The organism is Pseudomonas thermotolerans DSM 14292 (assembly GCF_000364625.1).
GTDB classification, from domain to species: domain Bacteria; phylum Pseudomonadota; class Gammaproteobacteria; order Pseudomonadales; family Pseudomonadaceae; genus Aquipseudomonas; species Aquipseudomonas thermotolerans.
This window is the reverse complement of record NZ_KB822615.1, coordinates 1-87055: the sequence shown is the minus strand read 5'-3', so window position 1 is coordinate 87055 and position 87055 is coordinate 1. Positions and strand designations below refer to the sequence as shown.

The 87055-nt window shown below is 68.3% G+C and carries 79 protein-coding genes, 4 pseudogenes and 1 riboswitch; of the genes and pseudogenes, 37 read left to right on the top strand and 46 right to left on the bottom strand.

The window, feature by feature from the left end; genetic code table 11:
- Positions 1 to 203, bottom strand: a 203-nt coding sequence (locus H165_RS0113335; RefSeq protein WP_017937404.1) for an IS5/IS1182 family transposase, incomplete at its 3' end; no start/stop codon positions are given.
- A gap of 181 nt (positions 204 to 384) precedes the next feature.
- Between H165_RS0113335 and H165_RS19240 the strand changes: the two genes are divergently transcribed.
- Positions 385 to 1095: an endonuclease/exonuclease/phosphatase family protein gene (locus tag H165_RS19240; protein ID WP_081609359.1), complete on the top strand. Its 711-nt coding sequence runs from the start codon at positions 385 to 387 to the stop codon at positions 1093 to 1095.
- A gap of 97 nt (positions 1096 to 1192) precedes the next feature.
- Here the strand turns inward: H165_RS19240 and H165_RS0113330 are convergent, their stop codons facing one another.
- The 8 genes from H165_RS0113330 to H165_RS0113295 all read right to left on the bottom strand — a co-directional run bounded on the left by H165_RS0113330 (position 1193) and on the right by H165_RS0113295 (position 9978).
- Positions 1193 to 1909: a PqiC family protein gene (locus tag H165_RS0113330; RefSeq protein WP_017939436.1), complete on the bottom strand. Its 717-nt coding sequence runs from the start codon at positions 1907 to 1909 to the stop codon at positions 1193 to 1195.
- Between the two features lie 161 nt (positions 1910 to 2070).
- On the bottom strand, positions 2071 to 4320 hold the full coding sequence (parC, locus tag H165_RS0113325; RefSeq protein WP_017939435.1) for a DNA topoisomerase IV subunit A: 2250 nt from the start codon (positions 4318 to 4320) through the stop codon (positions 2071 to 2073).
- Positions 4321 to 4404: 84 nt separating this feature from the next.
- A complete protein-coding gene (locus H165_RS0113320) occupies positions 4405 to 5388 on the bottom strand; it encodes an esterase-like activity of phytase family protein (protein ID WP_017939434.1) in 984 nt (327 codons plus the stop codon).
- Positions 5385 to 7274 carry a DNA topoisomerase IV subunit B gene (parE, locus tag H165_RS0113315; RefSeq protein ID WP_017939433.1) on the bottom strand — a complete coding sequence of 630 codons (1890 nt, stop codon included), beginning with the start codon at positions 7272 to 7274 and terminating at the stop codon, positions 5385 to 5387. The genes H165_RS0113320 and parE overlap by 4 nt, the downstream gene beginning before the upstream one ends.
- Positions 7275 to 7284: 10 nt before the next feature.
- Complete coding sequence (locus H165_RS0113310) at positions 7285 to 7893, bottom strand: YqiA/YcfP family alpha/beta fold hydrolase (RefSeq protein ID WP_017939432.1); 609 nt, start codon at positions 7891 to 7893, stop codon at positions 7285 to 7287.
- A 75-nt stretch (positions 7894 to 7968) separates the two neighbouring features.
- Positions 7969 to 8784 carry a 3',5'-cyclic-AMP phosphodiesterase gene (gene cpdA / locus H165_RS0113305; RefSeq protein ID WP_026146618.1) on the bottom strand — a complete coding sequence of 272 codons (816 nt, stop codon included), beginning with the start codon at positions 8782 to 8784 and terminating at the stop codon, positions 7969 to 7971.
- A gap of 133 nt (positions 8785 to 8917) precedes the next feature.
- On the bottom strand, positions 8918 to 9370 hold the full coding sequence (locus tag H165_RS0113300) for a DUF1249 domain-containing protein (protein WP_017939430.1): 453 nt from the start codon (positions 9368 to 9370) through the stop codon (positions 8918 to 8920).
- Positions 9361 to 9978: an NUDIX domain-containing protein gene (locus H165_RS0113295; RefSeq protein WP_017939429.1), complete on the bottom strand. Its 618-nt coding sequence runs from the start codon at positions 9976 to 9978 to the stop codon at positions 9361 to 9363. Before H165_RS0113295 ends, H165_RS0113300 begins: the two co-directional genes overlap by 10 nt.
- A gap of 192 nt (positions 9979 to 10170) precedes the next feature.
- Between H165_RS0113295 and H165_RS0113290 the strand changes: the two genes are divergently transcribed.
- Positions 10171 to 10893: an RsiV family protein gene (locus H165_RS0113290; RefSeq protein ID WP_017939428.1), complete on the top strand. Its 723-nt coding sequence runs from the start codon at positions 10171 to 10173 to the stop codon at positions 10891 to 10893.
- Positions 10894 to 10942: 49 nt separating this feature from the next.
- Here H165_RS0113290 and thiC read toward each other — a convergent pair whose 3' ends face one another.
- Positions 10943 to 12826, bottom strand: a complete 1884-nt coding sequence (gene thiC, locus H165_RS0113285) for a phosphomethylpyrimidine synthase ThiC (RefSeq protein WP_017939427.1) — start codon at positions 12824 to 12826, stop codon at positions 10943 to 10945.
- Positions 12827 to 12911: 85 nt separating this feature from the next.
- A riboswitch (TPP riboswitch) is annotated at positions 12912 to 13018 on the bottom strand.
- Between the two features lie 153 nt (positions 13019 to 13171).
- Here thiC and H165_RS0113280 point away from each other — a divergent pair.
- A complete protein-coding gene (locus H165_RS0113280; RefSeq protein WP_017939426.1) occupies positions 13172 to 14611 on the top strand; it encodes a TolC family outer membrane protein in 1440 nt (479 codons plus the stop codon).
- Between the two features lie 101 nt (positions 14612 to 14712).
- On the opposite strand, the gene H165_RS0113275 is transcribed toward H165_RS0113280, so the two are convergent.
- From H165_RS0113275 to rpmE, 4 genes are all read right to left on the bottom strand, one after another.
- Positions 14713 to 15981: a malic enzyme-like NAD(P)-binding protein gene (locus tag H165_RS0113275; protein WP_017939425.1), complete on the bottom strand. Its 1269-nt coding sequence runs from the start codon at positions 15979 to 15981 to the stop codon at positions 14713 to 14715.
- Between the two features lie 102 nt (positions 15982 to 16083).
- Entirely contained in the window at positions 16084 to 17520 is a 1437-nt protein-coding gene (locus H165_RS0113270) for a M48 family metalloprotease (RefSeq protein WP_017939424.1), read from the bottom strand.
- The gene (locus tag H165_RS0113265; RefSeq protein WP_017939423.1) at positions 17517 to 18311 is read right to left on the bottom strand and encodes a thermonuclease family protein; all 795 of its coding nucleotides are present in this window, start codon (positions 18309 to 18311) and stop codon (positions 17517 to 17519) included. The genes H165_RS0113270 and H165_RS0113265 overlap by 4 nt, the downstream gene beginning before the upstream one ends.
- 23 nt (positions 18312 to 18334) lie before the next feature.
- Complete coding sequence (gene rpmE, locus H165_RS0113260; RefSeq protein WP_017939422.1) at positions 18335 to 18547, bottom strand: 50S ribosomal protein L31; 213 nt, start codon at positions 18545 to 18547, stop codon at positions 18335 to 18337.
- A gap of 161 nt (positions 18548 to 18708) precedes the next feature.
- Here rpmE and H165_RS0113255 point away from each other — a divergent pair, with 161 nt between their 5' ends.
- From H165_RS0113255 to H165_RS0113210, 10 genes are all read left to right on the top strand, one after another.
- Positions 18709 to 20937: a primosomal protein N' gene (locus H165_RS0113255; protein WP_017939421.1), complete on the top strand. Its 2229-nt coding sequence runs from the start codon at positions 18709 to 18711 to the stop codon at positions 20935 to 20937.
- Positions 20938 to 21061: 124 nt separating this feature from the next.
- Positions 21062 to 22804, top strand: a complete 1743-nt coding sequence (gene argS / locus H165_RS0113250; RefSeq protein WP_017939420.1) for an arginine--tRNA ligase — start codon at positions 21062 to 21064, stop codon at positions 22802 to 22804.
- A gap of 6 nt (positions 22805 to 22810) precedes the next feature.
- Entirely contained in the window at positions 22811 to 23485 is a 675-nt protein-coding gene (locus H165_RS0113245; protein WP_017939419.1) for an SPOR domain-containing protein, read from the top strand.
- Positions 23486 to 23619: 134 nt separating this feature from the next.
- On the top strand, positions 23620 to 24156 hold the full coding sequence (hslV, locus tag H165_RS0113240) for an ATP-dependent protease subunit HslV (RefSeq protein WP_017939418.1): 537 nt from the start codon (positions 23620 to 23622) through the stop codon (positions 24154 to 24156).
- Positions 24157 to 24188: 32 nt separating this feature from the next.
- Positions 24189 to 25526, top strand: coding sequence for an ATP-dependent protease ATPase subunit HslU (hslU, locus tag H165_RS0113235; RefSeq protein WP_017939417.1), 1338 nt, complete (start codon positions 24189 to 24191; stop codon positions 25524 to 25526).
- 68 nt (positions 25527 to 25594) lie between these two features.
- Positions 25595 to 25969, top strand: coding sequence for a gamma-butyrobetaine hydroxylase family protein (locus H165_RS0113230; protein WP_017939416.1), 375 nt, complete (start codon positions 25595 to 25597; stop codon positions 25967 to 25969).
- 230 nt (positions 25970 to 26199) lie between these two features.
- Positions 26200 to 27879, top strand: coding sequence for a class II poly(R)-hydroxyalkanoic acid synthase (gene phaC, locus H165_RS0113225; protein ID WP_017939415.1), 1680 nt, complete (start codon positions 26200 to 26202; stop codon positions 27877 to 27879).
- The gene (gene phaZ, locus H165_RS0113220; RefSeq protein WP_017939414.1) at positions 27876 to 28781 is read left to right on the top strand and encodes a poly(3-hydroxyalkanoate) depolymerase; all 906 of its coding nucleotides are present in this window, start codon (positions 27876 to 27878) and stop codon (positions 28779 to 28781) included. The genes phaC (H165_RS0113225) and phaZ overlap by 4 nt, the downstream gene beginning before the upstream one ends.
- A gap of 253 nt (positions 28782 to 29034) precedes the next feature.
- On the top strand, positions 29035 to 30726 hold the full coding sequence (gene phaC, locus H165_RS0113215) for a class II poly(R)-hydroxyalkanoic acid synthase (protein WP_017939413.1): 1692 nt from the start codon (positions 29035 to 29037) through the stop codon (positions 30724 to 30726).
- 8 nt (positions 30727 to 30734) lie between these two features.
- Positions 30735 to 31352, top strand: a complete 618-nt coding sequence (locus H165_RS0113210; protein WP_017939412.1) for a TetR/AcrR family transcriptional regulator — start codon at positions 30735 to 30737, stop codon at positions 31350 to 31352.
- Here H165_RS0113210 and H165_RS18600 read toward each other — a convergent pair.
- The 3 genes and pseudogenes from H165_RS18600 to H165_RS0113195 all read right to left on the bottom strand — a co-directional run bounded on the left by H165_RS18600 (position 31267) and on the right by H165_RS0113195 (position 32926).
- A pseudogene (locus H165_RS18600) lies at positions 31267 to 32109 on the bottom strand (phasin family protein). The gene H165_RS0113210 and the pseudogene H165_RS18600 overlap by 86 nt on opposite strands.
- A gap of 11 nt (positions 32110 to 32120) precedes the next feature.
- Positions 32121 to 32546 carry a phasin family protein gene (locus tag H165_RS0113200; protein ID WP_017939410.1) on the bottom strand — a complete coding sequence of 142 codons (426 nt, stop codon included), beginning with the start codon at positions 32544 to 32546 and terminating at the stop codon, positions 32121 to 32123.
- A 104-nt stretch (positions 32547 to 32650) separates the two neighbouring features.
- Entirely contained in the window at positions 32651 to 32926 is a 276-nt protein-coding gene (locus H165_RS0113195) for a polyhydroxyalkanoic acid system family protein (protein ID WP_017939409.1), read from the bottom strand.
- A 154-nt stretch (positions 32927 to 33080) separates the two neighbouring features.
- Here H165_RS0113195 and ubiE point away from each other — a divergent pair, with 154 nt between their 5' ends.
- The 12 genes from ubiE to H165_RS0113135 all read left to right on the top strand — a co-directional run bounded on the left by ubiE (position 33081) and on the right by H165_RS0113135 (position 41090).
- Positions 33081 to 33851 carry a bifunctional demethylmenaquinone methyltransferase/2-methoxy-6-polyprenyl-1,4-benzoquinol methylase UbiE gene (ubiE, locus tag H165_RS0113190; RefSeq protein ID WP_017939408.1) on the top strand — a complete coding sequence of 257 codons (771 nt, stop codon included), beginning with the start codon at positions 33081 to 33083 and terminating at the stop codon, positions 33849 to 33851.
- The gene (locus H165_RS0113185; protein ID WP_017939407.1) at positions 33851 to 34474 is read left to right on the top strand and encodes a ubiquinone biosynthesis accessory factor UbiJ; all 624 of its coding nucleotides are present in this window, start codon (positions 33851 to 33853) and stop codon (positions 34472 to 34474) included. Before ubiE ends, H165_RS0113185 begins: the two co-directional genes overlap by 1 nt.
- On the top strand, positions 34471 to 36072 hold the full coding sequence (ubiB, locus tag H165_RS0113180) for a ubiquinone biosynthesis regulatory protein kinase UbiB (RefSeq protein WP_026146616.1): 1602 nt from the start codon (positions 34471 to 34473) through the stop codon (positions 36070 to 36072). Before H165_RS0113185 ends, ubiB begins: the two co-directional genes overlap by 4 nt.
- 142 nt (positions 36073 to 36214) lie before the next feature.
- Positions 36215 to 36616, top strand: a complete 402-nt coding sequence (gene hisI / locus H165_RS0113175) for a phosphoribosyl-AMP cyclohydrolase (protein ID WP_017939404.1) — start codon at positions 36215 to 36217, stop codon at positions 36614 to 36616.
- On the top strand, positions 36609 to 36944 hold the full coding sequence (locus H165_RS0113170) for a phosphoribosyl-ATP diphosphatase (RefSeq protein ID WP_017939403.1): 336 nt from the start codon (positions 36609 to 36611) through the stop codon (positions 36942 to 36944). The genes hisI and H165_RS0113170 overlap by 8 nt, the downstream gene beginning before the upstream one ends.
- Positions 36945 to 36965: 21 nt before the next feature.
- The gene (locus H165_RS0113165; RefSeq protein WP_017939402.1) at positions 36966 to 37226 is read left to right on the top strand and encodes a twin-arginine translocase TatA/TatE family subunit; all 261 of its coding nucleotides are present in this window, start codon (positions 36966 to 36968) and stop codon (positions 37224 to 37226) included.
- A gap of 1 nt (position 37227) precedes the next feature.
- Positions 37228 to 37587, top strand: a complete 360-nt coding sequence (tatB, locus tag H165_RS0113160; RefSeq protein WP_017939401.1) for a Sec-independent protein translocase protein TatB — start codon at positions 37228 to 37230, stop codon at positions 37585 to 37587.
- A complete protein-coding gene (gene tatC, locus H165_RS0113155; protein WP_017939400.1) occupies positions 37584 to 38375 on the top strand; it encodes a twin-arginine translocase subunit TatC in 792 nt (263 codons plus the stop codon). Before tatB ends, tatC begins: the two co-directional genes overlap by 4 nt.
- Positions 38372 to 39082, top strand: a complete 711-nt coding sequence (locus H165_RS0113150) for a 16S rRNA (uracil(1498)-N(3))-methyltransferase (protein WP_017939399.1) — start codon at positions 38372 to 38374, stop codon at positions 39080 to 39082. The genes tatC and H165_RS0113150 overlap by 4 nt, the downstream gene beginning before the upstream one ends.
- A 160-nt stretch (positions 39083 to 39242) precedes the next feature.
- Positions 39243 to 39971, top strand: a complete 729-nt coding sequence (locus H165_RS0113145; protein ID WP_017939398.1) for an SDR family oxidoreductase — start codon at positions 39243 to 39245, stop codon at positions 39969 to 39971.
- A 49-nt stretch (positions 39972 to 40020) separates the two neighbouring features.
- On the top strand, positions 40021 to 40611 hold the full coding sequence (locus H165_RS0113140) for a 2-hydroxychromene-2-carboxylate isomerase (RefSeq protein ID WP_017939397.1): 591 nt from the start codon (positions 40021 to 40023) through the stop codon (positions 40609 to 40611).
- A gap of 65 nt (positions 40612 to 40676) precedes the next feature.
- Positions 40677 to 41090, top strand: coding sequence for a UPF0158 family protein (locus tag H165_RS0113135; RefSeq protein ID WP_017939396.1), 414 nt, complete (start codon positions 40677 to 40679; stop codon positions 41088 to 41090).
- Positions 41091 to 41099: 9 nt separating this feature from the next.
- Here the strand turns inward: H165_RS0113135 and dtd are convergent, their stop codons facing one another.
- Together dtd and pip are read right to left on the bottom strand one after the other, a co-directional pair.
- On the bottom strand, positions 41100 to 41537 hold the full coding sequence (gene dtd, locus H165_RS0113130; protein ID WP_017939395.1) for a D-aminoacyl-tRNA deacylase: 438 nt from the start codon (positions 41535 to 41537) through the stop codon (positions 41100 to 41102).
- Positions 41534 to 42508, bottom strand: a complete 975-nt coding sequence (gene pip, locus H165_RS0113125) for a prolyl aminopeptidase (RefSeq protein WP_017939394.1) — start codon at positions 42506 to 42508, stop codon at positions 41534 to 41536. The genes dtd and pip overlap by 4 nt, the downstream gene beginning before the upstream one ends.
- 85 nt (positions 42509 to 42593) lie before the next feature.
- On the opposite strand from pip, the gene H165_RS0113120 reads away from it, so the two are divergent.
- Entirely contained in the window at positions 42594 to 43025 is a 432-nt protein-coding gene (locus H165_RS0113120; protein ID WP_026146615.1) for a hypothetical protein, read from the top strand.
- 24 nt (positions 43026 to 43049) lie between these two features.
- Here the strand turns inward: H165_RS0113120 and H165_RS0113115 are convergent, their stop codons facing one another.
- Complete coding sequence (locus tag H165_RS0113115) at positions 43050 to 43610, bottom strand: DUF2780 domain-containing protein (protein ID WP_017939392.1); 561 nt, start codon at positions 43608 to 43610, stop codon at positions 43050 to 43052.
- Positions 43611 to 43772: 162 nt separating this feature from the next.
- On the opposite strand from H165_RS0113115, the gene H165_RS0113110 reads away from it, so the two are divergent.
- Genes H165_RS0113110 through choV form a run of 5 tightly spaced genes read left to right on the top strand, consistent with a single transcriptional unit; the run spans position 43773 to position 47549 of the window.
- Entirely contained in the window at positions 43773 to 44330 is a 558-nt protein-coding gene (locus H165_RS0113110; protein ID WP_017939391.1) for an HdeD family acid-resistance protein, read from the top strand.
- Positions 44327 to 44530 (top strand): hypothetical protein, encoded by a 204-nt coding sequence (locus H165_RS0113105; RefSeq protein ID WP_017939390.1) that lies wholly within the window; start codon positions 44327 to 44329, stop codon positions 44528 to 44530. The genes H165_RS0113110 and H165_RS0113105 overlap by 4 nt, the downstream gene beginning before the upstream one ends.
- 28 nt (positions 44531 to 44558) lie before the next feature.
- Positions 44559 to 45512, top strand: a complete 954-nt coding sequence (locus H165_RS0113100; RefSeq protein ID WP_017939389.1) for a choline ABC transporter substrate-binding protein — start codon at positions 44559 to 44561, stop codon at positions 45510 to 45512.
- 1 nt (position 45513) lies between these two features.
- A complete protein-coding gene (choW, locus tag H165_RS0113095) occupies positions 45514 to 46374 on the top strand; it encodes a choline ABC transporter permease subunit (protein WP_017939388.1) in 861 nt (286 codons plus the stop codon).
- A complete protein-coding gene (choV, locus tag H165_RS0113090; protein WP_017939387.1) occupies positions 46371 to 47549 on the top strand; it encodes a choline ABC transporter ATP-binding protein in 1179 nt (392 codons plus the stop codon). The genes choW and choV overlap by 4 nt, the downstream gene beginning before the upstream one ends.
- Before the next feature lie 4 nt (positions 47550 to 47553).
- On the opposite strand, the gene H165_RS0113085 is transcribed toward choV, so the two are convergent.
- From H165_RS0113085 to msbA, 7 genes are all read right to left on the bottom strand, one after another.
- Positions 47554 to 48762: an acyl-CoA dehydrogenase family protein gene (locus tag H165_RS0113085; protein WP_017939386.1), complete on the bottom strand. Its 1209-nt coding sequence runs from the start codon at positions 48760 to 48762 to the stop codon at positions 47554 to 47556.
- A gap of 13 nt (positions 48763 to 48775) precedes the next feature.
- Positions 48776 to 50065 (bottom strand): acyl-CoA dehydrogenase family protein, encoded by a 1290-nt coding sequence (locus H165_RS0113080; RefSeq protein WP_026146613.1) that lies wholly within the window; start codon positions 50063 to 50065, stop codon positions 48776 to 48778.
- A gap of 127 nt (positions 50066 to 50192) precedes the next feature.
- Positions 50193 to 51614, bottom strand: coding sequence for a bifunctional D-glycero-beta-D-manno-heptose-7-phosphate kinase/D-glycero-beta-D-manno-heptose 1-phosphate adenylyltransferase HldE (gene hldE, locus H165_RS0113075; RefSeq protein WP_017939384.1), 1422 nt, complete (start codon positions 51612 to 51614; stop codon positions 50193 to 50195).
- 51 nt (positions 51615 to 51665) lie between these two features.
- Entirely contained in the window at positions 51666 to 53651 is a 1986-nt protein-coding gene (locus tag H165_RS0113070; protein ID WP_017939383.1) for an acyltransferase family protein, read from the bottom strand.
- A 120-nt stretch (positions 53652 to 53771) separates the two neighbouring features.
- Complete coding sequence (locus tag H165_RS0113065; protein WP_017939382.1) at positions 53772 to 55190, bottom strand: PIG-L deacetylase family protein; 1419 nt, start codon at positions 55188 to 55190, stop codon at positions 53772 to 53774.
- 3 nt (positions 55191 to 55193) lie between these two features.
- Positions 55194 to 56090 (bottom strand): GNAT family N-acetyltransferase, encoded by an 897-nt coding sequence (locus tag H165_RS0113060; RefSeq protein ID WP_017939381.1) that lies wholly within the window; start codon positions 56088 to 56090, stop codon positions 55194 to 55196.
- Positions 56087 to 57889, bottom strand: a complete 1803-nt coding sequence (gene msbA / locus H165_RS0113055; protein ID WP_017939380.1) for a lipid A export permease/ATP-binding protein MsbA — start codon at positions 57887 to 57889, stop codon at positions 56087 to 56089. Before msbA ends, H165_RS0113060 begins: the two co-directional genes overlap by 4 nt.
- 115 nt (positions 57890 to 58004) lie before the next feature.
- On the opposite strand from msbA, the gene H165_RS0113050 reads away from it, so the two are divergent.
- The gene (locus tag H165_RS0113050) at positions 58005 to 58682 is read left to right on the top strand and encodes a phosphotransferase (RefSeq protein ID WP_017939379.1); all 678 of its coding nucleotides are present in this window, start codon (positions 58005 to 58007) and stop codon (positions 58680 to 58682) included.
- A gap of 48 nt (positions 58683 to 58730) precedes the next feature.
- Here H165_RS0113050 and H165_RS18595 read toward each other — a convergent pair whose 3' ends face one another.
- The 14 genes from H165_RS18595 to glnE all read right to left on the bottom strand — a co-directional run bounded on the left by H165_RS18595 (position 58731) and on the right by glnE (position 76109).
- Entirely contained in the window at positions 58731 to 59648 is a 918-nt protein-coding gene (locus H165_RS18595) for a glycosyltransferase family 2 protein (protein WP_017939378.1), read from the bottom strand.
- Positions 59645 to 60550, bottom strand: coding sequence for a DUF6625 family protein (locus H165_RS0113040; protein ID WP_017939377.1), 906 nt, complete (start codon positions 60548 to 60550; stop codon positions 59645 to 59647). The genes H165_RS18595 and H165_RS0113040 overlap by 4 nt, the downstream gene beginning before the upstream one ends.
- A gap of 309 nt (positions 60551 to 60859) precedes the next feature.
- Complete coding sequence (locus H165_RS0113035; RefSeq protein ID WP_017939376.1) at positions 60860 to 62152, bottom strand: hypothetical protein; 1293 nt, start codon at positions 62150 to 62152, stop codon at positions 60860 to 60862.
- Positions 62153 to 62155: 3 nt separating this feature from the next.
- On the bottom strand, positions 62156 to 63292 hold the full coding sequence (locus tag H165_RS0113030) for a glycosyltransferase (RefSeq protein ID WP_017939375.1): 1137 nt from the start codon (positions 63290 to 63292) through the stop codon (positions 62156 to 62158).
- Complete coding sequence (locus tag H165_RS0113025) at positions 63279 to 65033, bottom strand: carbamoyltransferase family protein (RefSeq protein ID WP_017939374.1); 1755 nt, start codon at positions 65031 to 65033, stop codon at positions 63279 to 63281. The genes H165_RS0113030 and H165_RS0113025 overlap by 14 nt, the downstream gene beginning before the upstream one ends.
- A gap of 91 nt (positions 65034 to 65124) precedes the next feature.
- The gene (locus tag H165_RS0113020; RefSeq protein ID WP_017939373.1) at positions 65125 to 66588 is read right to left on the bottom strand and encodes a lipopolysaccharide kinase InaA family protein; all 1464 of its coding nucleotides are present in this window, start codon (positions 66586 to 66588) and stop codon (positions 65125 to 65127) included.
- A complete protein-coding gene (locus tag H165_RS0113015; protein WP_017939372.1) occupies positions 66585 to 67331 on the bottom strand; it encodes a lipopolysaccharide kinase InaA family protein in 747 nt (248 codons plus the stop codon). Before H165_RS0113015 ends, H165_RS0113020 begins: the two co-directional genes overlap by 4 nt.
- Positions 67328 to 68053, bottom strand: a complete 726-nt coding sequence (locus H165_RS0113010) for a lipopolysaccharide kinase InaA family protein (protein ID WP_017939371.1) — start codon at positions 68051 to 68053, stop codon at positions 67328 to 67330. Before H165_RS0113010 ends, H165_RS0113015 begins: the two co-directional genes overlap by 4 nt.
- Entirely contained in the window at positions 68050 to 68880 is an 831-nt protein-coding gene (gene rfaP / locus H165_RS0113005; RefSeq protein WP_017939370.1) for a lipopolysaccharide core heptose(I) kinase RfaP, read from the bottom strand. Before rfaP ends, H165_RS0113010 begins: the two co-directional genes overlap by 4 nt.
- Positions 68881 to 68890: 10 nt before the next feature.
- On the bottom strand, positions 68891 to 70012 hold the full coding sequence (locus H165_RS0113000; protein WP_017939369.1) for a glycosyltransferase family 4 protein: 1122 nt from the start codon (positions 70010 to 70012) through the stop codon (positions 68891 to 68893).
- 61 nt (positions 70013 to 70073) lie between these two features.
- Positions 70074 to 71075, bottom strand: coding sequence for a lipopolysaccharide heptosyltransferase I (gene waaC / locus H165_RS0112995; protein WP_017939368.1), 1002 nt, complete (start codon positions 71073 to 71075; stop codon positions 70074 to 70076).
- Positions 71072 to 72109 (bottom strand): lipopolysaccharide heptosyltransferase II, encoded by a 1038-nt coding sequence (gene waaF, locus H165_RS0112990; protein WP_026146612.1) that lies wholly within the window; start codon positions 72107 to 72109, stop codon positions 71072 to 71074. Before waaF ends, waaC begins: the two co-directional genes overlap by 4 nt.
- Positions 72110 to 72179: 70 nt before the next feature.
- Positions 72180 to 73103 (bottom strand): branched-chain amino acid transaminase, encoded by a 924-nt coding sequence (locus tag H165_RS0112985; protein ID WP_017939366.1) that lies wholly within the window; start codon positions 73101 to 73103, stop codon positions 72180 to 72182.
- Positions 73104 to 73187: 84 nt separating this feature from the next.
- Positions 73188 to 76109, bottom strand: coding sequence for a bifunctional [glutamate--ammonia ligase]-adenylyl-L-tyrosine phosphorylase/[glutamate--ammonia-ligase] adenylyltransferase (gene glnE, locus H165_RS0112980; protein ID WP_017939365.1), 2922 nt, complete (start codon positions 76107 to 76109; stop codon positions 73188 to 73190).
- Between the two features lie 303 nt (positions 76110 to 76412).
- On the opposite strand from glnE, the gene aceE reads away from it, so the two are divergent.
- Both aceE and aceF read left to right on the top strand, forming a co-directional pair.
- Positions 76413 to 79058: a pyruvate dehydrogenase (acetyl-transferring), homodimeric type gene (gene aceE / locus H165_RS0112975; protein WP_017939364.1), complete on the top strand. Its 2646-nt coding sequence runs from the start codon at positions 76413 to 76415 to the stop codon at positions 79056 to 79058.
- Between the two features lie 11 nt (positions 79059 to 79069).
- Entirely contained in the window at positions 79070 to 80749 is a 1680-nt protein-coding gene (aceF, locus tag H165_RS0112970) for a dihydrolipoyllysine-residue acetyltransferase (RefSeq protein WP_017939363.1), read from the top strand.
- Between the two features lie 65 nt (positions 80750 to 80814).
- Here the strand turns inward: aceF and H165_RS19615 are convergent.
- Both H165_RS19615 and H165_RS0112965 read right to left on the bottom strand, forming a co-directional pair.
- A pseudogene (locus tag H165_RS19615) lies at positions 80815 to 80951 on the bottom strand (transposase); the annotation flags it as partial.
- A gap of 364 nt (positions 80952 to 81315) precedes the next feature.
- Positions 81316 to 81855: a hypothetical protein gene (locus H165_RS0112965; RefSeq protein WP_036987100.1), complete on the bottom strand. Its 540-nt coding sequence runs from the start codon at positions 81853 to 81855 to the stop codon at positions 81316 to 81318.
- Positions 81856 to 81929: 74 nt separating this feature from the next.
- Here H165_RS0112965 and H165_RS0112960 point away from each other — a divergent pair, with 74 nt between their 5' ends.
- The gene (locus H165_RS0112960; RefSeq protein WP_026146610.1) at positions 81930 to 84017 is read left to right on the top strand and encodes a putative bifunctional diguanylate cyclase/phosphodiesterase; all 2088 of its coding nucleotides are present in this window, start codon (positions 81930 to 81932) and stop codon (positions 84015 to 84017) included.
- Positions 84018 to 84106: 89 nt separating this feature from the next.
- Positions 84107 to 84754: a peptide-methionine (S)-S-oxide reductase MsrA gene (msrA, locus tag H165_RS0112955; protein WP_017939360.1), complete on the top strand. Its 648-nt coding sequence runs from the start codon at positions 84107 to 84109 to the stop codon at positions 84752 to 84754.
- A gap of 76 nt (positions 84755 to 84830) precedes the next feature.
- Here the strand turns inward: msrA and H165_RS20255 are convergent.
- The 3 genes and pseudogenes from H165_RS20255 to H165_RS18590 all read right to left on the bottom strand — a co-directional run.
- Positions 84831 to 84983 (bottom strand): annotated as a pseudogene (locus tag H165_RS20255) (alanine dehydrogenase); the annotation flags it as partial.
- Between the two features lie 129 nt (positions 84984 to 85112).
- Positions 85113 to 85868 (bottom strand): slipin family protein, encoded by a 756-nt coding sequence (locus H165_RS0112950; RefSeq protein WP_017939359.1) that lies wholly within the window; start codon positions 85866 to 85868, stop codon positions 85113 to 85115.
- Positions 85869 to 85901: 33 nt separating this feature from the next.
- Positions 85902 to 86759, bottom strand: a pseudogene (locus tag H165_RS18590) (NfeD family protein); the annotation flags it as partial.
- 83 nt (positions 86760 to 86842) lie between these two features.
- Here H165_RS18590 and H165_RS19225 point away from each other — a divergent pair.
- Positions 86843 to 87055, top strand: a 213-nt coding sequence (locus tag H165_RS19225) for a leucine zipper domain-containing protein (RefSeq protein WP_155943615.1), incomplete at its 3' end; no start/stop codon positions are given.

Below are 87055 nucleotides of genomic sequence, written 5' to 3'. Positions count from 1 at the left end.
CAGTTCTGCAGCAGATGCACACGCAGCATCGCCATCAGCGGATAGGCGGGACGACCGCCTTCACCCTTCGGGTAGTGCGGCTCGATCAGGGCGATCAGGCCCTGCCACGGCACCACCTGTTCCATTTCGATCAGGAACAGTTCCTTGCGGGTCTGCTTGCGCTTGCCGGCGTACTCGGCGTCGGCGAAGGTCATCTGCTTCATCGGAAAGCTCTGCGGGTGAAGTCGGCGGATTTTGCCAAATCAGGAAGTCTTTTTCAGACCATCCCTAAAAGCCCTCTATCACGGGCCTTTCGGGGTATTTTTGTGCTACAAAAATTAATCAATCAGTGTCAGTGATAGACTCATCCACGCGATTCTTCACGCCAAAGGAATGTCCGTCTGAATGCGTATTGTGAGCTGGAACTGCAACGGTGCCTTTCGAAAAAAACTCCATCTGCTGGAGGAGTTGAACGCAGACGTCCTTGTGATCCAGGAATGTGAAGATCCAGTTCAGTGTCGTGATGCCCACTACAAACAATGGGCAACTAATCACCTGTGGGCCGGTGACAACAAGAACAAAGGGCTTGGCGTTTTTGCTAAGCCAGACGTACGGCTAGAACCTCTGAATCTTGACTCGGGGCGCTTGCAGTTGTTTTTGCCGCTTATGGTCAACGACATCACGCTGCTAGCAGTTTGGACAAAGGAGGCAGGCTCCCCAACGTTCAAATACATCGGACAGCTCTACAAATGGCTTCAATTACACAAAACCCATTTGGCCACACCGAAAGCTGTCGTTATCGGAGACCTCAACAGCAATTCCTGTTGGGATGTTTGGGATCGTTGGTGGAATCACTCGGATGTGGTTAAAGAGCTTGAAAACCTGGGACTTCATAGCCTTTACCATTCTCAAACAGGGGAGGCCCAAGGGGCCGAGACCCAACCAACATTCTTCCTGCATCGGAAGCTGGAGAAGCCTTATCACATCGATTACGCATTTCTGTCCGAAATGCTTAAGATCGGCGCCCGCATATCAATCGGTGCTGCTGACTACTGGCTGGAGCACAGTGATCATCTGCCACTCATAGTCGATATTGCGCCAGGGACTAACAGATAACTCCTTGAATCTGCTGGCTTTGTGCCCCTGGTGCATAATAGCGCAGGCAACAAAAAGCCCGCCGGATGGCGGGCTTTTTCATGGCCGCGCGGCGCCCTCAGAAGCGGAAGACTTCCACGTCGGTGCGCACCGGCGAGGCCATGGGGATGCGCGGCTGCTCCGGCTGGCGCACGCTGCTGGTCGGCCGTTTCGGCGCCGGCTTCTTCGGCGTCTCGGCCACCGGCGGTTCCTGCTTGAGCAGCGGCTGTACGGTGCTGGCCATCTGCTCGGCAAGGCGCTGTAGCACCAGGCTCTGTGCGCGAACCTGGTCGGCGGCGCTGCCGGCGTGCTCCTCCTGCAAGCGCACCAGGTGGCTGTCGCGCAGCTTGCCCTGGCGGTCGATCAGCTGCCATTCGGCCTCCAGCACCGCAGGCTGCTGCGGACCGGAATCCAGGCGGCTGATGGTCAGCTGCACCTGCACGTCCGGAGTGAAGCCCTGGGCGCCTGGGGCCAGCACCAGCCGCTGGGTGTCCAGGCGCCAGGCCAACTGACGGATCAGCAGTTGGTCGATGTCGTCACTCAGGCTGCCGGCCCAGCGTTCCTTCTTCGCCGGCAGCAGGCTGCCGTCCTCCTGGCGCTGCAGGAGGGTCTCGCGCTGCAGGTAGTCGGCCACCTTCACCGGGCCGAGCAGGATCGCCGGCCCGTCCTTCTGCTCGGGAATGCCCGGATTGCCGCTGTCCAGCCGGTACAGGGGCGCCGGCTCGAGCATGGCGCAGCCCGACAGGACGAGAACACCGGTGAATGCCAGCAGCAGGGGAATACGCAATGCATTCATGTTCGTTTTCATCTCAAACGGCCAGTGCCGACCGGCGAGGCGGCCGGCATTGGAAGTTGGCAGGCGTGTATCATCCGTGAAACTGCGGCGCGACTCCACCCTAAAACCTGCGTAGTTTTGTCAGGAGGTTTAACCGTGCGAGCGGCGCCAACCGGACCGGCCTACTCCACGCGCAGCCCGTCGACCCGCTGGAAGCCCCGCGGCAGCTTGTTGCCACGCCGGCCGCGCTCGCCCTTGTAGTGCTCCAGATCCTCAGGGCGCAGCGACAGGGTGCGCTTGCCGGACTGCAGCACCAGGGTCGAGCCTTCGGCGAGCACGGCCAGGTCCACCAGGTACTCCTCGCGGCTGGCGACCCGCTCGCTGGGGATGCCGATGATCTTGTTGCCCTTGCCCTTGGCCAGCTGCGGCAGATCGCGGACCGGGAACAGCAGCAGGCGGCCCTCGGTGGTCACCGCCGCCAGCCAGTCCTCCTCCAAGCTAGCGAGCGGCTTGGGCGCCACCACGCGGGCCCCGGCGGGCAGGCTGAGCAGGGCCTTGCCGGCCTTGTTCTTGGCCTGCAGGTCCTCGCCCTTGACCACGAAGCCGTAGCCGGCGTCCGAGGCGATCACGTAGAGGGCATCGTCGTCGGGCAGCAGCACGCATTCGAAGCTGGCCCCCGGCGGCGGGGTCAGGCGACCGGTCAGCGGCTCGCCCTGGCCACGCGCCGAGGGCAGCGAATGGGCCGCCAGCGAATAGCTGCGGCCAGTGGAGTCGATGAACACCGCGTACTGGTTGGAGCGCCCCGGCGCGGCGGCCTTGAAGCTGTCGCCGGCCTTGTAGGAGAGGCCCGCGGCATCGATGTCGTGGCCCTTGGCACAGCGTACCCAGCCTTTCTCGGAGAGCACCACGGTTACCGGCTCGGTGGGCAGCAGCTCGGTTTCCGAGAGGGCGCGCGCCTCGGCGCGCTCGACAATCGGCGAGCGGCGGTCGTCGCCGTACTTCTCGGCGTCCTCGAGGATCTCCTGGCGCACCAGCTTCTTCAGCTTGGCCTCGCTGCCGAGCAGGGCGAGCAGTTGCTCGCGCTCCTTGGCCAGCTCGTCCTGCTCGCCACGGATCTTCATCTCCTCCAGGCGCGCCAGCTGGCGCAGGCGGGTGTCGAGGATGTAGTCGGCCTGCACCTCGGTGAGACCGAAGCGTTCCATCAGCACCGGCTTGGGCTGGTCCTCGGTGCGGATGATGCGGATCACCTCGTCGAGGTTGAGGAAGGCGATCAGCAGGCCTTCCAACAGGTTCAGACGCTTCTCCACCTTGTCCAGACGGAACTGCAGGCGGCGGCGCACGGTGCGGATGCGGTAGCTCAGCCACTCGGTGAGCAGGGTGCGCAGGTCCTTGACCTGCGGCTTGCCATCCAGGCCGATGACGTTGAGGTTGACCCGGTAGCTGGACTCCAGGTCGGTGGTGGCGAACAGGTGCTGCATCAGCTCCTCGGTATCCACCCGGTTGGAGCGCGGGATGATGACGATGCGGCAGGGATTCTCGTGGTCGGACTCGTCACGCAGGTCGGCGACCATCGGCAGCTTCTTGGCCTGCATCTGCGCGGCGATCTGCTCCAGCACCTTGGCGCCGGAGACCTGGTGCGGCAGCGCGGTGATCACGATGTCGCCGTCCTCGACGCGGTACACGGCTCGCATGCGGATCGAACCACGGCCGGTCTCGTAGGTCTTCAGCAGGTCGGCGCGCGGGGTGACGATCTCCGCTTCGGTGGGGAAGTCCGGGCCGGGCAGGTGCTCGCAAAGCTGCGCCACCGTGGCGGTCGGCTCGTCGAGCAGGCGCACGCAGGCGGCGGCCACCTCGCGCAGGTTGTGCGGCGGCACGTCGGTGGCCATGCCCACGGCGATGCCAGTGGTGCCGTTCAAGAGCAGGTTGGGCAGCCGCGCCGGCAGGGTCGCCGGTTCCTCCAGGGTGCCGTCGAAGTTCGGCACCCAGTCCACGGTGCCCTGGCCCAGCTCGGACAGCAGCAGCTCGGCGTAGCGGGACAGGCGCGCCTCGGTGTAGCGCATGGCGGCGAAGGACTTGGGATCGTCCGGGGCCCCCCAGTTGCCCTGGCCGTCGATCAGGGTGTAGCGGTAGCTGAACGGCTGGGCCATCAGCACCATGGCCTCGTAGCAGGCGCTGTCGCCGTGTGGGTGGAACTTGCCGAGCACGTCACCGACGGTGCGCGCCGACTTCTTGTGCTTGGCGTCGGCATCCAGGCCCAGCTCGCTCATCGCGTAGACGATGCGCCGCTGCACTGGCTTCAGACCGTCGCCGATGTGCGGCAGGGCGCGGTCCATGATCACGTACATGGAGTAGTTCAGGTAGGCCTGCTCGGTGAACTCGGCGAGGGAGCGGCGCTCCACGCCTTCCAGGCTCAGGTCGAGGGATTCGCTCATGCGGACCTCATCGTTCGGTGGATTGGCGCAGCACCCTGGGTGCCGTCGCGCTGGGTAGATTCGAGTCGAGTCGGCGTGGAGCGCTCATGGGGCGCTCCAGCCGCCGGCCGGCGCGGCGAAGCGCCAGACGATGGGGCGCGTCTCGCCGTCGTTGCGCACCTTGCCGCCGGTGTCCAGGCCGATCCAGGCGCCCTGCTCGTCGAGCTCCAGGCCCTCGGCCCGGCCGAAGGCCTGGCGGCCATAGCGGCGCGGTTCCTGCAACGCCTCCTCGGCGAACGACCAGCAGCGCTCCACTGCGCCGTCGGCGGGATCGCGCCGGCAAATGCGATAGCCCTGGCGCTCCAGGGTGAACAATCGCTCGGCGAAGAACACCAGATCGGAAAAGTCGCGCGGCTGCTCGGCCACGTCCAGCTGCGGCGGCGGGGCCTGCTTGCCGCCCTCGCTGAACAGCACGCAGCTGGCCGCGCAGAGCCACTGGTTCTGTTCGCGCTGCAGGGCCAGCAGACCGCGCCGTTCGCGCTCGGCGGCCAACCACAGGCGGCTGGCGTCCGGACTGACGGCGATGCCTTCGAGCAGAGCGTTGAACTTCAGCAGCATGCCGCTGGCCCGCGCCTGGCGCAGCAGGCCGGCCGGCAGGACCAGCCATTCGCCCTGGCTGGTCGCCGCCGGCAGGCGTAGCACGCCGACCTGGGCCTCGCTGACCAAGTAGCGGTTGCCCTCGGCGTCGCAGCTCAGGCCCTCGAAGTCCAGGGCGCCGCCGCGCACCTGGGCGGCCACCCAGTTGCGGGTGCGGATGCCCCAAGGCAGGCGGCTGTCGTCCGGCGGCGGCGCCGTGAAGACTTCCGCCTCGGCCACCAGCCGATCTCCGGCCATGCGCAGCCGGTACAGGCGATCGTCGTCCCGGTCGGACACCGCCCACAGGGCGTCCCCGCACCAGGCCAGCCCGGAGAGGTTGCCGACCGGCATGTCCGCCACCGGATACTCGGCCTCCAGACGCAACTCCTCGACCGGCGCGGCGAAGGCCGGCAGAGTGACGAGCAGCAGCGCGGCGAGCCCGATGCGGATCAAACCAGCACCTCGGCCAGGTCGCCCTTGGTCTCCAGCCAGCTCTTGCGATCGGCGGCGCGCTTCTTGGCGAGCAGCATGTCCATCACTTCATGGGTGCGCTCGAAGTCGTCGAGGGTCAGCTGCACCAGTCGGCGGGTGTTGGGGTCCATGGTGGTCTCGCGCAGCTGCATGGGGTTCATCTCGCCGAGGCCCTTGAAGCGGGTGACCTGCGGCTTGCCGCGCTTCTTCTCGGCGGCGAGGCGCTCGAGGATGCCGTCGCGCTCGGCCTCGTCGAGGGCGTAGTAGACCTCCTTGCCGAGGTCGATGCGGAACAGCGGCGGCATGGCGACGTAGACGTGACCGGCCTCCACCAGCGGGCGGAAGTGGCGGACGAACAGCGCGCAGAGCAGGGTGGCGATGTGCAGACCGTCGGAGTCGGCGTCGGCGAGGATGCAGATCTTGCCGTAGCGCAGTTGGGACAGGTCGCTGGAGCCCGGGTCGATGCCGATGGCCACGGCGATGTCGTGCACCTCCTGGCTGGCCAACACCTCGCTGCCGTCCACCTCCCAGGTGTTCAGGATCTTGCCGCGCAGCGGCATGATCGCCTGGTACTCCTTGTCGCGTGCCTGCTTGGCGCTGCCGCCGGCGGAATCGCCCTCCACCAGGAACAGCTCGGCGCGCAGCGGATCCTGGCCGGCGCAGTCGGCCAGCTTACCGGGCAGCGCCGGGCCCTGGGTGATCTTCTTGCGCTCCACCTTCTTGCCGGCCTTGAGGCGCCGCCCGGCGTTGCTGATGGCCAGCTCGGCGAGCTGCAGGCCCAACTCGGGGTTGGCGTTGAGCCACAGGCTGAAGGCGTCCTTGACCACGCCGGAGACGAAGGCCGCCGCCTCGCGGGACGACAGGCGCTCCTTGGTCTGCCCGGAGAACTGCGGCTCCTGCAGCTTCATGGAGAGCACGAAGGCGATGCGCTCCCAGACGTCCTCGGGGGCCAGCTTGACGCCGCGTGGCAGCAGGTTGCGGAACTCGCAGAACTCGCGCATGGCGTCCAGCAGGCCCTGGCGCAGGCCGTTGACGTGGGTGCCGCCCTGCGCGGTGGGAATCAGGTTGACGTAGCTTTCCTGCACCGCCTCGCCACCTTCCGGCAGCCAGAGCACGGCCCACTCCACCGCCTCGCGCTCGCCGGCAAGGTTGCCGCAGAAGGGCTCCTCGGGCAGCCGCGGGTATTCGCTGACGGCATCGACCAGATAGGAACGCAGGCCGTCCTCGTAGAACCATTCGACCCGCTCGCCGCTGGCCTTGTCCTCGAAGCTCACCGCCAGGCCCGGGCAGAGCACCGCCTTGGCCTTCAGGACGTGCTTGAGGCGGCTGACCGAGAACTTCGGCGAGTCGAAGTACTTGGCATCCGGCCAGAAGCGCACGCTGGTGCCGGTGTTACGCTTGCCGACCGTGCCGATGATCTCCAGGTCGGAGGCCTTGTAGCCGTCGGCGAAGGTCATCCGGTACTCGTTGCCGTCGCGCTTGACGCGCACCTCCACGCGGGTGGACAGGGCGTTGACCACCGAGATGCCGACACCGTGCAGGCCGCCGGAGAACTGGTAGTTCTTGTTGGAGAACTTGCCGCCGGCGTGCAGCTTGGTGAGGATCAGCTCGACACCGGGGATGCCCTCCTCGGGATGGATATCCACCGGCATGCCGCGGCCGTCGTCGAGCACTTCCAGGGACTGGTCCTCGTGGAGGATCACCTGCACGCTCTTGGCGTAGCCGGCCAGCGCCTCGTCGACGCTGTTGTCGATGACTTCCTGGGCCAGGTGGTTGGGGCGGGTGGTGTCGGTGTACATGCCCGGGCGCTTGCGCACCGGGTCGAGGCCGGAGAGGACTTCAATGGCATCCGCGTTGTAAGTGGCCATAGCGCTCCGTTCAAGCAAAGGTGGAAAAATCGATGTCGCGCCACTCGGCAGCCGGCACGCCGGCGAAAGCCAGCAGCGCCGGCAGATGCGCGGCGAAGTTCGCAAAGCCGTGGTCGCCGCCGGGTTCGATGCGCAGCGCGCAGGCGCGGTAGAAGGCCTGGGCCTGGCGGTAGTCGAGAGTCTCGTCGCCGGTCTGCAGCCACACCTGGAAGCGCGCCGGATCGCCGGGCGGCGGCACCGCCAGTTCGGCGAGCGCGGCCACGTGGTCGAGGGTCAGCTCCCAGGTCTCGCCGGTGTAGTAGTTGGTCTGCGGCCCCAGGTAGCCCTCGAAGCGCAGCTGCGGGTTGACCGCGGGGTTGATCAGCAGGGCCTTGAGGCCGTGCCGCTCGGCCAGGTAGGTGGCGTAGAAGCCGCCCAGCGAGCTGCCGACCAGCAACGGCCGACCGAGTTCGTCGATGGCCGACTCAAGCTGGAGGATGGCCTGGCGAGGATGGTGATGCAGGGCCGGCACGCGCAGCGCCTGCGCCCGCCCCAGCCGCTGCATCAGTGCGCTGAGCTGGCTGGCCTTGCGCGAGGCCGGCGAACTGTTCAGTCCGTGGATGTAGAGGATGCTGGTCATGGGGAGAGGAGGCTACTAGCCGGATGGCGCCGGCCGCAACCCTGACGCGCCGGCGGCCGACGCTCGTCGGCGCGCTCAGTAGCCGGTCACGCCGTAGTCGATCTCGAAGTCGATGCCAGTGACCCGCGACACCCCGGTGTCGATGCGCCCGTCGGCGTGCAGGCGCAGCCAGCGGTAGCCGGGCGCCTCGCGGCTGACCTGGAAGTCCTCGCTGTGCGGCACGAACTGTACGCAGGTGGACGGCGAGGCGAGCAGCCGCACACCACGGCGCTCACGATCGAAGTCCTGGTGGATGTGCCCCCAGAGCATGGCACGGACCTGCGGAAAGCGGTCGGTGACGGCGAACAACGCCTCGGCGTTGGCAAGGCCGATAGGGTCCATCCAGGCGCAGCCGATGGGCACCGGGTGGTGGTGGAAGCAGATCAGGCAGTGGCGCTCCGGCGCCTCGGCCAAGGCGCGCTCGAGCAGCTGCAGCTGCTCGTCGGCGAAATGCCCGAGCACCGCGCCAGGCACCGCAGAGTCCAGCAGCACGATACGCCAGGCGCCGACATCGACCACCGGCTCGAGCTGTTCGCCGCCGGCGCAGAAGGCGCGCATCGTCGCGGCGTCGTCGTGGTTGCCGGGGGTCCAGCGCGCCGGCGCGCCGAGGCTCTCGATGAGGCCGGCGAAGCGCTGGTAGGAGGCGCGGCTGCCGTCCTGGGAAAGGTCGCCAGTGGCCAACACCAGGTCGATGCGCGGCTGTTCCTCGCGCACCTGGGCGAGCACCATGCGCAGGCTCTCCTCGGTGGCCAGACCAAGCAACCGGCCGTCCGCCTCGGCGAACAGGTGGCTGTCGGTGATCTGTACCAGCAGCACCGAGGAATCGGCAGGGGAAGACGGCAAGCTCGGCAAGGCAGGGACTCCGCTCGGATGTCGGGCAATTATGGTGGCTGGACCCGGTCAGGAAAAGCGAAGTTCTAGACCCAGATCACAGAGTGATGACGGCGTTGGCCCGGCCTCACCGGCCGCCGGCGCCAAGGGTGAACTAGATCACCGGTTCCAGCTCATGGCCGCAGGACAGGCAGTGGCTCAGCCACTCGCCGAGGAACAGGTTGAGCTGGGTCTTCTCGTCCGGCTGGTGCATCGCGGCGTTGGGATAGGGATAGCGGATATGCAGGCGCCGGGCATTCTCGGCACCGACCACTTCGGCCATGCGCGCGTCATGGTAGACCCGCACCTCCAGGCGCGGCACCGGCAGCCAGGGCAGGCTGTGCTCCTGGCTGACCCGCAGGGTGGTGGTGTAGGGACAGGACTCGATCACTTCCAGGGCCAGCACGCCGAGCAGGTGCTCGCCCTGGCTGAGCGCCACCCGCCGCGCGCCGCAGCCGCCACGCATGTCCGGCAGCAGGCGCAATAGCCGCGCGTAGTTGGCCTCGCAAGCCGCCTGCAGGCCGGCCAGATCGACCCGGAAGCGCTCGCGCAGCAGGGTTACGTCCATAGACCACGCACCTCGGCGCGGTTCAGCGCCAGCCACTGCAGGGCAATGATGCTCGCCGCGTTGTTGATCCGCCCGTCGCGCACCGCCTGCAGGGCGTCCTCCAGCGGCCAGACGTGCACGCGGATGTCCTCGCCCTCCTCGGCCAGGCCGTGCACGCCGCCGGCCCCGGCGCTGTCGCAGCGGCCGACGTACAGGTGGACCAGCTCGTCGCTGCCGCCCGGCGAGGGGAAGTAGGTAGTGATCGGCCAGAGCGCGCCCAGCTCCAGGCCGGCTTCCTCCCGGGCCTCGCGGCGGGCCACCTGCTCCGGCGCCTCGTCGCTGTCGATCAGCCCGGCGACCAGCTCCAGCAGCCAGGGGTTGGCGGCCTTGTCCAGGGCGCCGACGCGGAACTGCTCGACCAGCACCACGCAGTCGCGCTGCGGGTCGTAGGGCAGCACGCAGACCGCATCGTGGCGTACGAACAGCTCGCGGCTGAGCGCCGGGCCCATGGCCCCGGAGAACTGGCGGTGGCGCAGCTGCAGCCGGTCGAGGCGGTAGAAGCCCCGGAAGCAGGTTTCCCGGGCAAGGATCCGTACTGCGTCGGCATCTGGTTTGAAGGTTTCGCTCATCGTTTCCTCGTCTGTCGCCGGTCCCTGGCGGGACCTTGCTGAGACGCCATCCTATCCTGCCCCCGGCCCGGCCGCAGCCCCCTTTGCAGCGGCCGCCGGGGCTGCGAGGATAGACGGCAGTGCCGGCGGCGAACTCGCGCCGCTACCGGCAGTCGAAGCCAGTCCCCTCACGCCGTTTCGCCAAGGATGCCCATGCGCCCGCTTCCCGCTCTGCTGCTCTGCTCCCTGCTCCTGTCCGGCTGCCAGCTGCTCCAGCCGGCGCCACTCAAGGCCCAGCGCCTGGCCTGGGAGCACGTCCCGGCCGGCTGCCAGGGCGAGGACTGTCCGCTGGTGAACATCGACACCCTGCGCTTTCCCGAGCAGCCGCAGCTCGACGCGTTGATCGAGCGCCAGTTGCTGGAGATGACCGCCGACGCCCCGGATGCGCCGCTGCCGCCGTCGCTGGCCAGCTACGAGCGCAACTTCCTGGCCGAGGCGCGGCCCGGCTGGGCCAGCTACCTGCAGGCGAAGATCCGCGACCAGCACGACGGCCTCTTGGTCCTTGAGCTGTCCAGCTACCTGTTCACCGGCGGCGCCCACGGCATGCCGGGGCGGCGCTTCATCAACTACGACCGCGAGCTGGAGAAGCCGCTGAGCCTGGGCGACATGCTGTTGCCCGGCCAGGAGGAGGCGTTCTGGAAGCTGGCCGAACAGGCCCACCGGCGCTGGCTGAAGGCCACCGGCAACGACAACCCGGAGTACCTGGCGACCTGGCCGTTCACCCGGACGCCGAACATCGCCCTGACCCGTCAGGCGGTGCTGCTCAAGTACGACGTCTACACCCTGGCGCCCTATTCCAGCGGCCACCCCGAGCTGAGCATCCCCTACGCGCAGCTGCAGGGCGTGCTCAGGCCCGAGTACTTCCCGCGTAGCTAGCAGGCGGAACGCGCGGGGCGCCGCGCCGGTGGACGCCCCACCGCGCCCGTCACACCTGCTTGTAGATCACCGAGCCTTCCTCGCGGAAGCGCTCGGCCTGTTCGGCGAAGCCGGCCTCGATGGCCTTCTGCTCGTCGGTCAGGCCGTGCTCGGCGGCATAGTCGCGGACTTCCTGGGTGATCTTCATGGAACAGAACTTCGGCCCGCACATGGAGCAGAAGTGCGCCACCTTGGCCGATTCCTTGGGCAGCGTCTCGTCGTGGAAGGCGCGCGCGGTGTCCGGGTCCAGGCCGAGGTTGAACTGGTCTTCCCAGCGGAACTCGAAGCGCGCCTTGGACAGGGCGTTGTCGCGGATCTGCGCGCCCGGGTGGCCCTTGGCCAGGTCCGCGGCGTGGGCGGCGATCTTGTAGGTGATGATGCCGGTCTTCACGTCATCCTTGTTGGGCAGCCCCAGGTGCTCCTTGGGGGTGACGTAGCAGAGCATGGCGCAGCCGAACCAGCCGATCATCGCCGCGCCGATGCCGCTGGTGATGTGGTCATAGCCCGGCGCGATATCGGTGGTCAGCGGGCCGAGGGTGTAGAAGGGCGCCTCGTCGCAGCATTCCAGCTGCTTATCCATGTTCTCCTTGATCAGGTGCATGGGCACGTGGCCCGGCCCTTCGATCATGGTCTGCACGTCGTGCTTCCAGGCGATCTTGGTCAGCTCGCCCAGAGTCTCCAGCTCGCCGAACTGGGCGGCGTCGTTGGCGTCGGCGATGGAGCCGGGACGCAGGCCGTCGCCCAGCGAGAAACTGACGTCGTAGGCCTTCATGATTTCGCAGATTTCCTCGAAATGGGTGTAGAGGAAATTCTCCTTGTGGTGGGCCAGGCACCACTTGGCCATGATCGAGCCGCCGCGGCTGACGATGCCGGTGACCCGCTTCGCCGTGAGCGGCACATAGCGCAGCAGCACGCCGGCGTGGATGGTGAAGTAGTCCACGCCCTGCTCGGCCTGCTCGATCAGGGTGTCACGGAACAGCTCCCAGGTCAGCTCCTCCGCCACTCCGCCGACCTTCTCCAACGCCTGGTAGATGGGCACGGTGCCGATCGGCACCGGCGAGTTGCGGATGATCCACTCGCGGGTCTCGTGGATGTGCTTGCCGGTGGACAGGTCCATGATGGTGTCCGCGCCCCAGCGGATGCCCCAGGTGAGCTTGGCCACTTCTTCCTCGATGGAGGAGCCCAGCGCCGAGTTGCCGATGTTGCCGTTGATCTTCACCAGGAAGTTGCGGCCGATGATCATCGGCTCCAACTCCACGTGATTGATGTTGGCCGGGATGATCGCCCGACCGCGCGCCACCTCCTGACGAACGAACTCCGGGGTAATCTCCTTGGGGATCGCGGCGCCGAAGCTCTGCCCCGGGTGCTGGGCATCGAGCAGACCGGCTTCGCGGGCCTCGGCCAGCTTCATGTTCTCGCGGATGGCGACGAACTCCATCTCCGGGGTGATGATGCCCTTCCTGGCGTAGTGCATCTGGGTGACGTTGCGGCCGGCCTTGGCGCGCCGCGGGTTGCGCACATAGGCGAAACGCAGGGCGGCCAGTTCCGGATCGGCCAGGCGGCGCTGGCCGAACTCCGAGGACAGCCCCGGCAGGCGTTCGGTGTCGCCGCGCTCCTCGATCCAGGCGCTGCGCACGTCCGGCAGGCCCTGGCGCACGTCGATCCGCACGTCGGGGTCAGTGTAGGGGCCGGAGGTGTCGTAGACGGTCACCGGCGGGTTGATCTCGCCGCCGAACGCGGTGGGAGTGACGTCGAGGGTGATCTCCCGCATCGGCACGCGGATATCCGGACGCGAGCCCTGCACGTAGATCTTCCGGGAACGCGGGAAGGGCTGGACGGACTGCTGGTCGACCTGGGCGCTTTCGCTCAGTTTCTTGTGGTTCTGCACGCTCATTCGGCTGTCTCCGGGTTGAATGTCGGAGCGAACCTGAACGCGGCAAGGCGCACCGGGGGTGGTGCGAAAGAGGACTCGCCACACGCGGCGAGGACATCTTGTTCCCTACGCAGGCCTTAACCTGATCAGGTTCAACGGGATCCGGAACTGTCCGATCTCAGCCTCCGATTCGAGGCACCCCGACAAGAACCCGGCCAGTCTAAACAAGCCCCGCGCGGAAAACCAAGCCGCCGACCGAGAAAACCCGACCGACGGGTCACGAAACGACACCCTGCGCGGTGCTTGACCCTCCCACCGGCGCCCCTTAGCCTTGCCTGTCCACCTCATCAGCAGGACTGCCCCAACATGCTGCGCAGACTCACCCTGGCACTTGCCGTGGCCGCCGCATCCAATGGAATGGCCTGGGCAGAAACCGCCCCCCCGAGCACCCGGACCGACCTGGTCAGCGTCTACCGGGAAGCCGTCAACAACAACGCCGATCTCGCCGCCGCCCGCGCCGATTACGCGGCGCGCAAGGAAGTGGTGCCCCAGGCCCGCGCCGGTCTGCTGCCGCAGCTCAGTGCCGGAGCCAACCTGACCGACACCCGCACCGAGCTGGACTCGCCGTCGATCCGCGCCGACCGCAGCGGTACCGTCTACCAGGCGACCCTCAGCCAGCCGCTGTTCCGCGCCGACCGCTGGTACCAGCTGAAGGCCGCCAAGGCCATCGACGAGCAAGCCGCGCTGCAGCTCTCCGCCGTCGAGCAGAACCTTATCCTGCAGAGCGCCGAGGCTTACTTCGCGGTGCTGCGCGCCCAGGACAACCTGGCCTCGACCAAGGCCGAGGAAGCCGCCTTCAAGCGCCAGCTCGACCAGGCCAACGAACGCTTCGACGTCGGCCTCTCCGACAAGACCGACGTGCTCGAGGCCCAGGCCGGCTACGACACCGCACGGGCTAACCGGATCATCGCCGAGCGCCGCGTGGCGGACGCCTTCCAAGCCCTGGCGACCCTGACCAACCGCGAGTACACCTCGGTGGAGGGCATCCGCCACAGCCTGCCAGTGCTGGCGCCCTCCCCCAACGACGCCAAGGCCTGGGTGGACACCGCCGCCCGGCAGAACCTCAGCCTGCTGGCCAGCAACTACGCGGTGGACGCCGCCGAGGAAACCGTGCGCCAGCGCAAGGCCGGCCACGCCCCGACCCTCGACGCCTTCGCCCAGTACCAGAAGGGCGACAACGACAGCCTGGGCTTCACCAACTCGGCCGCCGGCGCTGCCACCTACAGCGGTGACGTCGAGCAGCGCAGCATCGGCCTGCAGCTGAACATCCCGATCTACAGCGGCGGACTGACCAGCTCCCAGGTCCGCGAGGCGCACCAGCGGCTGATCCAGACCGAGCAGCAGCGCGAGAGCCTGCGCCGCCAGGTGGTGCAGAACACCCGCGACCTGCACCGCGCGGTCAACACCGACGTGGAGACCGTGCAGGCGCGCCGCCAGTCGATCATCTCCAACCAGAGCGCCCTGGAGGCCACCGAGGTCGGCTACCAAGTGGGCACCCGCAACATCGTCGACGTGCTGGACGCCCAGCGCCAGCTGTACAACTCGGTGCGCGACTACAACAACGCGCGCTACGACTACATCCTCGACAACCTGCGCCTCAAACAGGCCGCCGGAACCCTAAGCCCGGCCGACCTGGAGGCCCTGGCACAGTACCTGAAGCCGGACTACAACCCGGACAAGGACTTCCTGCCGCCGGACCTCTCCGCCGCCGCCGAGATGCAGCTGCGTCCGAGCAGTGACGAGTGACGCGAAAAAGCCCGGCACCTGCCGGGCTTTTTGTTGGCCGCGCTTTCCCGCAGACAAAAGGAAACCCGCCGCAGCGGGTTTCCTTTCATTGCTCTGGCCGATCAGGCCTTGAACACGTCGGCTACCGACTGCAGCGGGTAGTGGGCCGGGTACGGCAGGGTGGCCACGCCGCTCTCGATGGCCGCCTTGGCCACCGCGTCGGAGACCAGGGTGATCAGGCGCGGGTCCATCGGCTTGGGAATGATGTACTCGCGGCCGAACTCCAGCTTGACGCCGCCGTAGGCCTCGCAGATTTCCTGGGGCACCGGCAGCTTGGCCAGGTCGCGCAGGGCCAGGGCCGCGGCGATCTTCATCTCCTCGTTGATGCGGGTCGCGCGTACGTCCAGGGCGCCGCGGAAGATGAAGGGGAAGCCCAGCACGTTGTTGACCTGGTTCGGGTAGTCGGAACGGCCGGTGGCCATGATCACGTCGTCACGAGTGGCGTGGGCCAGCTCCGGCTTGATCTCCGGATCCGGGTTGGAGCAGGCGAAGACGATCGGGTTGGCCGCCATGCGCTTGAGGTCTTCCGGGCTCAGCAGGTTGGCACCGGACAGACCGACGAACACGTCGGCGCCGTCCAGGGCATCGGACAGGGTGCGCTTGTCGGTCTCGTGGGCGAACACCGCCTTGTACTGGTTGAGGTCGTCGCGGCCGGAATGGATCACGCCCTTGCGGTCGACCATGAAGATGTTCTCGATCTTCGCGCCCATGCTGACCAGCAGCTTCATGCAGGAGATGGCCGCGGCACCGGCGCCCAGGCAGACGATCTTCGCCTGCTCGAGGGTCTTGCCGGCGATTTCCAGGGCATTGAGCATGCCCGCCGCGGTGACGATGGCGGTGCCGTGCTGGTCATCGTGGAACACCGGGATGTCGCACTGCTCGATCAGCGCCCGCTCGATCTCGAAGCACTCGGGGGCCTTGATGTCCTCCAGGTTGATGCCGCCGAAGGTGATGGAGATGCGCTTGACGGTATCGATGAAGGCCTGCGGGCTCTCCGCGTCCACCTCGATGTCGAACACGTCGACGCCGGCGAAGCGCTTAAACAGCACGCCCTTGCCTTCCATCACCGGCTTGGAGGCCAGCGGGCCGAGGTCGCCCAGGCCGAGGATCGCGGTACCGTCGGAAATCACTGCCACCAGGTTGCCCTTGCCGGTGTACTTGAAGGCCAGCTCGGGGTCGCGAGCAATCTCACGTACCGGCTCGGCGACGCCAGGGCTGTAGGCCAGCGACAGGTCGCGGGCGGTAGCGGTCGGCTTGGTCAGCTCGACGCTCAGCTTCCCGGGACGGGGCTGGGCATGATAGTCGAGCGCGGCAGTTTTCAGATCGGACATGGTGGACTTTCCCGATAGTCTTTGTTGAACGAACAGACAGTCGAGGATACGGCAATCCGCGGCCGCCCTACAAGGCGACAACCGACCGCACAGTCAATGCCCCTAACGTACGACTTTCAGCCAATCCCCAGGCTGCGGCTCACCGTCCGGATAGAGACGGTTTAGCAGGCGCAGGGTGCCCTCGGCGTCACCCGGCAGCGGGCTGTCCTTGGCCAGGTCGGCGATGCGCTGCCCAGCCTTGGCGCGCACCAGATGGATGCGCAGCGGCTGGGCCAGCTTGCGCTCCCCGGCCTGGAGCGGGCGCAGGCTGCGGATCGCCTCCAGGAAGCGCGCATCCTGGCTGGCCAGCTCGCCGCTCTTCACCACGGCGACGAACAGGAAGGCGTGCTGGTCCTTGAAGACCACCGCCACGCGGCGCGCCGGGTGTCCGGGGAGAATCCCGGTGTAGCCCTGCAGGCCCGCCTGGCCGAGCGGCTGCCCCTGAACCAGGCGCTGGCCGCCCAGGCGAGCACGCAGGAAGGCCTCCGGGGTACGCTCGGCGCGCTCCAGGGTCATGGCCATAAGGGCCTGCCGGTCGGGACTCTGGGCCACCAGCTGCTCGGCGCCGTTGCTCTGCGTCCAACCCTCGGGGAAGCTCAGGGCGATGCCCAGCCCGGCATGGTAGAAGTGCCTGCCGCGACGCACCCCGGTGCCCTCCGAGTCGCCGAACGGCAGGCCCTCGAGATGGCCGAGGAACGCCTCGCGGTTGCTCTCCCGCGCCCCGCCGGCGGCCAGGGCGCGGGCCGGACCGAGCACCTGCTGGAGGCGCCGGTCGTTGTCCGGGTGGGTGTCGAACAGCCCGTGGTAGCCGCTGGCCGGCACTTCCTGGCCGCGCCTCGCGGCCTGTTCGCGGGCGAAGTCCTCCTGGCCCTTCAGCACCCTAACCACCTCGATCATCGCCTGCGGGTCGTAGCCGCTGCGCGCCAGGTACTGGGCGCCCAGGCCGTCGGCCTCCAGCTCCATATCGCGACCGTAGCCGCGCACCATGGCGGTGCCCAGCAGGTTGGTTAGGTCGCCGGCGGCGCCCACCCCGGTACCGGCCGCCACCAACTGGCCGAGCATGCCCCAGGCCATCGACTGGCTCTGCTGCTGCACGCCGTGGCGGGCGGTGACATGCCCCACCTCGTGGCCGAGCACCGCGGCCAGCTCGGCTTCCGAGCCCAGGTAGGCGAGCAGCCCACGGTGAATGTAGATGTAGCCGCCGGGTAGGGCGAAGGCGTTGATGTCCGGGCTGTCGACCACCGTGAAGCGGTAGTCCAGGTTGCTGCGGTGGCTGTTGCGGGCGACCCGCTCGCCGACCCGCTGCACGTAGGCCTGCAGCCGCTCGTCGGCATAGCGCGGGTACTGGCGGGCGATTTCCTGGTTGGCACGCCGGCCGAGCTCCAGCTCCTGGCGCTCGCTCAGCATCACGAAGTTGCTCTTGCCGGTGGCCGGGTTCAGCGCGCAACCGCCCAGGCCAGCGCCGAGCAGCACCAGCAGGGCGAGAAACGCCCCTCTCACGGCAGCACCTCGAGCATCGAGCGATCGGTGAGCGGCAGCAGCCAGGGCGCCTGGCCGGCCTTCAGGTTGCCGCGCTGGCGACGGTCCACCACCCAGCCGCGGGCCTCGACGCGCCGCCCGGCCAGGCGCTTGAGGGCGCTCTCGTCGAAGCGCGCCAGAGCCTTGGGCGGCACCTGCAGCACCAGCGGACCGTCCAGCTCCAGCCAGAAGCCGCCGCGGTTGCGCTCCACCTTGCGCACACGGCCCTGGACCAGAGCGAAGCCGCCGCGCTCGAGCTGCGCCGGGCTCAGCAGTTGCGGACGCCGCCACAGGCCGCGTCCGGCCTGGCGCGCCTCGCGCTCGGCGGCGCGCTGGCAGTCGACCAGCGCGACGTTGGGCAACACCGCCACCTGGTAGCCGAGCCCGGCGGCGAGCAGCTCAGCCTCCAGGTTGCGGCCGCGGGCGTCGTAGGCGTGGGCGAGCAGGCGGCCGTAGTGGTCGCGAGCCTGCTCGCCGAGCCTGAGGAACACCTTGCCGTCGCTGGCCGCCACCAGTTCCTGGAGGCGCCGCTGCGCCGCCTTGGCATAAGGCTCGGTGCCGACCCCGGGCCGCGACAGCTCGGGGGCATTGATGCCGATCAGGCGCACGCTGCGCCCGTCAGCAAGGCGCAGGGTGTCGCCGTCCACCACACGCTGCACCGCGTAGCTGGGCAGCTGGCCGGGCCGCGGGCAGCCCGCCAGCGCCTGGCTGGCGACGAAAACGAAAAAGGCGCCCACCAGGGACGCCTTCTTCAGTTGCTCGAGAATACCCATGGGGCTCTCGCGGCAGGTTCGGCTTACTTGGAGCCGAACACGCCGAAACGCTGCTTGAAGCGGTCGATACGGCCGCCGGTGTCGAGCACCTTCTGCTTGCCGGTGTAGAACGGGTGGCAAGCGGAGCAGACGTCGATATTGATGTTCTTGCCCAGGGTGGAGCGGGTCTTGATCACGTTACCGCAGGAGCAGGTAGCTTCGATCTCGACGTAGTTCGGGTGGATGTCGGCTTTCATGATGCGTTCCTCGGGTCTGGCGCACCGCCACCCGACAGTCATTATCGGGCACCGTACGCAAAATAGGCCGCGGATGATACCAGAGCCGCCCCCACTTGCAAGCGCGGGCAGCGCCGACCGTCGCCCATGCTAACATCGCCGATCATCTTCGGAGCCGCCGCGTGTCCGCCGACGCCCAACCCATCCTGCGCCTCGCCCTGCCCTCGCCGCTGCGCCGGCTGTTCGACTACCGCGCGCCGCCCGGGGTGCCCATCGCCCGCCTGCAGCCGGGGATGCGCCTGCGGGTGCCCTTCGGCCACCGCGAGGTGATCGGCGTGCTGATCGAGATGGCGAATCACAGCGAAGTGCCGGCGGACAAGCTGAAGGCCGCCCTGGAGCTGCTCGACGCCCGTCCGCCGCTGCCACCAACGCTGTTCCGCCTGTGCCTGTGGACCGCCCAGTACTACCAGCACAGCCTCGGCGACACCCTGAGCTGGGCGCTGCCGGTGCTGCTGCGTCAGGGCGAGCCGGCCGAGGCGCGGGTGGAACGGGTCTGGCACCTGGCCGCCGGGGCCAGCCTGGAGGATCCGCGCCTGGCCCGCGCGCCACGCCAACGTGAAGCCCTGCGGGTAATCGCCCAGCATCCCCATGGCGTTCCCCAGCCCCTGCTGGCCAAGCTCGGTCTCAACAAGGACAGCTTGGAGCTGCTGCGCGACAAGGGCCTGGTGCACATCGAGGTGCGTCGTCACGCCCAGACCCCGAGGCCGAGCCACTGGCTGGCGCAGCCGGAACTGCCGCTCAACGCCGAGCAGCGCCAGGCCTTCGAAGCGGTGCGCGGCGGCTTCGGGCGCTTCGGCGCCTTCCTGCTCGCCGGGGTGACCGGCAGCGGCAAGACCGAGGTCTACCTGCAGCTGATTCGCGAGGCTCTGGAGGCCGGCCGCCAGGCCCTGGTGCTGATCCCCGAGATCAACCTCGGCCCGCAGACCCTGGAGCGCTTCGCCCGGCGCTTCAACGCGCGCATCGCCCTGCTGCACTCGGCGATCGGCGACCGCGAGCGCCTGGACGCCTGGCTGGCGGCACGCGACGGCGAGGCGGACATCGTCATCGGCACCCGCTCGGCGCTGTTCACCCCACTACAGCGCCCGGGGCTGATCATCGTCGACGAGGAACACGACGCTTCCTATAAACAGCAGGAGGGTCTGCGCTACCACGCCCGCGACCTGGCGGTGGTGCGCGCCCAGCAGGAACAGGTGCCCATCGTCCTCGGCTCGGCGACGCCGTCCCTGGAGAGCCTGCACAACGCCCACAGCGGCCGCTATGCCCTGCTCCGCCTGGAGCGCCGCGCCGGCGGCGCCCAGCCGCCGCGCTACCTGCGCCTGGACGTGAAGAGCCGGCCCCTGGACTCGGGCATCTCCGCGCCGCTGCAGCAGGCCATCGCCCAGACCCTGGCGGCCGGCCAGCAGGTGCTGGTGTTCCTCAACCGCCGCGGCTTCGCCCCTACCCTGCTGTGCCACGACTGCGGCTGGGTGTCTGGCTGCCAGCGCTGCGACGCGCGCATGACCCTGCACCAGCGCAGCAACGAGCTGCGCTGCCACCACTGCGGCCATGTCGAGCGGCGACCGAACAACTGCCCGCAATGCGACCAGGTGGACCTGCGCCCCCTGGGCGCCGGCACCGAGCGCGCCGAGGAGCGCCTGGCGATCCTCTTCCCCGACTACCCGGTGCTGCGCATCGACCGCGACAGCACCGCGCGCAAGGGCGCAATGGACAAGCTGTTCGCCACCATCGGCAAGGGCCAGCCGTGCATCCTGGTGGGCACCCAGATGCTTGCCAAGGGCCATCACTTCCCGAGGGTCACTCTGGTGGCCATCCTCGATGCCGACGGCGGGCTGTTCTCCGCCGACTTCCGCGCCAGCGAGCGCATGGCCCAGTTGATCGTCCAGGTCGCCGGGCGGGCCGGCCGCGCCGAGGAGCCGGGCCGGGTGATCATCCAGAGCCATCTGGCCGACCACCCGCTGCTGGTCCAGCTCACCGAGCAGGGCTACTTCGCCTTCGCCGAACAGGCCCTGGCCGAGCGCCGCGCCGCCGGCCTGCCGCCCTTCGCCCACCTGGCCCTGCTGCGTGCCGAGGCGCACAAGCCCAACCAGGCGGAGCTCTTCCTCGACGAAGCCTGCTCCCTGGCCGAGGGGCTGCTGGCCGAGCAGGGCCTGAGCGGCATCGAGCTGCTCGGCCCGGTGCCGGCGCCCATGGAACGCCGCGCCGGCCGCTACCGCGCCCAGTTGCTCCTGCAGGCCAATGCTCGGGCGCCGCTGCACCGTCTGCTCGGCCAGCTGCTGCCGCGGCTGGAGGCCCTCCCTGCCGGTCGCACGGTGCGCTGGTCGCTGGACGTCGACCCCGTCGACCTGTATTGAAGGGCGACGGCTTTTTCCCGGCTGCGCGGCTTGCGGCTTGAAGCGGCGCCCTCCCGGCATCGATAATGCGCAGTTTTCAACCAGCGCCCCCGGCGCCGCCGTCCATCGGCAGGAAGCATTCCCCATGAAAGACCTGATCCGCCAGCTCATCCAGCACGCCCTCGACCGCCTCGTTGCCGACGGCACCCTGCCGCAAGGCCTCACGCCGGCCATCCAGGTGGAGAACACCAAGGACAAGAGCCACGGCGACTTCGCCAGCAACATCGCCCTGATGCTGGCCAAGCCGGCCGGTCTCAAGCCCCGCGAGCTGGCCGAGAAGCTGGTCGCCGCGCTGCCCGCCGACGCGCAGATCAGCAAGGTGGAGATCGCCGGCCCCGGCTTCCTCAACTTCTACCAGGACACCAGCGCCCTGGCCGCGCGCCTCGACGCCGCCCTCGCCGATCCGCAGCTCGGCGTGCGCAAGAACGGCCCGACGCAGCGCGTGGTGATCGACCTCTCGGCGCCCAACCTGGCCAAGGAGATGCACGTCGGCCACCTGCGCTCCACCATCATCGGCGACGCCGTGGCCCGGGTCCTGGAATTCCTCGGCGACACCGTGATCCGCCAGAACCACGTCGGCGACTGGGGCACCCAGTTCGGCATGCTGCTGGCCTACATGCAGGAGCAGCCAGTCGGCAGCGACGCCGAGCTGGCCGACCTGGAAGCCTTCTACCGCGCCGCCAAGAAACGCTTCGACGAGTCCCCGGAATTCGCCGACCGCGCCCGCGAGCTAGTGGTCAAGCTGCAGGCCGGCGATCCCGAGTGCCTGCGCCTGTGGACCCGCTTCAACGACATCTCCCTGAGCCACTGCCAGAAGGTCTACGACCGCCTCGGCGTCAAGCTGAGCATGGCCGACGTCAAGGGCGAGAGCGCCTACAACGACGACCTGCCCCAGGTGATCGCCGACCTGCGCGCCAAGGGCCTGCTCACCGAGAGCGATGGCGCTCAGTGCGTGTTCCTCGACGAGTTCAAGAACGCCGAGGGCAACCCCCTGCCGCTGATCGTCCAGAAGGCCGGCGGCGGCTACCTGTACGCCACCACCGACCTGGCCGCGACCCGCTACCGCGCCGGGGTGCTCAAGGCCGACCGTGCCCTGTACTTCGTCGACCAGCGCCAGGCCCTGCACTTCCAGATGGTCTTCGCGGTGGCCCGCGCCGCCGGCTTCGTGCCGCCGCAGATGGAGCTGCAGCACATGGGCTTCGGCACCATGAACGGCGCCGACGGCAAGCCGTTCAAGACCCGCGACGGCGGCACCGTGAAGCTCATCGACCTGCTCGACGAGGCCGAGGCCCGCGCCTACGCGCTGGTCAAGGAGAAGAACCCCGAGCTGGCCGAGGCCGAGTTGCGCAGCATCGCCCACGCCGTGGGCATAGGTGCGGTGAAGTACGCCGACCTGTCCAAGCACCGCACCAGTGACTACAGCTTCAACTTCGACCTGATGCTGAGCTTCGAGGGCAACACCGCGCCCTACCTGCTCTACGCCTACACCCGGGTGGCCAGCGTGTTCGCCAAGGCCGGCCTGGACATGAACGCCGCTCTGGACGGCCGCATCGTCCTCGCCGCCGAGCAGGAGACCGCCCTGGCCGCCCGCCTGGCACAGTTCGCCGAGACCCTCAACAGCGTCGCCGAGAAGGGCGTGCCGCACCTGCTGTGCGCCTACCTGTACGACCTCGCCGGGCTGTTCTCCAGCTTCTACGAACACTGCCCGATCCTCGGCGCGGAAACCGTCGAGCAGCAACAGAGCCGCCTGCGCCTGGCCGCGCTGACCGGCCGGACCCTCAGGCAGGGTCTCGAGCTGCTCGGTCTGCAACCCCTGGAACGCATGTAACCGAGCATGGCGAAGAAGAAATCCCCGCCCAAACGTGGCGCAACCCGCTACCAGGCCCCGCAGAAGAAGCCGGTGCCGGGCTGGTTGTGGCTGGCCTGCGGCCTGGCGATCGGCGGCCTGCTGATGTTCCTCATGCAGCTCGAGCCGGGCCGCGACGACATCAAGCGCGAGAAGCCGGAAACCGCCCTGCGCCCGAACGCCAAGCCGGGGAACGCGCCCAGGCCGCAGCCCCAGCCTCAGGCTCAGCCGGCCAAGCCGAAGTACGAGTTCTACACCCTGCTGCCGGAATCCGAGGTGATCATCCCGCCGGAAGCGGTGCCGGAGAAGACTCCTCCGCCCCCCACCCCGCAGGAGCTGGCCAAGGCCGATGCCGCCCGCGCCGAAGCGGCGCTGCGCGGCGAGGTGCCGCCACCGCTGCCCAGCGCGGTGCAGGCCGCGCGCACCCAATACTTCCTGCAGGCCGGCTCGTTCCGCAGGCAGGACGACGCCGAGGGCGTGCGCGCGCAGATCGCCCTGCTCGGCCAGAACGTGCGGCTGGAGTCCGGCCGGGTGCGCGACGAAACCTGGTACCGGGTGCTGGTGGGCCCCTTCAACAACCGCGAGCAGCTCAACCAGGCACAGAAGCAGCTGTCCAGCAACGGCTTCAGCAACCTGCTGCTGCAGCAGCGCCAGGTGCGCTGAGACGCCCGCCGGGCGTCCGGCGCCAGCCAGCCTCTCCGGTCCCTCGCGCAGCGCGGCGGTTGAAATGCCGCCTCGCCTCCCCCATATGAGTCTCCATTCGGGCCAGAGCGCCCCGCTGCGTGGAGATCCATCCCTTGACCACCATCGTTTCAGTGCGCCGCAACGGCAAAGTCGTCATGGGCGGTGACGGCCAGGTTTCCCTTGGCAACACCGTGATGAAGAGCAACGCCCGCAAGGTGCGGCGTCTCTATCACGGCCAGGTGCTGGCCGGATTCGCCGGCGCCACCGCGGATGCCTTCACCCTCTTCGAGCGCTTCGAAGGCCAGTTGGAGAAGCACCAGGGCCATCTGGTGCGCGCCGCCGTGGAGCTGGCCAAGGACTGGCGCACCGACCGCTCCCTGGCCCGCCTCGAGGCCATGCTGGCGGTGGCCAACAAGGACGCCTCGCTGATCATCACCGGCAACGGCGACGTGGTGGAGCCCGAGCACGGGCTGATCGCCATGGGTTCCGGCGGTGGCTTCGCCCAGGCGGCCGCGCTGGCGCTGATGCAGAAGGGCGACCCCAGCCTGTCAGCTCGCGAGATCGCCGAAACGGCGCTGAACATCGCCGGCTCCATCTGCGTGTTCACCAACCAGAATCTGACCATCGAGGAACTGGACTGCGCAGAGTGACGCAGCGCCTTCCCTGACACGAGTTTGCAGCCATGTCCATGACCCCCCGCGAGATCGTTCACGAACTCAATCGCCACATCATCGGCCAGGACGAGGCCAAGCGCGCCGTCGCCATCGCCCTGCGCAACCGCTGGCGGCGCATGCAGCTGCCGCCCGAGCTGCGCCAGGAGGTGACGCCGAAGAACATCCTGATGATAGGCCCCACCGGCGTCGGCAAGACCGAGATCGCCCGCCGCCTGGCCAAGCTGGCCAACGCGCCCTTCATCAAGGTGGAGGCCACGAAGTTCACCGAGGTCGGCTACGTCGGCCGCGACGTGGAGTCGATCATCCGCGACCTGGCCGACGCGGCGATCAAGATGCTGCGCGAGCAGGAGATGATCAAAGTCCGCCACCGCGCCGAGGACGCCGCCGAGGAACGCATCCTCGACGCCCTGCTGCCGCCGGCGCGCAGCTTCGGCGAGGAATCCGCACCGAGCGCCGACTCCAACACCCGCCAGCTGTTCCGCAAGCGCCTGCGCGAGGGCCAGCTCGACGACAAGGAGATCGAGATCGAGGTGGCCGAGCACCCGGCCGGGGTGCAGATCATGGCGCCGCCCGGCATGGAGGAGATGACCAACCAGCTGCAGAGCCTGTTCGCCAACCTCGGCAAGGGCCGCCACAAGGCGCGCAAGCTGAAGGTCAAGGAGGCCTTCAAGCTGATCCGCGACGAGGAGGCGGCGCGTCTGATCAACGAGGAGGAGCTCAAGGCCCGCGCCTTGGAGGCCGTCGAGCAGAACGGCATCGTGTTCATCGACGAGATCGACAAGGTGGCCAAGCGCGGCAACGTGGGCGGCGCCGACGTGTCCCGCGAGGGCGTGCAGCGTGACCTGCTGCCGCTGATCGAGGGCTGTACGGTGAACACCAAGCTGGGCATGGTGAAGACCGACCACATCCTGTTCATCGCCTCCGGCGCCTTCCACCTGGCCAAGCCCAGCGACCTGGTGCCAGAGCTGCAGGGCCGCCTGCCGATCCGCGTGGAGCTCAAGGCGCTGACCCCGGAGGACTTCGAGCGCATCCTCACCGAGCCGCACGCCTCGCTGACCGAGCAGTACGCCGCGCTGCTGAAGACCGAGGGACTGAACATCGAGTTCACCCCGGACGGCATCAAGCGCATCGCCGAGATCGCCTGGCAGGTCAACGAGAAGACCGAGAACATCGGCGCCCGCCGCCTGCACACCCTGCTCGAACGGCTGCTCGAGGAAGTCTCCTTCAGCGCCGGCGACCTGGCCGCCCAGCACCTGGAGACGCCGATCCGTATCGACGCCGCCTACGTCAACGCGCACCTCGGCGAGCTGGCCCAGGACGAGGACCTGTCCCGCTACATCCTCTAAACTGTCGCGACAGAGGACGCACCCCGGAAGCCATCCCGGGGTGCGTCGCCTTCCTGCGGAGTTCCCCCATGCGCATCCCTACCGCCATCAAGCTGCACAAGGCTTCCAAGACCCTCGAGCTGGAATACGCGCCCGACGAGCGCTATGTGCTCAGCGCGGAATTCCTCCGCGTGCACTCGCCTTCGGCCGAGGTGCAGGGCCATGGCAACCCGGTGCTGCAGCACGGCAAGCTGGGGGTCGGTCTGGAGCGCATCGAGCCAGCCGGGCAATACGCACTAAAACTGTGCTTCGACGACGGCCATGACAGCGGACTGTTCACCTGGGAGTACCTGGAACAGTTGGCCCTCAACCAGGAGCAGCTGTGGAACGACTACCTGGCCGAACTGCACCGCCAGGGCAAGTCCCGCGACCCCGCCGAGTCGGTCGTCAAGCTGATGCTCTAGTTCGCCGCTTAGAGCGCTTTTTCTAATTCCCCCGCCCATACTCCTTGCCACGCCCCCGGGCCCGCAGGCGGCTCGTCATACTCGCGCAACCAAGGAACTGGCAGGCTCCATGCATTCGTTTCCAGCGAAAGCAGTGCAGTCCCCCAGGTAACCCTCGAGTCGTACCCGCCTTGTTTCTGCCCTCGGCAGACGCCGGCCGGTATCCGCCTCAGGACAACGGAGCGTCGTAGATGAACAAGATCGCCGAAGACCTACAGCGCCAAGCCTCGGAGCACACCCTCAGCCTCAACCCGGTCGTGGGCCTGCGCGGCAAGGATCTCCTCAGCTCGACCCGCCAGGTGCTCGTCCAGGCGCTGCGCCAGCCCCTGCACAGTACCCGCCACGTCGCCCACTTCGGCGTGCAGCTGAAGAACGTCCTGCTCGGCCAGGCCGACCTGAAGCCGGAGGACGGCGACCGCCGCTTCGCCGACCCGGCCTGGAGCCACAATCCCCTGTACCGCCGCTACATGCAGCTCTACCTGGCCTGGCGCCAGGAGCTGCACGACTGGATCGAGCACAGCAATCTGCCGCCCCAGGACATCAGCCGCGGCCACTTCGTCATCAACCTGCTCACCGAAGCACTGGCGCCGAGCAACAGCCTGGCCAACCCGGCGGCCCTCAAGCGCTTCTTCGAGACCGGCGGCAAGAGCCTGCTGGACGGCCTCGGGCACCTGGCCAAGGACCTGGTGAACAATGGCGGCCTGCCCAGCCAGGTGAACATGGAGGCCTTCGAGGTGGGCAAGAACCTGGCGCTCACCGAGGGCGCCGTGGTGTTCCGCAACGACCTGCTAGAGCTGATCCAGTACCGGCCGAGCACCGAGCAGGTGCATGCCCGACCACTGCTGATCGTCCCGCCGCAGATCAACAAGTTCTACGTGTTCGACCTGTCGCCGGACAAGAGCCTGGTGCGCTTCGCCCTGCGCAGCGGCCTGCAGACCTTCATTCTGAGCTGGCGCAACCCCACCAAGACCCAGCGCGAATGGGGCCTGTCCACCTATATCGAGGCCCTCAAGGAGGCCGTCGAGGCGGTTCTGGCGATCACCGGCAGCACCGACCTGAACATGCTCGGCGCCTGCTCCGGGGGCATCACCACCGCGGCCCTGCTCGGCCACTACGCGGCCCGCGGCGAGCAGCCGATCCATGCCCTGACCCTGCTGGTCAGCGTGCTGGATACCGAGATCGAGACCCAGTTCTCGCTGTTCGTCGACGAGCAGACTCTGGAGGCCGCCAAGCGCCGCTCCTACCAGGCCGGGGTGCTGGAGGGCCGCGACCTGGCCAAGCTGTTCGCTTGGATGCGCCCCAACGACCTGATCTGGAACTACTGGGTCAACAACTACCTGCTCGGCAACGAGCCGCCAGCCTTCGACATCCTCTACTGGAACAACGACACCACGCGCCTGCCGGCCACCCTGCACGGCGACCTGATCGAGCTGTTCAAGACCAACCCGCTGCCCCGCCCGGGCGCCCTGGAGGTGTGCGGCACGCCCATCGACCTGCAGAGAGTCACCGTGGACAGCTTCTGCGTGGCCGGCATCAACGACCACATCACCCCCTGGGAGGCCTGCTACCGCTCGGCGCGGCTGTTCGGGGGCAGCACCGAGTTCGTGCTGTCCAACAGCGGGCACATCCAGGCCATCCTCAACCCGCCGGGCAACCCCAAGGCGCGCTTCATGACCGGCAACGGCGAGCTCCCCAGCGAGCCCAAGGCCTGGCAGGAGAACGCCACCAAGCAGATCGACTCCTGGTGGCTGCACTGGCAGGCCTGGCTGACGGAGCGCTCCGGTCCGCTGAAGAAGGTCCCGGGCAAGCTTGGCAACAAGCAGTACCCGTCCGGTGAAGCGGCCCCCGGAACCTACGTGCACGAACGATGAAGAGCGATCCTCCCGCCCCGGCGCCGGACGGCGCCGCCAACCCGCCCAGCCCCTTCGTGTTCCGCACCATCGAGCTGGACGGCCAGACCCTGCGCACCGCGGTGCGTCCCGGCAGCTCGCCGCTGCCCCCGCTGCTGATCTGCAACGGCATAGGCGCCAACCTGGAGCTGGTGCTGCCCTTCGTCCAGGCCCTCGACCCGGACCTCGAGGTGATCGCCTTCGACGTGCCCGGCGTGGGCGGCTCCTCGACGCCCAGCCTGCCCTACCGCTTCCCCGGCCTGGCCAGGCTGATCGCGCGGATGCTCGACTACCTGGACTACGGCCAGGTCAACGTGATCGGCGTGTCCTGGGGCGGCGCCCTAGCCCAGCAGTTCGCCCACGACTTCCCGGAGCGCTGCAAGAAGCTGGTGCTCGCCGCTACCTCGGCCGGCGCGGTGATGGTTCCCGGCAAGCCCAGGGTGCTCTGGCGCATGGCCAGTCCGCGGCGCTACCTCCAGCCATCCTACGGGGTACGCATCGCCCCGGACATCTACGGCGGCGCCTTCCGCCGCGACGCCAGCCTGGCCCTCAGCCACGCCAGCAAGGTGCGCTCCGGCGGCAAGCTGGGCTACTACTGGCAGCTGTTCGCCGGCCTGGGCTGGACCAGCTTCCACTGGCTGCACCGGATCCGCCAACCGACCCTGGTGCTGGCCGGCGACGACGACCCCATCATCCCGCTGATCAACATGCGCATGCTCGCCTGGCGGATCCCCAACGCCGAGCTGCACGTGATCGACGACGGCCACCTGTTCCTGATCACCCGCGCCGAGGCGGTGGCGCCGCTGATCATGAAGTTCCTTGAGGAGGAGAAGCAGCGCGCGGTGATGCACCCGCACCCTGCCCCCGGCGGGCGCACGTCCTGAACCGGCGCGCACCCCGGCGGTGCAAGGAGCGCCGCCGCAGGCCTGCCGTCATCCCCCGGCAATCTGCAGCAGGCAGTCTGGAATGTCACCTGGCGGCTGCCTGGTACAAGCCTTGCTGGGTGAGCCACGGTCCAGCAGGTTGTTGCAAAACCGCAGTGTGCGCGAGGCCGCCGCCCGGCAACCGGAGTTGGCCCGCGCACGTTTTCCAGCAGCCGGAAGGGGTTTCAACTGCCTTGACGAGGGAGTGCCGCCCATGCCCACGCGCCATCAACCCGCTGTCAACACCCTGCCAGCTCCCGCTGCCTTCATGAATGCCCAGAACGCCGTGGTCGGCCTGCGCGGCCGCGACCTGCTCTCCAGCGCTCGCGACATAGCCCTGCACGGGCTCAGACACCCGCTGCACGGCACCCGACACCTGCTGTCCTTCGGCAAACAGCTGGGCCGGGTACTGCTCGGCGACACCCTGTATGCGCCCAACCCCGGCGACGTCCGTTTCGCCGATCCCACCTGGCAGCTCAATCCGCTCTACCGGCGCGGACTGCAGGCCTACCTGGCCTGGCAGAAGCAGCTCGTCCAGTGGATCGACGAGAGCGACCTGAGCGCCGACGACCGCACCCGCGCGCTGTTCCTCGCCTCGCTGCTCAGCGACGCCCTGGCGCCGTCCAACAGCCTACTCAACCCGCTGGCCATCAAAGAGCTGTTCGACACCGGCGGCGGCAGCCTGCTGCGCGGCCTGCGCCACCTGATCGACGACCTGCTGCACAACGACGGTCTGCCCAGCCAGGTCAACAAGCAGGCCTTCGAGGTCGGCAAGAACCTGGCCACCACCCCCGGCTCGGTGGTGTTCCGCAACGAGATGCTGGAGCTGATCCAGTACCGGCCGATGAGCGAGAAGCAGTACGAACGGCCGCTGCTGATCGTCCCGCCGCAGATCAACAAGTTCTACATCTTCGACCTGAGCCCGGAGAAGAGCTTCGTCCAGTACGCCCTGAAGAACGACCTGCAGGTGTTCATGATCAGCTGGCGCAACCCCGACGCGCGGCACCGCGAGTGGGGCCTGTCCAGCTACGTGCAGGCCCTCGACGAGGCGCTGGAGGTGTGCCGGGCGATCACCGGCAGCAAGGCGGTCAACCTGCTCGGCGCCTGCGCCGGCGGCCTCACCGCGGCGGCGCTGATGGGCCACCTGCAGGCGCGCCGGCAGCTGCGCAAGATCGCCAGCGCCAGCTATGCGGTGAGCCTCTTGGACAGCCAGATCGAAAGCAACCCGGCGCTGCTGTTCGTCGACGAGCAGACCCTGGAGAGCGCCAAGCGCCGCTCCTACCAGGCCGGGGTGCTGGACGGCCGCGACCTGGTCAAGGTGTTCGCCTGGATGCGCCCCAACGACCTGATCTGGAACTACTGGGTCAACAACTACCTGCTCGGGCGCCAGCCGCCGGCCTTCGACATCCTCTACTGGAACAACGACAACACCCGCCTGCCGGCTGCCCTGCACGGCGACCTGCTGGACATCTTCAAGCACAACCCGCTGACCCGCCCCGGCGGCCTGGAAGTGTGCGGCACGCCCATCGACCTGCAGAGGGTCACCGTGGACAGCTTCTGCGTGGCCGGCATCAACGACCACATCACCCCCTGGGACGCGGTGTACCGCTCGCTGCTGCTGCTCGGCGGCGAACGGCGCTTCATCCTCTCCAACGCCGGACACATCCAGGCCATCCTCAACCCGCCGGGCAACCCCAAGGCCCACTACTTCGAGAACGGCAGGCTGAGCGCCGACCCGCGCGCCTGGTACTACGACGCGCGGAAGGTGGAGGGCAGCTGGTGGCCGGAGTGGCTGGCCTGGATCCAGGCCCGCTCCGGCGAGCAGCGGCCGACCCGGATGAGCATCGGCAACGCCCGCTACCCGGCCCTGGAGGCGGCGCCGGGCACCTACGTGCTGGTGCGCTGAGGAGCGGCATGAAGACCCGCGAGCGGATACTCGACTGCACCCTGCTGCTGTTCAATGAACGTGGCGAGCCGAACGTCTCCACCCTGGAGATCGCCAACGAGCTGGAGATCAGTCCGGGCAACCTCTACTACCACTTCCGTGGCAAGGAGGCCCTGGTCCTCGCCCTGTTCGAGCGCTTCCAGCAGGAGGCTACGCCGCTCCTCGACCCGCCCGCCGAGGCGCGCCTGGCCGCCGAGGACTACTGGCTGTTCCTGCACCTGATCGTCGAGTGCCTGGCGCGCTACCGCTTCCTGTTCCAGGATCTGGCCACCCTGGCCGCCCGCCAGCCGCGCCTGGCACGCAGCCTGCGCCACTGGCTGAACGGCCTGAAGCGCACCCTGGCCGCCCTGCTGGCGCGCCTGAAGGCCGAACGCCAGCTGGTCAGCGACACCCGCGCGCTGGGCCTGCTGGTCGAGCAGATCAGTCTCACCCTGCTGTTCTCGGTGGCCTACCAGCGCCTGCTCGGCAGCAAGGCGGAGAGTCGCCTGGTGGTGTTCCAGATCATGATGCTGGTCGCCCCGCACCTGAAGGAGGAGGCGCGCGCGCTGGCCGAACGCCTGGCGCTGCGCTACCTGGACGGCGACTGAATACGGCCCGTCCATGCAAAACGCCCGGCCGAAGCCGGGCGTTTGCCCAGGGTGGCCGAAATCAGGACGACGTGGCCGGGCTGCTCGGCGTCTCCAGCGGCCCCTCGGCGGCCGGCAGCGGCACCTCGGCCGGGGCGGACGCCGGGGTGGTCGCCGGCTTGGCGCTGGCCTTGCTCGCGGCCTTCTTCGCCGCGGGTTTGGCGGCCGGCTTGGCGGCTTTCGCCACGGGCTTGGCCGCTGCAGCCGCCTTGGCAGCCGGTTTCGCCGTTGCCTTGCCTGCCGCTTTGGCGGCGGCCTTGGCGGCCGGTTTGACTGTCTTGGCCGCCGCGCTCTTGGTCGCCTTGGCGCTCTGTCCGGTGAGCTGCTCGATCTTTCGGGTCAGCTCCTCGACCTTGTCGTGCAGCTCCCTGACCTCGTTGCGGCTCGGCACCCCGAGCCGCGAGATGGCGCTGTTCAGGCGCTTGTCGAAGGCTTCCTCGAGCTCCTCCCACTTGCCGAGGGCCAAGCCCTTGACCTTGCTGACCCGGCTGGTGGCCGACCTGGCCTTGGACTTCACCACATCGACCTTCTCGTCCATCAGCTTCTCGGCCTTCTCGCCGTCGGCGACCAGGGTGTCGAACAGCTTGCTACCGTCCTTGCTGATCTTCGAATAGGCACCCAGGCCGGCCAGCCAGATCTGCCGCGAGTACTTCTCGATCTCGCCGATCCAGGAGCTGCTGGCCTTTTCGGATTTGTCGGATTGCTTCTTGGCGACCATCCCGCTCTCCTTCACTGAGTCTTGGCCACGCGGGTGAGCATGTCGTTCAACACGTCCAGCTTAGCAGAGAGGCCGTCGATGTCCTGGCGGGACGGGATGCCGAGGCGGTTCAGCGCCGCGGCGATGCGGTCGTCGAAAGCCTTCTCGAGACGCTCGAAGCGGGTCTCGATACCGGTCTTCACGCCGCTCTTCATGCTGTCGATCTGACTGTTGGCCGCTTCCACCTGCTCGCTGACCAGCTTCTTGCCCTGCTGCTCGGCTTCCTCGCCGGCGCGGATCAGCTCCTTGAAATAGTTCAGGCCTTCCTGGCCGGCCTTGGCGTAGGCACCCAGCCCCGCCAGCCAGATCTGCCGGCCATAGCGCCGGATCTCGGTCAGCACGCCGGCCGCCGGCTCGGCGACCTCTTCGACTTTCTTCCTGGCAACGATCTTCGCCATGTCGCACCTCACTGTTTCAGGTTGGGGGACGGCCCGCACAACCCCGCAGGCTTGGGTGCAAGGTAGGGAAGAAAATTAGAAAGCACATACTAGAGGGGCGGCCCTCAGGCGAGCCTCTCATCCAGGGCCCGCTCGATCTCACGCTGGATCGAGCCGCTCAGCGCGGAGAGCAGCAGGCCGAGCTTGATCTCCACGCGCACCCGGTCCTCGCCTACCTCGATGCGTCCGTCGGCGCCGCTGCGGCGGAACTCCAGGGTGTCGCCGCGCCACCGGTAACTGATCTCGTACTCACGGGCCAGGCGCTCGGCCAGCTGCTCGGCCTTGGCCCGCGCGGCGGCACGGCCGAGAGAATGGGGTCGTTCGACATGGATGCGGGACATGGCTGGGCTCCTGACTGCGGCCGGTGGTCGCACCACTATACCGCCTCGCCCGTACCGGGCGCTGCCGCGCAGAGCGGCATGCATGCGTGCCGATTGCCGCCTGGCAGCGCATTTGGGTTTAGAATGCCCGGCATTCTCTTTCCGGTGACAGCCCATGAACGAACCGCGCGAAGGCAGCAATGCCGAACCCACCACCCACTTCGGCTACCAGCGGGTGCCGGAGAGCCAGAAGGCCCGGAAGGTCGCCGAGGTATTCCACTCCGTGGCCGCCAAGTACGACCTGATGAACGACCTCATGTCCGGAGGCATCCACCGCCTGTGGAAGCGCTTCACCATCGAGCTGTCCGGCGTGCGCCCGGGCAACCGGGTGCTGGACATCGCCGGCGGCACCGGCGATCTGACCCGGCAGTTCTCCAGGCTGGTCGGCCCCAGCGGCGAAGTGGTGCTCGCCGACATCAACGCCTCGATGCTCAAGGTCGGACGCGACAAGCTGCTGGACAGCGGCGTCGCCGGCAACGTCAGCTTCGTCCAGGCGGACGCCGAGAAGCTGCCGTTCCCCGACAACCACTTCGACTGCGTGACCATCGCCTTCGGCCTGCGCAACGTCACCCACAAGGAAGACGCCCTGCGTTCCATGCTGCGCGTCCTCAAACCGGGTGGCCGCCTGCTGGTGCTGGAGTTCTCCAAGCCGACCAGCAGCCTGCTGTCCAAGGCCTATGACGCCTACTCCTTCACCCTGCTGCCGCTGATGGGCAAGCTGGTCACCAACGACGCCGACAGCTACCGCTACCTGGCCGAGTCGATCCGCATGCACCCGGACCAGGAAACCCTCAAGGCGATGATGGTGGACGCCGGCTTCGAGCGGGTCACCTACCACAACATGACCGGCGGCATCGTCGCCCTGCACCGCGGCATCAAGCCCTGATGTTGACCCAGGCCGTGCTGGCCGGCGTCGAGGCCGGCCTCAACCGAGTCCTGCGCCTGGACGCCAGCGTCCCGGCACGCCTCGCGCCCCTGGCCGGGCGGGTGATCGCCGTGGACTGCCCGGCACCGGCCGTGCAGTTGTTCGTCCTCCCCGAGGTGGACGGTCTGCGCCTCGCCGCGCACTGGGAGGCGCCCGCCGACTGCCGCCTGCGCGCCCCGGCCACCAGCCTGCTGCGCCTGGCGGTGAGCCGCGACAAGACCAGCATCCTGCACGGCCCGGAGGTCGAGCTGGAGGGCGACAGCGGCCTGCTCCTGGAACTCGCCGGGATCCTCCAGGATCTCGAGCTGGACTGGGAATACGAGCTGGCGCGCTGGCTCGGCCCGCTGCCCGCGGCGCTGCTCGGCGGCCACCTCAGGCTGCGCGCCCGCTGGGCGCTGGACGGCCTGGACAGCCTGAGGCAGAGCCTCGCCGACTACCTCAGCGAGGAATCACGCAGCCTGGTAGGGCGCCAGGAAGCCGAAGCCCGCTTCGCCGAGCTGGACGACCTCAAGCTCGCCCTCGACCGTCTCGAGGCCCGGGTCGAGCGCCTCTCCTCCACCCCTGCATCCGACGATCCTGCATGAAGCTGCTTGCCGTCCGCCGCCTGCTGACCATCCAGCGCGTGGTCATCCGCTACCGCCTCGACGACCTGCTGTTCGAGCTGCCCCTGCCCTGGTGGCTGGCCGCCACGCGCTTCCTGCTGCCCTGGCGCTGGCTGCCGCGCCGGCGCCGCCAGTTGTCGCGCGGCGAGAGCCTGCGCCTGGCCCTGCAGGATCTCGGACCGATCTTCATCAAGTTCGGGCAACTGCTCTCCACCCGCCGCGACCTGCTGCCGCCGGACATCGCCGACGAGCTGGCCAAGCTCCAGGACCGGGTGCCGCCCTTCGACCCGGAACGCTCGGTGGCGCTCATCGAGGAACAGCTGGGCGCCAAGGTCGGCAGCCTGTTCGCCCGCTTCGACAGCCAGCCCCTGGCCTCGGCCTCCATCGCCCAGGTGCACGCCGCGCAGCTGAAGAGCGGCGAGGAGGTGGTGGTCAAGGTGATCCGCCCCGGCCTCAAGCCGGTGATCCGCGCCGACCTGGCCTGGCTGTTCCTGCTCGCCCGCCTGGCCGAGGCGATCTCCACCGAGGCGCGCCGCCTGCACCCGGTGGAAGTGGTCAGCGACTACGAGAAGACCATCTACGACGAGCTCGACCTGCTCCGCGAGGCAGCCAACGCCAGCCAGCTGCGGCGCAACTTCGAGGGCTCGCCGCTGCTCTACGTGCCCCAGGTGTACTGGGATCTGTGCCGCCCCAAGGTGCTGGTGATGGAGCGCATCTACGGCATCCCGGTCACCGACCTGGACAGCCTGATCGACCAGCGCACCAACCTCAAGCTGCTCGCCGAGCGTGGCGTGGAGATCTTCTTCACCCAGGTGTTCCGCGACAGCTTCTTCCATGCCGACATGCACCCCGGCAATATCTTCGTCAGCACCCGCACGCCCTGGAGCCCGCAGTACATCGCCATCGACTGCGGCATCGTCGGCAGCCTCACCCCCGAGGATCAGGACTACCTGGCGCGCAACCTGCTGGCCTTCTTCAAGCGCGACTACCGCAAGGTGGCGCAGCTGCACATCGACTCCGGCTGGGTGCCGGCGGGCACCCGGGTCAACGACTTCGAGGCGGCGATCCGCACCGTCTGCGAGCCGATCTTCGAGCGCCCGCTCAAGGACATTTCCTTCGGCCAGCTGCTGCTGCGCCTGTTCCAGACCGCGCGACGCTTCAACATGGAAATCCAGCCGCAGCTGGTGCTGCTGCAGAAGACCCTGCTGAACATCGAGGGCCTCGGCCGCCAGCTGTACCCGGAGCTCGACCTGTGGAGCACCGCGGCGCCCTTCCTGGAGCGCTGGATGCGCGAGCGGGTCAGCCCGCGCCAGCTGCTCGGCAACCTGCAGAGCCAGATCGAGCAGGTGCCGCACCTGGCCAGCATGACCCGCGATGTGCTCGAGCGGCTCTCCCATCCGCCGCTCGACAACCCGCCGCCCTCCGCGCAGCCCGGCGACCGCTGGGCCCTGCGCCTGCTCGGCGCGGCCCTGCTCGGCGGCGCCGGGGTGCTCGCTGCCGGCCTGCAGGCGGACCCCGCGCAGGCCTGGCCGGCCTGGCTGATGGCTGCCGCCGGGCTGTATCTGGTGCTGCGCCGATAGCCAGTTGCGATCCCGACTGGCAAACTTGACCGATCCACAGGGAGAAGCCGACGCCCGGCGCCGCGCTTCGCCCGAGCATCCGGCGGACCGGCCCCGTAACCGGCCCGCCCCACGAACCGGCCCCGCCGGGCGGATACCACCGATGAGCGACTGGCTAGACGAAATCAACTGGAACCAAGAGGGCCTGGTGCCGGCGATCGCCCAGGACCACAAGACCGGCCGCGTGCTGATGATGGCCTGGATGAACCGCGAGGCGCTGGCCCTCACCGCCGCCGAAGGACGCGCCATCTACTGGTCGCGCTCGCGTGGCAAACTCTGGCGCAAGGGCGAGGAATCCGGCCATGTGCAGAAGCTCCACGAGCTGCGCCTGGACTGCGACGCCGACGTGATCATCCTGCAGGTCGAGCAACTCGGCGGCATCGCCTGCCACACCGGGCGCGAGAGCTGCTTCTACCGGGTCTACGAGAACGGCGCCTGGAAGACCGTCGACCCGGTGCTCAAGGACCCACACGCCATCTACCACAAGGGAAACGCCCATGAGTGACACCCTGAACCGTCTGGCCGAGGTGCTGGAGTCGCGCAAGGGCGCGAGTCCGGAAAGCTCCTACGTGGCCAGCCTGTACCACAAGGGTCTGAACAAGATCCTCGAGAAGGTCGGCGAGGAAGCGGTGGAAACCATCATCGCCGCCAAGGACGCCGCGCAGAGCGGCGACAGTAAGGACCTGATCTACGAAACCGCCGACCTCTGGTTCCACAGCCTGGTGATGCTCGCCGCCCTCGGCCAGCACCCCCAGGCGGTGCTGGACGAACTGGAGCGGCGCTTCGGCCTCTCCGGGCACGCCGAGAAGGCGGCCCGCAAGCCTTCCGCATAATCATCGACGAGGAGCGAGCGAATGGGCATTTTCGACTGGAAACACTGGGTGGTCATCCTCATCGTGGTGGTCCTGGTGTTCGGTACCAAGAAACTGAAGAACCTCGGCAGCGACTTGGGCGAGACCATCAAGGGCTTCCGCAAGGCCATGAACGAGGACGAGACCAAACCCGAGCAGCCGGCCCAGCCCAGCCAGCCGGCGCAGCCGAACGCGACCCTGAACCAGCCGCAGACCATCGACGCCCAGGCGCAGAAGGTCGAAGAGCCGGCCAAGAAGGACTGACATGTTCGGCATCGGCTTCAGCGAGTTGCTGCTGGTCGGCCTGGTCGCCCTGCTGGTGCTCGGCCCCGAGCGCCTGCCCGGCGCGGCGCGCACCGCCGGGCTGTGGATCGGCCGCCTGAAGCGCAGCTTCAACACCATCAAGCAGGAGGTCGAGCGGGAGATCGGCGCCGACGAGATCCGCCGCCAGCTGCACAATGAGCAGATCCTCGCCATGGAGCGCGAACTGAAAAGCCAGATCGCCCCCCAGCCGAGTGCCGCTCAGGCCAAGCCTGCGGAAGCCGCCGCCCCCGCGGCCGGCGCCTCCACGGCCTCGGCCGCTGCCCCCTCACCCGAAGCGACTCAACCGCCGCGTAACCCATGAGCGATCAGAAGCCCGAAGACGACCAGGAAATGCCCCTGGTCTCGCATCTCGCCGAACTCCGTACCCGCCTGCTGCGCTGCGTGGCCGCGGTATTCCTGATCTTCCTGGCGCTGCTCGCCTTCGCCCAGCAGATCTATACCCTGGTCTCCGCGCCACTGCGCCAGTACCTGCCGGAAGGCGCGACCATGATCGCCACCGACGTGGCCTCGCCCTTCCTCACCCCGTTCAAGCTGACCGCGATCGTCTCGCTGTTCCTCGCCATGCCGGTGATCCTCCAGCAGATCTGGGGCTTCATCGCGCCCGGCCTGTACCGCCACGAGAAGCGCATCGCCATGCCCCTGCTGGTCTCCAGCATCATCCTCTTCTACGCTGGGATGGCCTTTGCGTACTTCCTGGTGTTCCCGGTGATCTTCCACTTCTTCGCCAGCGTCACCCCGGAAGGCGTGTCGATGATGACCGACATCGCCAGCTACCTGGACTTCGTGATGACGCTGTTCTTCGCCTTCGGGGTGGCCTTCGAGATCCCCGTGGCGGTGGTCCTGCTGATCTGGATCGGCGTGGTGGACGTCGCCTACCTGCGCAGGATCCGCCCCTACGTGATCATCGGCTGCTTTGTGGTCGGCATGATCCTCACCCCGCCGGACGTGTTCTCCCAGACCATGCTGGCAGTGCCCATGTGGCTGCTCTTCGAGCTCGGCATCCTCGCCGGCAGCCTGGTGCGCAAGCGCCGCGAGCAGCCGGCCGACCAGGTCCCGCCGCAGGACCAGCCGCCCTCCGTGCAATCGTGAACCTGCTGCTCCTCGAAGACAGCGACTTTGTCGCCGCCGACCGCGCCCTGCTGCGCGGCCGGCGCCTGCGCCACCTGCACGAGGTGCACCAGGCGCAGAGCGGCGACAGCCTGCGGGTCGGCCGCCTCGGCGGGCCGATGGGCACCGGCACCCTGCTGCGCCTGGAAGCCGACGAGGCGGAACTGCAGGTCGCCCTGGACAGTCCGCCGCCGGCCAAGCTGCCGCTCACCCTGCTGCTTGCCCTACCGCGCCCGAAGATGCTCCGCCGCGTGCTGCAGACCGTGTCCGCCATGGGCGTGCCGCGTCTAGTGCTGCTGAACAGCTATCGGGTGGAGAAGAGCTTCTGGCAGACCCCCTTCCTAGCCCCCGAGGCGATCCGCGAGCAGCTGATCCTCGGCCTCGAGCAGGCCCGCGACACCGTGCTGCCCGAGGTCAGCATCGAGAAGCGCTTCAAGCCCTTCGTCGAGGACCGCCTACCCGCCCTGGCTGCCGGAACCCTCGGCCTGGTCGGCCATCCCGGCGATTACCCGGCCTGTCCACGGGACCTGGGCGATCGGCCGGTGACCCTGGCCATAGGCCCGGAAGGCGGCTGGATCCCCTACGAGGTGGACAAGCTGCGCGAGGCCGGCCTACAGCCGGTGCAGCTCGGCGAGCGAATCCTCCGCGTCGAGGCGGCGGTGCCGGCGCTGCTGGCCCGCTTGTACTAGGCGCGACGCGCCTCTCTGCGGCCGTTCGCGCTGCGCCCGGCGCGGATCCGGCCCGCGCAGGCCCCCGCCCCGGGCCTGGCCGCCGATTGACAGCCTCCGGCCAGGCACCGAGTATCGGAACCGGTTCCCCGACTCAATGACAACAACAGGAGGAACGGCCATGCCCGAACCCAGGTCGGTACTGGTCGTGGGCGCCGGCGACGCCACCGGCGGGGCGATCGCCCGGCGCTTCGCCCGCGAAGGACTGATCGCCTGCCTGGTGCGCCGGCATGCCGAGAAGCTCGAGCCGCTGGCCGCCGAGATCCGCGCCGCCGGCGGCACGGCACATGCCTTCGGCTGCGACGCCCGGGTCGAGGCGCAGGTGGTCGAGCTGTTCCGCCATATCGAAAGCCAGATCGCCCCGCTGGAGGCGGTGATCTTCAACATCGGTGCCAACGTGCGCTTTTCCATCACCGAAACCACCGAGCGGGTCTACCGCAAGGTCTGGGAGATGGCCGCCCTGGCCGGTTTCCTCACCGGCCGCGAGGCCGCCCGGGTGATGCTGCCGCGCGGCCGCGGGACCATCATCTTCACCGGCGCCACAGCCTCGCTGCGCGGCCGCGAGGGCTTCGCCGCCTTCGCCGGAGCCAAGTTCGCCCTGCGCGCCCTGGCCCAGAGCATGGCCCGCGAGCTGGGGCCGCAAGGCATCCACGTCGCCCACCCGGTGATCGACGGCGCCATCGACACCGCCTTCATCCGCGAAACCTTCCCCGAGCTGTACCGCCGCAAGGCCGAGGACGGCATCCTGAATCCCGAGCACATCGCCGAGCAGTACTGGCAGATCCACTGCCAGCCGCGCGACTGCTGGGTGCACGAGCTGGATCTGCGCCCTTGGTGCGAAACGTTCTGATCCCTTGAAGCCCCGCGGGGCGATAACGACAACGAAAAGGACAAGACCGATGAGCAAATCCGTGGAATTCTTCTTCGACGTGGGCAGCCCGGCCGCCTACCTGGCCTGGACCCAGCTGCCGCGGATCGCCGCCGAAACCGGCGCGACGATCCGCTGGCGGCCCTTCCTGCTCGGCGGGGTGTTCAAGGCCACCGGCAACCGCGCACCGCTGGAAGTGCCCGCCAAGGGCGCCTACCTGTTCCGCGACCTGGCGCGCTTCGCCCGCCGCTACGGGGTGCCGCTGCGCTTCAACCCACACTTCCCGATCAACACCCTGCAGCTGATGCGCGGCGCCGCCGCCTACGAGGACGAGGCGCGCTTCCACGACTACCTGACCGCGCTGTTCGAAGCCATCTGGGTCGAGGAGAAGAATCTAAACGACCCGGCGGTGGTCGCCGAGGTGCTGGGCGCCACCGGCTTCGACCCCGAGGACTTCCTCCGGCGGATCGCCGACGAGGCGGTCAAGGAACGCCTCCGGGCCACCACCGAGGAAGCCGTGTCCCGCGGGGTGTTCGGCGCGCCGAGCTTCTTCGTCGACGGCGAGCTGTTCTTCGGCCAGGACCGCCTGGACTTCGTCGCCGAGGCCCTGCGCGGCGCCTGAAGCGTGGACAGCGGTGCGCGGACGGAGGAGGATGCTGCGGTAATCCGTTGCGGGAGGATCCGGCCATGCGTCCCCTGACCATCGACCTCGACGGCCTGGCCCAGGCGCTCAGCAGCCGCAACCCGGCCTGCTACCTCGACCTGCTGAGCGGCCGTCTGCTGCCGTTCGACGGCGACCCGGAGCTGGGGCGGGAGCTGGAGAGCGAGCCGGAGCGCTACCTGGCCATCGAACCGCTGGAGAGCCGCGACGGCTACCAGCTGATGGAAGAGTTCCTCGCCAGCGTCCGCCATCCCCACGCCTACCACCAACTGTCCCACGCCCTGGCCGGACGCAAGCCGGTGCGCGCCTTCCGCCACGTACTGACCGAATACCCGGAGCTGGAGCGCGCGTGGGCCGAGTTCGAGGCCGCGCGGCTGCGCGAGCTGGCCATCGACTGGCTGGCCGACAACGATCTGCACCCGCTCGGCCCGGCGTTCTAGGCGGCCGGTTCAGACCTCGAGAAGGAAGGTCACCGGGCCGTCGTTGACCAGGTGCACCTGCATGTTGGCGCCGAAGCGCCCGGTGGCCACCTGCGGGTGCTGCTCGCGGGCCCGCGCGACCAGGGCGTCGAACAGCGCCTCGCCCTGGGCCGGCGGCGCGGCGCTGGAAAAGCTCGGGCGCAGGCCGCTTTTGGTATCCGCCGCGAGGGTGAACTGGGAGACCAGCAGCAAGCCGCCGCCGACGTCCTTCAGGGAGCGGTTCATGCGCCCCTCGGCATCGGCGAACACCCGGTAGTTGAGCAGCCGATGGAGCATCCTGGCGACGCTCTCGGCGTCGTCCTGCGGCTCGATGCCGACCAGCGCCAGCAGGCCCTGATCGATGGCCCCGACCACTTCCCCCGCTACCTCGACGCGCGCGGCGCTGACACGCTGGATCAGGGCCTTCATGCGTCTTCGTCCGGCGGCAGGTCGAGCAGGTTGCGGGCCACCTGGTTGGCGGCGCGTACCAGGGCGTCGGTGATGCCCACCTCGGAGGCGGCATGCCCGGCGTCGCGGATGATGTGCAGCTCGCTGTTCGGCCAGGCCTGATGCAGCGCCCAGGCGTTGTCCAGCGGGCAGACCACGTCGTAGCGGCCATGCACGATGATCCCCGGCAGATGGGCGATCTTCGGCATGTCGCGGAGCAGTTGGTCGGGATCCAGAAAGGCGTTGTTGACGAAGTAGTGGCACTCGATGCGGGCGATCGACAGGGCCCGCTGCGGCTCGCTGAAGTGGTCCACCACCAGCGGGTTGGGACGCAGGGTGGCGGTGCGTCCTTCCCACATCGACCAGGCCTTGGCGGCGTGCATCTGGGCGATCTGGTCGGGACCGGTGAGGCGCCGGTAGAAGGCCTGCACCAGGTCGCCGCGCTCCTCCTGGGGGATCGGCGCCAGGTAGTCCTGCCAGTAGTCGGGGAACAGGCGGCTGGCGCCTTCCTGGTAGAACCACTGGATCTCCTGCGGACGGCACAGGAAGATGCCGCGCAGGATCAGCGCGTGGACCCGCTCGGGATGGCTCTGCGCGTAGGCCAGTGACAGGGTCGAGCCCCAGGAGCCGCCGAACAGTACCCACTTGTCGATGCCCAGATGCTCGCGGATGCGCTCCATGTCCGCCACCAGGTGCCAGGTGGTGTTGTTCTCCAGGCTGGCGTGGGGCGTGGAACGGCCGCAGCCGCGCTGATCGAAGGTGATGATGCGGTACAGGGTGGGGTCGAAGTAGCGGCGGCTGGCGGCATCGCAGCCGGCCCCCGGACCGCCGTGGACGAACAGCACCGGCAGGCCGTCCGGCGAGCCGCTCTCGTCCACGTAGAGGACGTGCGGCGCCTCCACCGCCAGCGAGTGGCGGGCGTAGGGCTTTATCTCCGGAAACAATGTCAGCATGGTGCTCTCCAGTCTGCGTTACATAGGCTGCCGCTCGACCGACCCGATCGAGCCATCCATCATAACCATGAAACAGGAGTTCGGCATGTCGCCCAGGTTCTTCGCCCTCCCCCTGCTGCTGGTCCTCGCCCTGCTCGCCGGCTGCGCCCGCGAGGAGCCTCTGGCCGCCCTGGAGGCCGCGGTGCAGCAACTGCAGGACAACCTGGAGGCCAGGCGCAACGCCGCGGTGCTCGACCAGCTCACCGACGACTTCCGCGCCCAGCAGAGCCAGGACCGCGACTGGGCCAGGCGCACCCTGGCGCTGCTGTTCCTCCGCCACCAGCAGGTGCGGATCTTCGCCCCGGCCAGGCGCAGCTGGCTGGATGCGGCGCTGTCCAGCCGCGGCTACACCGAGGCACAGGTGGCCGTCAGCGGCGCCTCAGGGCTACTGCCCGACAGCGCGCGTCTCTACAGCGTACGCCTGGAATGGCGCCTGGAGGACGGCGACTGGAAGCTGGCGCGGCTGGACTGGGAATGAGCCCCGCCGCGCCAACCGGGCCGCTTAGCCGCCAGTCACCCCCCACAGGCTGCCCAGGGTGTTGAGCACGCCGCTGTTCAGGCCCTGCTGGCCGAAGTAGTCGAGCAGCACCCGGGCGAACTGGCCGGTCATGCTGCTCTCCATGCCCAGGGCGCCGAAGGTCTTGCTGACGTCGCCGAGGGTGGACAGCTGGCCGAGAGTGCCGCTGGCGGTGCTGCCCTGCTGGCTGCCGAGCACGCCGCTCAGCGCACCGAGGTTGGTCAGGGCCTTGTTCGCGGAGAACTTCTCGAGCCCCGGTACGGCGCTCAGCAGCTGCGAGTAATCGGCCGCCGGCAGGTTGTTCTGGGCCATGCCGAGCAGAGCGCCGGTGCCGCCCACCGCCTGCACCGGGGTGACACCCAGCTGGCCAGTCAGCACGTTGAGCAGCTCGGTGGTCTGCGGGGTGGTCGCCACCTTGCTGACATCCACGTTCTGGCTGGCGGCGCCGGCCACCACCTTGGCGGCGTCACCAAGATTGAAGGCGAAGGCCGGGGCGGCGGCCAGCACCAGGGCGGCAGCCAGCAGACGGGACGGTTGCATGTTCATGGTGAGGCTCCTTGCTGCGGTAATGATAAGACGGGGATTCGACCGGAGCCTCGGCGCCACGTTCCCGGACGGCCCGAGCGACGAGATCCAGGTCCGGCCACCATCCCCGGCCAGAGCGACTATGGTTTCTAGGAGGACTCTGCCGTCAAAAGAGGAGAGACCATGCACCATCCGCTCTGGCTGAACCTGGGCCAACACTGGAAATGGATCGCGTTGCGCGGCCTCGCCGCGGTGCTGTTCGGGGTACTGGCCCTGGCCTGGCCGGGACTGGTACTGACCGTGCTGATCGCCATCTTCGGCGCCTATGCGCTGGTCGACGGTATCTTCTCACTGATCGGCGCCTGGCGCATGCGCCATGAGGGCGAACCGCTCTGGCCGCTGCTGGTGGTCGGCCTGCTCGGTGTGCTCGCCGGCCTGGTGGCGCTGTTCTGGCCGCAGATCACCGCCCTCGGCCTGCTGATGCTGATCGCCATCTGGGCCATCGCCATCGGCGCGCTGCAGATCATCGCCGCCCTGCGGGTACGCCAGTTGCTGGTCAACGAATGGTGGCTCGGCCTGTCCGGGGCTCTCTCGCTGCTGTTCGGCCTGCTCCTGCTGGTATTCCCCGGCGCCGGGGCACTGGCGATGATCTGGCTGATCGGTGTCTACGCGCTAGTCTTCGGCGTGCTGCTGATCCTGCTCGCCTGGCGCCTGCGCGGCACCGCCCGGCTGCACGCATGAAGACCCCGGCAGTCGACTGGTGCGTGCTGCGCCTGGACGACAACGGCAACCGCTTCCTGGTCCGCGCCGGGCTGCCGCGCGCAGAGGCCGAGGCACTGGCCCGGGAGTTCGCCGCGCGCGGCCACAAGCAGAGCTACTGGGCCCAGCCGCGGGCCGCCGATGCAACCGATGCACCGGCCCGCGGGTCGGATGTCCGCTAACCCGTCCTCCGGGCAGAGGAGATCGCCGATGCCGATGAAGACCGCCTCCCTCGTCCTGCTGGCCGCGCTCTCTCCCCTCGCCGGCCTGTCACCAACGGCGGCGGCCGGCGAGCCGGAGTCCTGCTCCACGGTGCGCTTCGCAGACGTCGGCTGGACCGACATCAGCGTCACCACCGCGCTGGCCAGCGAGCTGCTCGAAGCGCTCGGCTACAGTACCCGCACCAGCACCCTGTCGGTGCCGGTGGCCTACCGCTCGCTGGCCAACGGCGACCTGGACGTGTTCCTCGGCAACTGGATGCCGACCATGGAGAACGACATCCGCCGCTACCGCGAGGAAGGCTCGGTGGAGACCCTGCGCGCCAACCTGGAGGGCGCCAAGTACACCCTGGCAGTACCCGCCTACGTCTACCAGGCCGGTCTGCGCGACTTCGCCGACATCGCACGGTTCCGCGACCGGCTGGGCGGCAAGCTCTACGGCATCGAGCCGGGCAACGACGGCAACCGCCTGATCCAGAGCATGATCGAACAGAACGCCTTCGGCCTCGGCGACTTCAAGCTGGTGGAGTCCAGCGAGGCGGCGATGCTCGCCCAGGTGCGCCGCGCCCAGCGCAGCAGGGACTGGGTGGTGTTCCTCGGCTGGGAACCGCACCCGATGAACACCCAGCTGGACATGCGCTATCTGAGTGGCGGCGATGCCTTCTTCGGCCCCGACTACGGGCGCGCCACCGTCTACACCAACGTGCGCAAGGGCTACACCCGGGAGTGCCCGAACGTCGGCCGGCTGCTCGGCAATCTGGTGTTCAGCCTGGACATGGAGAACCAACTGATGGACCAAGTGCTCAACGCCAGGCGCAAGCCGCGGGAGGCGGCGCGCGCCTGGCTGCGCGCCAACCCCCAGGCGCTCGACGCCTGGCTGGCCGGAGTCAGTGGCCGCGACGGACGCCCCGGCGTGGAGAGGGTGAAGGCGCGGATGGCGGACTGAGATGGGCGTTGGGCTGGAGCACAAGCTGCCACTCGGCGAGGCGGTCAGCCGCGGCGTGGACTGGCTGACTCGCCATGGCGCGGCCTACTTCGATGCCCTCTCGGTGGTCCTCGACGGGTTGATCCAGGGCGTCACCGGCGCCCTGCTGTGGTTCCACCCGCTGGTGCTGATCGGCCTGTTCACCCTGCTCACCCACGCCCTGCAACGGCGCTGGGGGCTGACCCTGTTCTGCCTCGCCGCGCTGCTGCTGATCCTCAACCTCGGCTACTGGCAGGAAACCCTGGAGACCCTGGCCCTGGTGCTGTTCGCCACCCTGCTATGCGTCGCCGTCGGCGTGCCCCTCGGGGTGCTAGCCGCCCACCGGCCAGGCTTCTACACCCTGCTGCGGCCGCTGCTCGATCTGATGCAGACGGTGCCCACCTTCGTCTACCTGATCCCCACCCTGACCCTGTTCGGCCTCGGCGCGGTACCCGGTCTGATCTCCACCGTGGTATTCGCCATCGCCGCGCCGATCCGCCTGACCTGCCTGGGCATCCGCGGCGTGCCGCGCGAGCTGCTCGATGCCGGGCGCGCCTTCGGCTGCTCGCGGCGCCAGCTGCTGATCCGCATCGAGCTGCCGCATGCCATGCCGAGCATCGCCGCCGGTGTGACCCAGTGCATCATGCTCTCCCTGTCCATGGTGGTGATCGCCGCCCTAGTGGGCGCCGACGGCCTCGGCCGGCCGGTGGTCAACGCCTTGAACACCGCCGACGTGGGGCTCGGCTTCGAGGCCGGGCTGGCCATCGTCCTGCTGGCGATCCTCCTCGACCGGGTCTGCCGGCCGCCGGCGCCGCGGCAGCGCCAGGAGGCGTCCGGCCCATGAGCCTGATCCGGTTCGAGCAGGTGGATCTGGTGTTCGGCAAACGGCCCCGGCAGGCCCTGGAACTGCTGGACGCCGGTCTCGACCGCCAGGCGATCTTCGCCCACTGCGGCCAGCTGGTGGCGGTGGCCGGCGCCGACCTGGAGGTGGAGCGCGGCGAGACCTGCGTGCTGATGGGGCTGTCGGGCTCCGGCAAGTCCAGCCTGCTGCGCTGCATCAACGGCCTCAACCGGATCAGCCGCGGGCGGCTGTGGCTGGAGCACGACGGCCGGCCCCTGGACCTGGCCCGCTGCACCCCGGCGCAGCTCAAGGTCCTGCGCACCCGGCGCATCGCCATGGTGTTCCAGCAGTTCGCCCTGCTGCCCTGGCTGACGGTGGCCGAGAACATCGGCTTCGGCCTGGAGCTGCAGGGCCTGCCGGCCACCGAGCGGCGCCGCCGGGTAGCCGAGCAGCTGGAGCTGGTGGGGCTCGGCCCCTGGCGCGACAAACGCCCGGAGCAGCTCTCCGGGGGCATGCAGCAGCGCGTCGGCCTGGCCCGGGCGCTGGCCATGGACGCCGACATCCTGCTGATGGACGAGCCCTTCTCGGCCCTCGACCCGCTGATCCGCCAGCAGTTGCAGGGCGAGCTGCTCGACCTGCAGCGACGCCTGCGCAAGACCATCGTGTTCGTCAGCCACGACCTGGATGAGGCGCTCAAGCTGGGCAACCGCATCGCCATCATGAAGGACGGACGGATCGTCCAGCACGGTCGCCCAGAACAGATCCTCCTCGCTCCCGCCGACGACTACGTACGCAGCTTCGTCGCCCACTGCAACCCGCTGGATGCCCTCCGCGGGCGCAGCCTGATGCGCCCCCTGAACGGCAGTACGGGGGAAATCTGTCTGGATGCACAGCTGGACTGCTGGCTACAGCTGGCTGCGGACCAGCGTCCGCTGAGCGCGCGGCGCGGCGCCGAAGCCCTCGAGCTGCAACGCTGGACGCCGGGCCAGCCGCTGGACGGGCTGCGCCCACGGCCGACCCTGGTGGACGCCGGCATCGCCCTGCGCGACGCCCTGCAGGTACGCCACCACAGCCGCCACCCGCTGCTCCTCGAGGAACAGGGCCGGCTGGTCGGCCTGCTCGACGAAGCCGAGCTGTACCGGGCGCTGCGCCGCCAGGAGGCGCCGGCCGCCGACTGAGCCCTTACTTCAGCTCGCTGGAAGTCTTGCCGAGCACCCGGCGGGCGACGATCAGCATCTGGATCTGCTGGGTACCCTCGAAGATGTCGAGGATCTTCGAGTCGCGCGCCCACTTCTCGAGCAGTTCGTCCTCACCATAGCCCAAGGCTCCGGCCAGCTCCACGCACTTCAGGGTGATCTCGGTGGCCACCCGGCCGGCCTTGGCCTTGGCGATGGACGCCTCCTTGGAGTTGGGCATGCGGTTGTCGGCCATCCAGGCCGCGCGCAGGGCCAGCAGGCGCGCAGCCTCCCACTCGGCCTCCAGGCGGTAGAGGGTTGCCTCAGCATGGCTGACGCTGAACAGGGGCTTGCGGTAGTCGAAGGCGCAGGACTTCTTCAGCAGCTCGCGGGTGCGGTCGAGGGCCGCCTTGGCGACCCCGATGGCCATCCCGGCGACCAGCGGGCGGGTGTTGTCGAAGGTCTCCATGACCCCGGCGAAGCCCTTCTGCACGTCGATTTCCGGGTTGCCGAGGAGGTTCTTGGCCGGCACCCGGCAGTCGACGAAGCTGATCGCCGCGGTGTCCGAAGCCTTGATGCCGAGCTTCTTCTCCAGGCGGGTGATGGTCATGCCCGGGGTGCCGCGTTCCACCACGAAGGACTTGATGGCCGCCCGGCCGAGGCTGCGGTCCAGGGTCGCCCAGACCACCACGGCGTCGGCGCGCTCACCGGAGGTGACGAAGATCTTCTCGCCGTTGAGCACGTAATGGTCGCCGTCCCTGACCGCGGTGGTGCGGATCGCCGCCGAGTCGGAGCCGCAGCCCGGCTCGGTGATCGCCATGGCCGCCCAGGTGCCGGCGAAGCGCTGCAGCTGTTCCTCGTTGGCCACCGCGGCGATCGCCGCGTTACCCAGGCCCTGGCGCGGCATGGCCAGGAGCAGGCCGACGTCGCCCCAGCAGAGCTCCATCACGCCGAGCAGCGCGGCCATGTTGCCGCCGTTCTTGATGCCTTCCTCCTGCTCGCGGGAGGCGCCGCGCTTGCTCGCCGAGCCGGCGCCCACCGCGTCCGGGGAGCCGGCGTTCATGCCGTCGAGAAGCGCGGCGAGCATGTCCAGTTCCTTGGGATAGGCATGCTCGGCCTTGTCGTACTTGCGCGAGATCGGCCGGAAGTAATGCTCCGCCACCTGATGGGCCTGGTTGATCAGGCCCCTGAATTTCCGGGGGATTTCCAGGTTCATGGATGCGTCTTCCTCACAGGTGCAGGCCGCCGGCCATGATCGCCACGCCGCGCAGATCGCGGTACCAGCGCTCGACCGGGTGTTCCTTGGTGAAGCCGTGGCCGCCGAGCAGCTGCACGGCGTCGCTGCCGATCTTCATCGCCTTCTCGGCGCACAGCAGGCGCGCCAGGTAGGCCTCGCGGTGGAACGGCAGGCCGGACTCGGCCCGCGAGCAGGCGCGCCACACCAGCATGCGCATGGCGTCCAGCTCCACGGCGATGTCGGCGACCATGAAGGCCACCGCCTGGCGATGGCTGATCGGCTCGCCGAAGGCCTGCCGCTCGTTGCAGTAGGTGGTCACGTACTCCAGGGCCGCCTGGCCGGTACCCAGGGCCAGGGCGCACCAGGCCAGCGCGGCATGGTCGAGGAAGCTCTGGTAATCGAAGTCGCTGGCCGCCAGGCGCTGCTCGGCCGGCACCTTGACGCCCTTGAAGCGGATCCGCGCGGTGCCGCCGGCGCGCAGGCCCATGGCCGGCTCGGCCTGCCGACTGATGCCCTTGCTGGCGGCATCCACCAGGAACAGCGCCGGACCGTCGCTGGTCTGCGCCGCGACGATCAGCCGGCTGGCCTCCAGGCCGCGCAGCACCAGGCACTTCTCGCCGCTGAGGATGTAGTGGCTGCCACGCCGACGGGCCCGGGTGGCCAGCTTCAGCGGGTCGAACAGTGCCACCGGCTCGTTCACCGCGATGGCAGTGAGCGGCGCCGGCTCCTCGCCGACGAAGGCCGGCAGCCAGCGCGCCTGCTGCTCGGGGCTGCCCCAGCGGCGCAGACAGTTGGCCGCCGAGAGCGGCACCAGCAGGGCGGCGGCCAGGGACAGGTCGCCCTGGGCCAGGGCCTCGGCGATCAGCGCGTTGGTCAGGGTGGTGCGCTCACCGGCCAGGCCGCCATGGGCCTCGCCGACCCCATAGTGGGCCAGCCCAAGTTCATGGGCCTGGTTGAGCAGCTCGGCGGGCACCGCGCACTGCTCGTCGGCGGCCTCGGCCGCCGGGCGCAGCATCTCGCGGGCGAAGTCGCCGAGCATCTCGACCAGCATCTTCTGGTCGTCGCTCAGGGACAGGTCGAAGACGGCCGTCGGATCGGCTGGCCGGGGCTTGCCGGAGGGTTTGCCGCTGCGTTCGGCGGCCATGCGGAAACCGGCGCGGCTGCCGGTGAAGATGAGCTTTTCCAGCGGCTGACGCAGCTTCAGGCGATCCGGCCAGTCGGCCTGGGCCACCCGGTTGAGCACCGCCAGCGCGCGGCCTTGGACATTGGATGACATGGACACATCTTGCTCCACGGACGGGATGAAGATGGCCAGGATGATGCGCGTACCGGCCGCGGGCGCCTATGACCGCCCCGCCGCGGCACGCTGGCAGGTCAGTCAGTCGCCCGCCGGGCTGCGGAAGGGGAACTCAGCGGTTGCGGATCTTCTCGACGATGGCGGTGGTCGAGCTGTTCTCCACCAGGCCCAGCACCCGTACCTCGCCGCCATAGGCGCGCACTATGTCGGCACCGACCACCTGGTCGATACCGTAGTCGCCACCCTTGACCAGCACGTCCGGCTTGACCAGCTGGAGCAGGCGCTCGGGGGTGTCCTCGCTGAAGCTCACCACCCAGTCCACCGACTCCAGGCCGGCGAGCACGGCCATGCGCCGGTCCACCGAATTGATCGGCCGGCCCGGGCCCTTCAGGCGGCTGACCGAGGCGTCGTCGTTGATCGCCACCACCAGGCGGTCGCCCTGGGCGCGGGCCTGCTCCAGGTAGGTCACGTGGCCGGCATGGAGGATGTCGAAGCAGCCATTGGTGAAGACGATCTTCTCGCCCTGGGCGCGGGCGTCCTCGACGCTGCTGAGCAGCTGCTCGAGGGTCAGCACGCCGCGCTCGGAGCCCTCCTCGCGCTGCACCGCGCGGCGCAGCTCGGGGGCGCTGATCGCCGCAGTGCCCAGCTTGCCGACCACGATGCCGGCGGCCAGGTTGGCCAAGGCCACCGCCTGGGGTAGCTCCTCGCCGGCGGCCAGGGCGGCGGCCAGGGTGGAGATCACCGTGTCCCCGGCGCCGGTGACGTCGAACACCTCGCGGGCCCGCGCCGGCAGGTGCAGGGCCGGCTGGCCGGGACGCAGCAGGGTCATACCGTGCTCGCCGCGGGTCACCAGCAGGGCGTCCAGCTCCAGCTCACGCATCAGCGTCGCGCCCTTGGCGACCAGCTCCTGCTCGTCGGCGCAGGGCCCGACGATCGCCTCGAACTCGCTGAGGTTGGGGGTGATCAGGCTGGCGCCGCGGTAGATGCCGAAATCCTTGCCCTTCGGATCGGCGAGCACCGGGATGCCCTTGTCGCGGGCCAGACGGATCAGCTCCTGGTGGTTGCGCAGCGCGCCCTTGCCATAGTCGGAGAGCACCAGCACCTTGATGCCGTCGAGCAGCGCCGCGACGTCCCCGGCCAGCGCCCGGGCGTCGGTGGCGAAGGGTTCCTCGAAGTCCATGCGCAGCAGCTGCTGGTGACGGCTCATGACCCGCAGCTTGACGATGGTCGGCTGGCTGGCGATGCGCTGGAAGCGGGTCGTGACCCCGGCGCTGGCCAGGCTCGCGGCTAGGCTGTCGGCCGCTTCGTCGGCGCCGGTCACCCCGATCAGCGCGGCCGGCGCCCCCAGTGCAGCGATGTTCAGCGCCACGTTGGCGGCCCCGCCCGGACGATCCTCGATCTGCTCCACCTTGACCACCGGCACCGGCGCTTCCGGAGAGATCCGCGACGTGCTGCCATGCCAGTAGCGATCGAGCATGACGTCACCGACCACGAGAACGGGGGCTTGGTCGAAACGGGGCATGGTCAGCTTCATGGGCTCTCCGGAAGGGGCAGAAAAACGCCTGGGATCATAGCATGTCCGGCCCTAGCCCCGTGGTTGCTCCGCTCGAGAGGCAGCAATCCCGTTCCGCTCCTCAGCCTCGAATATCTGCCTGAACATGGGTATCAGCCGGCGGTTGCCGAACTCGGTGATGTGGTTGTCGTCGCGGTACAGCGGTCGCCCGTTCTGCTCTCCCGGGCAGAGGCCGTCCACGCAGAGGTAGGGCAGCGGGTCGAGCAAACGGGCGCCGCAGCGCTCCACCACCTCGTCCTGCATCGCCCACACGAAGGACTGGCGACGATGGTAGTCGGCCAGCGGCAGCACGAAGCGGCGCTCCTGGCCGAATATCATGGCCCGGCCCAGGCGGGTCGGCACGTCGGCCGGCATCTCAGGCGTCGGTCGCACCAGGTACAGCGGCCGCTGCTCGGCCAGCCGGCACATGGTCGCCACGTAGTGCTCGCGGAATTCGCGCAGGTAGTGCGCGTCGATCTCTTCGTAAGGCGTACCGAAGTTGAAGTTCGGCCGCTTGTCGCCGGGCTGGCCGCCGTTGAGGTAATTGGCGGTGCGCCCCACCACCACCACCGGCACGCCGGCCGGCAGCTGGGCGGACTCTCGCTCCAGCTGCGCGTTGAGCGCCTCGCACTCCTCCGACTTGCCTTCGTTGCTGCGCAGGCCGAAGACGATCAGGCAGCCGCTTTCGCCGCGGAACAGTACCCCGCCCCGCCCTTCCGGCAGGGCCGCCTGCAGGGCCGTGACCAGCGCATCGGCATGGCTGTCGCCGAGCAGGATCACCCGTACCGGCTCTGCACCGTAGATGCAGCGGGCATCCGCGTCCAGGCACTCATCCCGGCGCGGGTTGGTGTTGCTGCGTTCCGCCTCGATCTTCGCCACGGCCTCGGGCAGGCGCTCCGGGAAACCGTGCTTGCGGACCTGCTGGGCCAGGACGGAGAGCAGCGCCAGGGTCAGGATCAGTACCACGGCGCTGCCCCAGCCGTTCAGTCGGGTCAGCTGGCGGCGTGCCGGCGTCTCGACGAACCGGTAGGATAGATGACCGAACAGCAGCGAGGCGCACACCGCCACGGCGACCCACAACGGATCGCGGAGCCGCTCCAGATAGTCCAGGGCGACCACCAGCGGCCAATGCCAGAGATAGATGGAGTAGGAACGGCTGCCCAGCCACTGGACGGCCGGGGTTCCGGTCCACAGCGACTCACGGCGCGCCGCGAGCAGCACCAGGGCCGCCCCGGCCACCGGCAGCACGGCCCGCCAGCCCGGCCAGACGCTGTGCCGGTCGAATAGCAGAATGGTGGCGAGAATCAGTCCGAAGCCGAGCAGTTCAATGCCACGCTGCCAGCCCTGCGACCAGTTCCGCCGGCCGGCCAGGTAGACCAGGGCGCCGGCGAGCATCTCCCAGGCCCGGTTCTGCAGCAGGAAGAAGGCCTCGCTGGCATCCGCCTGGGTGCGCCACAGGCACAGGCCCAGGGAGGCGACACCAAGCGCCCCCAGCACCCAGGCCAGCCGACGGCGGCCCGGCAACCAGCGGGCCATGGCCATCATCAGCAGCGGCAGCAGCAGGTAGAACTGCCACTCCACCGACAGCGACCAGGTGTGCAGCAGCCATTTTTCCTGGGAGGCCACGTCGAAGTAGCCGGACTCGTCAAAGTAGCGCAGGTTGGAGCTGAAGGTCAGGCTCTCGCGGACATGCTTGCCGAGTCGCCGATACTCCTCGGGCATCAGGAAGAACCAGCCGACGGCCAGGACCACCGCGCAGAGCACGACCAGTGCCGGCCAGATGCGCCGCGCCCGCGCCAGGTAGAAGCGCCACAGCGAAAAGTCGCCGCGCTCCAGCCCCTCGAGGACGATGCCGCACATCAGGTAGCCGGAGATCACGAAGAACACGTCGACCCCGGCGAAGCCGCCACCGATGCCGGCGACGCCGAAGTGGTAGAGCACCACGGCGATCACCGCCCAGGCGCGCAGCCCATTGATGTCCAGCCGGAATTCACGCTCCGGTGCAGCGTTTGCAGTCATCTACGCTCTCCTGACCGGGCGGCCTCGCCTGCCGGTCCTCGTTGTGCCCGGGGGCTCATGCTGGGGGTGCCGACGCCGCGTCGCTCCAGGGCTAGGTTCAGGCGGCAAGCCGGCTCGGGTTCAGTCGGTGGAGGAGATGTCCAGCGGGCGGACCCAGAACAGTTCGTGGCGGCGTACCGCCTTGCGGAAGAACTCGTCCTCGCCGGTGTTCGGCCAGCGGCGCCCGGCCAGCACGCGTTGGATCCGCCGGCGCAGGCGCTTCTTGGCCGGCAGCGGAGACTGCAGGTCATGCTGCATGCGCAGGGCCATGGCCTTGTCGAGCTGGGTCTGCGGACACAGTGAGGGGCTCCAGAGGCTATCCGCCGGCAACGGCTCGATGGCCGGCGGCAGGGCCACCCCCGCGCCGGCCGGCCCCATCGGCCAGCGGTCGTTGTCGTGCAGGTGGTTGGCGTAGAGCAGCAGGCTCGTCGGCTTCCATGCGCTCTGCTCGATGGCCTCGCGCAGCGCCTGGGTGGCGGCGACGTGGTCGGCGTGCGGGTCCAGCTCCGGGTGCGGGGTGACCACCGCCTCGGGACGGAAATGCTCCAGCAGCACGCGCAGATCGGCCACCAGGTTGCGCCAGCAGGGCACGCCGTCGGTGTCCCCGGGCAGGCGCAGCGGGTTGAAGGTGCGCGCGCTGCGGATGTCGCTTTCGCCGGACTCTCGCGAGCCGAAACCCCGCTCCGGCGCCTTGCGCATCTCCGGCAGCTGCAGGCAGTAGTAGCCCAACTGCACGCAGCGCGACTGCGGCACCCCACCCCACAACGGGATAGCCAGGCTGTCCCAGGTGCGCAGACGCCCCTTGAGGCGGGCCGCCGCCGCGCCGTCCAGCCCCAGCCGGCGGAAATGCCGGGCCTCGATCTCGCCCTGGGTGAGGGTGACGATGCTGACCTCCACGGCCCGCCGATAGAGACCGAAGGCCGCCAGTTCGGCGTCGTCGGCATGGGGGGCGATCACCATCAGGCGCTGGCGGGCATGATCCGGATGACGGCACACCACCAGGCGCCCCTGACCGAGCAGACGGCAGTCGCGGGTGCCAACCTGCAGCCGGCCAGCGGCCAAGGCCGCGGCCTGGCCGCTCAGGTTCAGCCAGCGCAGACCGTCGACACCGCGCTCGAACTCCTGGCAGTCGTCGCCGAGCCACACCTGCGGATCCCGCAGACGGCCCAACCAGTTGCTCTTCACTCGCCATTCCAGCAACAGGGTCTCGTCGCCCTGCAGATCCGGCTCGCCCTGCACCTGCAGGCGACCATCGGCCAAAACTACCGGGAATTCCGGCACCTCGGCCGGGAATCGGTACCGATAGTCGTCCCGCGGCGAATAAAACAGGTGGTCGGCCAGCCAGGCCTCGTGGGCGACCCAGGCAGCCAGCAGCAGGACCGGCACCAGCCAGGGAGAGACGAAGATACCGAGCAGGGCGATCAGCAGCAGGCCGACCAGCAGGCCCAGGCGTTTGCTGCGGCGATGCTGGCGCAGCAGGCGTTGTTTGCGGGATTGCATGGATTACCGGTAATAACTGGGGTGCCGATGGCACCAACGGTCTTTGTATTCGCGGTCGGCCCGGCCGAAGGAGTAGCGCAGCGCCTTGCCCAGCGCCCGGGCCTCGTCCCAAGCGGCCTGGGTGTTGACGAAGCTGAGCACGCTGCCGGGGCTGAAGGCCCGGCTCTGCGGGTCGACGCCGCCGTTGATGTACTCGACGCTCAGCCACTGCGGCGACTCCACCCGGTAGAGGATCTGGATGGCCACGGGGGCGTCGTCCAGGTAGATCAGCGAGCCGCGCATGAACTCGCGGAGCAGCCCGAAGACCTCCTCCAGATGCGCCTCGCCGGTCGCCGGAAAGCCCCAGCGGCGCCTGAACAGGTCGGCGTAGATCGCCGCCTGCTCGGCGGGGGACAGCTCGGCCATGGGCCGGAGACGCCCGCCCGCCTCTTCCAGCAGACGCAGCTCGCGGCGCTGGTTGTAGCGGAACTTCTTGCCGTAGTCCTCGGGCGCGCGGGCCAGCGCCAGCCCCTCGCGCTGCTCGCGGAGGCCGACGATCTGCGCCTGGTTCAGCTCGGATACGTAACTCGCCCGGTGACGCAGACGAACCCGCGCGTGCGGCGCCAACGGCAGGATGACCTCGGCATTGCCGAGGTCGAACAGGCCGCGCTGGCCACGGCGCTTGAGTACCTTCTTGGACAGCGCCAGGTGGCCGCCCCAGGTGGCGATGGCGCCGAGCAGCTCGCCGTTCTCGAACCAGCCGAGATAGCGGGTCCGGATGCCGGCCAGATCAGACAGCCGCTCGATGATCTGCGGATGAGTGGCGACGCTGCCGCCGTAGCGCCGCCAGGCGGCGTCGTAATCGGCGGGGGCGATCGGCGTCCAACCCCGCTCGCGCCACAGACGCAGCCAGTCCCTCATGCTTCGAGCGCCTTGTCCGGGTCCTGATCCTTGCCGAGCTGCGCGTGCAGACGTGCGTAATGGCCGTTCAGCGCCAGCAGCTCGGCATGACTGCCGCGCTCGACGATCCGCCCCTGATCCATCACCAGGATCAGGTCGGCCTTCTCGATGGTCGACAGGCGGTGGGCGATCACCAGGGTGGTGCGCCCCTTCATCACCTCGTCCAGGGCGGCCTGGATGTGCCGCTCGGACTCGGTATCCAGCGCCGAGGTGGCCTCGTCGAGAATCAGCAGCGGCGCGTTCTTCAGCAATGCGCGGGCAATCGCCAGGCGCTGCCGCTGGCCGCCGGAGAGCAGCACGCCGTTCTCGCCGACCAGGGTGTCGTAGCCCTGCGGCAGTTTCTCGATGAACTCGTCGGCGTAGGCCGCCGCGGCAGCGCGCTTGATGTCCTCCAGCGGCGCCCCGGCAAGGTCGCCGTAGGCGATGTTGTTGGCCACCGAGTCGTTGAACAGGGTGACGTGCTGGGTGACCAGGGCGATGTGCCGGCGCAGATTGCGCAGGCGGTAGTCCTCGACGTCCACGCCATCCAGCAGTATGTGACCCTGGTCGTGGTGGTAGAAGCGCGGAATCAGACTGGCGAGGGTCGACTTGCCGCTGCCGGAGCGGCCCACCAGAGCGATCATCTGTCCCGGCTCGGCGACGAAGGAGATGTCGTGCAACACCGGCTTCTCGGTGCCCGGATACTGGAAGCTCAGCTCGCGCACCTCCAGCCGGCCGCTCACCCGCTCGCGCTCGATGCGTCCATCGTCCACTTCGGGGTCCTCGTCGAGCTGCTCGAAGATGCTCTCGGCGCCGGCCAGGCCACGCTGGATGGTGGAGCTGACCTCGGAGAGCTGGCGGATCGGCTTGGGCAGCAGACCGGCGGCGGTGATGTAGGCCACCAAGTCGCCCGCCGAAGCGTCGCCGCGCAGGTACAGGACCAGGAACATCAGCATCGCCATGCCGGTGTAGATCACCAGCTGCAGCATCGGGGTGTAGACAGCGCCGGTCTTGGTCATGCGCAGCTGCTTGGCAGTGTTGTCGCGGCTGGCCTCCAGGAAGCGCGCGGACTCGTAGTCCTCGCCGCCGAAGCTGCGCACCACCCGATAGCCCTGGATGGTTTCCGAGGCCACGTGGGTGACGTCGCCCATGGCCACCTGGATCTTCTTGCTCTGCTTGCGGAACTTCTTGCTGGCACTGCTGACCATCAGGGCGATCACCGGCAGGATGGCCACCATCACCAGGGTCAGTTTCCAGTTCATCCACAGCAGGTAGGCGAACAGGAAGACCACCGTCAGGCCCTCGCGGATCACCACCTTGATGGCGTCGGTGGCGGCACCGGTGACCATGGTGACGTTGAAGGTGATGCGCGAGATCAGATGCCCGGAGTTGTGCTGGTCGAAATAGCGGTTGGGCAGACGCAGCAGGCTGTCGAACAGCACCACCCGCAGGTCGTGCACCAGCCCCAGGGAAACCTTGGCGAGGAAGTAGTTGCCGAGGAACGAGCCCAGGCCCTGCCAGGCGGCGATCAGCACGATCAGCAGAGGTACCGTCTGGAGCAACTGCAGGTCCTTGAGCACCGGAATGTCGGCGAACAGGGTCGCCTCCGGGTTGGACAGGCCGTCGACGAAATACTTGAGGATCCCCGCCAGCATGGGCTGGGTGGAAGCGAAAATGACGTAACCGACGATGCTGAGCAGGAAATAGCCGATGTAGGGCTTCACGTAGCTCAGCAGGCGGAGATAGATCTTGAGACTGGAAGCGCTGGCGCGGTCGGTCATGCAACTGAGGCCCTGAATCACAAGCGGCCGAGTCTAACATAGACGCCTGATTTCTCCGCGCGGCATCGGGTACACTGCGGACCTTTGACTGCCGCCCAAGCCTGCCGCCCTCCCCATGACCCCGCTGACCTCCCGACAATTCCTGACGCTCCGCGAGAACGCCGAGGTGCTGGAGGCCGATGGCCACGGCGAGAAGGTCCTCCGGCTGGCCGACGGCAGCATCCTCAAGCTGTTCCGGCGCAAGAGCCTGCTCTCGTCCAGCCTGTTTTGCCCCTATGCGGTGCGCTTCGCCCGCAACGCCGAAGCGCTCGAGGCGCGGGGAATCCCCTGTCCACAGATCATAGATACCTATCGCATCCCGTCCATCGCCCGGACGGCCGTGCACTACCGGCCGCTGCCCGGCGAGACCCTGCGCGCCCTGCTGCCGCAGCAGGCGCCGGAGGATCTGGCGCAGACTTGCCGGCAGCTCGGCGCCTTCATCGCCGACCTGCACCGGCAGGGGGTCTACTTCCGCTCCCTGCACCTGGGCAACGTCATCATGACCGAGCATTCGACGCTCGGCCTGATCGACTTCGCCGACATGCGCTGCAACCGCCGGCCGCTCAACCGCAACCTGCGCCAGCGCAACTTCCGCCACCTGTTCAGATACGCACGGGATGCGGCCCTGCTGCTGCCAGCCGCCGAAGAGTTCATCACCGGCTACTGCGAGGCGCTGCCCGCCGGGCCGCGCCAGCACTTCACCGCCTATCTGCAGAGTCTGTTCAACGCGGCCAGCGCCACTCGGAAGCGCTGACTACCACGCAAATTGCTACAGCGCACCGGGCGACGGCGCCCGGCCCGGTCACTGCAGCGTTTCCTTCGGCCCCGGCTTCTCCCGCTTCAGCAGGAAGTGACGCAGTCGCTTGAACAACTGGCGGTCCCACTGGCGCAGCGGCACCTCCTTGAACAGCCGCCAGGCGAAGGCCTTGTCGTGCAGCACCGCCATGCGCAATGCCTTGGTGATCAACCGGGCCCGGGCCGATTCGTAGGCTTCGTGTTCGGCGTAGGCCTGGATGACCTGCAGGCCGTAGCGATATTCTGCCTTGTAGTTCTTCGACAGGCTGTCGCCGTGCTTGCGGTACAGGGTGACGACGTCCGGCAGGATGTCCACCCGATAGCCCGCATGGGCGATCTTCAGGGTCATCTGGAAATCCTGGATCTTGATCTGCGGATCGTAGCCGCCCACGGCCAGCATGGCGTCGCGCCGATAGACGGCGATGCCGCCGCCGACCACCAGCGCCTCCGCCAGGGCCGCGGCGAAGTCGTAGCGCTTGATGCTGCGCCGCTTGTCCTTCTTTGGCAGCCGGGCGCCCCGCTCGTCGATGCGCACCGCGATGCCGCCCACGCAGCCGACCTCCGGGTGCTCGGCCAGATAGCCGGCCTGGATGGACAGCTTGTTGGGCGGCATCAGGTCATCGGCATCGAAGGTAGCGACGAACTCCCCCTGCGCCACGGCCAGACCAGCATTCAGGGCCGCGCTCACCCCGGCGTTCTGCTGGCGGATGAACTCGACCCGGCGCACCCGGCTGCGCGGCTGCCATTCGCGCAATGTGGCCTCGATCACCGCCACGCTGTCGTCCGTGGAGCCATCGTCCACCACGATCAGTTCGTAGTTCGGGTAGTCCTGCTGCAGCACGCTGGCGATGGCCTGCCCCACGTAGGCCGCGTAGTTGTAGCAGGGGATGATGACGGAAACGAGAGGAGTGGCCGGCATGCTCATGGCGCTCCGCCCTCCGCCGGCATCGGTCTCCAACCCTCGGCGCTGACCACCCAGGCCTCCTGGCGAGGCAAGCCGGGCGGCCCCAGCAAGTCCTCGGGCGACTGCGACGCCCACCGTTCCTTCTTCCACACCAGGAAATGCAGGTAGGGCAGCTCCTGGTCGCCCTGCAGATTGTTGGTCAACCGGCCCTTGCGCCAGTACCAACGCTCCGGGATCAGCCGGCGTCCATCCTCCAGCAGGGTAAAAGTGCTGTGGGCCTCGATGAACTCGCTGCGCCGGCTCCAGTCGTTGAAGCGCCCGGCAAAGCGCCGCAAGGCCTCGGGCCAGTTCTTGTGGCGGATGAACAGACGGCTGAAGGCCCCTTCGTCCAGCGCGTAGTGCTTGGGATCCTCGTAACGGCGCTGCCAGTCGGGGATCAGCCGGAAGGCCTGGCGCATGCGCTCGGTATTGCGCAGCAGGCAGAGGTGACCGGAAATGCGGCGGCTGTGGGTCGCGAAGAGGTCCTTGGCTGCCAGGCGTTCCGCGGTGAAGTAGCCGCGCAGGTTGCCGTAGATGACATCGATGTCGCCGAACGCCCAGAAGTCGTAGCCGGCCAGCTGGTCCTCGTGGACCGCCCCCAGGGCGGGCTTGATGTCGCAGAGCTTGTACGGCTGTGCAGGGTGGAAGTCGATGCCCAGGCGTTCGGAAACCAGATCACAGTACTCGGCGAACGTCATGGGGACGAAGCGCACGTTGCCGGGGGCATCCTCGGGGATCGGGCAGTCGGTGAAGAGCAACCAGTCGATGGTCGGGTTGTGCCGACAGCTTTCGAGGAAGAACGCGAACCAGAAGGGCCAGTTCCCGAAAAACGGTATCAGGAAGAGGATCCGCGGATCACCTGCATTGGCCGGCTGCTGAGACATGGGAGTTTCATTCGTCATGGTCATTATGTATGTACCTCATGGAAGCGCCCGGCAGCCCCTGCGACTCCACGAAAATATCCGATCGGTGCTTGTTCACAATTGTTCCATCGATACCGAGTTGCCCTTGAAGCATTTGCAGAACGCAAAGTGCGCGTAAGAACCCTCAGGCCCGGCAGCACAACTCGAGTTCTCCCCGTTACCCCGGCAGGGGGTCTTCTGCCGGTCCGCCTTGGCCAATGAGCCCTCACTTCCCCAATAGCCAGCCAGACCAACCAGACTTCCCCTCCAACGACTCGGCACGATGGCAACTCAGGACAGCAGCGGTCCAACCGCCCCATCCCGGTACGGGCCGCCCAAGTCAGGAGGGGAAGCGGGCAACAGGATGCTTTCCGGACGCATGCCGGCCAGCAGCTGCTGCAACAGATCCAGGGTATTCGACAGCCCCTTGCAGCCATGGCTGAGATGGTGCTCCGCGAAGGCCACCGAACGCTCCACGTACGCGGAATAGTTGCCGGCGATCGCCGCCACCCGCTCGGAGAGAGCGTGAAGGTCGGACACGCGCGCTCCCAGGAAACGCTCCTGCTCGAAGATGTCCTGCGTCCCGGCAACATTCACGTAGATCACCGGGCGATGCGCCAGGGCCGCCTCGATCACCGCGTTGGACATGATGTTGACCACCACGGAGGCCTGCCGCAGGGCCTCCGCCAGGGAACAGCCGCTGGGCAGCACCTGCAGATTCGGCAGCTCCGCCGCGGCCTGCTGCCAGAAGGTCGCCTGACTACGCGGATGGGCCTTGATCAGAACCCGGTAATCCGGGTGGCCGGAGGCCCATTCCTTGAGCAGGGCGTAGGTCGCCAGATAGCCCCGTTCCTTCTCCTTGTCCGGCCCCACGCCCAGCACCAGCAGAGTCCGCGCGGCCGGCGGCATGTCGTAGGCCAGGTCCACCATGTGCGACCCGGACAGCACGGCATGTGAGTGGCCGAAGCGCAGCGGGCGCTGCCACAGGGCCTCTATGGAGCTCTGCCCGAACAGGAAGTAGTAGTCGTAGTCGTTCATCCCCAGGCGCCGCGACCCCTCCACCGTGGTGGCATGGGCCAGATGGACCAGCAGGGCGCCACGGGCATTGAGGGCCAGCCGCAGGAAAGGTACGTAGAGGCTGCCGTTGCGATCGTTGAGGAGGATGCGCGGTCGATAATGTTCCGCCAGCCACTCGGCATAGGCGGCCATGCCGAAATAGCGGATCGGCACCGGATAAGGCGGCTTCCTGAGCTGGCGCTGGCGAAGGATCTCGCCGGGTTCCGGCAGGGCGGTTTCCACCAAGCTGAAGCCGCGGGCACGCACGCCCTCGATGAGCATCTTCTTGCGCTGCAGCCTGATGACCTTGGGCGCCGCCTGCAGCAGGAGAAAATCGCAGCTCTGGCCGTCCGAGGCAGATGCCAGCCGCCACCGGGCACGCACGCCGAAGGCGAAATCGACAAGCGCGGCGCGGAGCACACGGAGGCAGCTGCCCGGCAGACCATGGTGCTGACGCAACAACCGCCAACGGTAACGATCGAGCGCCCGGCACTTGGCCGCCCAGGGATTGATGCTCACCGAATGCATGGGCTACCTCTGCATGCCGGATACGACCGGAAGCGACCAGAAGCGCTGACCGGCGGTCTGGTCGGAAAAGCGCTCCTGCAACCGAGCCTGCATCTTCTCACGCAGGGTCGGAAGCTCCCTCGAATCCGCCAGACGGATCAGCGTCGCGGCCAGCTCGGCCGCCTCTCCCAGCGGGAACAGCTCGCCGACACCGGCCACGATCTCCCGGCCGCCGCCGCAGTCGCTGCAGACCACCGGTACCCCAGCGGCCATGGCTTCCAGCAGGACCATGCCGAAGGGCTCGTGGTCCGAGCTCAGGGCGAACACGTCGAAGGCCTTGAAATAACGGCGGCCATGGGGCACCTGGCCGAGAAAGCGCACCGAATCGCTCACCCCGAGCTCGGCGGCCAGTGCCTTGAGAGAGGCTTCCAACCGGCCGCTGCCCATGATCGCCAGCAGGCTGCCGGCCGGCAGCTGCGGCAGGGCTTGGGCAAAGCCGCGGATCAGGGTGGCCTGGTCCTTGTCGGGGTGCAGACGCCCCACGTTGCCCACCACCCAGGCGTCCTGCGGAAGGTCGAGGTGCTCGCGGGCCGCCGCGCGGTCTAGCTGCTCGGCCTGCACGGCCGACAGGTCGATGCGGTTGTACAGGGTCTCGACGCGCTCGGCCGGCCAACCCGGCAGGCAGGCGCGGATGTCGTCGCGCACCGCGTCGGAGACGCCCAGCAGGTGCAGGCGCTCGCGGAAGAATCCGGCGAACAGCCGACGTGAACGCCGCTGGTAGTCACCAAAGGCGTGGTGCACGCCGATCACCGGCAGTTCGCTGCCGAGCAGGGCGATGTAGATGGGCTTGAAACGATGGGCGATGCACAGGGCGAAGTCGCGGGAAGCGGCAATGCGCCTGAAGGCACGGATCGCGGCCAGCTTGAGGCCACGGATCTGTCGGCTGGAGTAGTTGAGGAAGATGACCTCGTCGGAGGCCGAGCCACGCTCGACCTCCGCGGACGGCTCGCCGGTCAGGTAGACGGTGCAGACCCGGTAGGGGCTGTCCCTGAACAGCACGGCATATTGCCGGGCGCAGTCCAGAAAGGGACCATCGTAGCCGTGGCAGAACTGCAGTACCCAGCGCTCGCCGTTGCTGTCGGCCGCCTCAGACGTGGTCATACCAGTCATTCCCGTCCTTGACCACCAGGATGTCCTCCATGATCAGGTACTGCAGATCGGAACCGTAGAACATGTTCAGGGCATCGGTGGGCGAACAGATCATCGGCTCGCCACGGCGGTTCAGCGAGGTGTTCAGCGACACGCCGTTGCCGGTGAGCTTCTCCAGCTCGACCATGAGGTCGTACCAGCGCGGGTTGTGGCGGCGCTCCAGGACCTGGGCGCGGGAAGTGCCGTCCTCGTGGACCACCTCGGCGACACGGGTCTTCCACTCCTCGTTGACCTCGAAGGTGAAGGTCATGAAGGGCGACGGGTGCTTCACCTTGAGCATCTGCGGCGCCACGGTGTCGAGCATCGACGGGCAGAAGGGCCGCCAGCGCTCGCGGAACTTGATCTGCTCGTTGATCCGGTCGGCCACCCCGGGCACGCTCGGGCAGCCGATGATCGAGCGGCCGCCGAGGGCGCGCGGACCGAACTCCATGCGGCCCTGGAACCAGGCCACCGGGTGGCCGTCGACCATGATCCTAGCGATGCGCTGCTCGACATTGTCGATCTTCTTCCACACCGGCTTGTTGGGGTGCTTGGCACAAGCGGCGATGACCTCCTCGTTGCTGTAGGAGGGGCCGAGATAGACGTGCTCCATCTTCTCCACCGGCACGCCGCGCTGCACGGATACGTAGGCGGCGGCGCCCACCGCGGTGCCGGCGTCGCCGGAAGCCGGCTGGACGAACAGCTCCTTGACCTCCGGCCGGGCGATGATCTTCTGGTTGAGCTTGACGTTCAGCGCGCAACCGCCGGCGAAAGCGATCTTGCCGGTCTCGCGGATGATGTCGCCCAGGTAGTAGTCCATCATCTCCAGGGCCAGCTTCTCGAACAGCGCCTGCATGCTGGCGGCGTAGTGCACGTAGGGGTCGTCGGCGATGTCGCCCTCGCGCTTCGGCCCCAGCCACTCGACCAGCTTGGGCGAGAAGTAGTAGCCCTTGCCCTTCTCCTTGTAGCGGCGCAGACCGATGACGTTGGCGTAGTCGGTGTTGATCACCAGCTCGCCGTTCTCGAACTTGGCCAGGCGCGAGAAGTCGTACTTCTCCGGGTCGCCGTAGGGCGCCATGCCCATCACCTTGAACTCGCCGTCGAGCATCTCGAAGCCGAGGAACTCGGTGAGCGCGCCATACAGGCCGCCCAGGGAATCCGGGTCGTAGAATTCCTTGATCTTGTGGATCCGGCCGTTCTCGCCGTAGCCGAAGAAGGTGGTGGCGTACTCACCCTTGCCGTCGATGCCGAGGATCGCGGTCTTCTCCTGGAAGCCCGAGCAGTAGTAGGCGCTGGCGGCGTGGGCCAGGTGGTGCTCGACCGGCTCGATCTTGATTTTCTTGAGGTCGAAGCCGAGCTGCTGCAGGCACCACTGGATCCGTTTGTGGTAACGACGGTAGCGGCGGTTGCCCATCAGGATGGCGTCGAGGGCGCGGTCCGGGGCGTACCAGTAGCGCTTGGCGTAGTGCCAGCGGGCCTTGCCGAACAGGCTGATGGGCGCGAAGGGAATGGCCACCACGTCGACGTCGGACGGCTTGATCCCCGCCTGCTCCAGGCAGAACTTGGCCGATTCGTAGGGCATGCGGTTCTTGGCGTGCTTGTCGCGCACGAAGCGCTCTTCTTCCGCCGCCGCAATCAGCTTTCCGTCGATGTACAGGGCGGCGGAGGGATCATGGCTGAGGGCGCCGGAAAGGCCGAGAATAGTCAGTGCCACAGGGTCTAGCCTCTTCAGATCGAGCCGCCGCAGGTCTGGCCGGCGACGGCGGAGTTGTTCGGTCGCCCCGCAGGGCTTGTCACTTCCAGCCTCAGGCCTCGGGCCTGGAGCTGTCCTTCGGTAAACGCCGGTCGAGCAGCTGATGCAGCGCCGAATCGGCCGGCCAATTGCGCAGGAAACGGACGCGATCCCGGGCATAGGCACGCGCGAAGCGGTGCTCACTGCGGTGCTGGCGCATGGCGTCGAGATCGATCAGCGCCCAGTGGCCGTGCTGCCAGAACAGGTTGTAGCCCTTCAGGTCACCATGACTGATGCGTTCCCGCAGCAGCACGGCAAACAGCCTGTCCAGCGCAGCCAGCTCGGCTTCCGGCGGCGAATCGCCCCCATCCGTCGCCAGATAGGGCTGAAAACGGGTGATTATATCCTGCCCGTCGAGGCAATCGGTAATCAGGTAGGCACGTCCGCGCAGCCAGCAGCAGCGCCGCTCGAGCACCGCCAGTGGCTGCGCGGTGGCCACGCCGAGGAACGCCAGACGGTTGCCCTCGCGCCAGCTGCGCCAGGCTCGGCTGGGCCGCCAGAAGCGGCTCAGCCAGTGACCGACACCCTTGATGTTGTAGCGCTTGATCACCAGAGGACGGCCGTCCACCTCGACCCGTGCCACGGTGGCCGTGCCGCCGTCCTTGTAGTGCAGGCCCTGCTCGATCCAGCGGTCCGGATCGGCGAGCAGCGGCTCCAGGCTCGCCAGCTGGTCGCGGCGCACCGCGCGCAGGCCGAAAGCGCCGCGGCGCACGCTGAACAGACTGCAGTCGCGGCCGATCTTGCTCAGGTAGTCGCGCAGCCGCCAGCGGCGGACCCGGTGGATTTCCCTGAGCAACGCCTCGAACGGTAGGGCATGCTCGCCGTTGGCCAGCAGGTAGTGGACCAGCAGTTCCTCGGTGAAGGACTCCAGCTCGGCCGGCAATTGGGCGAAGAACACCCCGAGGTTCTCCAGCACCCGCTCGCGGGACAGCGGCTTACCGGCCCTTTCCACCTGCACGCCGCCACCGTCGATCAGATACAGCCACCCCTGGTGGCGCAGCAGGTTGTCGAGGTGCAGGTCGGCCTGCCAGAGCCCCTTGGCATGCATCCCGGCGATGGCCGTGAGCGCCTCGCCGAGCACCGCCTGCTGGGCGTCGGAAAGCAGCGGCTGGTCAGCCACCTCGTGCCAGGCCTGATCGAGGCTCTGCGCACCCTCCAGATAGTCGAACAGCAGCCAGCCGCCCTGCCCCTCCACCAGCCCGTCGGCGAGCAATGCCGGGGTGGGCAGTTGCTGGTCGGCGAGCAGCCGCGCGCCGTTCAGCTCACGGAGCAAATGCCGCGCGGCACGGCGGCCGACCAGCAGCTTGGCGAGCACCTGGCGGCCCCGCCAGGTGCCGACGCCGACGTAGCGCCGTCCGGGCAGCACCCGCAGCAGACGGTGCAGGTGCAGCTCGCCGGGACCGGCGGAATCGGCCAGCTCGATCCGCAGCGGCAGCTCCGGCGTACGGCCGGCCCGGCTCAGCTCTCCCAGCCTCATCGACGGGCCTCCTTGTCGCGGCGCCGCCTGGCCAGCCGGCGCAGCCAGTCGTGCACCTCCCCCGTACCCCCCAGGTAGGCTCCGAGCAGTCGGCGCAGCTCGACATCGCCCCAGGCTCGGGCCCGGCGCAGCAGCGGCTCGAGATCCTTGAGGCGATCACGGCGGCCGAGCAGCAGCGGGCGGGTCTTCTCCAGATCGATCAGACGCGTCTCGAAAGCCGCTCCGGTCGCGCGCAGGAAGATGTGCTTGGGATAGAAACAGCCATGCATCTGGCCAGCCTGGTGCAGCCGACGCGCCAGGTCGCCGCAGGCCTCGAGAATGGCGGTGCGCTGCGCGTCCGGCAACTGCGCCCACTGGTCCAGATACCAGTCCAGATCCCGCCAGCCGTCCAGGGCGCGGGTCAGCAGCACCGCGCGGTGTTCGCCGGGCTGCCGGCGCTGGCCGTAGAAGGCGGCCTCCAGGGCGGGGATGGCCAGGCGCCGGTAGCGCTGGATGTTGCGGAACTCGCGGGCGAAGGTCGGCTCGCCGAAAGGATGGGCCAGGTCACGGGTCAGGTGGTTGCTCTGCCGCTTCAGGTAGTAGGCCGCCTCGCCGAGATCCAGGCGATACACGCTGCTCCAGCCGCCACGCTCGGTGTTCGGTTCGTCCACCGCCTCCAGCTTGAGCGCCCACAGGGCATCGAAGTCCGCCAAGCCATGGCGCTCGAGCAGCGCGCGGTCCTCGACGGCGATGAAGTCTCTCATTCACGCCCCTCGAAGAAGGCGACGATCTGCCGGATGCGCCGCTTGTCACCGGCGGTCAGTCGCTTGTGATCACGGTATTGCAGGTAGAAGCGCAGCCGCTGGGTTCGGCTGAGCTGGTACCGGGCCACCTTGTCCAGACAGGCCAGGTCCTTGATGATCCGGTAACGCAGCAGCGGACCGTACCAGAAGGCGCCGATCGGGCAGTCGATGAAGAACAGCTCGCCCGCCTGGGTGACCAGCAGGTTGCGCCACTTGAGGTCATTATGGGCGAAGTGGTGCCGGTGCATGATCCGCGTCGCCCGCGCCAGCTGGCGGCTGACCCGGCCGACCCAATGACGATCGCGCAGCCGTGGATCGTTACGGTTGGCCAGGGCCGCCAGATCCTCGGTACCCACCAGTTCGCCGGTGATCAGCGCGCCGCGGAGGAAGGCCCCGCCGCGCCGCTCCATGCCGTAGGCGACGACGGGCGCGGTGGGAATCCCCCAGCTGGCGAAATGCTTGAGATTCTGCCACTCGGCCTTGACCCGCGGTCGCCCCAGGTAGCGACGCAGGCCCTTGCCGGCCCCCCAGTAGCGCTTGACGTAGTAGCGCAAGCCCTGGTGCTCGACGCGCAGCACCTCGGATAGCGGATCGCTGGTGATCCGCTCGCCCTGCAGGGCGAACACCGCGTCCAGGTCGCCGAACACCTCGGCCAGCGCCGGCTCCACGCGCCAGCGACTCATCCCTGCTCCTCCCCGGCGTACTTGCGCTCATAACGCGCCAGGAGGCGTGCTGCCTTGCGCTCCAGCCAGCCCAGCAGACGCGCCTCGTCGCGCAGGATGCGGCGCAGCGAGCACTCGCCTTGGGCGGCGGCGAAGTAGACCTTGAGGAAGCGCAACTTGTCGCGGCGTGTCAGGCCGATGTTCAACGCCGAGAAGTACAGCCCGGCCAGATCCTTGTCGCGCCAGCGGCGCGGCACCGCGTCGCGGATCTGCGCGCGGTGCAGGTCGATGATCGACAGATGCAGGTCGTCGGCGCTTGGCGGCCGGTCGGTGTGCAGCAGGAAGTGGCAGATGTAGCAGTCGCGGTGGTTGACCCCGGCGCGGTGCATGGCACCGGTCAGACGCGCCACCTCGGCGATCAGCGCGCGCTTCAGGCGCGGCTCCGGTGGTTGCTCGGCCCAGTGCTGGGTGAAGACCTCCAGATCGACGGTGGGCGCCAGCTCCTCGGTGATGATGAAGGAGTGCTGGGCCGCCGGATTGCTCCCACGCTCGCCGAAGGCCACCGGGGTCATGCTCGGCACCCCGGCCTCGCGCAGGCGCTGCAGGGCCGCCCACTCCTGGCCGGCGCCGAGCACCGGGGCCTTGGCGGTGATCAGGTTCTTGAGGATCTCGCCCCAGCCGATGCCGCGGTGGATCTTCACGAAGTAGCCGCGCCCGTCGATCTCGGTGCGCAGGGTGCGGCGCGCCTCCAGCTCGCGGTAGACCTTGCCCTGCAGGCGCTCCACCTCGGCGAAGGGCTCCTTGCCAGCCCACAGGGACTTGAAGGGTTCCTCCAGGATCACGCGCATGGCTGGCTCCTCATGCCGGCTCCGCGAGGATCACGTCAGCCGCGCGCTGCGGCATGGAATACAGGTCGGCGCTGTCCGCGTAGGTCAGGCCGTTGCGCGCCCAAGCCGCGCGCGCCGCGTCGTCCGCGAGCATCTCCGCGAGCATGCGGTTGAGGCGCTCCTGCTCGAAAGGACTGGGCACCACCCGCCCGGCGTCGGCATCGGCGATGTAGTGGGCGTAGCCGCAGACGTCGGTGACCAGCACCGGCAGGCCGGCGACCAGTGCCTCGAGCAACACAGTGCCGGTGTTTTCGTTGTAGGCCGGGTGGATCAGCAGGTCGGCGCCGAGCAGGAAGCGCGGAATGTCGCTGCGTCCCTTGAGGATCCGCACCTGGTCAGACAGGCCGAGGGCCTTGATCTGCAGCAGGAAGGGCTTGGGGTCGTCCTGGCCGATGGCGATCAACCGGGTGCGCTTCTTCAGCGCCCTGGGCAGGGCAGCAAGGGCCTTGAGGCTGCGGTCCAGGCCCTTGGTCTTGAATCCCGAGCCGATCTGCACCAGCAGCAGGTCGTCGTCCTGCAGACCAAACTCGCGGCGGAACTCGGCGCGGATCTCCGCGGCATTGGCCGGCGCCCGACGATCGGCGGCGATGCCCGGCGGCAGCAGGTGGAAGCGCGCGGCCGGGGTGCCGTAGTGCTTGACGAACAAGGGCTGCTGCACCTCGGAGATCATCAGGATGCGGGTCCTGGCCTCGGGGGCGAACACCGCCCGCTCGTACTCGGCGAAGTGCCGGTAGCGGCCCCAGCAGCGATAGAGGCCACCGCGCAGAGTCTGCGCCTTGTCCTCGAAGCAGGGGTCGGCGGCGTAGTAGACGTCCAGCCCGGGCATCTTGTTGAAGCCTATCACCCGGTCCACCGGGCGACGGGCCAGGTCGGCTCCGACCCAGGCGGTGAACTTCTCGTTGCGCCGGTGGTTGAACAGCGCGCGGACCGGCGCCACCAGCACCTCGAAGCCCTCCGGCACCTCGCCTTCCCAGCTCATGGTGTAGACGCGGATGGCATGCCCGCGTCGCTGGCACTCCAGGGCGATGCGCAGGAAGTCCCGCTGCAGGCCGCCGAACGGGAAGTACTTGTAGAGGATGAAAGCCAGGGTCATGGGCGGTCCTTGGACGACAACCGGCGGCGGATGACCGCCGCGGCGCCGTAGTCGACGGGGATCAGCATACCGGCTCGCTCAGCAGCAGGGCCTCCAGCTCCAGGGCCACCCGCTCCGGACGCAGGCTGTCGAAGCAGGGCTTCTCGCGGTCGCCCTTGCCGGCGTCCGGCCCCTCGGCACAGAGGTGGATCTGCGAGCGGCCATAGGCGCCCACCAGGTCCGGGCGGGTCGGCCCGTACAGGGAGATGGTCGGCACATCCAGGGCCGCAGCCAGATGGCCGAGGCCGGTATCCACCGCCACGCAGGCGCGCGCGCCGGCGATCACCTTGGCGATCCCGGCGAGGTTCAGGCGCGGCAGCACGCTGACCCGCTCCAGCCCCTCGGCGAGGCGCTGGGCACGGGCGTGCTCGGCCTCGTTGCCCCAGGGCAGGCGCACCGCCCAGCCGAGCTCGTTCATGCGTTCCAGCAGAACGCGCCAATAGGGCTCCGGCCAGTGCTTGCTGGGCCAGGTGGTGCCGTGCAGGAACAGCAGGTAGGGCGGCACCCCGGGCTCCGCCAGACGCAGGCGGTCCAGGCCGTAGTCGGCGATGCCCTGCGGCTGCGGATAGTCGAGGGCCTGGGCGAACAACTGGCGCACCCGTTCCAGGGCATGCTGGCCCTTGGGCACCCGGTAGCGGCGCTGGTAGAAGCGGCTGGCCAGCGGCTCGCGGGCCGACTCGGCGTCCAGCCCGGCCACCGGGCCCTTGGCGTAGCGGGTCAGCCAGGCGCTCTTGAGCAGGCACTGGGCGTCGATCACCAGGTCGTAACGGCGAGCCCCCAGGCGTTCCCTGAAGCGTCGCCATTCGCCGCTGCGCCAGGTCTGCCAGGGGTGCTTGCGCCAGCGGCGGATCGCCACCGGGACCACCTCGGCCACCGCCGGGTGCCAGGCGGGAATCTCCGCGAAGCCTTCCTCCACCACCCAATCGAAGCGGATCCCGGGAATCGCCCGGGACGCGTCGGTGAGCGCCGGCAGGCTGTGGATCACGTCGCCCAGCGACGAGGTCTTGATCAGCAGCACTCTCATTCGCCGACCTCGACGGGATCGCCCACCAGCCGGTCGAGGGCCTCCAGCACCGCGCGCGGCTTGAGCTCGCGCAGGCAGTCGTAGTGACCGAAGCGGCAGGTGCGCTCGAAGCAGGGGCTGCACTCCAGACCGAGGCGGACGATCTCCACCCGATCGGCCAGCGGCGGGGTGAACTGCGGCGAGGTGGAGCCGTAGACCGCCACCAGCGGGCGGCTCAGCGCGGCGGCCACGTGCATCAGCCCGGAGTCGTTGGAAACCACCGCGGTGGCGCAGCTCAGCAGATCGATGGCCTCGGCCAGGCTGGTGGCGCCGGCCAGGTTGCTGACTTCCTCACGCAGGCCGGGGATCAGCCGCTGACGGATCTCCTCGCCGCCCGGCTGGTCGTTCTTCGAGCCGAAGATCCACACCTGCCAGCCGGCGCGGATCTTCAGTTCGGCAACCTTGGCGTAGTACTCGGCCGGCCAGCGCTTGGCCTCGCCGAACTCGGCGCCTGGGCAGAGCGCCAGCACCGGGCGGTCCAGCGCCAGGGCGAACTTGCCGAGGGCCTGCTCGCGGCTGGCCGGGTCGATCTGCAAGCTGGGTCGCGGGTAGGGCTTGGCAATCTCGGCCCCCGGCTCGTAGGCCAGCGCCATGAAGCGCTCGATCATCAGTGGATAGCGCTGCTTGTCGAGCACCCGCAGGTCGTTGAGCAGGCCGTAGCGCATCTCGCCCCTCCAGCCGGTACGCCTCGGGATGCCGGCGAAGAAGGGCACCAGGGCGGACTTCAGCGAATTGGGCAAGAGGATCGCCTGGTCGTACTGGCCGGCCAGGGACTTGCCGATGCGCCGACGTGTGGCGATGTCCAGAACGCCGTGGCCGAGCGGAAAGCTCAGCGCCTGGCGTACCTCGGGCATGCGTTCGAGGATCGGCCGACTCCACTCGGGAGCCAGCACGTCGATGGCACACTCGGGGTGACGCTGCTTCAGGCACTGGAACAGGGTCTGCGCCATCACCATGTCGCCGACCCAGCTCGGCCCTACGATTAGGATTCTCATAAGCTGCGTGCTTCAGGCCGCGCGCCGCTGGCTCCGGCATTCCCGGCGCCCGCGGCAGGCGGCCGGGGGCTTACTTGACCAGGGTCCGCCATTCCGGATGGGCACCGGTCTTGCCGGTCACCAGGTCGAAGTAGGCCTTCTGCAACTTCTCGGTCACCGGGCCGCGGCGACCGGCGCCGATGATGCGGCCGTCCACCTCGCGGATCGGGGTGACCTCTGCGGCGGTACCGGTGAAGAAGGCCTCGTCGGCGATGTACACCTCGTCGCGGGTGATGCGCTTCTCGACCAGCTCGATACCCAGCTCCTCGGCCAGCCGCAGCACGGTGTTGCGGGTGATGCCGTTCAGACAGGCGGTGACTTCCGGGGTATAGACCACGCCGTTCTTGACGATGAACACGTTCTCGCCGGAACCCTCGGCCACGTAGCCCTCCGGATCCAGCAGCAGGGCTTCGTCAGCACCGCCGGAGACGGCCTCCTGGAGGGCCAGCATGGAGTTGATGTAGTGACCGTTGGCCTTGGCGCGGGTCATGGAGATGTTCACGTGGTGGCGGGTGAAGGAGCTGGTGCGCACCTTGATGCCCTGCTCCAGGGCTTCCTCGCCCATGTAGGCACCCCAGTGCCAGGCGGCGACGATCACGTGAACCCTCAGGTTGTCGGCGCGGATGCCCATGCCTTCGGATCCGTAGAACACCATCGGACGCAGGTAGGCGCTCTCCAGGTTGTTCTCGCGCACCGCGGCGCGCTGCGCCTCGTTGATCTCGTCCTTGGTGAACGGGATCTTCATGTTCATGATGTGCGCCGAGTCGAACAGGCGGTCGGTGTGCGCCTGCAGGCGGAAGATCGCCGTGCCCTGCGGGGTGTTGTAGGCACGCACGCCCTCGAAAACGCCCATGCCGTAGTGCAGGGTATGGGTCAGCACGTGGGTGGTGGCTTCGCGCCACGGCACCAGTTCGCCGTCATACCAGATCACGCCATCACGATCGGCCATCGACATCTTTACCAGCTCCTCAAGTGTTCGACTCGTTTCATCGGTCTGCGGCCGGCCCGCTCGGGCCCACCGCGAAAATTCCAGCGCCGCTCAGTTCAGCTCCAGGACGCGCCACAGGCGCATCACGGCGCGGCGCTCGGCATGGAACTGGTCCCCGGAGACCACCCCCGGCTGCTTCTGCAGGGCCAGACGGTGGGCCGCCGAGCGATAGGCCTTGTAGACCTCCTGCAGCAGACGGGCGTCCGCTTCCGGCAGCAGCCCGGCGGCGCCCAGCTCGTCCAGGATGCGGATGTTGTCGGTCCAGCGCAGCAGTTGCGGGTACTGATGCGACCAGGCCAGGGCCGCGTATTGCACCATAAATTCGATATCGACGATACCGCCGGCGTCCTGCTTGAGATCGAACGGCACCTCCGCGTCGAAGGCATTGGCCGCGGTGCCGGCCGCGGTGAGCCGGGTGCCGAGGTTGTCACGCATCTTCGCGCGCATCTCGCTGACCTCGGCGCGCAGCCTGGCCAGATCGCGCGGCTGGCCGAGCACCGCGGCGCGCACCTGTTCGAAGGCAGCCCCGACCCGCGGGCTGCCAACCAGCACCCGGGCACGGATCAGCGCCTGGTGCTCCCAGGTCCAGGCCTCGTGGCGCTGATAGCGCTCGAAGGCACCCAGCGAACTGACCAGCAGGCCGCTGGCGCCGGACGGGCGCAGGCGCATGTCTACCTCGTAGAGCTGCCCGGAGGTGGTCTGGGTGGTCAGCAGGTGGATGATGCGCTGGCCGAGGCGGGTGAAGAACTGCGCACCGTCGATCGGCTTGGCGCCGTCGGTTTCCGCCTGCGGGTCGCCGTCGTGGATGAACACCAGGTCGAGGTCCGAGCCGTGGCCCAGCTCGATGCCCCCCACCTTGCCGTAGCCGACGATGATGAAGTCCGGATCGCAGAGGCTGCCGTCGCTGCGCCGCGGGGTGCCGTAGCGGCTGACCATCTGCCGCCAGGCCAGGGCCAGCACCTGGTCGAGAATCGCCTCGGCCAGCCAGGTCAGGTAGTCGGACACCTTCATCAGCGGCAAGGTGCCGGCGATCTCCGAGGCGGCCACGCGCAGACTGTGGGCCAGCTTGAAGTGGCGCAGAGCCTCCATCTGCTGCTCCAGGTCGTCCTCGGGGATCCGCGTCAGCCGCTCGCGCAGCTCGGCGGCCAGCTCCGGCGCCTGCGGCGGCTTGAACAGCCGACCCTCGTTGAGCAGCTCGTCGAGGAGCAGCGGGAAGCGGGCGATCTGCTCGGCGATCCACGGGCTGGCGGCGCACAGCACCAGCAGGCGCTGCAGGGCGCCGGGGTTCTCGGTGAGCAGCACCAGATAGGCCGAGCGACGGGCCACTGCCTCGACCAGCGGCAGCACCCGTTCGAGCACCAGGTCCGGGTCGTCCTGCTCCACCGCCTGGGCCAGCAGACGCGGCATGAAGGCGTCCAGGCGCTCCCGGCCGATGCGCTGGATGGCGCGCACCTGGGGGCCATGGCGCAGATCGGCGAGGCGCCTCCAGGCGACCAGGGGCTCAGCGAAACCGGCGTCGGCCAGTTGCCGGCAGGCGGCCTCCTCGTCCAGCGCCTCCTCCCAGAGCGGCAGCCATTCGGCGCCGATACAGGTGCCTTCGCCGGCGCCCTCCTCCTCGTCGGGATCGGCGATCACCTGGCGGAAGTGCCAGTCGACCCGACTGCGCCAGTGGTTGAGCCGCTCCAGGAAGCCGTCCCAGTCGGCGAAGCCCATGATGCAGGCGACTCTCGCGCGGTCCTGCGCGTCGTCGGGGAGCATCTGGGTCTGGCGGTCGGCGATGGCTTGCAGGGCATGCTCTACGTAACGCAGGAAGCGGTAGCCGTCGCGCAGCTCGGCGACCACCGCCGGCGGCAGGTAGCCCTGACCCTCGAGGGTGGCCAGCACCTTGAGCAAAGGGCGCTGCTGCAGGCTGAGATCGCGGCCGCCGTGGATCAGCTGGAAGGCCTGGGCGATGAACTCCACCTCGCGGATGCCGCCGGCGCCGAGCTTGATGTTGTCGGCCATACCCTTGCGCCGCACCTCCTGCTGGATCAGCAGCTTCATGGCGCGCAGCGCCTCGATGGCCGAGAAGTCCAGGTAGCGGCGGTAGACGAACGGCCGCAGCATGGCGAGCAACTGGCGCCCGGCCGCCTGGTCGCCGCCGACCACCCGCGCCTTGATCATCGCGTAGCGTTCCCAGTCGCGTCCCTGGTCCTGGTAGTACTGCTCCAAGGCGTTGAAGCTGTAGACCAGCGGCCCGGACGAACCGTAGGGACGCAGGCGCATATCGACGCGGAACACGAAACCGTCCACGGTGATGGCGTCGAGCGCCTTGATCAGCCGCTGGCCGAGACGGGTGAAGAACTCCTGGTTGTCCAGCGGGCGGCGCACCCCTTCGGTCTCGCCGCCTTCCGGGTAGCCGAAGATCAGGTCGATGTCCGAGGACAGGTTCAGTTCGAAGGCGCCCAGCTTGCCCATGCCCAGCACCACCAGGTGCTGGGGCTGGCCGCTGCGCCGGCCGATCGGCGTGCCGAACTGTTCGCAGTGCCGCGGGTAGAGCCACTGGTAGGCGAGGTCGACGCAGGCGTCCGCCAGGTCGGAAAGGTCGCGGCAGGTTTCCTCCAGATCGGCCTGGCGGGTCAGGTCGCGCCAGATGATGCGCAGTTGCTGGCGGTTGCGGTAGCGGCGCAGGCGCCGGCCCAGCTCGTTCTCCTCGTCGCAGCCGGCCAGCACGGCGGCCACCTGCTCGCGCAGCTCGCCCGGAGCGAGGGCGCGCTCCAGTTCCCCAGAGTCGGCCAGTTCGAGGAAGGCCTCGGGGTCGCGGGCAATCTGCTCGGCGACGAAATCACTCAGCGCACCGACCCGCGCCAGAGCCGCGCGACGTTCCGCAGGCCAGCCTGCGAGGCGGCCCGCATGGGACTGCAGGAGCGTCTCGGCACGGGCGGCACGGGGTTGCAGCGCGGCAGGCAGGTCGACAAGCGGTGGCAAGCTCATGGTCTATCCTTTTTCGGGCCGCAGGCGTGGGTTCCGACGGATCGCCGCAGGCCCCGGAAACCCGCATCACGCCTGGCCTCCGCCGGGTTCCGCCCCGGGCTTCAGCCCGTCTGCGGCGCAGCAATTGTAGTTTTACTACTAAGGATTATGTCCGAGAGGCTGAAATTCGCGTCGATATGTAGTAAAACTACACGCCGCCGGGATCACCCCCGGTAATCCAAGAATTCACGCGGGCGCCCCACAAGGCCGTCCACGAACACACTGGCATCCGATTCTGGAAGCCTTTCCGCCCTGGAGCAAGCCATGCAAGACATCGATCCCGTCGAAACCCAGGAATGGCTGGACGCGCTGGAATCCGTCCTCGATCGTGAGGGTGAGGACCGTGCGCACTACCTGATGACCCGCATGGGCGAGCTGGCCACCCGCAGCGGTACCCAGCTCCCCTACGCGATCACCACGCCGTATCGCAACACCATCCCGGTGACCCACGAAGCGCGCATGCCCGGTGATCTCTTCATGGAGCGCCGCATCCGCTCGCTGGTGCGCTGGAACGCGCTGGCCATGGTGATGCGCACCAACCTGGAAGACCCGGACCTCGGCGGTCACATCTCCAGCTTCGCGTCCTCGGCGACCCTCTACGACATCGGCTTCAACTACTTCTTCCAGGCTCCCACCGAAGAACACGGCGGCGACCTGATCTTCTTCCAGGGCCACGCCTCGCCCGGCATCTACGCCCGCGCCTTCCTGGAAGGCCGCATCACCGAGGAGCAGATGAAGAACTTCCGTCGCGAAGTCGACGGCAAGGGCCTGTCCTCCTACCCGCACCCCTGGCTGATGCCGGAGTTCTGGCAGTTCCCCACCGTGTCCATGGGCCTCGGACCGATCCAAGCCATCTACCAGGCGCGCTTCATGAAGTACCTGGAAAGCCGCGGCTTCATCCCCGCCGGCAAACAGAAGGTCTGGTGCTTCCTGGGCGACGGCGAGTGCGACGAGCCGGAAGCCCTGGGCGCCATCTCCCTGGCCGGACGCGAGAAGCTGGACAACCTGATCTTCGTCATCAACTGCAACCTGCAGCGCCTGGACGGCCCGGTGCGCGGCAACGGCAAGATCATCCAGGAACTGGAAGGCGTGTTCCGCGGCGCCGACTGGAACGTCATCAAGGTGGTCTGGGGCCGCTTCTGGGACCCGCTGTTCGCCAAGGACAAGAACGGCGCCCTGCAGCGTCGCATGGACGAGGTGGTCGACGGCGAATACCAGAACTACAAGGCCAAGGACGGGGCCTACGTGCGCGAGCACTTCTTCAACACCCCGGAACTCAAGGAAATGGTCAAGGACCTTTCCGACGACGAGATCTGGAAGCTCAACCGCGGCGGCCACGACCCCTACAAGGTCTATGCGGCCTACCACCGCGCGGTCAACCACCAGGGGCAGCCCACCGTGGTCCTGGCCAAGACCATCAAGGGTTACGGCACCGGCGCCGGAGAGGCGCAGAACACCGCGCACAACACCAAGAAGGTGGATATCGAGAGTCTGAAGAAATTCCGCGACCGCTTCGACATCCCGGTCAAGGACGAGGACCTCGAGAAGCTGCCGTTCGTGCGCCCCGAGCCGAACAGCGCCGAGGCCAAGTACATCGCCGAGCGCCGCGCCGCGCTGGGCGGCTTCGTGCCGCAGCGCCGCACCCGCAGCTTCTCGGTGCCGACCCCGCCGCTGGAGACCCTGAAGACTATTCTCGACGGCTCCGGCGAGCGCGAGATCTCCACCACCATGGCCTTCGTGCGCATCCTCGCCCAGTTGGTCAAGGACAAGGAGCTCGGCCCGCGCATCGTGCCCATCGTCCCCGACGAGGCGCGCACCTTCGGCATGGAAGGCATGTTCCGCCAGCTCGGCATCTACTCCTCGGTCGGCCAGCTCTACGAGCCGGTGGACAAGGACCAGGTGATGTTCTACCGCGAGGACAAGAAGGGCCAGATCCTCGAGGAAGGCATCAACGAGGCCGGCGCCATGTCCAGCTGGATCGCCGCGGGCACCAGCTACAGCGTGCACAACCAGCCGATGCTGCCGTTCTACATCTTCTACTCGATGTTCGGCCTGCAGCGTGTCGGCGACCTGGCCTGGGCAGCCGGCGACAGCCGCGCCCGCGGCTTCCTGATCGGCGGTACCGCCGGGCGCACCACCCTCAACGGCGAGGGTCTGCAGCACGAGGACGGCCACAGCCACATCCTCGCCTCGGTGATCCCCAACTGCCGTAGTTACGACCCCACCTATGCCTACGAGCTGGCGGTAATCATTCGCGAAGGCATCCGGCAGATGATGGAAGAGCAGAACAACGTCTTCTACTACATCACCGTGATGAACGAAAACTACCAGCAGCCGCCGCTGCCGGAAGGCGCCGAGGAAGGCATCATCCGCGGCATGTACCTGCTCGAGGAGGACAAACGCGAGGCTGCCCACCACGTGCAGCTGCTGGGTTCCGGCACCATCCTCCGGGAAGTCCGCGAGGCGGCGAAGATCCTCCGCGAGGACTACAACATCGCCGCCGACGTGTGGAGCGTCACCAGCTTCAACGAGCTGCGTCGCGACGGCCTGGCGGTGGAACGCCACAACCGCCTGCACCCGGAACAGAAGCCGCAGCAGAGCTACGTCGAGCAGTGCCTGGCCGGTCGCAAGGGCCCGGTGGTCGCCTCCACCGACTACATCAAGCTGTACGCCGAACAGATCCGCCAGTGGGTGCCGTCCCGCGAGTACAAGGTGCTGGGTACCGACGGCTTCGGGCGCAGTGACAGCCGCAAGAAGCTCCGCCACTTCTTCGAGGTGGACCGTCACTGGATCGTCCTCGCCGCCCTCGAGGCCCTGGCCGACCGTGGCGAGGTGGAACCGAAAGTCGTCGCCGAGGCCATCGCCAAGTTCGGCATCGACCCGGAAAAACCGAACCCCCTGGACTGCTGAGGAGAGGCACGATGAGTGAGTTGATTCGCGTACCCGACATCGGCAGCGGTGAGGGTGAGGTCATTGAACTGTTCGTCAAGGTCGGCGACCGCATCGAGGTGGACCAGAGCCTGCTGACTCTGGAATCCGACAAGGCGAGCATGGAGATCCCGGCGCCCAAGGCCGGTGTGATCAAGAGCCTGAAGGTCAAGATCGGCGACCGCCTCAAAGAAGGCGACGAACTGCTCGAGCTGGAAGTCGAGGGCGAGGCCGAAGCGCCGAGCGCCGCCGCGCAGCCAGCTCCGACCGCCGAAGCGCCGGCCGCCGCTGCCGCCCCGGACCAGGCGCCCGCCGCTGCGCCGGCGCCGGCCGCTGCCGCGAGCGCCAGCGTGCAGGACATCCACGTCCCGGACATCGGCTCAGCCGGCAAGGCCAAGGTCATCGAGGTGCTGGTCAAGGCCGGTGACAGCGTCGAGGCCGAGCAGTCGCTGATCACCCTGGAGTCCGACAAGGCCAGCATGGAGATCCCCTCGCCGACCGCCGGCGTGGTGGAGGAAGTGCTGGTGCAGCTGGATGCCGAGGTCGGCACCGGCGACCTGATCTGCCGCCTGAAGGTGGCCGGCGCCGCGCCGGCGCCCGCTCCGGCCGCCGCTGCGCCTGCCGCGGCTCCGTCCGAAGCGCCGGCGGTGCACCGCGTGCCCGAGGGCGCCGCCCCCGACGTGGCTGCCGAGGTCAAGGCCATCGCCGCCCTGTCCGCGGCCGCCGCCGGCAGCCCGGGCGTCCCCGAGCGCTCCGTCGGGGCCAAGGTGCACGCCGGTCCGGCGGTGCGCCAGCTGGCCCGCGAGTTCGGCGTCGACCTCGCCGTGGTGCCGGGCACCGGTCCACGCGGGCGCATCCTCAAGGAGGACGTGCAGGCCTACGTCAAGGCCACCCTGCAGAAGGCCAAGGAGGCTCCGGCCGGCGTCGCCGGCGGCACGGGCATCCCGCCGATCCCGGAAGTCGACTTCAGCAAGTTCGGCGCCGTGGAAGAGGTGCCGCTGACTCGCCTGATGCAGGTCGGCGCCGCCAACCTGCACCGCAGCTGGCTGAACGTGCCGCACGTCACCCAGTTCGACTCGGCCGACATCACCGACCTGGAGGCCTTCCGCGTCGCCCAGAAGGCGGTGGCCGAAAAGGCCGGCGTCAAGCTGACCCTGCTGCCGCTGCTGCTCAAGGCCTGCGCCCACCTGCTCAAGGAACTGCCGGACTTCAACAGCTCGCTGGCCCCGTCCGGCAAGGCACTGATCCGCAAGAAGTACGTGCACCTGGGCTTCGCCGTGGACACCCCGGACGGCCTGCTGGTCCCGGTGATTCGCGACGTCGACCAGAAGAGCCTGCTGCAGCTGGCCGCCGAGGCCGCCGAGCTGGCCGACAAGGCACGCAACAAGAAGCTCTCCGCCGACGCCATGCAGGGCGCCTGCTTCACCATCTCCAGCCTCGGCCACATCGGCGGTACCGGCTTCACGCCGATCGTCAACGCGCCGGAGGTGGCCATCCTCGGCGTCAGCAAGGCCGCCATGCAGCCGGTGTGGGACGGCAAGGCCTTCCAGCCGCGCCTGATGCTGCCGCTGTCGCTGTCCTACGACCACCGCGTGATCAACGGCGCTGCCGCCGCGCGCTTCACCAAGCGTCTCAGCGAGCTGCTCGCCGACATCCGAACCCTGTTGCTGTAAGGGTATCCATCGAGCATGCCACACGCTCGTTCCTCGACCCCGCCGCCTGGCGGGTTTTTTTTGGTTCATCGCGCCTTTCCGGGGAAGGCGGCCTTGATCTTCAGGAAGAAATAGGCTGAATCCCGGAACCCGTAGGCCATACGCTTGATGACCTTGATGCGGTCGTTGACGCCCCGAGGACGCCGGTGTCGAGGGGAAAGATGGCTGAGGCGGGCACTTGCGCAATCGCTTGGCAAAGGCGATTGCCGCAGCGAGGCCGCTGTCATCCGATACCACGGCTTCCAGCGTCGCGTGCCTTCCTGAACGGAGGGTGCGCAAGGCGTTGGCCGGACCGACACGCACCCAGTCGATCACTTCCCGGCCCCAACGGGCGACGACGAGGCCTTCCCAGATGGCCACGCCCAACGCAACGTCGTACCTGACGGGGAAGAGGAAAGGGATCGGTTGGTTTGGCGACTGCCAATCTACCAACCTCCGAACCGTCAACCACGACTTCCCACGGATTGGGCGATGAACCTTTTTCATGTCCGGCACGGGCCCGAAGACGGCCAGTGCCGGTGTGCGCCTCAGCTCTTCTGTACGTTGCGGATCAGGAAGCTGAACGCCTTGGCCAGCTCCGCGGCGCCGGCGTGGTCACGGACGATGGTGAGCAGCGGACTGCCGTCCAGCGGGTTGCGCAGCACGCAGCTCGGCCCGCTGGCCGGGCAGTCGTAGCGCACGAAGGGATCGACGCCGAACACCGGCACCCGCTGGTTGCGCACCGCCAGCTGGGTGCCCCGCTCGGCGCGGCTTTCCTCACGCACCAGCAGCTCGCCGGGTGCGCTGACGCTGATCCGGTAGAGCAGATCCTGGCGCTGCGCCTGGCCCACCTGGTAGCCGGCACGCATCGCGTAGGTGTCCAGCAGGCGGTTGACGTGTGCGAGCAGCGCGCGGCGCTCGTCCTGGGTCCCGTAGCGACGCTTGAGTTCCGCCAGGTAGTTCTCCTGCGCGCCGCCGCTCAGTTCCGCCCGATGCTCCGCCGACTCTTCCGCCAACGCGGGTGGCAGGCACAGGGAAACGAGAATGGCCAGCAGAACGCTTAACTTTCTTGTATGTCCAAATGGCATGATGCACCCTTACCGAACTCGACAGGGCGGGCATTAACCCGCATTCGGTCAGCATAGTGGATGCTCATTGCCCGATGAAAAGCCAAACCGATGCTGTCAGCCGCGTGATGGCCGAGGTTGTGACACAGGTACCAGTCCCCTCGCGGCTGGGCATGCTGCGCTTCGAACGCCTCAACGAAGCGAGCTGGGCACTACTGTTCCTCGACGCCGACTGCGAGCGCGAGCTGGGCTTGAGCGCCAGCGACCTGTGCAGCCTGACCGACGCCCCCTACGCCAGCCTGATGGAGCCGGAAGCCCGCTACCGGCTGCACGAGGACATCCAGCGCCAGCTGCTCGCCAAGTCCTGCTACCGCGTCCAGTACCACCTGCACACCCCGGGCGGCTGCCGCCAGCTGCTCGAGCTGGGCGAACCGTTCCGGATGAACGGCCGCCAGCTGCTGCGCGGCTACCTGGTGGTCTGTGAGCCGGCGCCCCGCCCGGCCACCGCGCCGGACCGCGACCAGTACCTGTTCCAGCGCGCCGTGGAGCAGAGCTCCAGCGCCTTCATGCTGGTGGACCGCGAGGGTCTGGTGGAGTACGTCAACCCCAGCTTCACGGCGATCACCCTGTACAGCGCCGAGGAAGTGCGCGGCAAGCGCCTGGCCGAGCTGCCGGCCCTGGAGAACCTCAGCGACATCCTCTTCGATGCCAACTCGCGGCTGGCCGAGCACAACAGCTGGCGGGGCGAGTTCCGCAGCCGGCGCAAGAACCTCGAGCCCTACTGGGGCCAGCTATCGATCTCCAAGGTCTACAACGATGACGGCGAGCTGACCCACTACATCGGTATCTACGAGGACATCACCGAGCATAAGCTGGCCCAGCAGCGCATGGAACGGCTGGCCTACACCGACAATCTGACCCGCCTGGGCAACCGCCCGGCGTTCATCCACCAGCTCGAGCAACGCTTCGCCAACGGTGCCAACAGGCCGTTCAGTCTGCTTCTGGTGGACATCGACAACTTCAAGCGGATCAACGACAGCCTCGGCCACCAGACCGGAGACAAGCTGCTGGTCAGCCTGGCCAAGCGCCTGCGCAACAGCCTGGGCACCAACGGCAGCCTGGCGCGCTTCGCCAGCAACGAGTTCGCCGTGCTGCTCGACGACACCGACCTGATCGCCGGCCAGGCGTTCGCCGCGCAGATCCTGCGCATGCTCGACAAGCCACTGTTCGTCGACAACCAGCTGATCAGCATCACCGGCTCGGTGGGCCTGGCCTGCGCACCGCAGCACGGCCAGGACCCGCAGACCCTGATGAAGCACGCCGGCCTGGCCCTGCACAAGGCCAAGGCCAACGGCAAGCACCAGGCTCAGGTGTTCACCGAGGAGCTCAACGCCGAGGCGCACTACAAGCTGTTCATCGAGAACAACCTGCGCCGCGCCCTGACCCAGAACGAGCTGGAGGTCTGCTACCAGCCCAAGCTGTGCCTGCGCACCGGCCAGTTGATCGGCCTCGAGGCCCTGCTGCGCTGGAGCCACCCTGAGCGCGGCCTGATCAGCCCCGAGCAGTTCATCGGCGTTGCCGAGGAGACCGGGCTGATCATCCCGATCGGCAAGTGGGTGGTGCGCCAGGCCTGCCGCATGCTCCGCAAGCTGGGCGAGCTTGGCCTCGGCGAGCTGCAGGTGGCGATCAACCTGTCGCCCAAGCAGTTCTCCGACCCGGACCTGATCGGCTCGATCGCCAGCATCCTCCACGAAGAACGCCTGCCGGCGCACCAGCTGGAGCTGGAGCTGACCGAAAGCCTGCTGCTCGACGCCACCGAGGACACCCGCCACCAGCTCGACCGTCTCAAGGGCCTCGGCCTGACCCTGGCGATGGACGACTTCGGCACCGGCTACTCGTCACTCAGCTACCTGAAGAAGTTTCCGATCGACGTGATCAAGATCGATCGCAGCTTCATCAAGGACATCCCGGCCAGCCAGGACGACATGGAGATCACCTCGGCGGTGATCGCCATGGCCCACAACCTCAAGCTCCGGGTGGTCGCCGAGGGCATCGAGACGACCGAGCAGCTGGCCTTCCTGCGCCGCCACCGCTGCGACATCGGCCAGGGCTACCTGTTCGACCGGCCGATCCCCAGCCTCGACCTGCTCGACCGCCTGCCCCGCTACTCGCGCCGCGCCTGAGGCGGGTGACAGCAGCGCCCGCGCGCACTACGCTGGGGCCTTCCTTCGAATCCGCCCGCTGGGGCCCGCCGACGCCCCGGGAGACAGCCATGGTCCTACGATCGCGAATCCTCATCGACAAGCAAGCCCTGCCCGATGCCAGCCAGGCCCTGCCCGGCCGCAGCACGCCGCTGCCGGTGCCGGAGCGCCACTACGTCACCGGCAACCCGCTGCAGGGCCCCTTCCCAGAGGGCCTGCAGCAGGCGCTGTTCGGCCTGGGCTGCTTCTGGGGCGCCGAGCGGCGCTTCTGGCAGCAGCCGGGGGTGTGGACCACCGCGGCGGGCTACGCCGGCGGCCTGACCCCCAACCCCACCTACGAGGAGGTCTGCTCCGGGCTGACCGGGCACGCCGAGGTGGTGCTGGTGGTCTTCGACCCGCGGCAGATCGGCTATGAGCAGCTGCTCAAGGTGTTCTGGGAGGCCCACGACCCGACCCAGGGCATGCGCCAGGGCAACGACATCGGCACCCAGTACCGTTCGGCCATCTACTGCACGGACACCGCCCAGCTGGCCGCCGCCGAGGCCAGCCGCGCGCGCTTCCAGGCCGAGCTGCGACGGCACGGCTACGGGCCGATCACCACCGAGATCGCCGCGGCGCCCCCCTTCTACTACGCCGAGGACTACCACCAGCAGTACCTGGCGAAGAACCCCGGCGGCTACTGCGGGTTGGGCGGCACCGGCGTCTGCCTGCCGGCCTAGAGCTGCACCAGCAGCTCGCGGTCTGAGCGCGATCCGCGGCCAGGTGCAGGTAGGTGAACGGGGCCTGCCCGGAGCGCAGGCGGGCACGTTCCTCGGCCAGCGGCTCCTTGACCCTGATCAGCAGCCTAGCGGCGGCGAACACCGTCCCGGCATCCGCGGCGATCTGCGCCCCGGCGGCCCGGTAGTCGTCGTCGCTGAAGCCGATGGCGGCGCCGGCCCGGCTCTGCACCCGCACCTCGCGCGGCTGGTCAGCTCGCTGACCGATTGCGGGGTCAGACCGGCCCGGTACTCGTGGACCTCGAGCTCCTTGGGAACGCCGATGGGCATGGTTGATCTCCCATGACCGAATGGGCGGTCCTCAGCTCTCCCGGGGCCTCAGGATGCCCTGTAGCAGGTCCACCGGCAGGGGGAAGACGACGGTCGAGCTGCGGTCGCCGGAAATGCTCGCCAGGGTCTGCAGGTAGCGCAGCTGCAGGGCACCGGGCTGGCGGGCCAGCACCGCGGCGGCCTGGCTGAGCTTCTCGGAGGCCTGCAGTTCGCCCTCGGCGTGGATCACCTTGGCGCGCCGCTCGCGCTCCGCCTCGGCCTGACGGGCGATGGCGCGAACCATGGACTCGTTGAGGTCGACGTGCTTGATCTCCACGTTGGCGACCTTCACCCCCCAGGCGTCGGTCTGCGCGTCCAGCACCTGCTGGATGTCGGCGTTGAGCCGCTCGCGCTCGGCGAGCATCTCGTCCAGCTCGTGCTTGCCGAGCACCGCGCGCAGGGTGGTCTGGGCCAGCTGGCTGGTGGCGGAGAGGAAGTCCTCGACCTGGATGATCGCCTTCTGCGGATCCAGCACGCGGAAGTAGATGACCGCGTTGACCTTCACCGAGACGTTGTCCCGGGAGATCACGTCCTGCGGCGGTACATCGAGCACCACGGTGCGCAGGTCGACGCGCACCATCTGCTGGATCAGCGGGATGATGATCACCAGCCCGGGGCCCTTGACCTTCCAGAAGCGGCCGAGCAGGAACACCACACCGCGCTCGTATTCGCGCAGCACGCGCAGGGCCGAGGCGAGCAGCACCACCAGGAGCACCAGCAGCGGCGCGAACGACAGAATGAAATCCATGGTCAACCTCCTTCAGGGCTAGTCAGAAATCGCTCAGGACGGCGGCGTCTGGTCGTCCGCCACCTCCACTTCCAGGCGCAGGCCGTCGCGGGCCAGCACCCGGACCCGCTGCCCGGGGCGCAGGGGCTGGCGGCTGGTCACCTGCCAACGCTCGCCCTGCAGCTGCACCCAGCCACCGCGGGGGTCGTCTTCGCGCACCGCGAGCACCGCCGCCAGGCTGCCGACCAGCCCGGCGTCGCCGCTCAGCGGGCTGCGCTGGCGGGCCTTCAGGGCCAGACCGACGATGGCGAAGATCAACAGCGCGCTAGCCAGGCCGAGACCGAGCACCAGGGGCAGCGGGATGCCGAAGCCGGGCACCTCGGTATCCACGAGGATCAGCGCGCCGAACACGAAGGCCGCCACCCCGCCGAGGCCGAGCACCCCGAAGCTGGGCATGAAGGCCTCGGCGACCATCAGCAGCAGGCCGAGGAGGATCAGCGCCATCCCGGCGTAGTTCACCGGCAGCAGCTGCAGGGCGTAGAGGCCGAGGATCAGGCAGATGCCGCCGACCACCCCGCCGACCCCGGTGCCGGGGTTGGAGAACTCCAGGAGCAGGCCATAGACCCCGAGCATCATCAGGATCAGCGCCACGCTGGGGTTGGTGATCACCGCCAGCAGGCGGGCGCGCCAGTCGGGCAGACGCTCGAGGCGTTCGGCAGCGGCGCTGTGCAGTCGGACTTCGCCGGCAGCGGTCCTGAGGGTCTTGCCGTCCAGCTGGCGGAGCAGGTCGTCGAGGTCGCCGGCTAGGTAGTCGATGACCTTCAGCCGGAGCGCCTCCTCGGCGGACAGGCTGACCGCCTCGCGCACCGCCTGCTCGGCCCACTCGGCGTTGCGCCCACGCAGCTGGGCTAGATGTGATCTCTCAGTAGGTTGTTCATCCGGGGCATTCCCGGAATTCTGGAAGTGCGACCAACACAGCCTTCCAGGAGCCCCGGATGAACCTGCATAAACATGCCCGTCTTACCCCGCGCGGTCGAGCCCTTCTTGTCCGGCGTATCGAACAGGGGCTACGTGTCGAGGATGCTGCCCAGGCCGCCGGCGTCAGTGTGCGGACCGCCTACAAGTGGCTGCGGCGCTTTCGCCAGGAAGGCGAGGCTGGCCTGGCCGATCGCTCATCTCGGCCAAGGCACTGCCCGCATGCCACCTCA

What these genes read in the sequence shown, in the direction of transcription:
- H165_RS0113115 (WP_017939392.1), bottom strand. Translation starts at nt 43,610, where the DNA reads ATGAACATGCAACCGTCCCGTCTGCTGGCTGCCGCCCTGGTGCTGGCC.
- parC (WP_017939435.1), bottom strand. Translation starts at nt 4,320, where the DNA reads ATGAGCGAATCCCTCGACCTGAGCCTGGAAGGCGTGGAGCGCCGCTCC.
- dtd (WP_017939395.1), bottom strand. Translation starts at nt 41,537, where the DNA reads ATGAAGGCCCTGATCCAGCGTGTCAGCGCCGCGCGCGTCGAGGTAGCG.
- pip (WP_017939394.1), bottom strand. Translation starts at nt 42,508, where the DNA reads ATGCTGACATTGTTTCCGGAGATAAAGCCCTACGCCCGCCACTCGCTG.
- aceF (WP_017939363.1), top strand. Translation starts at nt 79,070, where the DNA reads ATGAGTGAGTTGATTCGCGTACCCGACATCGGCAGCGGTGAGGGTGAG.
- aceE (WP_017939364.1), top strand. Translation starts at nt 76,413, where the DNA reads ATGCAAGACATCGATCCCGTCGAAACCCAGGAATGGCTGGACGCGCTG.
- ubiB (WP_026146616.1), top strand. Translation starts at nt 34,471, where the DNA reads ATGAAGCTGCTTGCCGTCCGCCGCCTGCTGACCATCCAGCGCGTGGTC.
- H165_RS0113110 (WP_017939391.1), top strand. Translation starts at nt 43,773, where the DNA reads ATGCACCATCCGCTCTGGCTGAACCTGGGCCAACACTGGAAATGGATC.
- H165_RS18595 (WP_017939378.1), bottom strand. Translation starts at nt 59,648, where the DNA reads ATGAGCATGCCGGCCACTCCTCTCGTTTCCGTCATCATCCCCTGCTAC.
- H165_RS0113265 (WP_017939423.1), bottom strand. Translation starts at nt 18,311, where the DNA reads ATGGGTATTCTCGAGCAACTGAAGAAGGCGTCCCTGGTGGGCGCCTTT.
- waaF (WP_026146612.1), bottom strand. Translation starts at nt 72,109, where the DNA reads ATGAGAATCCTAATCGTAGGGCCGAGCTGGGTCGGCGACATGGTGATG.
- H165_RS0113010 (WP_017939371.1), bottom strand. Translation starts at nt 68,053, where the DNA reads ATGAGTCGCTGGCGCGTGGAGCCGGCGCTGGCCGAGGTGTTCGGCGAC.
- rfaP (WP_017939370.1), bottom strand. Translation starts at nt 68,880, where the DNA reads ATGCGCGTGATCCTGGAGGAACCCTTCAAGTCCCTGTGGGCTGGCAAG.
- H165_RS0113210 (WP_017939412.1), top strand. Translation starts at nt 30,735, where the DNA reads ATGAAGACCCGCGAGCGGATACTCGACTGCACCCTGCTGCTGTTCAAT.
- H165_RS0113170 (WP_017939403.1), top strand. Translation starts at nt 36,609, where the DNA reads ATGAGTGACACCCTGAACCGTCTGGCCGAGGTGCTGGAGTCGCGCAAG.
- H165_RS0113165 (WP_017939402.1), top strand. Translation starts at nt 36,966, where the DNA reads ATGGGCATTTTCGACTGGAAACACTGGGTGGTCATCCTCATCGTGGTG.
- msbA (WP_017939380.1), bottom strand. Translation starts at nt 57,889, where the DNA reads ATGACCGACCGCGCCAGCGCTTCCAGTCTCAAGATCTATCTCCGCCTG.
- H165_RS0112960 (WP_026146610.1), top strand. Translation starts at nt 81,930, where the DNA reads ATGAAAAGCCAAACCGATGCTGTCAGCCGCGTGATGGCCGAGGTTGTG.
- H165_RS0112965 (WP_036987100.1), bottom strand. Translation starts at nt 81,855, where the DNA reads ATGCCATTTGGACATACAAGAAAGTTAAGCGTTCTGCTGGCCATTCTC.
- hslU (WP_017939417.1), top strand. Translation starts at nt 24,189, where the DNA reads ATGTCCATGACCCCCCGCGAGATCGTTCACGAACTCAATCGCCACATC.
- H165_RS0113135 (WP_017939396.1), top strand. Translation starts at nt 40,677, where the DNA reads ATGCGTCCCCTGACCATCGACCTCGACGGCCTGGCCCAGGCGCTCAGC.
- H165_RS0113085 (WP_017939386.1), bottom strand. Translation starts at nt 48,762, where the DNA reads ATGAACCTGGAAATCCCCCGGAAATTCAGGGGCCTGATCAACCAGGCC.
- H165_RS19240 (WP_081609359.1), top strand. Translation starts at nt 385, where the DNA reads ATGCGTATTGTGAGCTGGAACTGCAACGGTGCCTTTCGAAAAAAACTC.
- phaZ (WP_017939414.1), top strand. Translation starts at nt 27,876, where the DNA reads ATGAAGAGCGATCCTCCCGCCCCGGCGCCGGACGGCGCCGCCAACCCG.
- choW (WP_017939388.1), top strand. Translation starts at nt 45,514, where the DNA reads ATGGGCGTTGGGCTGGAGCACAAGCTGCCACTCGGCGAGGCGGTCAGC.
- H165_RS0113200 (WP_017939410.1), bottom strand. Translation starts at nt 32,546, where the DNA reads ATGGCGAAGATCGTTGCCAGGAAGAAAGTCGAAGAGGTCGCCGAGCCG.
- H165_RS0113185 (WP_017939407.1), top strand. Translation starts at nt 33,851, where the DNA reads ATGTTGACCCAGGCCGTGCTGGCCGGCGTCGAGGCCGGCCTCAACCGA.
- H165_RS0113070 (WP_017939383.1), bottom strand. Translation starts at nt 53,651, where the DNA reads ATGACTGCAAACGCTGCACCGGAGCGTGAATTCCGGCTGGACATCAAT.
- H165_RS0113275 (WP_017939425.1), bottom strand. Translation starts at nt 15,981, where the DNA reads ATGTCCGATCTGAAAACTGCCGCGCTCGACTATCATGCCCAGCCCCGT.
- H165_RS0113195 (WP_017939409.1), bottom strand. Translation starts at nt 32,926, where the DNA reads ATGTCCCGCATCCATGTCGAACGACCCCATTCTCTCGGCCGTGCCGCC.
- H165_RS0113035 (WP_017939376.1), bottom strand. Translation starts at nt 62,152, where the DNA reads ATGCATTCGGTGAGCATCAATCCCTGGGCGGCCAAGTGCCGGGCGCTC.
- H165_RS0113065 (WP_017939382.1), bottom strand. Translation starts at nt 55,190, where the DNA reads ATGCAATCCCGCAAACAACGCCTGCTGCGCCAGCATCGCCGCAGCAAA.
- H165_RS0113020 (WP_017939373.1), bottom strand. Translation starts at nt 66,588, where the DNA reads ATGAGGCTGGGAGAGCTGAGCCGGGCCGGCCGTACGCCGGAGCTGCCG.
- glnE (WP_017939365.1), bottom strand. Translation starts at nt 76,109, where the DNA reads ATGAGCTTGCCACCGCTTGTCGACCTGCCTGCCGCGCTGCAACCCCGT.
- H165_RS0113230 (WP_017939416.1), top strand. Translation starts at nt 25,595, where the DNA reads ATGCGCATCCCTACCGCCATCAAGCTGCACAAGGCTTCCAAGACCCTC.
- H165_RS0113245 (WP_017939419.1), top strand. Translation starts at nt 22,811, where the DNA reads ATGGCGAAGAAGAAATCCCCGCCCAAACGTGGCGCAACCCGCTACCAG.
- waaC (WP_017939368.1), bottom strand. Translation starts at nt 71,075, where the DNA reads ATGAGAGTGCTGCTGATCAAGACCTCGTCGCTGGGCGACGTGATCCAC.
- H165_RS0113060 (WP_017939381.1), bottom strand. Translation starts at nt 56,090, where the DNA reads ATGAGGGACTGGCTGCGTCTGTGGCGCGAGCGGGGTTGGACGCCGATC.
- H165_RS0113015 (WP_017939372.1), bottom strand. Translation starts at nt 67,331, where the DNA reads ATGAGAGACTTCATCGCCGTCGAGGACCGCGCGCTGCTCGAGCGCCAT.
- argS (WP_017939420.1), top strand. Translation starts at nt 21,062, where the DNA reads ATGAAAGACCTGATCCGCCAGCTCATCCAGCACGCCCTCGACCGCCTC.
- H165_RS0112985 (WP_017939366.1), bottom strand. Translation starts at nt 73,103, where the DNA reads ATGTCGATGGCCGATCGTGATGGCGTGATCTGGTATGACGGCGAACTG.
- phaC (WP_017939415.1), top strand. Translation starts at nt 26,200, where the DNA reads ATGAACAAGATCGCCGAAGACCTACAGCGCCAAGCCTCGGAGCACACC.
- hldE (WP_017939384.1), bottom strand. Translation starts at nt 51,614, where the DNA reads ATGAAGCTGACCATGCCCCGTTTCGACCAAGCCCCCGTTCTCGTGGTC.
- H165_RS0113120 (WP_026146615.1), top strand. Translation starts at nt 42,594, where the DNA reads ATGTCGCCCAGGTTCTTCGCCCTCCCCCTGCTGCTGGTCCTCGCCCTG.
- H165_RS0113140 (WP_017939397.1), top strand. Translation starts at nt 40,021, where the DNA reads ATGAGCAAATCCGTGGAATTCTTCTTCGACGTGGGCAGCCCGGCCGCC.
- phaC (WP_017939413.1), top strand. Translation starts at nt 29,035, where the DNA reads ATGCCCACGCGCCATCAACCCGCTGTCAACACCCTGCCAGCTCCCGCT.
- H165_RS0113295 (WP_017939429.1), bottom strand. Translation starts at nt 9,978, where the DNA reads ATGAGCGAAACCTTCAAACCAGATGCCGACGCAGTACGGATCCTTGCC.
- parE (WP_017939433.1), bottom strand. Translation starts at nt 7,274, where the DNA reads ATGGCCACTTACAACGCGGATGCCATTGAAGTCCTCTCCGGCCTCGAC.
- H165_RS0113280 (WP_017939426.1), top strand. Translation starts at nt 13,172, where the DNA reads ATGCTGCGCAGACTCACCCTGGCACTTGCCGTGGCCGCCGCATCCAAT.
- H165_RS0113330 (WP_017939436.1), bottom strand. Translation starts at nt 1,909, where the DNA reads ATGAATGCATTGCGTATTCCCCTGCTGCTGGCATTCACCGGTGTTCTC.
- msrA (WP_017939360.1), top strand. Translation starts at nt 84,107, where the DNA reads ATGGTCCTACGATCGCGAATCCTCATCGACAAGCAAGCCCTGCCCGAT.
- choV (WP_017939387.1), top strand. Translation starts at nt 46,371, where the DNA reads ATGAGCCTGATCCGGTTCGAGCAGGTGGATCTGGTGTTCGGCAAACGG.
- H165_RS0113310 (WP_017939432.1), bottom strand. Translation starts at nt 7,893, where the DNA reads ATGACCAGCATCCTCTACATCCACGGACTGAACAGTTCGCCGGCCTCG.
- H165_RS0113000 (WP_017939369.1), bottom strand. Translation starts at nt 70,012, where the DNA reads ATGACCCTGGCTTTCATCCTCTACAAGTACTTCCCGTTCGGCGGCCTG.
- H165_RS0113300 (WP_017939430.1), bottom strand. Translation starts at nt 9,370, where the DNA reads ATGGACGTAACCCTGCTGCGCGAGCGCTTCCGGGTCGATCTGGCCGGC.
- H165_RS0113145 (WP_017939398.1), top strand. Translation starts at nt 39,243, where the DNA reads ATGCCCGAACCCAGGTCGGTACTGGTCGTGGGCGCCGGCGACGCCACC.
- thiC (WP_017939427.1), bottom strand. Translation starts at nt 12,826, where the DNA reads ATGAGCGTGCAGAACCACAAGAAACTGAGCGAAAGCGCCCAGGTCGAC.
- H165_RS0113105 (WP_017939390.1), top strand. Translation starts at nt 44,327, where the DNA reads ATGAAGACCCCGGCAGTCGACTGGTGCGTGCTGCGCCTGGACGACAAC.
- rpmE (WP_017939422.1), bottom strand. Translation starts at nt 18,547, where the DNA reads ATGAAAGCCGACATCCACCCGAACTACGTCGAGATCGAAGCTACCTGC.
- H165_RS0113040 (WP_017939377.1), bottom strand. Translation starts at nt 60,550, where the DNA reads ATGTCTCAGCAGCCGGCCAATGCAGGTGATCCGCGGATCCTCTTCCTG.
- tatC (WP_017939400.1), top strand. Translation starts at nt 37,584, where the DNA reads ATGAGCGATCAGAAGCCCGAAGACGACCAGGAAATGCCCCTGGTCTCG.
- H165_RS0113290 (WP_017939428.1), top strand. Translation starts at nt 10,171, where the DNA reads ATGCGCCCGCTTCCCGCTCTGCTGCTCTGCTCCCTGCTCCTGTCCGGC.
- hisI (WP_017939404.1), top strand. Translation starts at nt 36,215, where the DNA reads ATGAGCGACTGGCTAGACGAAATCAACTGGAACCAAGAGGGCCTGGTG.
- H165_RS0112950 (WP_017939359.1), bottom strand. Translation starts at nt 85,868, where the DNA reads ATGGATTTCATTCTGTCGTTCGCGCCGCTGCTGGTGCTCCTGGTGGTG.
- ubiE (WP_017939408.1), top strand. Translation starts at nt 33,081, where the DNA reads ATGAACGAACCGCGCGAAGGCAGCAATGCCGAACCCACCACCCACTTC.
- H165_RS0113030 (WP_017939375.1), bottom strand. Translation starts at nt 63,292, where the DNA reads ATGACCACGTCTGAGGCGGCCGACAGCAACGGCGAGCGCTGGGTACTG.
- tatB (WP_017939401.1), top strand. Translation starts at nt 37,228, where the DNA reads ATGTTCGGCATCGGCTTCAGCGAGTTGCTGCTGGTCGGCCTGGTCGCC.
- H165_RS0113050 (WP_017939379.1), top strand. Translation starts at nt 58,005, where the DNA reads ATGACCCCGCTGACCTCCCGACAATTCCTGACGCTCCGCGAGAACGCC.
- H165_RS0113100 (WP_017939389.1), top strand. Translation starts at nt 44,559, where the DNA reads ATGCCGATGAAGACCGCCTCCCTCGTCCTGCTGGCCGCGCTCTCTCCC.